This window comes from Lysobacter niastensis (genome assembly GCF_015453285.1).
Classification (GTDB): domain Bacteria; phylum Pseudomonadota; class Gammaproteobacteria; order Xanthomonadales; family Xanthomonadaceae; genus Lysobacter_J; species Lysobacter_J niastensis.
On sequence record NZ_JADLZT010000007.1, the window covers coordinates 110,724 to 220,617 of the forward strand.

The window sequence follows — 109,894 nt, forward strand, 5'->3', positions numbered from 1 at the left end:
CACGAACAGCAGGACCATGGCCCCGATCAGGGCTGCGATGAACGTGCCGAGTTCGCCACCCAAGCGAACTCCAATCCGCGGCAACAGCCAGCCACCGACGAACGCACCGATCACACCGACGATGATGTTGCCGATGACGCCGAAACCGCGTCCCTTCATAAGCACTCCGGCCAGCCAGCCGGCCATCGCGCCAATCAGAAGAAGAATCAGCCAGGACATTCGAATCACTCCATTGAGCCAGGAAGGCCTGAACATGCTGGCACGCAGGACGAACCGCGAAATCGATGTCACGTTTCAAAAACGCGAACACCTTGTTCGTGATATCGAAGGCCCGCCGCTCAGCCGCCTATCCACAATCTCCGCCAAGCGCTGGCCCAGGAACTTGTCCGGCCAGCTCGGGACACGGATGCCCTTCCGGCCCATAAGCGCCGGGGCGAGTCCGGCATAGAGGCCGGGCGACCCAATGGTCGAACGCGCCGGATGCGCGCTCGCCCACCGCCTTCCTTCACGCGGCGCCCGTTCGCCGCAGGGCCTTCCCACCGTGCCGAACTTGCATCCGAGAATCGAAGAACTGCAGCGCCGCATCGCCGCCCAACTGGAACGCCATGGCGACGAGGACGAAGTCATCCACCTGTGGTGCGGCTATCTCGCCGCGCTGCTGGAATGGGGCCTGATCGGCGACGACGCCTACAACGCCGCCTCCGCCCTGCTCCCTCGCGTGGGCGGCACCGTCCTGATCGACATGTTCTCCCACGCCAGGCCCGCCACCGAGCGCGGAGCCGCGCGCCCGCGTGTGCTGAGAATCGTCGGCTGAGGTGATTTCGGCGCGGCGATCTTCATGCGACCCCCACCGTCCGGGCATATGCTGGAGGCGGGGCACCTCGGGGAGCCGATCATGCCGGGCCAAGCCAAGCGCGTCCTGATCCTGGGACATGGCGCCATGGGACATGCGTTCGAGTCCCTGCTGCGCGCGAATCACGAGGTCGCGGTCTGGGACCGTGACCTCGTTACGTGGCAGGAAACGCAACCGCTGGAGGAAGCGGCGCACGATCGCGACATCGTGATCTTCGCCCTTCCCACGAATCCGCACGACGAACTGGCGGGGCGACTTGCGGCCTGCCTGCCTGCCGGGCGTTCCCTGTACCTGTCCATCGCCAAGGGACTGGATGCCCAGGGCCGCACGCCCGCGCAGATCTTCGAACACCACTTCGGTCTCCGCATCGGCTGGGCGCTGCTTTATGGGCCGATGCTGGCCCGCGAGCTGCAGGCCGGCTTGCCAGGGTTTGCGATGGTGGCCTCCGCGGATCGAGCGGTCGCTGCGGAATGCGTGGCGCTGTTCCAGGGCACCCACTTGCTTCTGGAACCTCTGGACGACCCACACGGCGCCGCCTGGGCCGCGATCATGAAGAATGTGTACGTGCCGCTGATCGGCGCCGCCGACGCGCTTGCGCTCGGCGACAACCTGCGCGGCTGCCTGATCACCGAAATGCTGCGCGAGATGTCGGCCATCCTCGAACGCATGGGTGGCCACGCCAGTACCGCCTATACCCTGGCCGGACTGGGCGACCTGGTGACGTCGTCCACCGGCGCTTCCTCGCATCATCGCCGAGTCGGCGCGGATCTCGCCGAAGGCCGCACCGGACATCTGTCCGCCTCGGGAGCCAACATACGCACCGAAGGGGTGCACACGCTGGAAATGGTCCGAGCCCATCGGCCGTTCGATCCGGAACAGTTCGCACTGTTCGATCTGATCTGTCACTTCATCGACGAGCCGGCCAGCCTGAACCAACGCTTGGCGGACTATCTCGATCACCGCTTCCGTCGCGAACCGTCGTCGAGCTGATACACGGCCGCACATCGCCGGCCCGACTGCACGCGTTCATCCTGGGCGCAGCCGAACACACTAAGCGTCGTGGATGAGGCATCGCACCTCGCCATACATCGCGAAAAGTGTCGCTCATTCGAAACAGGCGGGCATGATGAACCCTGCACCGACGTTGGGTTCACGCCGCTCTACAGTGACGCCCGCACAATCCGGCCTTTCGTCGTTCGCCATTCCATCGCGCCCGCTTATCTGCGCCATGGCGTGCTGGGCGAGCATGTCCACAGGAGCCAGCATGGCGGTGAAGCGCCTTTCCGACGCACAGCTCGAGGCCTTCGACACTGAACATGTGTCGCCGGCACTCTGGGACATGCTCGTCAGGCGCATCGATGCGCAGTTCCCGCACGGGCGCCTGCGCTTCCTGGACGTCGGAGGTGGAAGCGGTCGCTTCGCCGACCGCCTGCTCGCACGCTACCCGCACGCCCACGGCGTCGTACTCGACAATTCCCGGCTGCTTCTTGCGCGGAACAAGCCGCATGCACGGAAGTTCCTGATCGAGGAATCGGCCGAGAACATCGGTCTCCTCGACGGCGGGTACGACCTCGTGTTCTTCAACTGGGTTCTGCACCATCTCGTCGGCTTCGACTACCGGGAGTCTGTCGAGAACGTCGTCCGGACGGTCCACGATGCCGCTTATCTGCTGTCGGATCGCGGCCACATCTCCATCTTCGAGAACGTCTACGACGGCCTGCTCGTAGCCAACGCGCCCAGCCACATCATCTTCCGCCTGACTTCGGCAAACGCGATAGCCCCGCTAATCCATCGCTTGGGCGCAAACACCGCCCGCATTGGTGTTTGCTTCCAATCGAAGCGCGCGTGGGAGCGGATCCTGCACGAAGCCGGCATGGCAACGGTCGGCTTCGATGAGGACGAGCACAAGCCGGTTCCATGGCCATGGAAGGCGTTCCTGCACGTCGGGAACCTGCGCTGCGGCCTGTTCTGGGGCACCAGCGTGCTCAACCAGTCGCTGCCCAAATACCGGCTCGCCACCACGCTGGACTCACTGGAACGGCATTGACCCCACTTATTTCGCCACGGCGTCATTCCTCTGGCGCCGGCTGCAGTGTGGGCATCAACTCTTCCAGATCCACGATCACCAGCTCCAGCGCATCGTAGAACTGCCCTTGCCGTGCCATCAGGTCTTCGATAGCGCCGGCCCGTTTGAGTTTCGCCAGTTCGCAATCGAACAGAAGCCATTGCGTGGTCAGCAACTCGACATTGTTCTTGGCGTAATGCCGCATCTCCTTCAGCTGCGTCAGCGTGTCGTGCACATGGTCGAATGGCGTTTTATGGATCGTCTCTGACATCGGACGCTCTCCGCAATCGTGGCGCGTACTCCGATGCTAACCAGCGCGGCTTGACGAGCGCGTACTTACTTGTTGGTGTCGGCAGATACGTTCATCGAAGCACGAGATAATTCGGCCTGTTCATGGTGAATGCGGGGACGATTCTTACGTCGCACATAACGCTTCGCTTGCGCGATGTGAACGATCCGATTACAAGCGCGGCGATTCATCATGAACCTCGCCCATCAGGCGCCGTTGCATGGACCGCTCTGCGACCCCTCTCACGGTTTGGATCGGCGGATCGGAGTTTCATCGCCCCTCCCCCACCGGAACCGAGCCTTTTGCAATGATCGCCTTGCTACCCAAGCCCGACACGTTGGAACGCATCGAACGCAGCATGCTGGGTGCTGCCCTGATTGCCGCCGTGATGTGGTCCGTTGTGCAGGTCTGATGCTGTCGGACCGCGATGCCAGGCACTTGGGCGATGCAATGCGCGGGTCGCCGGATAGACCGTCAGGTAACACCCGGGATATTGATGATCGTGGCTTGCATGACCGCGATGACCTCCCTGCCTGATCCTTGTTCGCCGACGACCTCGCCCTGGCAAACCGTCAGGGTCTTTCCTGCCTTGGTGACCCTGCCGATAGCCACGAACCGCTCCGCGACCGCAGGCCGGACGAAGTTGATCTTGAACTCGACGGTCAGCACATCAGCGCCAGCAGGCGCGACGGTCAAGGCAGCGTAGCCACACGCACTATCGAGCACGCTGGTGATGGCACCGGCATGAATGTATCCGTGTTGCTGGGAAAGCTCCGGGCGTGGCATGAGTGCGATCTGCACTTCGCCCGCGGCGACATGTATGAGCTCGGCGCCCAACGTGGCCATCAGCCCTTGGGCAGAGAAACTGGCAAGGATGCGCTCATGCAGTTCAGACATCGCATTTTCTCCAGTAAAGCCTGACGTTCGAACCAGGCCGACGGTTCCCTATGCCGCCGGCGCCGCCGAGTCGCCATTCTCCGCCCCATCCCGCAACGCCAGCCACGCCATCGCCCCGGCGCCGAGATCGATCAGGGCGTGTAGCGCGATCGCTGGCCAGAGAGAGTCGAAGATCGCCACGGTCAGCGTGAAGAACGCGCCCACGATTCCCGTGCGGAAGACGCCATTCCATCCCTGGTAAATATGCGCAAGCGCGAAGAACGGAAGGGACAGCGCCGCTGCGCCCCACCATCCGAGCCACGGCGCGAACACCCAAATGAAGTAGCCGCGAAACAGAAACTCCTCGCAGAAGCCCGCGGTCAGCGACACCCCACCGAACCAGTACAGCTCGGCTCGCGTGTGCGGCACGACGGAAGTGACTGGCCCGCCCTGGCGCCGCACGCTCGCCCTGGCGTCAGCACTACGGACGAGGGTCGCAAGTGCGAAGACATGGTAGGCAGCGAGCGCGAGGAACAATGCGATCGCAGTCCACAACCGCCAACCTTCCGGGACGGTAAACCCGAACGACGTCCATGTCCGGCCGCTAGCCATCCAGATCGCGGCCCCGAAGGCGACCAGCACCCACAGATTGCCGATGGCCGATGCCCAGAGCCACCTCCGCGCCCAGGCCGGATCGGCCCGTGACAGACGGCGATAAGCCGGCCAGAAGACGGTGTAGTCGATGATCGGGCCGACGACGGCGATCAACACTACAAACAGCAGGTCAGGGAGCGTCGTCATGGGTCGTCCACTGGCATACCAACCTTAAGGTCCAGTACCGCAGAGCGACGGCCACGCGACCAGATGCTCGGATCAAGCCGAGCCACGAAGCGTCCTATTGACCTTCCGGTGGCTGCCAGAGCTCGACCTTGTTGCCCTCGGGGTCGATCACCCAGCCGAACTTGCCCTGTTCGGAAGTTTCGGTCTTGTCGATGACATTGCAGCCTTCGCTGCGCAGGGCGGCAAGCAGGCCATCCAGGTCTGCGACGCGAAAATTGATCATGAAAGAAGCGGAGCTTGGCGCCATGTAGCTGGTGTCCTGCGCGAAAGGGCTCCAAATGGTCATGCCCGCCGGACCGTCAGCCCCGCCCCATTGAAAGACCGCACCGCCCCACTCGCTCACTTCAAGGCCCAGGTGATCGCGATACCACGCGCCCAACGCCTTCGGATCCCTGGACTTGAAGAAGATTCCTCCAATTCCGGTTACACGCTTCATGGCAATCTCCGAGACGGGTCATTGCAGGTATGCGGTGGACGTCGGGGCAGGGCCTGACGCCAGGTCAAACCGTGTCGCCTAGCGGCTTCGGCCTGAATGAAATGCCTGGTCTCACCTCATGACGCCCGAGGACCAGCACTGCAGCGGCAAATACAGCCTCGATGGTCGCGCCGACGAAGGCGCTCACTGCCGGCAGCGCACGTGCGCTGCCGAGAAGGTAACCCGCGACCGCAAGGGCAAGTCCCAGAACCCAATAGATCCGCATGCCAAACAGCGGACCGAACGTCAGATATCGGCCGCCGATGACAAGCAGCATGGCGGGGAAAAACCACTCAATCCGAAGGATCGCTGCCCCATAGGCAAGGGGCAGGCTGAATATCAGCCAGAACGTGGTGGCAATCGCCAAGGTCGCCAGCGGATTGCCGGGTTCGTGCTTCCCGGGGCGACCGAGCACCTTCGCAAGCAGGACGCTGACCGGATGAATCAGGACGCCGCCGGCAAAGAGCACCCATACCGCCTGCTTGGGAGAGCCTTGCAAGGCAACAACGGCTGCCGCCAACCATGCCGCTGAGGATGCAAAGATGCCGGGCGCGCCACTGTAGTAACCAAAGCGCATGTCGGCTTGAGCTGCGTCTAGATCGGTACCCATGCAATTTCCCCGAAGCTGGTGTGGAGTCTGACGCCTGAGTTGACCCGCGCCGCGAATCAACCTTGGCTCCGATGCGGCTTCCGCCTTGCATGGATGGTCAGGCATCGTCGTCGACCCAGGCAAGTGAGGATATCCGCCAGTCACCACCCACCTCCACGAGATGGAAGCACTTGGTGCCTGAGCCAGAGTAGTGTTCGCCGTTGAGCTTGCCGGCCTTGCGGTAGCGAGATGTCCGACTCGCGATACCATCAAAAATCGAAGTGCTTTCGCTGGTCTCAAACTCATGGAAATCAGCCAGTGCGCCGCGAGTAAGCAGCTCAATCCGCGGAAGCGCGAATTCCAATGGCGTATGGAAGGTCGCCTGCCCTGCTGAGCGGCAGACGATCACGGCCTTGTCCGTGAAGCAGTCGATGACCCGATGCAGCTCCGGCGCGGCACCTCGATTGTCGAAGGCCGAAAAGAAACCGCCGATAAGCGCATCAATCTTGTCTCGGTCGCGCTGATCTCTCATGCGATGCGTAACGCCTGGACTATAGGGAGCCGTCATGCGGCTTCGGCTTGAATGAATCGGCCTGCCTAGCCAGCACCGGGAAGCGTGAATTTCCGCGTGCTACGTAACGGCCATATCGCGGTGAATTTTGCGCCGCCAGTCAAGCGGAAGGCAGCGGAAACGCCGTTCACAACACCCAATCTTTCCAGGACATCCCGGGCTCGTCGAAACGAGTGGCGTGGATCGGACGTGAGCATGAACAGGTTGATCTCCTTGGGGCTCACATCATAGCCCTCGAGCTCGACCGTCTGGCCCAGCGCCCCCTTCAACTCACCCTCAATCGTCGCGAGGAACTCCTCGTTCTCCAGAGACTTCCGCCAGAACTTGATGACAAGTTGATATTCCATCGTGTGATTGTAGTCCTAGCGCTTGAACCGAGCCGAGGCACGAAGCCGGCTTTCGCTTGAATGAATTGAATGAACTGTCAGCCATCACCCGCGACAAACGCGAGCTCCATGCTCTGATGGAAAGGCACCTGACTCCATTGCTCCATCAGGCACAAGGCCCGGCTATACAAGGCCTCAGGGTCAAGGCCAACGAACTCAAAAACGGGTTTGTCGCGTGAGATGGTGGCTAGTTGAACCGCCTCGAGGAAGGATGCACGGTCAAAGGTGCCACCCCACAGTTGAGTTTGCAGCGCCTCCACGATGGCCTCAGCTTGGACAGCCTCCGTTTCCAGGGCCGGATTCGCGGGGTCATGGACGGCCTGCATGATGAAGCTCGCTTCGGAGCCGGCTGCCACGAGGCCAAGGAAGCCGTGCTTTAGTGGCAGCGCCGATTCGACGACGTAGTGAACGAGGTCATGTGGCAGGGTACCTTGGCGCGGCATAGGGCAGCGGGTTTCACTTCCATCCGCCCGGACAAACCGCAGGCGGTCAAGCTTGTCACTCTTTCCGAGCTTTTCTGCGATGAGCTTCATGAGGGTGAGCGTCTGAGTTAAGCCCGGCTTCTGGGCGCCGTCGGCTTGAATGGTCTGCCAGGCCTCACGTGAGGCTCGCAGTCTTCAAGGGGCCTGCAGCTTTGTACGTATTGAGGATTACGCCCGACGGCGTTGCGTGCGTGCTGATGAGCTCGAATGCGCACGCCGGGGTTCCCTCCGCGAAGAAGCGCTTCCCCGTGCCCAACAGGACTGGCGAGACGATCAGCACAACTTCATCCGCAAGGCCATGCTCGAGCAACATCGACGTCAGTGTGGAGCTGCCCGAGAGGATAAGGTTCCGGTCGCCCTGCGCCTTGATGCGGCGAACGCTCTCGACGATGTCCGGGCCGAGACCCTCGAACGGGCCCCATCCGAGACTTTCCGGACGGTGGGTAGCGACATACTTCGTCGCCGCATTGAGGCGGTCCGCCATCGGACTGCTCGGCGCCTTTGGCCAGAAGCCCGACCAGATATCGTAGGTGCGACGGCCAAGCAGCAGATCGAAACTCTCGCCGTGCGCGGCCATCACCGCGTCCCGCCCCGCGGGGGTCCGATAGGGCGCGGTCCAGTCGCTGTAGGGGAAATCGCCATCATCGGACGAGTGCTGGATCACACCGTCCAACGAGATGTGTTCGATGATCTTGAGCTTTCTCATGAGCAGGCTCGGCTTGAATCAATCGTCGGGCCTCGACCCTAGCTGCCGAAAGCCCGGATGAGTGTAGCCAGCAGCAACCCGCAAGTGGCGAGTGAGGTAACAAGCGCGACCCCGAAAGCGACAGAAATGGCGCGCCACCGAGGGGAGGCCACCAGAAACACGCCCACGCCGGCCAGCAGTCCAACACAGATCGCACCCAGGCCGATTGAAAGGTAGCCGCCGGGGTCGCCTTGCCGATGCGCCTGGGCGTAATGAAGCAACGTAGCAGCAACGACGAGAGCGCTCCCGAGCGCCGCAACTGGAACAACCAACCAGGAAAGTTGCTTCATGAGTTCTAACGCCTGCACTAAGCCGGGCCGTGTAGCGACTTCGGCTTGAAAGGAATTGTTAGCTGCCGCCAGCGCCGACTGTTACAACGATGCCTTTGGGGACGGACAACAGCTTCGGAGTTCCCTCGGCGATCTTGCACTTTATCGCAAGCTCCCGTGCGGACCGCCACACCAGTTTCACCTCCGGCTTGCAGTACCCGGCGAACACGAGGGTGGAGGTCGACCAATGTGGTCTCCGTCGGTGACGCAGGAAAACGCCCTGCCCATAGGGGGCTACGACATCTCCCTCGGAGAGCGCACGAACTTGAGCAATGTACGGTCCCGGAGAGGGTTGGATGCGATCACCGTCCTGTGGAGAGTGCTCCAGCTCCCACATCCACTCCCGTGCAATGCCCCAGGCCGGGATTGCGAGGCAGACGGCAGCTGGAAGGAGTATCAGTGTGATTGGAAGCTTCATAGGCAGCCAACGCCTGAATTCAGCCGAGCCGCGAAGCGGCTTCCCCTTGAGGAACTGTTACCCGTCATTCGCTACTAACAACGCTCGATTGGTTGGACTGCGGCCGCCGACTCGCGCTCTGGAACGTGCGCCGAAACAAGCGAGGCCTTCGCCCATGCTGCATCGCACTCAACGCCGACTACATACTCTTGAACCACAAACGATCCAGTTACCTTTACCAAGGTGATCTGCCGTTTCATCAGCTGGTCTGCCTTGCGCTTGCCCGCGGCCAACTCCAGTCCGGCAAGGCCATTCCTTAGCTCGATGAATTGAACCGCGTAACCTGAGAAATGGGGAAGTCGCCGAGCTGATGCCAAATCAGGTACGAGCGAATAGTCGGGCTCCTGGTAGTTCAGGTTGTCTTTGCCGCCAACCCACTCGGCTACGAGCGTTCCAGTGATTTGTACCTGGCCCTTGTACTCCGCAAACAGATCGTTCTTCCGCTCTATCTTGGCAAGCATGAGCGAAGTCGTCTTAGGCTGCACCAACGCAATCATGTGCTCAGCGGAGGCCGATCCAATGGCGAATGTGAGAATTGCAGTGGCAAGTGGAATTCTCATGACGGCTAACACCTGAATCAAGGGGAGCCGCGAAGAGACTTCGGCTTGAATGAAGTTGTTAAGCACCGCCCGCCGAAAGCTAGTCATACCAGAAGCCCTCTTTGCCGAGCCAAGTGCACAGCGCCTTGGTCGAGTCTCCCGCCTCAGTCGAGCTCGGCCCGAACTCCATGCGGTCAGAATGAGCTTGTTGGAGGAGCATATGACCTTGAATGATCCTTAGCTGGTTCAAGGCTCCGAAGTGGAACTCACCACTCAGCTCCCCTCTACCGATCATTCCTCTGAGCTTGTCCGCAGCGGAAGCCGCTTCTGCCCGATTGAGATCCGATTCGAGAATCTGCATGTCCGGCTCGATCTTGCTCTCGACGCCTGAGCATAGCTCCGGTTCCGTTGCGGCGCCGGCCACGAGTGCAAGTGCTAAAGCGATCTTTAGGCTCATCCACGTTCCTAACGCCTTAATCAAGGGGAGCCGCGATGAGGCCTCACCTTGAATGAATTGTTAGCGCCCACCTCGTTCTATGGTGATAGCGCCGCTGTCAAATACCGTGGCGTGGAAAGACTGGTCTTTGTAGGTGAAAGTGAACGAATGAGGTGAGGACCAACCCTTGAATGCAAAGCCAGATATCTCTCCCTTCAACTCAAAGTGCCTCGCGAAAGATGCTAGGTCTATGCGACCGGTCGAGACTAGTTTGATACAGCAGCCCTCCAGTCCTGTTGTTAGTGTTTCGACGACGAGGTCCTGATAGATCTCTGAGCGATAGACCACTACGCGCAGGATTCTCTCCTGCGGAGTGGCCGGAGACAGTCCCTCTGTGTCACCGCGCGAAGACAGAGAGTCGCTTGGACCCGCCGACATGAACTCGATTGTCCGGTAGTCACGCTTGGCGGTTGTGGGCTCGAGTGAGCCTTCATAGACCTCAGGTGCCGAAACTCCTGACAGCAGAAGCAACAGTGCAAGCGCGATCGTCTTCATGGGCGCTAACGCCTGAATTGAGGGGAGCCGCGAAGCGGCTTCGGATTGAATGAACTGTTAGGTGCTGACCAGCGACAACACCCGGCCGAACCCAACGATCCGGTTTGCCTCGCAGATGTGCCACGCGAAACCAGGAGCAAACAGATCCAGATCGCGCGGGGGCACAAGGAAGCGACCAATGGCATCACATGTGTCCCCAGGCCGCAGCCATTCACGGTCAGTGAAATCGAGTTGGCCAATGTATGTGTCGTGGCGCCCAGGTATCCAGTGATTCGGCCGCACTCCTGTCCTGAAGCCAGGACTATCGGCCATGGCCGAGGGATTAAGTGATATCTCGACCTTGGCGATGACGAGTAGAACGTCGTTCTCTTGGTCTGCCATGCGACCCCCATCACCACCTGACGCCTGACTAAGCCGAGCCGCCAAGCGGCTTCGGCTTGAATGAACTGTTAGGCCGTAACCCAGTTGCCGAAGACAAGTTGCTCATGCCCGGAGGAACAGCCGCCAGCGGCCGAATACTGCCACGAGCAAAAGATAGACCACGACCAGAGCCGCGAGAATATCCAAGCCGCCAAGTGGCACGCGGGACTCCTGAAAGTAGTACCCGTTGATTGATCTGGCTACCTGATAGTTGACATACATCAGGGCCAGTCCAGCCAGAGACGCAACCGCACTGCACCAGCGCCAGAGAGGACGAATCCGACGGGACCTTTCACCTGGTATGTGGCTCTCGGGTGCTGAGTACGGGTTATCCGACATGCGGTCTAACGCCTGAATTAAGGGGAGCCGGGAAGCGGCTTCGGCTTGTTAGAGGCTAGTCTTGAGAAGGCATGCCAGACAAGGCAAGTAGGGCAAGCGGTAGGGCTACGAGCACGACGTGGCCGAGCAGGGCCAGCACACTGAGGGTCCGCAGCACTGGACGGAACCTGCCAATGAGGCTCCACACTACGGACGTCACGGAAAGAGTCAGCCCTACCGCATAGAAGGCCGCTAGGAAGTGCCCACTTACCGAGTAGTTGGCGGGCGCCACGAAGAGAAAGGTCGCCGATGCCAGGCAGATGGCAGCAAGTCCGACCAAGAACGAAAACGTCAGGTCACGATCCACTGTCACTACCTCTAACGCCTGAACTAAGGGGAGCCGCGAAGCGGCTTCCCCTTGATGAATTGTTAGGCCGCGGCGGCCTGCCCCGAGGCAACAGACGGCCGCCTGACGGAGAGCGAGTAGAACGCGACAAGCAGGACGGCAATGAGACCGTGCGTGGCGAACGCCCAAGCCACACCGAGCCAAGAGTTGGTGATGCCATGCCACTCATCCATGCGGAGGTGGGCAAAGGTAGTGCCTGTCCAGAAGATGGACCACGCCACAACCGGGGCGAGCAGAAAGTCGCCACGCTTCCAGATGGAGAGCGCACCGATAACGCCGCAGCCGAGGCTGAAGAAAGCCAGCCACATCACAGCCGGATCACCTGGGGTGAACTGGACATGCGCCATAAGAGGCGCCCCTTTCACCAGAATGGCGAAGGCGCGAATGATCTGCGCGAAACCGCAATATCCAGCTAGCAGGTACACAAGGACCAGTTCCGCCGAGGCGGCCCTGGACCCGGTCGGACGCAGGCGGACATGTATTGCAGCGGCTATCAGACTAACGATGAGCTGTGCGAACCACATTGCGTCTCTCTCCATGAATGACGTTGATAGTGGGCTGCAGATTGCGAAAGTAATCTTCCGCGGCCTAACGCCTGAATTAAGCCGAGCCGCGAAGCGGCTTCGGCTTGAATGAATTGTTAGGGCGCATGCTAGCGCGCACTACCGCCGCGAGTAACGTTTCACGCTGCCGCGTAGCCTCATGCACGCTGCCGCCGAAAATGACCAACAGCACATCCGAGGGGCGGTCCAATCCCGTTGGCAGAAATGCCATGCGCTCACTCACCGAGTTGTCTCCGACACCATAGAACCAGGCCACGTGGCCGATTGGGGTTCTTGAAAAGCCGGCAAAGCGACTGTTGTCCGGTAACGACCAATGTCCACCAACGCGGATCTCGGCAGGAAGAAGTCCCTGCCGGAGTGGAGTCAGAGTGCAAATTGTGTAGTCGGGACCTATTCGTCCCTGCACCGAATAGCCGGAGTCGCTGGGAAGGTTCGGGCATCTAAAGCCATCAAAAGCTGGCAATAGAGGAGGCGGCGCATCTACTGGGCGGCTACAGGCACAGAGGGCAAGCAACAAGATGGCGAAGATGTCTCTCATGCGCCCTAACGCCTGAACTAAGCCGAGCCGCGAAGCGGCTTCGGCTTGAATGAATTGTTAGAGCGCATGCCGGTTGCGACCGGCGCCCCATGCTTGATATGCCCTGAGCATTAGATACTCGACGCTCAGTACGGCAGCAACACCGATCAGAACTGCCGGAAGCCAGACCACCACAAATATCACGAGCTCAAACCCCCACGTATGAGCGTACAGGTCTGCATGGGGCGGCGGAGGAATCGCAAGCCAAGCCTGGGTCCTGACGAGGAACCAGCCAGCAGCGCAAGCAAGTGCGATGAGAGCTTGGGCGAGAGCAAGCGTTTTGAACTTTGGCCTCTCCATGCCGCCTCCAATGCGCTCTAACGCCTGAATTAAGCCGAGCCGCGAAGCGGCTTCGGCTTGAATGAATTGTTAGGCCCCATTGAGAGCCGCCGAAACTGCCTGCCTGAGGAGCTGCTCATCGTCTATCAGATCCCGGAAGGCGGCATATGACAACTGGCCGTCGTTGACCTGGCGCTCAATGAACAGTGCCAAGCGCCACTCATCCGGGTCCGGCTTATCAAAGTCAAAGTCGATGCCGCTTTAGATCTCCGTAGAAAAGATAGGCATCAATGAGGGTAATGGTCGCGCCCGTCAGACCTATCAGAGCGCCTACAAGTGCGCCCTTTGATCTTAGTATGCAACCACCAACAAGACCCGGGAGAAGCATGTAGAGGACATCCAAGGTTCTGTCCGCAACCATGGGGACTTCCGGTGTGCCCACAGGGAGGATCATGTACAGCAGCTCGAAGGCTCTGTCCGCGACTTTGGGGAACCCCGGTATGTAGGTAGGACCCAATGCCACTGCGTTAATGACCAGGAGGACAAGCGAACCTATGAGGAAGGCAACGCCGAGACGAATCATCAGTGCCCTCTAACGCCTGAATTAAGCCGAGCCGCGAAGCGGCTTCGGCTTGAATGAATTGTTAGGCCCATTAGCCCTCATGCGGAGCGATAACAAGCCCGCCGTTGACGCAGCGAAGTACGTACTTGTGCCCCGCCTCAAAGTTGTACTGGATTGACGGGGCCCAGTCCGAAGCTGAAAGAATGCCAGTAGGGAGGGATGGGCAACTATGCCGAATGAAGTTCTTTACCAGGCGCTAGACGTATCGCCTCGCGACCTAGGCCGATGCCATCAACATCCACGATCTCCCCCGCGAATGGCGCCACGATCTTGCCATTAGCCCCCTCCACATACAGGCGGGCTGATGTGGCCTCAAAGTCGATGTTGTGCCCGGCGGCGCTGGCGCAACCAGTGAGCAAAGCGACCAGCAAAGCACTCGCAAGCTTTCTCATGGGCCTAACGCCTGAGTTAAGCCGTGCCGCGAAGCGGCATCGGCTTGAACGAATTGTTAGGCGGCAGCGTCAAGGCTGGCACGCCACGTTAACCGATGCGACTCGCTTGCCCTTGGCCGAAATCTGAAGCCAGCAAGTAGCGTCGCCACCATAGTACTCATAGAAGCGTCCCGACTCCCGATCCGCGACAAGCGGCGACCCGTACAAGGAGCGCATCTTGTCCAAGGAGTCTCCCGGGCAAAGATGTGTTGGCGTGCATCCCTTTGGATTGTCTGAGTAGAGCCCAGCCACGACTCCATCACTGAACGAGACACGCACGTGCGGGTATTCATAGTGAAGGTTGAGGAAATCTGACGATTCCACTTTGCGGCGTGGCTGGCCGAGATGCGCAATGACTGCGCTGGGTGAGTCCCCAATCTCCACGCCACCCAGCGAAATTTCTTTCTCAGGGACAGCACCTTCTCGCGCGAGCGCCAGAGACGGAACCAAGAGAAGTAGGATGCCGAGTCGTTTCATGCCGCCTAACGCCTGAATTAAGCCGAGCCGCGAAGCGGCTTCGGCTTGAATGAATTGTTAGGCCCCATTGAGAGCCGCCGAAACTGCCTGCCTGAGGAGCTGCTCATCGTCTATCAGATCCCGGAAGGCGGCATATGACAACTGGCCGTCGTTGACCTGGCGCTCAATGAACAGTGCCAAGCGCCACTCATCCGGGTCCGGCTTATCGAAGTCAAAGTCGATGCCGCCGACGTCGGGCGACTTGAATATGTCTACGCCAACTCCGTGTGGCCGAACAAACCAGCAGGTGCTCGGAATGGCCTGAAAGTGGCGGCGCTCGCCGCTAAGGATGTCTTGGGGTTCCGCCAGGCCGAACGCGCGAACGAGAAGCTCGTTGGCCCAGGCCACATTGGCGTACCAGAGTGGGATGGCTTGTCTGATGAGCTCGATGTGCGAATCGGTCATGGTGCCTAACGCCTGAATTAAGGGGAGCCGCGAAGCGGCTTCCCCTTGAATGAATTGTTAGGCGCTGACCGACTCATGCCGCGCCTGCCAGAACGAAATCTCGTAGTCGAGAATCTCACCACCAGCCTCTGGCTCGTAGAGCTCAACGATGCAAGGGGAGTTCGGGAATTGCCAGGCAAGCTTAGCTTGGTAGATCTCCTTAAGAGCTCGCCCGAGCACCACTACCTTGTCCTCTGTGAGTGCATCACGGTCTCCGCAATGGATGTCGACGATGTGGAGGTGGTTCATGACCCACTCCACGGATTTGCGGGTCGCGCCGCTCTGGCTTTCGAAGCCACGGAGGGATTGCTCAGAGAAGCCTTTGCGGAGGATATAGCCGTTGTGCTCCACAAACTCCGGCCAGAACACTGTCAGATAGCCCACGGCAAGCGGGTAGCTGCCCATACAGCTTGTCCAGCCCTCCAAATCGATGCCTCTGCCGTTGTTCCAACGGCCAAGCTCTTCTTTCATGCTCTCGGGAATATTCACTGGCAGTGCCTAACGCCTGAATTAAGGGGAGCCGCGAAGCGGCTTCCCCTTGAATGAATTGTTAGATGGCAACTGGCTCACCGTCGGCTGCTCCATGGCCAATGCAGCAATGATCGTGCGCTCTCGCCCCACACAAAGAATGTGTCAAGCCAACGGCTCTTAGCAAAGAGCATGGCGAAGCCAAGTCCGCCGAAGATTGCGCCGAAAGACGCAAAAGACCTCTTGCAGCCTGGAGAAGTGGTTGTAACACCGTTGCAGCTAATGGTCGCCGCTGGGTCTAGTAAGAGAAATATCCCTGACACGAATAGGAGTGTGCCAACTAGAGCGAACATGAAGCCCATGAATCGCATCATGTGCCTCTGACGCCGACGCTTTCGGATGAGGGACTGCTGCATTGCCATCTAACGCCTGAGTTAAGCGGAGCCGCGAAGCGGCTTCCGCTTGAACGAATTGTTAGGCGCGAGGGTAACCCAGGAAGATCGGCGCCGGCACACCTCCCGAACCGACGAAGACCGGACGGCCGGGCGCGCCCGACGAACGCTCAACGGCCAAGCCCACCGAAGCCCGCGCTCTTCCAGACCTGTCCGAAGACAGTGCCGGCGCGCACCGTCCGAAGCCGCGTACCGACCGAAGTGACACACGCAACGTTGGGATGCGTGAGCGCGCGCCGCACACCAACCGAAGCCAATGAAACGGCGACCGCTTTACCGAAGAGCAGCGACCACCGAAGCCGAGGCACCTGCCGATTGCGGGAGCCCACTACAGCCAGCTTTTACAGCGCCTAACGCCTGAATTAAGGGGAGCCGCGAAGCGGCTTCCCCTTGAATGAATTGTTAGCGCTGATGGCCGACAGCACATCCGGCCAGGATCTGCGTAGCTTGAGTGGAACGATTACCGATGCAGCCGCCCCAACAACTAAGCAGGCCACCGGAACACCGTGCTCCGATGCGAAGGCGATGGTGGATGCAGCGGTCTCATGTCCGGCGACATGAAGTTCCGGCGCGATCCAGAATGCTGCCATTTCGAGAGGGAGCAAGAGGCCGCCTGTGAGTGTGAGAAGGCCAAAAGAAAGCAGCAGGCAAACGAGCATAAAAGAGCGGCGTGTATGGGCAGGCAAATGGGATCCCCAAGCGACCAGCCAGGCAATCCAAGCCGGAAGCGCGGCGATTGCCAAAACAGCAATGCTTCCAAGAACCACGAGAGCCAGAGATGCTGCGTCCATAGCGCTAACGCCTGAATTAAGGGGAGCCGCGAAGCGGCTTCCCCTTGAATGAATTGTTAGGCGGCACCCGCGAGCGACGCTTAGCTGCCACCACTGGACTCCCTAGCCACACTAGCGAGGGTCTTGCCCGCTGTCAGCTTGACGCCACCGAGTACGAGCAACAAGTAACCCGTTTGAAAGACTAAAGATGGCAGCGCCGACACGAAGGCGGACTCGGCCCTTAGCCACTTCGCCACGAACGTGATTAGAACTATGAGCGGGATTGCCCTGGCGAGAGCAAAGCAGATCGCGAGATTGCTTACTCGCTCACTAACCGCTGAAGGTTCATTCGCCATTGCCGCCTAACGCCTGAATTAAGCCGAGCCGCGAAGCGGCTTCGGCTTGAATGAATTGTTAGGGCGCACCGAAGATGGCCCCGGCCAAGACTAAGGTAAAGAGAACCAGGCCGATAGGCAGCAAGATGCGTATGCGCTTGGCGTAAGACGCAGCCATTGGCGCTCGCAGCTCACGTACCCGAGGACCAAACGCAATGCGAAGGATCTCGACCTGCACATTCGGGTCGCCGGCACGCGACAGACCGTCGTAAAAGAAGCTGAGGGAGCCGCGCACTTGCACCCATTCTGGCTTCTCGGCCTTGACGATTCCGTAGAGGCGAAAGAACGCATGCAAATAGACGGGAACTGTGCAGGCGAACAAAAGGAAGGCTAGTCCGAGAGCTAGTGACATTGCTTGTGCGCCCTAACGCCTGAGTTAAGCGGAGCCGCGAAGCGGATTCCGCTTGAACGAATTGTTAGGCGCGAGGGTAACCCAGGAAAGATCGGCGCCGGAACGCCCTACCCCGCAGCCGAAGACCAGACGGCCGGGCGCGCCCGACGAACGTTCCGTAGCCAACCCGCCGAAGCCCGCGCTTTTCCGACCTGTCCGAAGACAGTGCCGGCGCGCACCGTCCGAAGCCGCGTACTCACCGAGGTGACGAACCCAACGTGGGTTGCCTGAGCGCGCGCCACACACTAACCGAAGCCAATGAAATGGCGACCGACTTACCGAAAGAAGCGACGACCGAAGCCGAGGCGTCTGCCGATTGCGGGAACCAACTACAGCCAGCTTCTATAGCGCCTAACGCCTGAATTAAGGGGAGCCGCGAAGCGGCTTCCCCTTGAATGAATTGTTAGGGCGCACCGACGATGGCCCCGACTAAGACTAAGGCAAAGAGCGCGAGTCCGGTGGGCAGCAAGATCCGTATGCGCTTGACGTAAGACGCAGCCATTGGCGCTTGAAGCTCACGTGCCCGAGGACCAAACGCAATGCGAAGGATCTCGACTTGAACATTCGGGTCGCCGGCACGCGACAATCCGTCGTAAAAGAAGCTGAGAGAGCCGCGCACTTTCACCCATTCCGGCTTTTCGGCCTTGATGATTCCGTAGAGCCGAAAGAACGCATGCAAATAGACGGGGACTGTGCAGGCGAACACAAGGAAAACTAGTCCGAGAGCTTGTGACATCGCTTGTGCGCCCTAACGCCTGAATTAAGGGGAGCCGCGAAGCGGCTTCCCCTTGAATGAATTGTTAGGCCGCGGCGCCGAGTGCCCAGCCGGCCTAGAGATTACCCCACCCTATTTTCGCCGCTTCTCTTGCCGGTAGCCCAACACAAAAAGCCAGGACATGAAGGCGACGAAGTAGATCAATGAGAAGGCGCCATCCACTGCGGTGCCTTCCGAGATGTTCCACCGCACCAGTATGGCAGGGCCGAGCGCCGCCATAGGAAAGAGTAGATACGTCGCAAGCATGGCGCCGGGAGTGAGAGTTCGTTTTGACAGCTTGGCGAAAATCCAAAAGCCGACCAAGAGGCCAACGATATAGAGCGAAGTTGCTATATGCATCTGTGCCTGTGGAACCACTTACGCGGCCTAACGCCTGAATTAAGGGGAGCCGCGAAGCGGCTTCCCCTTGAATGAATTGTTAGGCGGCATCTAGCCACCACCAGAAGCAAAGACGCAACTTGCCCCGCACGCTGCTGCCGATTGCATAGTCGCCTTCACCGCGGGGAATGCCCTCCAAGCCGTGGATCAGCGCCGGCAGATACGACGTCCCAACCGTGAACTGCGCCGGCTCAAGTCCCTCGGGGAAATCCCAGGCCAGGGCGTCTGGTGACACCTGCAACTGTAGCTTGGAGGGCGCTACCCACTTGGCACGCCCCTGCTGGAAGTTAGGCACTTGCAGTAGGCGTGTGGACGGCTGGGTGATAGTGATTGTGCGATGAGACCCCGGGGCGGACTGGAGAACTCTCAATAGCTCCAGCAACGACTCAATGCCAGCGTCGTTGGCCGATAGATGCCAGCCACCGAAGGCTTTGGGGTTCTCGGTATACCGCCACAGCGATATGACGCCTTTTTGCTTCCACGAGTGCAGCTCACTTTCCATGCCGCCTAACGCCTGAATTAAGCCGACCCGCGAAGCGGGTTCGGCTTGAATGAATTGTTAGAGCCCGCCCAGCGGAACTCAAGCAACCCGCCCGGAATGACTTGGCAGGCGGGAGCCTCCGCCGGAGCAATGCATTCGGCTTCTTGGCCAGATTTGAAGTTGGCCAATACCCGAGCAACTGGCTCTCCAGCCACAAACCCGCTGGCGCAGGTGTATGTAGATGAGAACTGGAGAAAAGCGGATTTCGCTATCCGCTCCATGACACTGCCGAAGGTCTCTTTGCTAGAGATGGGGAGCGTTAGTTCAAGTGGCATGGTTTGATCATCTGCGGCGCAGACTGATTCGCGTGTGACCCTGATCTCATCCACTGCACGCTCCATAGATATTGCCGAGGGCTCTAACGCCTGAATTAAGCCGACCCGCGAAGCGGGTTCGGCTTGAATGAATTGTTAGACCGGTAGCCCATTGACGGAGGGCTCCAGTCTGTCAGCTTGTACGAGTGAACTCGGACCAAGGCCAGCCCCCAACGCCGCCCGCGAAGTAGAGGTAACAACCCTCACGAACCTCCGCAACGGGCAGTTCCTCACCTGGCCTTATACCGAAGCGCTCGATGTCTTGGTATAGCCCGCGAGTCCTCTCGGATGGCGTGAAGCGAACTCGGTCCCCGACCTTGAATGGACAAGTGCTTTCAGCCTTGCTCATGAGGTCTCCAACCGGTCTAACGCCTGAATTAAGCCGAGCCGCGAAGCGGCTTCGGCTTGAATGAATTGTTAGACCACAAGCCGACTTGCGCCCAACCCGAGCATTTGTCCGCGGGATTGATCACTTCACCCCGCCAAGCGCCCCACCATGGGTCCCAGGTCCGCAGTCCACTCAGAATGCTGCCGTCTATCAGGGAGAAGGTCACCGACAAATACTCATCTTGCCCGCCGGCTGGATTGGACTTGCCGGTGTAGAAGGTAAGGGTCACGTAAGGCGGCATGCGGCTTAGGTCGTGATACCAGGAACCACTGGCCTTGACCTCAGTAATTCCAGTGAGCCTATCCACGATGCATGGATTGAGCTTTACACGGAATCGCGGCGAGGATAGCTCGACACTCGTGACCGTGCTTGGGTTATCCGGATAGCGACCTACATGGACTTTTGCTGGGCCGTACTTAGCAGGAAGCACGTCGAGCGTTCCATCCGCCCTTATTGGAAGCATGCGATCTCGATGGGCTAGCGCTGGCCAGGACAGCGTACATAGCATTAAGAATGCAATGACCTTAACCATGTGGCCTAACGCCTGAATTAAGGGGAGCCGCGAAGCGGCTTCCCCTTGAATGAATTGTTAGGCGACACCCTGAGTTTAGCCCCAGAAGTACGCCATGACTTTGAGCAGAGCGTAAACAACCACATAAGACACCATGCAGCACACGAAGCTTAGGCCAAGCATGCGCAAGCTTGACTGGAGCACGTAATTGTCGGAAGCAGTGATTTGTCTGCGGGTCAATTGATACTTCGCTGTCACTAGAAATCCGACCACAAAGCACGTGAGGTATACAAGCAGCTCAGGAGCACGAAGTGATCGGTTCAGCAGCGCGAGCAACAAGACTAGGGCAGCACTTAGCAGCAGCAACCTTCTACTCAACCGCTCGCGACCCAGTGCTGAGAAGTTCTCGCTTAGGAAGTACACCAAGCCAACAGGCCCACCGAGAACGGCCCCGAACGCCACCTGGATCGGAGAGTACAGCCTGACCTTGCCCGGCCCAGAGCTTGGTGCAGCGTATGGATTCTCAGGCACGACTCCCCCAACCGTGTTGCATAACGCCTGAATTAAGGGGAGCCGCGAAGCGGCTTCCCCTTGAATGAATTGTTAGGCCGCGCGCCGATGAGCAAGAGCGGTACAGCCCACGTATGACCAGGAAAATACAACAAACCCGAGCCAAACGAGCGCCACCCGAACGCACTGACTGGAGAATGTCAGGAACGGGAATGAGTTCAGAGGGCGTCCTCCCCGCAACAGCGGCCATCCTTCGACCTGCCAGAACGAAAGATACGCATCTACACCAAGAAGTAGCGGGGCGATCCAGCCGGCCGATAGCAACGCAACAATGACGGCCAAGACTCTGTGTCGTGTCATAGCGGCCTAACGCCTGAATTAAGGGGAGCCGCGAAGCGGCTTCCCCTTGAATGAATTGTTAGGCCCCATTTGCGACCTTGGGCAAGTAAAAGTGCGCCAACAGCAGTGCGCCGGTGAAGAACATGGACAGAAACAGATTGAGGGCTGCAATAACCGCGGCTGAGAAGAGCCGCGTCTCGAGCGGGCGACGCGAACGCAACAGGTAGATGCCCGCTGCGACCGAAGCCGTTGCACTGAGCCAAAGCACAGTCGGGGCGCCGGGCAGCAAGGCCGACCAGGTTCGCGCCACACCCGGCACGACCGGCCCATATGCCTCGACTTGGCTTGGCGGGAAGGCGGAAAGAACTTGGGAGAGCAAGCCGCCAGTGACCGCGGCTCCGATGAGACCGCAAAGATAGATCCAAACGCTGACGATGATCTTTGGCATGGGGCCTAACGCCTGAATTAAGCCGAGCCGCGAAGCGGCTTCGGCTTGAATGAATTGTTAGCCATCTCGGCCAGACCACACGCGGGATTCCCTACCGACGATCAGCCTGGATAGCGCGCCCTGCGTTCCGCGCCTGCGGAATCCCCCGATACCGGAGTGACTGCCATAAAACTCAAGGCGATCCGCAAACACGTCCGCAAGGCAAGACACCGTGTCCGCTGCGATCAAATCCGCTTTCTGAGCCTCTGTTAGTTCGTTGTCATAGCAACAGAAGTGGCTATGAGTGAATCGACCAAAGTTGACAGTAAGTTCACCGTCTTGCTCCGTTACGTCTATGTCGCCGAAATCCTCGGAGATAGCTGGGAAGACAACCGTAGGTGCCGCGTCAGAAGCCAGGCTCCAGACGACACCCGGAAGTTGTTCCCTTAGCTTTTCCATGAATGCTTCAAGGATCATCTGATGGCTAACGCCTGAATTAAGGGGAGCCGCGAAGCGGCTTCCCCTTGAATAAATTGTTAGATGGCAACTGGCTCACCGTCGGCTGCTCCATGGCCAATGCAGCAATGATCGTGCGCTCTCGCCCCACACAAAGAATGTGTCAAGCCAACGGCTCTTAGCAAAGAGCATGGCGAAGCCAAGTCCGCCGAAGATTGCGCCGAAAGACGCAAAAGACCTCTTGCAGCCTGGAGAAGTGGTTGTAACACCGTTGCAGCTAATGGTCGCCGCTGGGTCTAGTAAGAGAAATATCCCTGACACGAATAGGAGTGTGCCAACTAGAGCGAACATGAAGCCCATGAATCGCATCATGTGCCTCTGACGCCGACGCTTTCGGATGAGGGACTGCTGCATTGCCATCTAACGCCTGAATTAAGGGGAGCCGCGAAGCGGCTTCCCCTTGAATGAATTGTTATGCCCCTACTGATCCGCTAACCACTGCAGATAGGAGGCGGCACCGTCAGGAGACAACTCTAGCGCCGCCTCAGCCACTGTGGGATCTCCTTTGGCCGCTGCGATGGCCGCCAGAACACAGGCAACCATACCTCCGTCCCAAGGGCGAGTTGCGGCCGCCGCTGCCAATGCGGGCAGTTGGCTCAGAGCTGCGAAGTAAGGCTGCTCTAGATCTGCCGGCACGGACATGCCTAGGCGATGCCGACAGATCTCGACCCAGGCAGGGAATTGGAAGTACGTGGAGCCGGCACTTTCCGGCCGAGAGGCAAGGGCATTCACAACGTGCGGAACGGCCGCAAATGAAGCGGAATACACGTCTCCTTGGTGCGCTAAGGAACTCCACAGAGTGAACCAAGGCTCCGACTCCCCAACAGCGTCCGGCAGAGATTGAAGCTGGCGTAGCAGACGAGGAGTGTCCGAAGCGGAGCCATAAGCATGCTGAAGCTCACCCCATCGCGAACTATCAAGACTCAGCATGCGAGAAACTTCCTTAGGGGCATAACGCCTGAATTAAGGGGAGCCGCGAAGCGGCTTCCCCTTGAATGAATTGTTAGGTTGCGGCCCGAGAACCCATGGGGGCGATGCAACTGGACAGATCTTAGTCATGCCGGCTATCGGAGCGGGAGGGTGATCGGCTGAGGTACAGCAAAAGTAGCCCAAGAACAAAGCAAGGAAGGCCCAGAATAACCAGAGCTGCAGCAGCCCGCACACGATCCCATACGGATCCCGTTCGGGCGACAGGAACAGGAGACTCATCGGATACGCACACAGACAAGCGAGACACACGCCAATCGCGGTGAACGCCTGTCCGAGCGCACGTTTCTGATTCCGAGCCATCAAGCTGCCCCCGCAACCTAACGCCTGAATTAAGGGGAGCCGCGAAGCGGCTTCCCCTTGAATGAATTGTTAGGCGCGAGGGTAACCCAGGAAAGATCGGCGCCGGTACACCCTGCCGACGGAGCCGGAATGGTCGGGCGCGCCCGACGTACGCCCAGCGGGTAAGTCACCGAAGCCCGCGCTTCTACAGACCTGTCCGAAGACAGTGCCGGCGCGCACCGTCCGAAGCTGCTAACTGACCGAAGTGACACAGGCAACGTTGGGATGTTTGTGCGCGCAACATGCGTCCGCCAAAGCCAATGGAACGGTGATCGACTTGCCGAAGAGCGGTGGCAACCGAAGCCGAGGCGCTTGCCGATTGTGACGACCCACTACAGCCAGCTTCTACAGCGCCTAACGCCTGAATTAAGGGGAGCCGCGAAGCGGCTTCCCCTTGAATGAATTGTTAGCGCTGATGGCCGACAGCACATCCGGCCAGGATCTGCGTAGCTTGAGTGGAACGATTACCGATGCAGCCGCCCCAACAACTAAGCAGGCCACCGGAACACCGTGCTCCGATGCGAAGGCGATGGTGGATGCAGCGGTCTCATGTCCGGCGACATGAAGTTCCGGCGCGATCCAGAATGCTGCCATTTCGAGAGGGAGCAAGAGGCCGCCTGTGAGTGTGAGAAGGCCAAAAGAAAGCAGCAGGCAAACGAGCATAAAAGAGCGGCGTGTATGGGCAGGCAAATGGGATCCCCAAGCGACCAGCCAGGCAATCCAAGCCGGAAGCGCGGCGATTGCCAAAACAGCAATGCTTCCAAGAACCACGAGAGCCAGAGATGCTGCGTCCATAGCGCTAACGCCTGAATTAAGGGGAGCCGCGAAGCGGCTTCCCCTTGAATGAATTGTTAGCGCTCAAGCCGACGCCCCTCCGCGCTGAAAGTTGCGAACCGCAGAATTGAAGAAGAGGTATCCGCAGTTTGCCAGAAGGGCGACCGTGAGCAGTGCAAGCAGTCCGGCACCTGCCGGGGCGATCCTAGCAGCACCGAAGGCGCCAGCGGCAGCAACCAATGCCCCGAGCAGGTTGCAGATTAGCCAGATGCCAGCAGCGACCGAACTGCCTCGCAGAAGAAAGACAATAAGAATGCTAGCTAGGCAAAATCGGACGGCAAGGGGCATGCTAGGTGCCGTGACGAGCCGCCAGAGTTCAAAGGCGAGATACCCAAGCGACGTCAGGGCTAGTGGCAGTGGCGGCTTTCTATCCATGAGCGCTAACTACTAGTAGACCCCAACCTGGGGTGATGGACGGAGTTTGTCGATTGGGTTGGGGGCCGTCAAACGGGGTAATCCTAACGAAGACGCGGGTTTGGCTTACGGCATGGGTGTGCCTTGGTGGGGATAGTCGTCGCGATTGAAGGCGGCGAGACCCCGATATGGCATATGACGGCGGAGAGACCCCGATAACTGTGCAGGGTGCGGGCGGTTCGCCCCCGCGGCTTTTCGACGAAGTTCGCGCGCGGATCCGGCTCAAGCACTACAGCTTGCGGACCGAGAAGGTCTACCTGTATTGGATTCGCCGGTTTATCCACGACAACGGCCGGAAGCACCCTCGCACACTTGACGGGGCGGCGGTCGAGGCATTCCTGACCCGCCTGGCAACTCGGGACCATGTTGCGCCGAGCACGCAGAACCAGGCGCTGTCGGCCCTGCTGTTCCTGTATCGCGAAGTGCTGCACATCAAGCTTCCGTGGATGGAGAACGTGATCCGCGCCAAGCGCGCGCGGCGCCTGCCCGTGGTGCTGGCCCGCGGGGAAGCCACGCTCGTGCTGCGCCGCCTGGCCGGGCGCGAATGGCTGATGGCGAGCCTGCTGTACGGAAGCGGGTTGCGGCTGATGGAGTGTCTCCGGCTGCGCATCAAGGATGTGGACCTGGCGCGCAACGAGATCACCGTTCGCGAGGGGAAGGGCGCCAAGGACCGCAAGACCGTGCTGCCCGCGAGTCTTCGTGATGCGTTGCTTCGGCAGATGGACAACGTGAGGGTGCTGCACGAGGCCGACCTCGCTGCCGGTTTCGGTGCGGTATCGCTCCCGTCGGCGTTGGCGCGGAAGTACCCGAACGCACCCTCGCTGCTGGGCTGGCAGTACCTGTTTCCGGCGGCGCGGCGCAGCATCGATCCTCGCGACGGCACCGAGCGCCGCCATCATATCGATGAGAAAGTGCTGCAACGGGCGGTATCCGCGGCAGCGCGCGCGGCCGGTATCGCGAAACCCGTCACGCCGCACACCCTGCGCCACAGCTTCGCCACCCATCTGCTCGAAGCCGGTGCCGACATCCGCACGATCCAGGAGCTGCTCGGTCACAAGGACCTGACGACCACGCAGATCTATACCCATGTGTTGAATCGCGGGCCCGGTGGTGTCGTGAGTCCGCTCGATCGCTGAGCACAAGGGAAGGCCCGCGTCGCCGCAGGCCTTCCAACTGCCAGAGCCGTTCCAGCACTACATGTCAGGCCGCGCGTTTCGCCGCATCGGACAGCGCGCGCACGTAGCCATCGACCGAAGTCGATCCACTGAACAGCAACTGGCCATCGACGATGTAGCTCGGCACGCTGTTCAATCCCGTTGCGCGGACGCTGTCTTCGAACCGCAGGACGTCGCTCCGATGCTCCAGCGCCCGGGACACCGCGCCGGGCCGCATGCCGGCCTCCACGGCGATGCGCTCGAGCACGGCATGGTCGCCGATGTCCGCACCGTCGGTGAAATAGGCGACGAACAAGGCATCGACCACACCGTCCTGGAGGACGGCGCCGCCTTCGACACGCGCCAGCCGCACCAGGCTGTGCGCCGCGACGGTGTTCGGCGTGCGTGACTGGCGGTCGTACCGGAACTCGGCGCCGACCTTGCTTCCTGCCTCCACGGCGCGCGCGTCCATCGCCAATGAGTTCTCCCAGCCGAAGCGCTGGGTGCGGAATGCCTTCCTTTCCATGCCCTGCTCCGGCAGGGTGGGGTTGAGCTGGTACGGCAGCCATTCGACATCGACTTCGATACCCTGCCCCGCCAGGACGTCCAATGCCTGGTCGAGGCTGCGCTTGCCGACGAAGCACCAGGGACAGATGACGTCGGCGACTACCTGCAGGTGCAGGGCACGGCTGTGTTGCGTGTTCACGGGTTGGATCCTCTTGCTTGTCGGATGAGGGGCCGGGCAGCGCGCCCGACCCCGCGTTGCGATGGAGCGCTTACTTGGAGGACGTGCTCTCGCCCAGCTTTCCGGTGTAGTCGGCCAGATGCTTCTCGGCCTCCGGGTTGGTCTGCAGGCCAAGCTCCATCAGCTGCTTGATGCGCTGCTGCGCCGCAGGGCGCTTCACCGAGCCGATGAAGCCCTCCCACTCCGCGCCGATCTCCTGGTTCGACGGCAGGCTGTTGGCGTCGACCAGTCGCTTGATGTCGGCGATCGACTGCTTGTCGAACTTCGCGATCCGGCGCGCCATCGCATCGACGAACGCATCAAGCTCGGCATCGGGCAGCGCGCGGTTGACGTAGCCGTAGCGCTCGGCCAGTTCGCCGTTGATGTCGTTGCCGGTCAGCAGCACCTCCAGCGCGCGGCCGCGGCCCATCAGGCGCGGCAACCGGGCCATCGGGCCACCGCCAGGCACGAGCGCTGCGCCGATCTCCCACTGCGACAACACGGCCTTCTCGCGGCTGGCAAACCGCATGTCGCTGGCCAGGGCGAGTTCGCTGCCGACGCCGGTGGCGCGGCCGCGGATCGATGCGATTGATACGACTGGCGCCCTGCTCAACCGCACCAGCATGTCCGGCAGCGGCGGAAGACCGGTCGGGCCGTTCGGCAGGCTCGTCGTATCGGTCAGTGGCGGGACGAAGTCGTAGTGCGTCAGGAAGAAGTCCGGCACGTCGCTGTCGAACACGACCACTTTCACGTTCGGATCGTTCTCGATGGCGACGACGACCTTGTTCAACTGCGGCATCGTGTTCGGGCCGTAGATGTTGTACGGCGGGTTGTGGAACGTGACGCGCCAGTACTCGGGGGTGACGCGCGTCAGCCTGACCTGGTCCTTGGCGGATGTAGCGGACTGGGGCTTGCTGGCGCTCGGCGCCGACGTGGCGTGCTGGGCGTACGCGGGAGCAGTGAAGGCGATACCGGCGGCGACGAGGGCCGTGGCGAGCAGATGCGGTTTCATGGGGGAAGGTCCAACGGGAAGGTGGACAAATCGTGCGCGCCGCCCGGAGCGAACTGAATAGCCGTTGTCCGGCAGCCACTCTTCCCCGTTCTGCAATAAACACAGCCCTCGCCAGGCCGCGGTCCTCCGGCCGTTGCGGTTTGTATCGCCATGTATCCGGCAGTGCCCGCCGTGCGGTTCGCTGACAAAAACGCATTGCGCCGGACACGTTGCCGACACCTGCCAGGCTTGGAATGCACGCTCCAAAACAAGGCACCCATTGCCTAGGAGCGTTTCCGTGAAAGCCGAACTCAACCAACCGCTGATGTCACGCGTAGATGTCGTGGGCCAGTGGATTGCGCCTCTGGCATTGCGTGCATTGCTGGCCTGGGAGTTCTTCGAAGCCGGACGCGAAAAGCTCCACGGCGAGAACTGGTTCGCCGACCTCGACGGCCGCTTTCCGTTGCCGTTCTCGCTGCTCGGCGCGAACGTGAACTGGACGCTTGCGACGTGGTTCGAACTGGCAGGCGGCATTGCATTGCTGCTGGGTCTCGGCACGCGCTACGCGGCGTTCTCGCTGTGGGTGCTGACCATCGTCGCCATCTACGCCGTGCACTGGCCGTCCGAGTGGTCCAGCGTGGCCGAACTGTGGCAGGGCTATGCCATCACCAATGACGGCTTCGGCAACTACAAGCTTCCGTTGATCTATCTGGTGATGCTGCTTCCGCTGATCCTCGGCGGTGGCGGGCGCTTCAGCCTCGATCACCTGGTCCGCACATTCGCTTCGCCGGAGGTGGTCACGCCCGGCCGTACCGGTCCGATGACCTGGGGCCTGGTGCTTGCCGCCCTCGCACTGCCGCTGACGGTGTTGCTGCCCTGGGTGGGTGGCGCGCTGACGGTGCTGGGCGTGGCGCTGGTCGCAAACGGCATGCGTCGCACAGCGCCCCGAGTCTTTGCCCGCCCCGCGACCGCACTGCGCTGAAACAGCGCACTGAACCCCTTTCTTTCTACAACCGGGCCGCATCCGCGGCACGACCTTCGCGCAATCCTGCGCCCCCCACTGGAGCAAGACCCATGTCCCGTAACAACCCCCAGAACAAGTCCACCTTCGGCCTGATCGGCGTCGCCCTCGCCGGGCTGGTGCTCAGCGGTTCGGCCTTCGCAATGCAGCCGCTTTCGCAGGGCTACATGCTCGGCGCCAGCCACGCCGCCGGCGAAGGCAAGTGCGGTGAAGGCAAGTGCGGTGCCGCCGAAGGCACGGCCACGAAGTCCGCCGCGAAGTCCGCAGAGGGCAAGTGTGGTGAAGGCAAGTGTGGCGCCGCCGAAGGCACGACGGCCGCGAAGAAGACCGCCGAAGGCAAGTGCGGCGAAGGTCAGTGTGGCGATGCCCGCTTCAACAAGACCGACACGAACGATGACGGCCGCGTGTCGAAGGCCGAGTACCTCAACGTGGTTCCGAGCGGCGATGGCTGGACCGCCAAGGACGCCGACCGCGACGGCTACATCTCCGAGCGCGAGGCCTACGAGTACACGAAGGGGCGCTTCGAGGCCAACGGCAAGAAGATTCCGATCGGCCGTTTCGCCGCCTTCCCGGAATGATCCTCCCATGCGCCCCTCGGCCCGGCCGGGGGGCGCGCACCGAGATTCAGTCATGCGCAAGATAGGTTCCACTGTCACAACTGCCGGCCTCGGCCTGCGACGCGGCATGCTCTCCTCGCTGCTGGCGATGGACGACATGGCGGTCGATTTCCTCGAGCTCGCGCCCGACAACTGGATCGGCGTCGGCGGCCGCCTCGGCGAAAACCTGGCGACGCTGTCCTCGCGGTTCCCGATCAGCGCCCACGGTCTCTCGTTGTCGCTGGGTGGGCCCGAACCGCTCGACATGCAACTTCTGGCCGGCACGCGCGAACTGCTCGACCGGCACGGCATCGAGTTGTACAGCGAGCACCTGAGCTACGCCTCGGACGACGGGCAACTGTACGACCTGATGCCGATTCCATTCACCGACGAAGCCATCCGGCACGTCGCAGGCCGGATCCGGCAGGTGCAGGACGTGCTCGGACGCAGGATTGCCGTGGAGAACGTCTCCTACTACGCCGCGCCCTATCAGGCACTGAGCGAGATCGATTTCGTCACTGCCGTGCTGGACGAGGCCGATTGCGACCTGCTGCTGGACGTCAACAACCTGTACGTCAATGCGATCAATCACCGCTACGACGCGCAGCAATTCCTTTCGCGGCTGCCCGGCAACCGCATCGCCTCGTACCACATCGCCGGACACTTCGATGAGGCGGAGGATCTGAAGGTCGACACCCATGGCGCGCCGGTCAAGGACGACGTGTGGGCGCTTCTCGACAGCGCCTACCAGCGCTTCGGCGTCCGCCCGACGCTGCTAGAGCGCGACTTCAACCTGCCGCCGATCCATGAACTGCTGCTGGAGACGAACCGCATCCGCGACATGCAGCTCGTTGCGGCTTCGCATCCGGCAAAGGCGCTGGAGAAGGCGCATGGCTGACACGCTGCGCGAACAGCAGTACGTGCTGGCCCGCCACCTGCGCGACCCCGGCCGCCACCCGCCACCGCCGGGCATCGACGAGCGACGCCTGAAGATCTACCGCGAGCTGTTCTTCCACTCCCTCGAAAGCCTGCTGTCGGGCACGTTCCCGGTCATCCGCCAGACGCTCCCCAAGGCGCAATGGCTGGCCCTGGTGCGTTCGTTCTACGCCGACTACCGCAGCCAGACGCCGCTGTTCACGCGGATCGCCGAGGAGTTCGTCGGCTTCCTGCAGCAGCACGCCGGCGACGACACGCCGCCGTGGGTGCCGGAACTGGCGCATTACGAGTGGGTGGAACTGCACCTCGACCTGATGGATGCGCATGACCCCGCGCACGACGCCGATGGCGACCTGCTCGACGGCATCCCGGTGCTGTCGTCACTCGCGCTTCCACTGGGATACCGCTGGCAGGTCACCACCATCGGTCCCGGCACGATCCCGGCGGTGATGTCGGAGCAGCCCACGCTGCTGCTGGTGCATCGGGACGCCGAGGCTCGCGTTCGGTTCTCGCAGATCACGCCCCTCGCCTACCGGTTGCTGGAGTCGATCTCATCGGAGCCGCGCACTGGCCGGGAGCACCTGGCCGCGCTGGCGCAGGAAGCCGGCGGTGACGCCGACACCATCCACGCCCACGGCTTGGCGCTGCTGGAAGAACTACGCACACAGCGCGTCGTGCTCGGCACGTTGAACGAGACCGCTGCCGGCACTTTGTAACGGTTTGTATCCGCACGGTCGGCAACGACACAACGTTGCACAACGGCGATTCCGGGACATATCCGCCGCACATCACCTTGAAAGACTGCGCGGCGTCGGATGTTCCCCCACCCGATGGCCCTGGCCTCCAGGCCGAGAGCCTCCTCCCCCAAGCATCGAAGGTAACCACCATGATCAACCAGATCGAACAGGTCATTTACACCGGCAAGACCCACACCACCGGCGGCCGCGAAGGCCAGTCGCGCAGCTCGGACGCGCAGCTGGATATCAAGCTGTCGACGCCCGGCACCTCACGCCCCGGTACCAACCCGGAGCAGCTGTTCGCGGCGGGCTGGTCGGCCTGCTTCATCGGCGCACTGGGCTTCGGCGCGCAGAGCCTGAAGGTCAAGCTCCCGGCCGACACCGCCGTCGATGCCGAGGTGGATCTGGGCCAGGGTGAAGGCGGCTACTTCCTCGGCGCGCGCCTCAACGTCAGCCTGCCCGGCATCGACCGCGACACCGCCCGGCAGCTGGTCGACTTCGCGCATGCGAACTGCCCGTACTCCAAGGCCACGCGCGGCAACATCGACGTCGAGATCAACCTGGTCTGACGCACCCACGGATCGGCCTGCCCGGCCCCTTGGGCAGGCCATCCGGTTCCGCATCCGTGACCGGAGCTGACCGATGATCGAATATTCCCTCGCCGCCGCGGCCGGCATCGCGACCGTCGCCTCGCCGTGCATCCTGCCGGTGCTGCCGATCGTGCTGGCGACTACCGCCGGACGCAGCAAGGTCGAACCGCTGCTGATCATCGCCGGATTCGTCGCCACGTTCGCCGCCAGCGGCATCCTGATCGGTGCGTTGTCTGCATCGTCAGGCGAGCTACAGCAGATCATCCGCAACGGTTCGATCCTGCTGCTACTCATGGCCGGACTCGCCTGCCTGTGGCCGGCGCCGTTCGAATGGCTGGTTGCGCGCGTTCGCGGCTGGCGCGCGGCGCGCGGCGGCAACACGGTTGCGTCACCGCCAGTCGGCGGCAGGGCGGGAGCATTGCTGGTCGGCGCCTCGCTCGGCCTGGCATGGACGCCGTGCGCGGGGCCGGTATTGGCCTCGATGCTGGCACTGGCTGCCAGCGCGCAGGCACCGGGCAAGGCCAGCGCACTGTTCGGCATCTACGCATTGGGCGCAGGACTGCCAATGCTCGCGATCGCCTACGGCGGCAACTGGATGTCGTCTCGCCTGGCGCTGCTGAACCGACACACCGAGCTCTTCCGCAAGATCTTCGGCGCCATCGCCATCGCATTCGCCGCCCTGCAGTATTTCCACTACGACGTGCTCTTCACGGCCTGGGCGACGCAGTGGCTCCCTTCCTTCTCGACAGGACTCTGAAATGATCAAGCCCATCATCACCATGCTCGCCGCCTGCCTGTTCGCCGCCTCCTGCACGGCGGGTGCGTACGACGATCCGGTCCAGCCGACCAGCACCGCCCCGGCCCCCATGGCGCCGGAGTTCAGGGGCATCAACCACTGGATCAACAGCGCACCGCTGACCATGGCGCAGCTGCGCGGCAAGGTCGTGCTGGTCGAGTTCTGGACCTACGACTGCATCAACTGCATCCACGTGCTCCCGCATGTGAAGCAGTGGCACGAGCGCTACAAGGAGCAGGGCCTGGTCGTGGTCGGCGTGCACACGCCGGAATACGGCCACGAGAAGATCCTTGGCAACCTGCAGGGCGCCGTGAAGCGCTTCGGCATCGGCTATCCTGTGGCACAGGACAACGATTACAGGACCTGGGACGCCTTCGGCAACCGCTACTGGCCGGCGTTGTACCTGATCGACCAGGACGGCCGCATCGTGTACCAGCACTTCGGCGAAGGCGGTTACGACGACACCGAGGCGCGGATCCAGAGCCTGCTGCGCAAGCGCTGATACGTGGGCAGCCAGCATCGGCGGACCGACACGCCGGTGCGACCAGCAAGGGACATTTCCGCATGGAACACGTGGATCACATCCTGGTCGTCGATGACGATCGCGAGATCAGGCAGATGGTGGCCGACTACCTGCAGAAGAACGGTCTGCGGGTGACGGCGGCGGCCGACGGCCGCGAGATGCGCTCGATCCTCGACACCACGGCCATCGACCTGATCGTGCTCGACCTGATGCTGCCCGGCGAGGACGGCCTGGTGCTGAGCCGCAACCTGCGCGCCAGCAAGCATCGCGCGATTCCGATCGTGATGCTGACGGCGCGCGACGATGCCACCGATCGCATCATCGGCCTGGAGATGGGCGCGGACGACTACATCGTCAAACCGTTCTCGGCACGCGAACTGCTTGCGAGGATCAAGGCGGTGATCCGCCGCACGCGCATGCTGCCACCCAATCTTCAGGTCACCGAGATGAGCCGCATGCTCGCCTTCGGCAAGTGGCGCCTGGACACGACCGCGCGCCACCTGCTCGACGACCAGGATGTCGTGGTCGCGCTCAGCGGCGCCGAATACCGCCTGCTGCGGGTGTTCCTCGACCATCCACAGCGCGTGCTGAGCCGCGACCAGCTGATGAGCCTCACCCAGGGACGCGATGCCGAGCACTTCGACCGCTCGATCGACCTGCTGGTCAGCCGCCTTCGCCAGCGCCTGCTGGACGACGCGCGCGAACCCGCCTACATCAAGACCGTGCGCAACGAGGGCTACGTGTTCTCGCTGCCGGTGAGCTTCGTCGGCGAAGACGACGCATGAGCACCCTCGTGCCATCGCCCCTGTCGCGCCTGCTGCCCAGGACGATGGCCTCGCGCCTGTACCTGATCCTGTTCGCCGGCCTGCTGATCGCCCACGGACTGTCCTTCGCCCTGCTCTTCTATGAGCGATACACCAGCGCGACCTCGTTGATGCTCAGCAATGCCCAGCGCGACGTGGCGACCGCAGTGGCGGTGCTCGACCATGTCCCGGCAGCCGAGCGTGCCCGCTGGACGCCGCTGCTCGAACGAAAGGCCTTTCGCTACATCCTCGGACCCGGCACGACGGGCGGCCCGCTGGACAGCGATCGCGCACGCGAGATCACCCATCTGATGTCGGTGGCACTGGGCAGCAAGTATCCGTTGCGGGTCAACGCCGTCTCGAAATCGCCGGAACGCTTCCACATCCACCTGCGGTTGAGCGACGGCAGCCCGCTGACCATCGAAGTCACGCCCAGTCCGCTGCCGATCGCGCAATGGCTGCCGTTCGTATTCGTCGCCCAGCTGCTGCTCCTGCTGCTGTGCGCGTGGGTGGCAGTCCGGCTGGCGACGCGGCCATTGGCGCGCCTGGCAAGTGCCGCCGAGTCGGTCAGTCCCAGCGGCGACGGTCCGCGACTGCAAGCCGAGGGCCCGGTGGAGGTGGCCACGGCGGTTTCGGCCTTCAATGCGATGCAGGACCGCATCGCCCGTTATCTGCGCGAGCGCCTGCAGATCCTGGCGGCGATCTCGCATGACCTGCAGACGCCGATCACGCGGATGCGTTTGCGCACCGAAGCGATGGACGACTCGCCGGAGCGCGGCAAGCTGATCGGCGATCTCGCCGAGATGGAACACCTGGTGCGCGATGGCATCGCCTATGCGCGCAGCGCGCACGGCGCATCCGAAGCGCCAAGACGGCTGGACCTTGATGCCTTCATCGACAGCCTCGTACTCGACTACCAGGACGTCGGCAAGCCGGTGACGCTGTCGGGTCGCATCGGCGAGCCGGTGACGACACGACCGCTGGCGCTGCGGCGCGTGCTGGGCAACCTGGTCGACAACGCGATCAAGTACGCCGGTGGCGCTGAACTCCAGGTCGATCGCCACGGCGAAGCGGAAGTGACGATCTCCGTGCTCGATCGCGGCCCCGGCATTCCGGACGGCGAGCTCGAATCGGTGATGCAGCCGTTCTATCGTCTGGAAGCATCGCGCAACCGCGACACCGGCGGCGCGGGGCTAGGCCTGGCGATCGCACAGCAACTCGCCCTGTCGATCGGCGGATCGCTGACCTTGCGCAATCGCGACGGCGGCGGATTGCGGGCGACGCTGACGCTGGTGGATCTCGCTCAGGGCGCGAAGAACTAGCGCAGACACGAAGCAGGCTCGCCATGTTGGGCAAGCCCGTATCCGGTTACCTCACTTGCCGCCGGCTTGTCGTCGTCGGTGTTCGGTGACGGGTACGCCACCGACACCCCAGTTCTCGAGCGGGACTTCCTCGATCACGACGAACGTCGAATCGAGAGGCTTGTTCAACACGTCCAACAGCAACTCGCTGACGCCTTTGATCAGCGCGGCTTTCTCGTCGGCGGTGACTGCGCTGCGCTCGGGCGCGGAGCCTTCGCGGGTCACCTGGATGGTTACCATGGGCATGGTCGTTTCTCCTGTGGGTTGAAAGAGGGGCGGACATGGCCCGCCCCTCGTTGCGTCAGTGACCGGCGCTCTGGCCGCCGTCGACGTGGAGGATCTCGCCGGTGACGAAACCGGCGGACTCGAGGTACAGCACCGCCTGGACGACTTCGGAGATCTCGCCCATGCGGCCGGCCGGATGCAGCGCCGCCAGCCAGTCGTGCGTCTCCGGTGCGTGCATCGGCGTCTTGATGACGCCCGGCGATACCGAGTTCACGCGTACGCCACGCTTGGCGTACTCGATGGCCAGCGACTTGGTTGCGGCATTGATGCCGCCCTTGGTCAGCGAGGCCAGCACCGACGGCACGCCGTCGATGGCGTGGTCGACCAGGCTGGTGGTGATGCTCACGACGTGGCCACTGCCCTGCTTCTCCATCTCCGCCACGGCGGCCTGGGTGATGTGGAAGAAGCCGTTGAGGTTGACCGACAGCACGTTGGCGTAGTCCTCGCCGGTGTACGCGGTGAACGGCTTGGCGACGAAGACGCCGGCGTTGTTGACCAGCGTGTCGATGCGGCCGAACTTCGCCAGGCCTTCCTGGACGATGCGCTGGGCGACGGCCTTGTCGGCGATGTCGCCGGCGACCGTCAGGATGTCCGGATCATTGGAGGGCTTGATCGAACGCGAGTTGGCGATCACGCGGTAGCCGCGGTCGCGGAAACCCTGCACGATGCCGGCGCCGATGCCCTGCGACGCGCCGGTGACGATGGCGACTTTGCTCTGGTTGCTCATGGTGTTGGTTCCTGAATCTTGGGGGGAGGAGCCGGTGTGGCACCGATCTGACGATCGGCGATTCCGACGGGCCCAATCTAGGAGCGCAACGAGGCTTTGCGAATCCACGGCGTCCGGCAGACATTCTTCCGCCTGGCGGCACAGTGGGGCTGGTCAGTCGGAGCCGTCCCCGGCCACGCTGCGCGCGAAGATCGCGCGCAGCCGGGGAGCGGCGAAGTCGACGAAGGCACGCACCTTGGGCACCGCGAGCCGTCCGTACGGTGAAACGATGTTCACCGGCGTCGGCACCGGCTCGGCGTCGGCCAGCACGATGCGCAGGTCGCCGCGCTCGATCTCGCTGGCGACGTGGTAGGAGAACAGGCGCGTGACGCCATGGCCTTCGACGGCGGAAGCAATTGCCGCGCGCACGCTGTTGACCACCAGCCGCGGATTGAAGGAGACGGAGCGCGGAATGGTCGATCCTTCCAGCGGCGGAAAGCTCCATGAGTCCTGGCCCATGTGCGCCATCGTGATGATCTGGTGCTTGGCGAGGTCGGAAGGTTCGTCGATGCGTGGATGCGCCGACAGGTAGCGCGGCGACGCCACGACCACCCGCCGCACTTCTCCGATGCGATGCGCCACCAGCGTCGAATCGGCCAGGTGGGTGATGCGCAGCGCCAGGTCCATGCCTTCGTCGATCAGGTTCACCGGCCGTTCCAGCATGTGCATCCGCACGGTGACCGTCGGGTACTCGTCCATGAAGGCATCGACGATCGGTCGCAGCAGCTCCACGCCCGCGAATACGGTGGAGGTGATCGTCAGCGTGCCGCGCGGCACCGACTTCTCGCCCGCGGCCTGCCTGTCGGCTTCCTCCAGGTCGGCCAGCACTTTCCGGCAGGCCGCGGCATAACGTTCGCCCGCCTCGCTGAGCTTGATCGAGCGCGTCGTCCGGTGCAGCAGCGGAACGCCGACGTGGGCTTCGAGGTAAGCGACGGCACGGCTTACCGCCGCGGCCGAACGTCCTGTCCTGCGGCTGGCGCCGGCGAGGCTTCCCTCGTCGAGCGCCGCGATGAACACCTTCATGGCTTCGATGCGGTCCACGTGCGCCACCATGGTCCAGGCAGGCCGGACCGGCCCGTTGCGATTTCACCACCACGAAGCCCGCCGCGTCGATAACCCGCATCGGCGCGGCCGTTGCCACCGGAGAACGCAGTCACGCAGTCGGAGGCTCGTGGAGGTCCAGCTCCCTGATGTTGGCCTTCTCGTGTTCGTGGACGATGACGGCGACGACCTTGCGGTCGGCACCGAGCGTCCGATGGGTCGCCTCGACCAGGTCGTCGACGAGCTTGCGCTTCTTCTCCGGCGACAGGCCTTTGGCAATGTGGCATTGGATGAGTGGCATGTCCGCTGCTCCGGTTATCGGGATGCATGATCGACGTATTCGGGCAGGTGCTGCCCGAACTCGATGAAGTTGATGCCGCGGTTCTCGTTGATGATGAGGAACACCTGCTCACGCGGTTCGCCGGTGGCCTCGCTGACCGCATCGAGGATCGCGGCCGCGAACTCCCGTTTCTGGTCGTCGGTCCGGCCATGGCGCATGTCCACGGTGAGTATCGCCATTAGCGTTTCTCCTGCTGGTTGAGGCGGGCGCGTGCTTCGTGCAGTTCGGCGAGGAGTGCCTCCATCAGGGCCTGCGTGGACATCGAACGCGCCAGCGGCGCACCCTGGCCCGCCCAATGGGCGCCGTAGCCCGATTGCCCCGCGGCCTTGGCGACGGCATTGAGAGCCTTGCCGGCGTCGTAGGCGATTGGATAGGCAGGAACCGCATCGTCCGGGACGGCGGCACCCCAGCCAGTGAACTCATTGGCGAGGCTGCGCGCGGGACGGCCCGAGATCACGCGCGTCATCACCGTTTCGTGCGCAGCGCTGGCGAACAGCCGCTCGCGGTATCCGGCGTCGGCCAGCGATTCGTCCGTCGCGATGAACGCGGTGCCCAGCTGCGCGGCGCTTGCGCCGAGTGCCAATGCGGCGGCGATGCCTGCACCGTCCATGATGCCGCCGGAGGCGATGATGGGCACCTTTCCAGACTGCACGAGCAGGCGCGTCAGCGCCATCGCGCCGAGCCGGCTGTCTTCCGCATCGGGATCGAAGACACCTCGATGCCCGCCGGCCTCGTATCCCTGCGCCACGATGGCATCGATGCCGGCGGTTTCGATGGCCTGCGCTTCCTGCACGCTGGTGGCCGATGCCAGTAGCACGATGCCTGCGGCATGGAGGCGGTCGATCTGATCGCGGCGTGGCAGGCCGAAATGAAAGCTGACGACCTTCGGCTGTTCCGCGACGAGCATGTCGAGCATGTCGTCGTTGGCGAGGAACGACGTGTAGATCTCGTTCAGCGCCGCGGGAGCTTGCGCGCCCCATCGAGCGAACTCGGGGGCCAGGCGTTTCAGCCACGCCGCCTGCTTCCGATCATCCGGCATTGCCGGCCGATGAACGAACAGGTTGACGTTGAGCGGACCGCTGCTGATCCGCCTGAACTCGCCGATGGCCAGCTGCGCCTGCCTGACGGACATGGCGCCGACACCGAGCGATCCGAGGCCTCCCGCATTGGCCACCGCGGCCGCCATCGCCGGCGACGACACGCCGGCCATCGGCGCCTGGATGATCGGAGCGCGAATGCCAAGCAGCTCGAGCAACGGCATGTTGGGTTGAGTCGGCATCTCCGTTCTCGCGGGTCAGACCGGAGCGACTTTACCCGCGAGCCAGTACGCAGCGAATCCACACGTCCCGGCAGTGAGTCTTCCGCTGTGCGGAACAGTGGAGCGCTTCGCCCCCTCTCGATTCTTGAGCGCTTACCTCAATACGGCCAGCAAGGCCTTGGCCGTGGCTTCCGAGGAAGCGGGGTTCTGCCCCGTGATCAGCTTCCCGTCGGTCACGGTGAAGCTCTGCCAGTCGTCCGCCTTCTCGTAGAGACCGCCGAGCCGCTTCAACTCGTCCTCGACCAGGAACGGCACGACCTTCGTCAGCTGCACCGCTTCCTCCTCCGAATTGGTGAAGCCGGAGACCCGCTTTCCCTTGACGATGGGTTCACCGTTGATCTTCACATGGCGCAGCACCGCGGGCGCATGGCATACGGCGGCGACGGGCTTGCCGCTGCTGTAGAAGTCCTCTATCAACTTGATCGAGACCGGATCGTCCGCGAGGTCCCACAGCGGACCGTGTCCGCCCGGGTAGAACACGGCATCGAAGCCGGCCGCGGACATCGTGTCGAGCCGATACGTGTGGGCCAGTACGTCCTGCGCCTTCTTGTCGGCCTTGAACCGGTCCTGCGATGCCGTCTGGTTGTTCGGGTCATCGCTTTTCGGATCGATCGGCGGCTGCCCACCCTTGGGCGACGCCACGGTCACGTCGACCCCTGCGTCGGTGAATGCGTAGTAGGGAGCGGCAAACTCTTCCAGCCAGAAGCCGGTCTTGTGGCCGGTGTTGCCGAGCGTGTCGTGGGAGGTCAGGACCATGAGGATCTTCACGGAGATTCTCCTTTTGGCGGTGTGCGAGGCCGGCCGGTTCGGAATGCGTGCACGGCTCGATCACGGCGTGCATAAAGCCTGCCAAGTGCGATCGACTCGGCACTGGTACCGGCGTTTCGTTCTTTTCTAACCCCGGCCCCGTTATGCATGCGAGAAAGCCATCGAGCACGATGGCTCGGCCCGATTGACGACCGGCTGGCGAGTAGTACGATCCGAAGCGCCAACCACCGCGGAGGCGTGCCATGACTGCCTGGGAGCTCAAAGGGCGCGAACTGGTCAACTGCAGCTGCGAGTACGGCTGCAACTGCCAGTTCAATGCACTGCCCGACAAGGGACATTGCCATGCCGTCGCCGGCATCCAGATCGACGAGGGCTTCCACGGCGACACGCGACTGGACGGATTGCGGCTCGCCGCGATCTTCAAATGGCCCGGCCCGATCCATGAAGGCAATGGCGAGGCCATCGCCTTCGTCGATACACGCGCCAACGCGCAGCAGCGCGATGCATTGCTGAAGATCATGACCGGGCAGGACACCGATCCGTTCGCGACGATGTTCGCAGTCTATGCGTCGACCGTCACCAGGATGCACGACCCGGTCTTCACCGACATCGAGCTCGAACTGGACATCGACGGACGCAAGGGCCGCATCATCGTCAAGGACTACATCGACACGGTAGGCACGCCGATCCTCAACAAAGCCACTGGCGCCGAATCGCGCGCGCAGATCGTGCTGCCCGACGGATTCGAATACGCGGTCGCTGAAGTCGGCAGCGCGACGACCCGGACACAGGGGCCGCTTGAAGTATCGCTGACCGACACTTACGGTCAGTTCGCGCGGCTGCACCTCAACAACCACGGTGTCGTCCGCGCTTAGCCTTCGATGCCTGCAGGGACCGCACTCGAACGATTGCTCAGGCACGACGGCGCGATCACCGCCGTGGGCCTGTCGGTGCTCTGCGCGCTGACCTGGGCGTACATCGTCACCGGCGCGGGCCTCGGCATGAGCGCGTGGGACATGACCACGATGGCGTTTTTGCCGCAGCAGCACGGCACCGGCGAATCCGCGCAGATGGGCGCCATGACGCCGGATCACTGGGGGGCCAGGGTCTGGATCCTGATGGTCGGCATGTGGTGGACGATGATGATCGCCATGATGACGCCTAGCGCGGCGCCCACGATCCTGCTGTACGCACGCGTACATCGCCATGCGCTGGCGCAGGATGATCACGGCACGGCGCCGGCCTCCCTGTTCGCCACCGGCTACTTCCTGGTCTGGCTGGCGTTCTCGATCGCGGCCGCCGCATTGCAGCTGGTGTTGCAGCGCGCAGGCATCGTTTCGGCCGCGACGATGGGCTCGCAGATCCACTGGATATCCGGAGTGGCGCTGATCGTCACCGGCCTGTACCAGCTGTCGCCTCTGAAGAATGCATGCCTGAGCCATTGCCGGTCGCCGGCAGCCTTCCTGTCACGCCACTGGCGGCCGGGCGCCAGCGGAGCGTTGCGGCTGGGGGCGCTTCACGGTGCGTATTGCGTGGGCTGCTGCTGGATGATGATGGTGTTGCTGTTCGTCGGCGGCGTGATGAACCTGGTCTGGATCGCAGCGCTGTCGCTGCTGGTTCTGGCCGAAAAAGTGCTGTCCACGGGCCGGTGGGTGGGACGCGTTGCCGGTGCGGTGATGATCGGCTGGGGCGTCTGGATCCTGTTGGCCTGAGGCCCTGCGCGATCAGGCCGCGGCCGTGCGCGCGTTGCGTCGCATGACCTGCGGCGGCTGGCCGAACGCACGCAGGAACGCACGGCGCATCCGCTCCGGATCGGCGAAGCCGGTTTCGGCGGCCACCTCGTCGATCGTGTGCCGTGTCTGCTCCACCATCACGCGTGCCGCCTCGATGCGCAGGTGTTCGACGGCCTTCGCCGGCGATTGCCCGGTCTCGGCGCGAAACGCGCGACTGAACTGGCGCGGGCTCAGGTGCGCGGCCTCGGCCAGTTCCTCAACGGTCAACGGCGCGCGCAGGTTGCGCCTGGCGTACTCGAGCGCGCTCTGGATTCGATCGGACTTGGCGTCCATTTCCAGCAGGGCCGAATGCTGCGACTGGCCACCGGCGCGGCGGTGGTAAACCACCAGCTTCTGCGCCACCACGCGCGCCAGGTCGGCGCCGAAGTCCTTCTCGATCATGCCGAGCGCCAGGTCGATGCCGGCGCTCATCCCGGCCGACGTCCACACCGGTCCATCGATGATGAAGATCCGGTCCTCCTCGACATGCGCTTTCGGAAACTGTTTCTGCAGATTGCGCGCATGGAACCAGTGAGTGGTCACGCGGCGGCCGTCCAGCAGCCCGGCGTCGCCGAGCAGGAACGCGCCAGTGCAGACCGATGCGATGCGTCGCGTGGAGTCGGACGCCTTGCGCAGCTGCCTGATCAGGCCCGGGCTCGCCGGCTCCGGATGCAAAAGGCCGGCGACGATCAGTGTGTCGGGCTTGTGCCTGGACAGAACACGCGTGTCGATCGACATCCCGAACGAGTTGGGAATCGGGCCGCCGTGCTCGGACAGCAACCGGACGTCGTAGAGCGATTCCTTCGCGCTGACGTTGGCCAGTTCGAAGGCGGAAGCCGCCGCCAGACCCATGATCTGGAAGCCCGGCGGCAGGGCGAAGCCGATGGTAAGCATTGCCGGATCCTGCAGGCTCGAAACGAGCGCGTCTCAAAACGAGGTATATACGACGTTTAAGTCATCGTCAACGAGGCCTACATTTCGCTCCGCACCCGGCGTCCGCCGGAATACACGGAGCCTTCCCATGACCACCCCCATTCATAAGGGCACCGCGCTGATCACCGGCGCCTCCTCGGGCATCGGCGCCGTCTATGCCGATCGCCTCGCCCGCTCCGGCCACGACCTGATCCTGGTCGCCCGCCGCGCCGACAAGCTGCGCGCGCTCGCGCAGGAACTCACCACCCGCACTGGCCGTTCGGTCGAAACGATCGCCGCTGACCTGACCCGACCGGAAGACCTGGCCAAGGTCGAAGCCGTATTGAAGAGCGACGCCAGCATCACGTTGCTGGTCAATAACGCCGGCGTCGGTGCGACTGCACCGCTGCTGCAGTCCGATGCCGTCGAGATGGAGCGCATGATCACGCTCAACGTCAGCGTGCTCACGCGCCTCGCCTACGCCGCCGCTCCGGCGTTTGTCGCCCGCGGCAACGGCACCATCATCAACATCGCATCGGTCGTCGCGCTCGCGCCGGAACTGCTCAATGGCGTGTACGGCGGCAGCAAGGCATTCGTGCTGGCGTTCTCGCAGTCGCTCCAGCACGAACTGGCGGACAAGGGCGTGCGCGTGCAGGCCGTCCTGCCGGGTGCCACCGCCACCGACTTCTGGGATGCCGCCGGCATGCCAGTACAGCACCTGCCGCAGGAGATCGTGATGCCGGTACAGGACATGGTCGACGCCGCGCTCGCCGGCCTCGCCCAGGGCGAAGCCGTCACCATCCCGGCCCTGCCCGATATCGCCGACTGGCAGTCGTACGAGAACGCGCGCAAGGCGCTCGGCCCAAGCCTTTCCCGCTCGGTACCGGCAAAGCGTTACGCCGTCGCTTCAGCCAAGTCGCATTAACCGGAAAAGCCCGCGCGGGCACGTCGCCGCGCGGGCAAGTGAGTCATTCGAGGCCGCCCACATGAGCAACCTGTCCGCCGTCGGAACCGTCACCCCGGATACGGAGGCCGTGCAAGCGCCACGCTGGAACAGGCGCCGGCTGGCGTGGGCAACGCTGGCCGCCGTCGCATTGCTGGCCGGCGGTGCCTATGCCGTGCATTGGTGGAACGTGGACCGCTACATCGAAGACACCGACGACGCCTACGTCGGCGGCGACGTCACCGTGATCGCGCCGCGGGTGTCGGGCTACATCACCCGAATGGCCGTCCACGACAACCAGCGTGTCCGAGCCGGCGACCTGCTGTTCCGGATCGACGATCGCGACTTCCGCGCCGCACTGGCCAAGGCCGAAGGTGCGGTGGCCGCGCAAGAGGCTTTGCTGGGCAACCTGGAGGCGACGGCCCACCTGCAGGACGCGGTCGTGCAGCAGGCACAAGCCAGCGTCGGCGCCGCCGATGCGGAGGCGGTGCGCTCACGCGACGACCAGGCGCGTTACAGCGTGCTGGCCAGGCAGCTGGCGGTGTCGCTGGAAAGCGCGCAGCGCGCCGATGCCACCTATCGCACGGCGATCGCCAACACGCAGCACGCACAGGCAGGCCTGGTGGCGGCGCGGCGCCAGATCGAGGTGATCGCGTCGCAGAAGCGCCAGGCCGAAGCGGCGCTGCTGCAAGCCAAGGCCGAGCGTGATGCCGCGCGCCTGCTTCTCGGCTATACCGAAGTGCGGGCGCCGGTCGACGGCGTCGTTGGCAATCGCCGCGCACGCCTCGGTGCCTATGCCGCGGCGGGAACGCAGTCGCTGGCGATCGTGCCGTCACGCGGGCTGTGGGTCGACGCCAACTTCAAGGAAGACCAGCTGGCGCACATGCGCGAAGGCGCCCGGGTCGAGATCCGCGCCGACGTGTTGCCCGGCAGGATCTTCCATGGCCGCCTGTCGAGCCTGGCACCGGCGACCGGAGCGCAGTTCAGCGTGCTGCCGCCCGAGAACGCGACCGGCAACTTCACCAAGATCGTGCAACGCGTGCCGGTGCGGATCGTGCTGGACGCCAGGGACGGCACGCTGGGCCTGCTGCGCCCGGGACTCTCGGTCGTGGCCGAAGTCGACACGCGCGGCGGACAGGGCGCGGGCATGCCATGAACGCGCGCGCGATGGCATTGCCGCGTCCGGCCGATCCGACCGCGCTCGGCACGGCGCAGAAGATTTTCGCCTTCGCCAGCATGTGCGTGGGCATGTTCATCGCGCTGATCGACATCCAGATCGTCTCGGCGTCGCTGCGCGACATCGGCGGCGGCCTGTCCGCCGGTGTCGACGAAACCGCGTGGGTCCAGACCAGTTACCTGATCGCCGAGATCGTGGTCATCCCGTTGTCGGGCTGGCTCTCGCGCGTGTTCTCCACGCGCTGGCTGTTCGCCGCGTCGGCCATCGGCTTCACCATTGCCAGTGTGCTGTGCGGGTTCGCCTGGGACATCGAAAGCATGATCGTGTTCCGCGCCCTGCAGGGATTCCTGGGCGGATCGATGATCCCGCTGGTGTTCACCACGGCCTTCATCTTCTTCGACGGCAAGCAGCGTGTGATCGCGGCAGCGACCATCGGCGCGCTTGCCTCGCTGGCGCCGACCATGGGCCCCACGGTCGGCGGCTGGATCACCGAGCACGCGTCGTGGCACTGGCTGTTGTTCATCAACGTCGTACCGGGCTTGTTTGTCGCGATCGTCGTGCCGATCCTGGTGAACATCGACAAGCCGGACCTGTCGCTGCTGCGGGGCGCGGATTACTTCGGCATGGTGCTGCTGGCACTGTTCCTCGGCTGCCTGGAGTACACGCTGGAGGAAGGCCCGCGCTACGGCTGGTTCGACGACGACACCATCGTGACCACGGCGTGGATCGCAGCCGTCACCGGCGTCGGCTTCGTCGCCAGGACGCTGACGTATGCGCATCCACTGATGGATCTGCGCGCGTTGAAGGACCGCAACTTCGCCCTCGGCAGTTTCTTTTCCTTCGTCACCGGCATCGGCCTGTTCGCCACGATCTACCTGACGCCGCTGTTCCTGGGCCGCGTCCGCGGCTACAGCGCATTGCAGATCGGCGAAACCGTCTTCACCACGGGCGTGTTCCAGTTGCTGACCATTCCGCTGTACGTGTGGCTGACCAGGCGGGTCGACCTGCGCTGGATCATGATGACCGGGCTGGCGCTGTTCGGAATTTCGATGTGGGAGTTCGCACCGATCACCCACGACTGGGGCGCCCGCGAACTGCTGCTTCCGCAGGCGCTGCGCGGCATGGCCCAGCAACTGGCCGTGGCGCCGACGGTCGTGCTGACATTGGGCAGCCTTCCTCCTGCGCGGCTGAAGCTGGCTTCCGGCCTGTTCAACACCATGCGCAACCTCGGCGGCGCCCTCGGCATCGCCGCCTGCGCGACGCTGCTCAACGACCGAACGAACCTGCACTTCCTTCGCCTGGCCGAGCGCGCATCCACCGGCAACGATGCAGTGAACGCATGGATGTCGAACGTGTCGGCCCAGACAGGCACACCCTCGACGGAATCGACGCTACGCCTGCTGTGGCACGTCACCTACCGCGAAGCGCAGACGCTGGCGTACTCGGATGCGTTCCTGGTGATCATGGTCTGCTTCGTCGTTGCCACGGCGATGGTCCCGCTGATGCGCAAGGTAGCCCCGCCGGCGGCCCCGACTGCCGACCACTGAGCCGGCCGGGCGGGTCCGGCGCCGGCCTGTCCGTCCGCGGGATCGAACCGCGTTGCTCTCCCCTGATGGCCACCGCCCTGGGGAGGGCACCCTGCCATGGTCTTCAATTCGTTGACCTTCGTCGTGTTCTTCGCCTGCGTGCTGGTCCTGCACAACCTGCCGCTGGGCTGGACGACGAAGAAGATCAACCTGCTCGTCGCCAGCTATCTCTTCTACGCCGCGTGGAATCCGCCCTTCGTGGTGCTGCTGTGGATCTCCACGGTGGTCGACTGGTGGGCGGCGAAGAAGCTGGTGAACGCGGAGAGCCCGCATTCCCGCCGCGCCTGGATGCTGCTGTCGGTGGTGGTGAACCTGGGCATGCTGGGCTACTTCAAGTACGGCGGGTTCCTGATGGAGAACTTCGCCGCACTGATGCAGTCGCTGGGCGTGGCCTATCAACCACCGAAGCTGGACATCGTGCTGCCGGTGGGCATCTCGTTCTACACCTTCGCCACGCTGTCCTACACGCTCGACGTGTACCTGCGCCGGTCGAAGCCGGCCAGTCATTTCCTCGACTACGCGCTGTTCGTGACCTTCTTCCCGCACCTGGTGGCCGGACCGATCATGCGTCCGACCGAACTGGTGCCGCAGTTCGAGCATCCGCATCGTGCCAGCGCCAACCAGCTACGCTTCGGTCTGGCGCTGATGACGCTGGGCCTGTTCCAGAAGATCGTGCTGGCAGACGGCTTTCTCGCGCCGGCGGCGGAAGCTGTATACGACGCACCGGGCGCCGCGCCGGGCGCGCTCGATGCCTGGCTTGGCACGCTGGCCTTCAGCGGGCAGATCTTCTGCGACTTCGCCGGTTACTCGACCACCGCGATCGGGGCCGCGATGTGCCTCGGCTTCGCGATGCCGGACAACTTCCGCTTCCCGTATGCCGCCGTCGGCTTCTCGGATTTCTGGCGGCGTTGGCACATCACGCTGTCGGCGTGGCTGCGCGATTACCTGTACATCCCGCTTGGCGGAAACCGCCACGGTGCTGCCCGGACCTACTTCGCGCTGATGGCGACGATGCTGCTCGGCGGCCTGTGGCACGGCGCCAGCTGGACGTTCGTTGTCTGGGGCGGACTGCATGGGCTGTACCTGGCGGCCGAGCGCGCCCTGCGTTCGCGCTTCGCCGGATACACGCCCGGGCCTGTCGCGCTGCTCGGGTTGGGGCTGCTGACGTATGCGCTGGTGAACATCACCTGGGTGTTCTTCCGTGCCGACGGGTTCGGCAAGGCATGGTCGGTCCTGCGCGGCATGTTCGGCGGCAATGCGGGAGCCGAGCCGATCCTCGGTACTGCCGACCTGACGATGGTCGCGGTGATCGTCATCGGCATCGTGATCGCGCACTGGCTGATGCGCCGCCGCACGCTGGAGGCGATGCTCGCGCGCCGGCACCCCGTTCCGCTGGCGGCGGGGCTGGGACTGATGGCGTTCTCGATCGCGGCAGCGCAGGGGGCGGGCAATGCCTTCATCTACTTCCAGTTCTGAAGCAACCAGCTTTGAAGCAGCCAGTTCCGAGGCCGCCATGTCCGCATCCGCCGATGGCATTGCGTCTGCCGAGCGCTTCGAGCGTCCCGGTTTCGTGCGCCTGACCGCATCCGACCGGCCGGGCGTCGCACAGCCGGTGCCGGAGCGCGACATCCCGCCGCAGCCATGGGGCAGGATCCTGCTCGGTGCGCTGGTCCTGTTCCTGCTGTTGATGGGAGCGTGGGAATGGAAGTGGCGCGCATTCGGTGCAACGCCCGGCTATCGCAACAGCGATGGCGCCTGGGCCGAGCAGCGCCGCCGCATCGACAGTGGCGAAGGCGGCGGCACAGTGCTGATCGGCGACTCGCGCATGCTCTTCGACGTGCAGCTCGCGCAATGGGAAGCGGCGACTGGAGACCGCCCGATCCAGTTGGCGCTCGAAGGCACCTCGGCCGTACCGGTGCTGGAAGACCTGGCGCAGGATCCTGCGTTCACCGGACGCCTGCTGGTCGGCGTGGCGCCCGACCTGTTCTTCAGCGGCTTCGCCTACCGCGGTAGCGCGATCGGACACTTCCACAAGCAGGGACCGTCGCAGCGCAGCGGCCATTGGCTGTCCAAGCGGCTGCTCGAACCGTACTTCGCTTTCTACGATCCGGACTTCGCGCTTCCGGTGGTCGTGCGACGCCAGCCATGGCCGCTGCGCCCGGGCATGCAGCCGCACACACGCGTGCGCAAGCTGATGGAACAGGAGTCCGACCGCAACACGCGGATCTGGAGCAAGGTCGAGAACGATCCTGAGTACCGCGCACTGGCGCGAAGCATCTGGGCCCAGAACTTCACCGGCCCACCGCCTCCGCCGATGGCCACGCCGGAACGGGCGCGCCAGACCGTGCAGGCTCAGATCGATCGCGCTGCGAAGGCGGTCGCGTCGCTGCGCGCACGTGGCGTGAGGATCGTGTTCGTGCGGCCGCCAAGCAACGGCCCGTATTACGCATTCGAGCAGAAGGCCATGCCACGCAAGGACACGTGGGACGTGCTGCTGCAACGCACCGGACTGCCCGGCATCCACTTCGACGACTACCCGCAGATGCGGGGCTACACATTGCCGGAGTGGTCGCACCTGTCCGCAGCCGATGCCCAGCGCTACACGCTGGTGCTGGCACCCATGGTCGAGAGAGAGTTCCAGCGCCAGGAACGGGAACTCGCCTCGGCAGATGCGGCCATGCGGCGTTGAAGACCTACGGCTTGGCGGGGCACGCCATCTCGTGATTGGTTTCGTCGGTGTATGCCTTGGCGAGTGCATCCGCCACGGCTGCTTCGGCCGGAGACAGCGGCCGATAACCTCGGCCGTACGGCCAGCCATAACCCCAGCGGAACCAGCTCGGGAGATGTGGCGTGCCGCCCATGCGGACGCCTGAGTACATCAGGCCAGCCAGGCCGGAACCGGCGGCAGCCTTGTGGACGCATACATAGAGCTCGTCGTCGGCCTTGCGCCGCTGCTCGGCGGTGCCGCCTTTCCAATATGCCAGGTCGTGAAGCAGACAGCAGCGGCACCAGTCCTTTTCCCCACAGCGATCTGGAAACAGGCTGCAACCGTCGGTTGAGAACGGCTTCAGTTCCTGCGTGGTCGCGCATGCGCAGAGCAGGAGCGACAACACGGCCGGCCATGCGTTGCGATGAACGGAGCGCGGGTTACGTGCTTTCCTTGCCATGGAACTCCGGTCCCCTCCAGTTCGAGCGCCGCGTCTCGCTGCGCCACTGCCGGTCAAACGAGCTTTGCTGCGGGCCGAGGCCGACGGCCACCCTCGCGCCCTTCAGGAAGCGAAGCTCCGCTCGTGAGCCGAGGCAAACGCAAGGATCTGCTGCAGCACCGCTTCGGGTATTTCCCGGTGCGGCACGTGGCCGCAGTTTTCGAGGATCGCAAGTTGCGATGGGCCGCCTACGAGCCCGGCGATGCGTTCCGGGAAGGCAATCGAACCGTATTCGTCACGATCGCCGTGGATGGCCAGCACCGGGCAACGCACCCGCGGCAGCCACGGGTCGAGACTCCATCCGGCGAAGGCGGGATCCAGCCAGACGCTGGTCCACGCCTGCAGCACCCAGCGTGCCCGCTCGCCGTGCCAGCGCGTCAGCCGCGCGAACTGCACGTCATCCTCGAATTGCGCCTGGGCACTGCGGATGCCGTCGAGCGTTCGCGGCTCGACGAACGCCTGCGCCGATTCCGTGATGAGAAAGCAGCAGTTCGCGTCCTGGGTGGCGGCGATGACGACCGCCATCGCCCCGCCTACGCTGTGGCCGAACAGACCGAAGGCATCGATTCCGAGCGCCCGGCGCAGCTCCGGAAAATGCACCTGCGCCTCTTCGGCAATGAAGTCGAGCGACGCAGGGGCCGTGCGCGTGGACGAGCGCCCGAAGCCGGGTCGGTCATAGGCGATCACCGGGCGACGCAGGCGCTCGGCCAGAAGCGCGGGAAACTCCCGCCACTGTTCAACGCTGCCGAGCGAGTCATGCAGCAACACGAGCGGCGTCCGGCTGGCACTCGCGTCCGGTGTCCATCGGCGTACGAACGTCCGGCCTTCGCCGACGGCGACGAAGACCTCATCGATGTTCATGCTGGGCATGTCGCATCGTAGCCCGTGCAGGCCTGCGATCGTTTGCTGATCGGGCGACTTCGGCGATCCTGGGCGCACACCTCACGCCGACGCGCGCGCCTGCATCATCAGACGCGATGGCGGCGGGGTGTCGTGTCCTGGGCGCCACTGCATGCGTCCCGACGATCCCAATGGAGCCTCCCGATGCGCACGCGTCTCGCCCTGCTGCTTCTGGTCGGCCTGCTCGCGGCCGGATGCCGGACCACCGAAACAGCACCGGCAGAAGCCGCGCCGGTACCCACAACTCCGGCCGCGCAGCCGCCAGGCGTCACGCGCGGGGAGTTCATGATCGAAGCCGAGAAGCTGGACACCTGGAACGCGGTGGGCCAGATCGCCGTGCGTACCCCGGGCGTCGAGTACCAGGGACGCGCGCAGATGCTTGACCTGTACTCGCTCCGCTATCGCGGCGTGGAGTTCCTGGTATTCACCAAGGCGGTACCGGCGTCGGAGACCATCACACGCCTCACGACCCGGGTGACCGCCACTACACTCGCTGGAAAGCCGATCGACCACGACGCCACGGCAGATCTGCTCGGTCTGCTGCGCCGCGAACTCCCGGCCGAGATCGAGAGCGTCCGCGCGCGCCAGGCCGCCGAGAAGAAGTCAAAGGCGAAGAAAGGCAAACGCTAGGCCGCTCGTCCGGCCATGCGGCGGTCACTGCAACGGCGGGCCCGGCTCCGGCAACTGGCAGGAGTCCGCGGCGTAGTCGCTCAGCCTCGCACCGTCGACTTCGACGAGCTGGTCGAGGCGCAACGTCTCGCCGGTGCTCATCAGCAGGTACTCCGCGCCGTCTTTGGCGAACACGTCCCTGATCGCCGCACTGCGCGTCTGCACTGCATCGTTCTCGTCGCGGAAACTGATCTGCGCTTGTTTGCGGAGGGTCGCAAGATCCTCCAGCAGGTCATGGAACTCGCAGCTGATCGGGTGATAGGTCGATGCAGGGTTGATCATGGCGTCATCTCTCGCGCTCGGCGGGCAGAGGATTGCGCCGCCCGCATTAAGTGGATGTCTAATCGTGGAACGTGGTGAGCCGGATGGCCGGCTCGCCATGAACAGGCGAGCCGGCCGTCCGCTACCTGTCGTCAGGTGACAACGTTCACAGCGACTTCGATGTTGCCGCGCGTGGCCTTCGAGTACGGGCAGATCTCATGCGCGATATGGGCGATCTTCTCGGCCACGTCCTGCGCCACGCCCGGCATGCGGACCTCGAAGCGGGCCTGCAGGAACCACGCATTGCCGTCCTGGAGCAGATCGACATCGATGTCGACCGACAGGTCGGCCGGAAGTGCGACCTTCTTCTGCGCGGCGACCAGGCCGAGCGCCGTGATGTAGCAGGCCGACCAGGCACCGGCGAACAGCTGCTCGGCGGTCGGGTGCGGCGCGACGGCGGCGAAGACGTGCTCCAAGCCAGGATTGCCGGGCGACGACAGGTTCAGGTCGACGTTGCCGTGGTCGTTGGGGGTGCCGTTACCATGGCTGACAATGGTGTGGGTCTTGCCGGTGAAGAGGACCTTGCTCATGTTCTTTCTCGTATCTCGATGGTGGAGTTGTGCATCGCATTCGATTAGATCGTATGCGATTGATATAAGTTAGAAGCGGGGGACTTGGGTGTCAATCCGGTTTCCCGTCTCCGTTCCGTTTCCGTTCATCGTATGCGATTAGATCGCATACGATGCATATATGCTGCGCCAGGGCCCTACCCAAGTCAAGGGCGACCTTCACTCTTCCCCCGGAGCCCCCCCGCCTCGGATTCCGGCCGCTGCCCAGGCGCCGGCCTTGCACGGGCGCCCGCGTACGCTCCAACTCCGGGCCCGTTCCACCCGTGGAACTGTCTAGCGGTACCGATCACATCGCATGCGATGTATAGTGTATCCAGCCGCCCTGCCCCACGAGATGAACATGAGAACGAAGCCGACTGAACGCGCCGCTGACCCGAAGCTGGGCGATTTCCTGTGCTTCGCGGTCTATTCGGCCAACCTGGCCTTCGGCAAGGTGTATAGGCCCATCCTGGATGAACTGGGCCTCACCTATACCCAGTACGTCACGGTCGTGGCGCTGTGCGAAGAGGACGACCAGACCGTCAGCGGCCTTGGCGAGAAGCTGTTCCTCGAATCCAACACGCTCACGCCGATCCTCAAGAAGCTGGAGGCGATGGGCTACGTCGAACGTGCGCGCGACCCCGAGGACGAAAGACAGGTGCGTGTCCGCTTGACCAGAAGCGGCCGGCGCCTGCGCGAGAAGGCGAATGTCGATCTCGGCGACGTCTGCGGTCTCACGCCGAAGGAGTTCGCGCGTCTTCAGAAAGAGATCGTCGCCCTGCGCGACCATCTACTGAAGTCGGCGCGAGGCGAGGACTGACCTTCGTCGCGCCCGGGGCATTTTCCATGCCAACGACCTCGGTGCTGTAGCCGCGCGGCCGCTGGAACCCGAACGGCAGGCGGCGCATGATCGATGCCAATTCGTGCGCATCGGCATCCATGTCGGACACGGGCACCCATCGCACCGCATTTGTCCTGGCCGGCGGCGGCAGCCTCGGCGCGGTCGAAGTCGGGATGCTGCAAGCGCTGCTGAAGGCCGGCGAACAGCCGTCGTTCCTGGTCGGAACGTCGGCGGGCGCGATCAACGCCGCCTACTTTGCCGATCGCCCCACCGGAGAAGGCGCCGACGGTCTGGAGCAGGTCTGGTGTGCGCTCCGGCGCAGCGACGTGATGCCGATCAGCCTGCGCAGCATCGTCGTCGGCATGTTCGGCCGCAGGGATCACCTCGTCGATTCGCACGGCCTGCGCCGGCTGCTGGAGCGCCACATTTCGTACCAGCAGCTGGAGAATGCGTCACTGCCGATCCACATCGTGGCGTCGGAACTGGCCACCGGCCAGGAGGTGCTGTTGTCATCCGGGCCTGCGGTCGACGCCGTGCTGGCCAGCTCCGCCATTCCCGGCGTGTTTCCGCCCGTGCATATCGGCACGCATGTGCTGGTCGACGGGGCGATTGCCAACAACGCGCCGATTTCCGTGGCGGTGGCGCTGGGGGCCACCCGCGTCATCGTCCTGCCTGCGGGCTACTCGTGCGCCCTGCATGAGGTCCCCTCGGGAGCCATACCGCGTGCCATGCACGCCATCAGCCTGCTGATCGCCCGGCAACTCGTCGCCGATGCGCAGCGCTGGCTCGACAGCGAGATCGAGCTGAGGATCGTGCCCAGCCTGTGCCCGGTGACGACCTCGTCCTACGACTACTCGATGGCCAAAGAACTGATCAGCCGTGCGCGCGAGTCAACGGAGTACTGGATCGAAGCAGGCGGGCTGCAGACGCCGCGCATCCCGTCGCAGTTGGTCGAGCATCGTCACTAGCCCAGCGCCAGCACTTGTGCCCCATCCAACGGCGCAAGAATGTCTCGGCGCCACCAAAACAAAGGGCAGGTCCGTTTCCCCATGGGAGAAACGAACCCACCCTCGTTCTTGCTACGAGCGGCCCTTAGCGGCCGTCTTCGACGCGCAGCGTCTTGTCGTCGCTGATGACTTCCGGCTTGAGCAGCCGCTTCTTGGCGGTGCCTTCCTTGTTCTCTTCGCTCCAGGCGATCGTCTTCGGGCTGTTCACGGTCAGGTCCGTGCCTTTGTCCCAGCCCTTGAACTCGTCGCCTTCCAGCTGGCTGCCGCGCACCGGTTCCAGACCCCAGATGCCCTGGATGATGTGGGCATAGAAGTAGTACGTCTTGCCGGCTTCCACGTTCGCCTTGTAGAAGCGCACGCCCGCGTCGCCACCGAACACCGTGGTCATGAAGACGTGCTCGCCGGCGGGCACGGAATACGCCACCTTGCTGCCCGACTCCAGGATGCCGACGAAGCTGGGCTCCTGGCCCGTAACGTCAAAGAGCGGAACTGCGACCGCGGCACCCACGAACTTTCCGGGGCGCATGAAAACGATGGTGGCCTTGTCCGGCGCAGCGACGAGCGGCTCCTTGGACTTGGTCATCTTGCCCGCGTGGGCCGACGTGAACGCGACAAGCATCAAAGCAGTAGCCATAACTGCGCGAAGCAACTTCATTTTGATCCCCTCTTGGTTGTCATTCACATATTCAACACATGCAAAACAAAGGGGCACCCCCGCCCCCACTGACACACCCCCCATCACACCGCTGACAGGCGTGTGATCTGGACGTGCATCGATTTCCCCGTGCCACGCCCCATAGCTTATGGGGTCCTGTGCAACATCGCACGCGCGCCAAGAGGGCTTGGCAGGTTCGAGGATTCTTCCACCCATCCCAGCCTGGCTCTTTGGTTGTTATCTGCCTCCCGGATTTCACGCCCGGCGAACATCGACGGTGAAGAATCCCAGAACCGTTCATTGCTGTCGGTCGAGCGGGTTCCCCACATCGGAGATCGTCATGGCATCGAAGAAGAAGCCCAAGGCCAAGGCTGAGCGCGGCGCGCCAGAACCCGGATCCTCCAGCAAGCCCAACATCCTCGTCATCTTCGGTGACGACATAGGAATCCCGCAGATCAGCGCCTACACGCGCGGTCTCATGGGTTACCAGACTCCGAACATCGACCGCATCGCCAACGAAGGCGCGCTGTTCACCGACTCCTACGGCCAGCAGAGCTGCACGGCCGGACGCGCGTCGTTCATCCTCGGCCAGGAGCCGTTCCGCACCGGCCTCCTGACCATCGGCATGCCGGGCGATCCGCACGGCATCACCGACTGGATGCCGACGATCGCCGACGCGATGAAGTCGCAGGGTTACGCGACTGGCCAGTTCGGCAAGAACCACCTGGGAGACCAGGACCAGCACCTGCCGACCAACCACGGCTTCGACGAGTTCTTCGGCAACCTCTACCACCTCAACGCGGAAGAGGAGCCAGAGGGCTATTTCTATCCGAAGGATCCGGCGTTCAAGAAGAAGTACGGACCACGCGGCGTGATCCACTCCTACGCCGGAGGCAAGATCGAAGACACCGGTCCGCTCAACATCAAGCGCATGCCGACGGTCGACGAGGAGTTCCTCGACGCCGCGCAGAAGTTCATCAAGAAGAGTGTCAAGAACGAAACCCCGTTCTTCGTGTGGTTCAACACCACGCGTATGCACGTGTTCACCCATCTCAAGAAGGAATCGCTGGGCAAGACCGGCAAGGGCCTGCATGCCGACGGCATGGTCGAGCACGACGGTCACGTCGGCGAACTGCTGGACCTGCTCGACGAGCTTGGGATCGACGACAACACGATCGTCGTCTACACCACCGACAACGGCGCGGAGATCGCGCTGTGGCCGGACGGTGCGATGACGATGTTCCGCGGCGAGAAGGGCTCCACGTGGGAGGGCGGTTTCCGCATCCCCATGGCGATCCGCTGGCCGGGCGTGATCCAGCCGGGCACCGTCTACAACGACCCGATCTCGCTGCTCGACATGTTTCCCACCTTGTGTGCCGCCGCCGGCGTTCCCGACATCAAGGAGAAGCTCGCCAAGGGCACGACGCTGGGCAAGAAGAAGTTCAAGGTCAAGCTGGACGGCTTCAACTTCATGCCGTACTTCCAGGGCAAGGAGAAGAAAGGTCCGCGCGACGCCATCTTCTACTTCGACCAGGGCGGAAACCTCAACGCGCTGCGCTTCCAGGACTGGAAGCTGAGCTTCGCCGTGCAGGCGCACGGCAACATCGCCACCGGCTCGCGGACCGTGACCAACTGGGCAGCGATATGCAACCTGCGCATGGACCCCTACGAGCGCGGGCTGGAGGACGGCGGTGGCGCGATCGACTTCCTGGCCCGGCAGATGTGGCTGATCGTACCCGTGATGGGCGCGATCAAGGCTTTCTTCTCCGACTTCATGGACTATCCGTACCAGGCGGGCAGCTCGCTCAACGCGGGCAGCATCAACTACGGGTTGTTGAAGCAGGCTGATGCGATGAAACGGCTGAAGCAACTGGAATCGCTGCATCCCAACAGCTGACGGATGAAACAGGGGTCAGAGAGGCCGATTCCCGGAAGCTTATTCCCGGAAAGCCGCTCTGACCCCGGTTACTGCGGTTGTTCAGCCATGGCAACGCGTTAAGGAACCGTGGCCCTTTCTTCGCCCGGCGTTCTCGGCGGTTTTGGCAGCATGTGGGTCCGCCAACCGACCGAGGTGATGAGCCATGCACGAACGATCCGCATTGAGCCGCTTGAGCACCCTGCGTGACCTGGCGCTGGCCTTCGCGGCCGGTGCGCTGGTGATGTATCTGCTGGACCCCAACACGGGCCGGCGGCGACGCGCGTTGATCCGCGATCGTGGCGTATCCATGGGACACGGCGCGGAACGCTATGTGCGCGGCAAGACCCGGCGCGCCGCCGATCGCGTGAAGGGCGTCGCGGCGCGCACGCGCGCGACCTTCTCCGGAGGCGCCGTCGACGACGACGTATTGCACGATCGCATCCGCTCTCGCCTGGGACATCTGGTGAGCCATTCGCACGGTGTCGAGGTGCACGTCCACGAAGGCCGCGTGCAGTTGAAGGGCACCGTGGCGGAGGAGGAGTTCGCCGATCTGCTTCGCGCGGTGTTGTCGGTGCGCGGCGTGCAGAACGTGGAAAGCCTGCTGCGCACCACTCCGTCGCAAGTGGGCTCGCCGCATCTGGGCCGGCATTGACGGCTTTTCTCCCAGCGCGGCCCGAAACGTCGTGATGTCCGCTGCCGGACATCCGTGGTCATTCGACTATGGCAAGTTTGACCAATACGGACTCGGGCCGCCCGGGCGTCATGTCACTCAGACAGTGACCTTGACGTCCACGTCGATGTTTCCGTGGGTAGCCTTCGAGTAGGGACAGATTTCGTGCGCCCGGTGCACGAGCGCTTCGGCCTCGTCACGATCCATGCCCGGCGCGATGACATTGAATCTGGACTGGATGAAGTAATCGTTGCCGGTCTGGCCCACGTCCACCTCGACCTCCACCGCCACATCGGGCGGGAGCTTCACTTTCATTTCCTGAGCAGCAACCGCAATTGCACTGCTATAGCAGGCCGACCATGCGCCTGCGAACAACTGCTCAGCAGTGGGATGCGGCAGGGCGGCTGAGAACACCTGCTCCTGGCTCGTGCCCGAGCCGGATGCTGACGTCTTGATCTCGAGCCGGCCATGGGAGGCACGCGAAGCGGCGTCGCGAGGACTGGCGGAGGTGTGGGTCTTGCCGGTGAAAAGGACCTTCTCGATCTTGGACATGAGGGACTCCTTCTTAGGTTGGCGCACGCATGAATCCGAAGATTCGCGGCACCTCCTAAAGCTAGCCCTGATGAGGCCTTCCAAGGTTCATTCCTCGTGAAAGCGAGCAACGAACCAGCCGAGGCGCGAAGCCTCGCCGCGTTGGCCCGTGCGTGCGTCGCTAATCGACTTTTTTCCCGCTCACGACTTCCCCGTTGTCGAGGAAGTCGAGCCTGACGACCTTCGATCCCTCCTTCACGAACGTCAGCGTCCACGGCCGGATCTTCAGGAAGAGCTGCGTCGGCGTTTCGGCGAACACTTCGGAGCGGTCGCCTTCGGGCACGTCGATGTACAGGCGGCCGCGCTCCTCGGTGACGGTGACCACGCGGTGGGGCAGCTGGTAGCGCCCCGCGTATGTCGCGGCCAGCTTCGGGTCCAGCGGGACGGCTTTGCGCGCCTTCGCGTGGCGGCTGGCGATCCATTTTTCCAGCGCGGTGCGCGAGCTGCGCTCGCAGTCCCTGGCCGGACCGCTCGTCGGGATGTCGGCCGCCGCATCCGTGTCGCTGGCCACTTCGGGCACGAACACATTGACGAAGCTGCAGGCGAAGACGTCGTTGGTGATGTCCTCGCCGACCTGGTAGTGGTGGTCGGCGAGCGCTTCGCTGTTGGTGAGCAGGACGAGCGTAAGCCGCTGCGCCGGGATCTTCAGGTACATCGCGGAGAAGCCGGTGCCCCAGTGGCCGTAGTGCCAGACGAGCCGCGTGCCGCGGTAGTCGGTGACGTACCAGCCGAGCCCTTGGGGCAGCGGCTGACTGGTGTTCGAGAGGAATGGCGTCCACGCGCGCGCCAGCGTCTGCGCCTTCAACAGCTCATGGCGGTCGACAGCCTGGTCGTACTTCGCCATGTCGCGCACGGTGGACAGCAGTCCGGCCGAGGCCCAGAAATCGCGGGGCGGATATCCCGAGTACAGGATTTCGCCATCGCCCCAGTACGTGTAGGGCTTGGCGAACTTCTCCAGGTCCTTCCGGTAGCGCGCGAGGTTGGCTTCACCCAGCACTGCCCACGTCGTGTCGTTGTCGGCGACGTCGGGACCCGGCACGCTGTCGCGCATCGCCAGCGGATCGAGGAACGTCTCGACGAACTGCTGGCGCAACGGCTTGCCGGCTTTCTTCTCGAGAATCGCCTTCAGGTACTCGAAGCGTTCTGGGTTGTAGTTGAACTTCTCGCCGGGCGTGCCTTCCGACGTGTGGCTGAGCAGGTGCTTGATCTTGACCGAGTCGTCCTTGAAGTCTGCCGAGTAATGCGAGACCGGTTCATCGAGGTCGAGCTTGCCCTGCTCCGCCAGTTGCAGGATGAGAATCGCGGTGAACGTCTTGGTCACCGAGGCGAGGTGGTACAGCGTGTCGGGCGTGGCGGGAATCCGGCGCTCGACATCCGCATAGCCGAACCCCTGGGTCCAGAGCACCTCGCCATCCTCGAGGATCACGGCGGAGAGGCCGGGGATCTTCAACCGCTCGCGATAGGTGTCGAGCTGTTCGCGGAAGCGATCGACGCGGGGATCAGCCGATCCTGCGGGCGCCGGTTCGACTGCCTGCGCGTGAACGATCCCGGCGCCGATCAGCATGAAGCCGGAGAACAGCGTCGCGGCAATCGCCCGGGATACATGAGACAGCATGGCATCCTCTCCTTCGGTGACGGCTTGGAATGGCACGCGTCATGCCCGTGCCAGGGCAGGTAGCGAACCCGTCCCGTTTGGGATGCCCATCTAGACCGAATGGTTTAATTACCAGGCCTAATGGTGGGAAGCGCAGCAGATCGCGGGAGCCTAGCTCCACAGCCGCACGGGCATCAGACCCCACCAGGCCAGCACGAGGGTCCACTGCAGGACGGCCGCCATCGCAACGACGTCGACGCGGGACGCGGCGGACCACGGTCTGCGCCGCAGGCTGAGCACCAGGCCCGACACCATCGTCAACGGCAACAGCAGGGTGACGACCGCCAGCATGCCGCTGGCCAGCGTCAGGTCGCCCATCGCCAGGAACGACTGCCGCAGGAACAACGGCACCGGAAGCATCAGCGACACGATGCCGAGGAAGGGCAGCGCTGCCGGACGCTTCCACCACGTCCTCCTGCTCAGGGCGATGCGCACGACACCCATGATCAGGAGCCAGCCCAGGCCCAGCACGCCCGCGACCAGGCTGATCCAAAGGGCCGCAAGCGCGATCAGCGGAACTCGCTGGTAAGTCTGCAGGCCGGTGGTGATCGCGCGGCTCCCGTCCGTCGTGATCAGTGCCGCATGCGAGGCGCTCGTGCGATCGCTTGCGCGGAACAGCGCACCGCCCATCGACACGAGTTCCACCGCCGGCGACTGGAACGGACTGAAGCGAAGGGACGCGCCGCTGCTCGTGACCCGCACGAAGTTCAGCGTCGTGTCGATCCATTCCAGGCGGGCGTAGCGGTTCGGCGCGGGTATGTAATAACCCTCCCACGGCGTCGCATCCGCCGAAGCAGTGGTGCGTTGCGCGGATGGAGGCTTGGGCAGATCGAGCGCTTCGATCAACAACCGGTCGAACTGGCCGTAATCCGCTCCGTCGTGGTCGGTGTTGATGGCGATGAAGAACGCGCGCCTGTTGTCGGGGAACAGGCAGAGCATCGCCCGATAACCCACGGTGCTGCCACCGTGGCATTTGCCTACCGCACCATGTCGGTCGCGCGTCGCCAGGCCGAGCCCATAGCCGACGCGCAGCCCCGCCAGCGCTGCTTCGCTGGCTGCAGGGCGGCCCATGGCCTTTAGCAGCGTCGCATCGACGAAGGGCCTGCCTTCGATGCGTCCGTCACTCATCAGGAAGCGGGCGAAGCGGCCCATGTCCGACGCCGTGGTGGTGAATTGTCCCGCAGGCCGCAGATACATCGGTACGGCCGCCTGCGTGACACCTGCTTCGAAGTGCCCCATCGCCAGACGTCTGTCGGCATGCGCACCCTCCTGCGTCGTGAAGGCGAACGTGCTGTTGCGCATGCCCAGCGGCCGCAACAGGTGGGCATCCAGATACGCCTCGTAGCGCGCACCGGTGACGGCTTCGATCACCATGCCCATCAGCGTGTAGCCGGTGTTCGAGTACGAGTGCCGGCTGCCCGGGCGGCTCCGGACGTGCAACGTTCGCCCTTCAAGCGCCGCCACCAACGGCGCGTCGGCGCGCGCCTGCAGGCTGAACAACCGCGACATGGGCGCGTCCTCCAGACCGGCCGTGTGATCCAGCAAGTGCCGGATGCGCACGGGGTGGTCCGACTCCCACGGATTGTCGAACGTTACGCTGGGCAGCAGCGCCGATACCGGCGTGTCCAATGTGAGGCGTCCTTCGGTGACGAGCCGCAGCACACCCGTTGCCAGCAGCGTCTTGGCCACCGAACCGACATGGACGCGGTCATCAGCACGCAGTGCCGCGTTGGTCCTGGCGTCCCGCACGCCTGCGGCATCGGCCGCGATCGTCCCGTTGTCCGCCACGGTGGCCCAGGCCGCGCCCTGCATTCCCTGCGTCTTGAGCAGTTCCGCTACAGCCGAGTGCAGCGTTCCGTCCACCGCGCGCTCATTGCCCCATGCGAGCAGCGGCAGAAGCGAAAGCACCATCGCGCATGCGACACGGTGAAACCACCGGCGTGCGTTCCAAGCGATGCGGGCGCGAAGCACCATGACGTCCCCTGTCAGCGTGTGGCGGCCAGTATCGGGCGTCCGCCCGACTGCGTCGTGTGTCGTTGGTCCCGGAGCTGGTACCGGAGTCTGCACCGGTCGACGATACGAAAAGGCTACTCGACTGCCTCGGAGGTAACGCGACGCCGGCCTTCCGCCTGGGTGAACTCGAAGCGGTAGGCGAGCTTGATCGCCAGCGGCGTCAGCCTTGCCCCTGTCTCCTCGCACTCATCCTCACTGACTTCAAAGTCGCACAACGCTGCGCCGAAGAAGGTCCAGGAGTCCACTGCGTTTCGAACTTCGGGGAGGAAGATTCCACTGGAGTCGCTGCCAACCGGCTCGCATCCTGGCGCGGCGTCGATCTGCTTCACGGAGCTTGTCTCACCTGCTTCCGAGACGACGAACTCCACACATACCGTCGTCTCTGCCTGCGGCGCTGGAACGGAAGGGAAGCCGGGCATCCGCTCCTCGACGGGCGCCGCCATCAGGAACTTCTGCTTTGTCTTGATCGCGGTCTGCTGTGCGCCATCAGGAAGGATCATCCCCGACTCGACCGCGCGACTTGCTTGACGCGTTGCGCAGCCCATAAGCGCAGCCGAGAACACAACCATCATCAGTGCCGTCAGCCTGCGCATCCATTTCCCCTTGTCCGCCGACTCACACCGGACGGCCGAGCTTCTCCAAAGCGAACCTACCGCGCTCCGCCACGCAGGGAGAAGAATCAGAAGCAAGCGTATTGGCGAGGCGAATTGCATCCGTACCCATCGAATCCAATTGCTTGATCAGAAGTTCGCCAGCGACCCTGCGAACCACGGATGAGCGGTCCTCCAATGCGTCCTTCAGGACATCGATGAAAGGGGCGTCCACGGATATGGAACGCTCCTCCAGCACCGGCTCGAACCTGCCCTTGCACCACTGCAGCTCTGTCCAAATCCACGTTCTGCCGACCACCCATGCCACTCGCCTCTCGAGTAGACACCGATAGGCTCTGGCACGCACGGTTGGTTGGACCGCATCCCTTGCGAACACCTCCAGCCAGCGATCAAGGGCCGATGAGCGCCCCGCCTGCGCAAGTATCAAGGAGGCGGGCCCCGCCGTCGCTTTCAGTATTCGTGCCTTGAGGGCGTTCGACACCGGTTCGACTGCGATCAGATCCTCAACGAGCTTTCGATCTTCCGACCCCATCCTGCCCCAGGAGGTGACGTGCGGAAGAAGGCTCCACAGCCCGTCAACCACGTCTTCAGGCTCGGAGCATTGCGCGATCAACGGGAGACGTTCGCGGGCCGCTTGACGAACCTGCGGCACCCAGTCATTGAGACGACGCATTGCCAACGCGCAGAAGAATCCATTCGGCGCGCCCGCGGACAAGCTGCGCAACACTCGCTCCCGCCTGAACCCATCACTGCTGCACAGATCGAGCCAGGACAGGTGGCGCCCTGGCTTGGCCCGGAACGTCCAACGGGATTGCCGAGCCCTCGCTTCGTCCGTCCACAATTCCCTCCGGATCATCATTTCCCAGGCGGCCAGCTGGGTGAGCGGCAGCCCTGATGTCTCGCGAACCATGGCAGCCATGGATTCCGCCAAGCCTCGCCCAGAATGCAAAGCAACCAGAAATGCACGCACCGCATCCAGAACGCTGTCGTTGCATTGCAGTGCGTCAGACATCCATCGCTCTCCAGCTCACTCCTGCGGATTGCGCGGCGCGTCGGGGCGTAACCGTGGTCGGTCTTGATCGAGTGCGAGCGGCGCCATCTGGGCCGATCCGCCAAGCCATGTCCACATCCTTCGCCCCCATTGCTCCGGCCTTGTCGACCGAACTTGACCGCTCTTCCCATCATCACCCAACAGGGGGCCGTCGGAAACCGGCCTCCATGCAGTGTTCCGGTCGTTCGCTGGATTGCCCCGCCGCGCTTTTCTTTCAAACGAACCCCGGAGCCCCTGCCCAGGAGAAGCACCATGTTTACGATGAGCTCTGTCCGCACCGCCCGACGCGTTTCCGACTGGCTGCGAGCCACGATACTCACGGCTGCCGCGGCGACATTGGTGCTCGCTGTTCTGGCGATACCCGCGGGTGCGCGGGGGAACATGCAGATATCCGGAATCGGCGTGTTCAACGACGCCTGTGTCCCGCCGGCCGGGAGTCCACCCGCCGATCTCGGGGATTACCCTCCGATCGATCTCTCCAACGGGAGTCTGGACGGGTGCTGGTACACCTACGTGAGCGCATCCAAGCTCAACCCGAGTGGCACGTACATAGAGCAGGGAACCGAGGTCTTCGTCGGCTGCTTGAACGGAACGAAGTGCGGAACATTCGAGACGACCTACACCTTCACGGCGAAGTTCGTGGACGAAACCTTCGCGGAGGAGATCCACGGTCGCTGCCATCACCCGATCGTGGGCGGCACAGGGGACTTCGCTGGCGCGAAAGGCGTGCTCCAGTTCAAGGACGACGTCGTCAACCTCAAGTACGACTGGCGGGGGCACATCAGCCTCGAGTGACCCGCTGGCCAGCAGTGGGCCCGCAATGACCGAGCCGAGCGGGCCTGACGCCCGAACTGAGCCGAGCCGCGAAGCGGCTTCGGCTTGAATGGATCTACCGTGCACGGGGCAATCTGCTTCAACCGCGGTGCTTTTCTCATCACCGATGAGGCTCACGAGCCCCGTGCGCGGAGCTTTGTGCTCCGACAATGTGATTTTCTGCTCCGACGTTGAAGCTCCACCACTCCGCAGTTGTGACTATTTTTGTCGCGCGTGATGCTTTTTTCATCACCGCTGGAGCTCGGGAGCTCCACGCGTGGGGCTTTTTGCTTCGGCGATGGAGCTTTCCATCTGCAACGGTGAGGCTTCCTGCTTCAACCGCCCACGACCCGGTCCATGCGACCAGGCAGCATCGATGCGGGTCCTCGATGGCCGTCGCAACTCTTTCGGTCGAAGCGCTCACCTGTCTGGGTGAGGTGAACAGCATGGCGAACAGGTAAGTGCAGCTGGCCGCTGGCACTAACGACCATCGTTGTTCGACGGGCGACGGAACGAAAGCGACGTCGGTGTGGGCTCACCGATCGACGCTGAAATGCATCAGGGATTCCGATTGATATCCACGCTTGGGAGAACACCATGACGTTGCGCGGACTGCTCGCACTTGCATTGCTGTCGTTGAGTCTTGGAACGCTTGCACCCGCCTGGGGGATGACCAACGGCACCGCAGCGGATGGCAACGGCCATCCCGCCACGGTGGCAGTGCTGAGGTCGGACGGTTACTGGGCGCGGCCGTTCTGCTCGGGGATCCTGCTGTCCGGCAAAGTGGTGCTGACCGCCAGCCATTGCCTGGCCAGCGCCTTGGTGATCCAGCAGGCGGGGGGGCAGATCCTCGTAACCAACGACTCCACGCTCCAGCAGGACAGTGCCGGATGGCTGCCTATCGCGACGCTGACCACGGTCCAGCCCGCGGCCAGCATCGTCTTGAATCCGCTTTACAAGAACGGGTATGACCACGACGTGTCGGCAATCGTGCTCGCTGCGCCCATCGACGTCGACCCGGCAGCGCTGCCCACGTTGCCGCCAACGAACATCCTGGACGAGCTCAAGGCCAGCAAGTTCCTGCGCGATGCCACGTTCACCGTTCTTGGATACGGCATCGCCGAAAAGCCGAAAGGAAAGTGGATCACCCAGTACAGCGGCGAACGTCGCGTTGGGTACCTGGGGTACTCCGCGCTCGACAATCGCTTCATCCATCAGAGTCAGCGCATCAACCAGGGCGAAGACGGAGCCTGCAACGGCGATTCCGGCGGCCCCAGCCTGCTTCAGATAGGTGGAGTCGACTATGTGGTGGGCGTTACCAGCAGCGGCGACATCCCGTGTTACTCGACCAATACCGCCACCCGGACGGACACCGATGAGGCGCTGACCTTCCTGACGCGCGTGCTCGCCGAGAACCCCTGATCTGAAGACACCCCGGCGCGTGTCTCGCGGCGGGGTCTTCGTCAGGTTCGCTCGCCAAACGCCCTGCGGGGTTTTGGCCTATTCGCCGTATGGAGGTGCCACATGAACCGGTTAGTTCCAGGCCTCGCTCTTTCCGTGCTGCTCGTACCTGCTTGGGCTCAACCGCCAGCGTCTGGAAAAGGCACTTGCATACTGATGTCGCAGATGAGCCCCTGGACCCAGGTCGACGACCAGACAGCGTTGGTCAACGCTGGCAGGAAGAGTTACCTCGTGACCGTCCCGGACTGCAGTTCGTTCTTTGCAGGAAGAAACTCTGAGGTCGTCGGCTCAAACGGGTCGCGGATCTGCAAAGGAGACGAAATCAGGTATTACGACGAAACCTTCCATTACGTCGAATCCTGCTTCATACAAGACATCGTGCGTTATCAGATCAACCCCAGCACGAACGCGGTCGAAATCAACGAGTTCGATGACTAGGATCGCTGTGCGTCGATTCGCGGAAGTGGCACCGGCGATGGCTGACCAAGCCTCGCGCCGTCGTTGGTGTTGCCGCTCAATGCTCTGTCGACAAGTTCAACTACCGGGGGCACATCACCCTCGAGTGACCTGCAGCCAATAGCGGGCTCGCAACGATCTGCCCGAATCTGCCCCTTTCCCCCAGCTTCAATCCCATTCCGGCGCCTTGACCCTGGGCGAAAGCGCGCGCTCCTCCACACGGATGAGGCGGCAGCCCAATGACCGGACGGCCGCGATGGCCTCCTCTTTCCAGAACCGCCCTTCCATGTCGATGGTGCCGGTAGCGGCATCCGATCGGATGCGTGCGCCCAGGTCCACCCGCAGCAGGGCACGGGTCAGCGCCTCGGCTGGCCCCCGGAAGTTGTCGAACTCCAGCCTCAGATGGCAGTCGGGTCTGTCCACGCAGCCTCTTGTCTAACGGTGTTAGGTTGGGCGCGCATGGTAGACTAACGGTGTTAGATTGCAAAGGGGCACCACCCATGGCCGTTCAGCGAGACCAGGTCGTCGCGGCAGGACTGCAGCTGCTCGACAAGGAAGGCGTCGAAGGCCTGACCTTGCGCAAGTTGGCGCAGGAGCTCGACATCAAGGCCCCTTCGCTCTACTGGCACTTCGCCAACAAGCAGGCGTTGATCGAAGCCGTCGCGGATGCCTTGCTGAAAGATGTCGCGCGCGAGGTGCCGCCGGACCAGGACTGGCGAGCCACCCTCGAGCAGATCGCGGCCGAGATCAGGCACGCGTTGAAAGCCCGGCGCGACGGTGCGCGCTTGTTCGCTGGCATCTTTGTCATCGCCGACAACGTTCTCCGAACCGGTGAAACGATGATCTCGGCCCTGGTGGATGCGGGCGCGGATATCGAGCTGGCGACCACGAGCGTTTTCAGCATCCTCTATTACGTGCTCGGCCTGGTGACCGAAGAGCAGACGTACGCACACGACGAGTCGCGTCGCGCCTATTTCGAGGAACAAGCCTACGAGAGGTTCCCCCGCGTGTATGAGGCGCGCGACGTGTTGTTGGCCCACAACTTCGATGCACGCTTCAGCAGCGGGCTGGCGCTGTTGCTCGATGGTGTGTCCGCACGATTGCGCGCTGCGACTTCATCGTCCTGAGCGTCGGACCAGGGGCACAGGTTCATTTCTTCAACTGGGAAAAATGAACCTGACCCCTTCTTCTCATCTAGGTGTTACTTCGTCGCGGGCTTGGAGTCGCCGCTCTCGATAACCTTGATGAAATAGCCAAGCACTTCTTCCCACAGCTCGATCTGGCTGCGGATATACGCCGCATGGTCGGTATTGACGACCTCAAAGTCGTATTCGATGAACGGATCCATCGCGGCGTCGAGATAGGCGCTGCCGTAGCGGTATTCCGAGTTGAACTTGTTGATGACCTGGTATGTCGACCCTTTTTCCAGGTCGATGCCCGTGGTGAGCTGGAGCGATCCGCAGCGATCGGCCTCGCAATCGTAGAAGTCCATGACGACGTCGACGCCGCCCATGTTCGAGTCGATGCGCGGCGTGCCGTCGCCGGCCTTGCCGATCTTCGCCGAGTAGCTGGCGTCCTGGAGGATCTTGGCTACTTCCGCCGCGGTGACGCCGCGCGCTGGTTCTGCGGCGAATGCCAGCACATCATGACGAGCGCACCGAAGGCGATGGTCCTGAGCGACCCTTTCATGGCAATTCCTGCACGGCTGGCTGGCGGCGACTGTATGAAAGGGGGGCCGTCAAGGCTGTGTGAGCGGCAGGTACCGGTTCGTCCAGGCGACCAGCAGGGCGGGCTCAGGCGATGAGACATTCGACACTAACCGTCGTTTTGCTTCGCTTACACCCCACCGCTCACCCACGAGTCCGGTCCGATCCTCGTGCGCGCACGCCGCCTGCTCCGCCCTTGCTTGCCACGCTGCTCTCGTCGCTCTTGCTCCCGACGCGCTCAAGCCGAGGGCTTCCCGCTATCAGTCCGCTTCCCGCTCCAGCGCGGCGCGTTGCTCGCGGCTGATCACATCCGGCTCGCGCAGCGGACGACCGCTGCCGTCGAAGAACGGCGAGGTACGTTCACGACGCAGACGCGCGCCGATGAGACCGGCAACGATGCGCACGCCGCCCGTGACGAAGGCGAGCGGCGTGCCTCGAACCGGCGCGGTCGCTGATCCAGCGTATAGAACGACGCGACCGCGAGTCCCAAACTCCGCGTCCACCGCCTGCGGCGCGGCATCGACGCAGGCCGTCACCATGCCCACATAGAGCATCTTCGGATCGCGTGCCGTGTTGGCCAGCGGCGTGCCACAGCAGGACGCATACCAGCGAAGCAGCCCCTTGGGACTGAGCGACATGCAGGCAATATGCTCGGAGCCGGCGGTAAACCGCACCGCAGCCGGTGCCATCGCGACGATATCGGTGCCGCCGCTGGCATCCAACACGCCCGGCTGCCCGAGGAAACGCGCAAAGGCACGGCAGTCCTTGCAGTAGCAGGTCGCCCGCACATAGGCGCGGCCGGCCTCCATCTCGCCCGCCACCGCTCCACAGCGACATCGCAGTTGTATCGTCATGTCAGTGGTCCTCCGACGCTAACAGACTTCGCAGGCGTTCTTGCTCCGCGCGCACCATCGGTGCATCCGTAGCAAGTGGGGGGGGAATGAACCTGACCCCTTTTCCATTCCCACCCCTTTCTTGACTATTTCTGGAGCCGGCGCATGAGCTCCGCTAACTCCCTGGGCACCAAGCGCACTCTTCTGAGACTTCTGAGGAGATTCGGGGGAGAGACGCGTGAAGCGCCACCAAATACAGCTTGGTATGCAGGAAGCAAGTCATGGCCGCGACGATCCAACATCCATGCTGGATAGCTACAACTGAGTCCGCTAGTGAACACAACTTGACGCCTATTCAGATCACTCTCAGCAAGGCAATCGAGTGATCCTTGAACCTTGTCCGCTATCGTGTCAACGATTGCCTGCAAGTTCTTAGCATCTAGCGCGCGAATCAAATGCTCGTCGCCAAGAGACAATGCGACTCCTGGAACGTGAGGCGCACAATCGAGGGCGCTTAGCAAGCCATAGACTGCGAAGGGGTCTAAGAGATAGTTCTCAATGCTGTATCGGCCAATTACCTCTATTCGTTCCGATGGCGCGTTCGAAACGTCTCGATCGATTACTCCGCGAAATATCTCCTTGAGCACATCTCCATCTAGCTTCGACACCCATTGTTTAACGACCGTGCATCCACCGCCCACGCGCGCAGCGCCCTGACCTCTGGATGCAGGCAAGAACACAAGGGTTGGATCGAGATCTATTGCTTCAGGATCCCTGCTTGGACCGTAATCCGTCAGTATGTCTCGAACGGCTTCATAGAAGTCCGCATCGAGCTGGTCTTCCACCAATACATACTTTGACCCTTCAGAGACAGTTACGAGTCCAGCTGTGAGTAGTCCAATTGCTGACTGCTTCGATGCAGATCGTTGAATCTTCGGCGTGCCGCGCACCATCTCAAAAATGCTCTCAGGGGGAGCTAGCGCAACAGTTGACGGCGAGTGCGTGGTCAAGATGATCCGAACACCGTATCTCTCGACAAGTACGTCCTTTAGCACCGCCAAGAACTGCCGTGTCATGGATGGATGCAGGTGCGCATCAGGCTCGTCCAAGAGGAACAGGCGTGGAAACCTGTTGTGATGGGTTGAGTTGTACAGCCAGAGAGCTATGCCCAAGAGCATTTTTTCGCCCGAGGAAAGATCAGCGGGCCTAATGGACTTCCCGTCTTGCGCCGATAGCTGAAGCTGATACACGTCGGTCCATTTTGTGGTCATCGGGGACACGACTTGATATGGAAACTCCGCTACTCGCAAGATTTCGTTGACCAAGTCCCAAGGGGCCGGCCCGAGCACTTGCCTAATCGAATCGCGATTCGCTCCTTCCTTCTCCAAAGCCTCAGCAAAACGCATGCGATATGCGAGAAATACGTGGCCCAGCCCCGATGTCACATCGGCCGAGTCGAGCATGAACGCAAAGTCATCCGGCAAGCGCGTTGCAAATTCCTCTGGACTTATTTGCGAGATGTGCGATAGGCCGAGAAGCCTCAACAATTCGGCCCGCTTCACATTCATTTGGATGTTATGGGCATCATTCTGCTGCAGCTGTTGATATAGCTGTCGCTTTGCGTCTTGCATTTGCGCAAGACCTATGTGAATTGCCCCAGTGAACTCCCAGCGACTTGGGACGTATGCGACCTCGTCCTGCTTGAGTTGTATCCCGGTGATCTCGACACGTGTCTGATTGATATCAGGAGCATCATAATGCCGCGTGCCCGAAAGCTTGTAAGCGAGCAACTCAAGCAACTGAGTCTTGCCTGAGCCATTGGGCCCGGTGAGGACAGCAAATGGCGGAATATCTTCCCAGCTCAAGCTCGAAATCGACTTAAACGGCTTGGAGCTCTCTCCCCCGATCGTAAGACTTACGCGCGCCAGCACTGGCTCCGTACCCGCCTCTTCCTGCTCTGATCCTTCAATGTCTGCATTCATATGATCCATCTCCCTGAACCTGTCCGGCGAGCATAAAAAAGGGCCAGGTTCATTTCTGACCTGGCCCTCTTGTTTGCTGCGAAGAATCAACTCACCCGCACTTGCTATACCCGCAATTCAAGCAAGTCGCGCAGCCATCCATGATCACGACGGCCTTCGTCGAGCACTTGTGGCACATCGTCGCCGACGGCGGGAAGGCGGCGCCTTCGCCGGTGACTTCGATGTCCTCGCTGCGTGGGGTGTCGGTGACGCGCGGGTCCGGGAACAGGTCGCCGGCCTGGGCGGTTACGTCAGAGTTTTTTTTTGACAGCTGCGCGTAGGCGGCGCGCTTCTCGGCAATGAGGGCGCGCTGGGCGTCGCTCATGCCGGGGTCGACGATCAGGCCGATCGACTTGAGGTGGTCCTCGACGATGCTGCCCAGTTCGGCGACCAGCGACGGCATGTACACGCCGCCCGGCTTCCAGTAGCCGCCCTTCGGGTCGAACACGGCCTTCATTTCGTCGACCAGGAAGGTGACGTCGCCGCCCTTGCGGAACACGGCGGACATGATGCGGGTGAGCGCGACGATCCACTGGAAGTGGTCCATGTTCTTCGAGTTGATGAAGATCTCGAAGGGACGGCGCAGCTCATGCTCGGTGCCGGCGTTGAGTACGATGTCGTTGATGGTGACGTACAGCGCGTGCTCGAACAGCGGCGACTTGATCTTGTAGGTGGAGCCCACCAGGATTTCCGGGCGCTCGATGCGCTCGTGCATCTGGATGACGTCGGCCGTGGGCAGTTCGGCGACCACGGACATGGGCGCCGCGGCCTTGCTGGCTGCCGATGCCTTGTCTTCCGGGGTGACGACGCTGTAGCCCTTGATTTTCTTTTCGATCTTGACGGCCATGGGACCAGGCTCCTGATAAAGCAAACCGCTGGTGCGGTTTTCTAGTGTGGTTCTTGGAATTGATGCAGAGGGTGTTGCTTTTAAGCGGTCGCCGCGCCGCTGGGACGCGGCGACCAATCGGGGCTTGCGTTACTTCCTGGCAGCTTTCTTCGCGACCTTCTTGGCGGGACGCTTGGCTGCCTTGGTTACCGCCTTCTTGGCTGCGGTCTTCCTGGCCGGGGCCTTCTTGACTGCTTTCTTGGCGGCGGTTTTCTTTACGACCTTCTTGGCGGCGGCCTTCTTGGCCACTGCCTTCTTCACGGCCTTCTTGACGGCGCGCTTCACGGCGACCTTCCTGATGGCCTTCTTGACCTTGGCGCGACGGACGGCCTTCTTCACTGCCTTCTTGACGGCCCTCTTGGTGGCGGCCTTCTTCCTCGCGGTCTTCTTCGCGGCGCGCCTGCCGGTGGCCTTCTCCTTCAGCGAGGCGGCCTCCTTCTTCGCGGCGGCGCTGGCCTTCGCAAGCTTCTTCTTGGCCGTGCCGACGGCCTTCTTCGCGGCCTTGCGCGCCTTGGTGGCGGTGGTCTTCACCGTCGCCACGGCTTCCTCTGCACGATGCATCACCGCGCTGCTGAAGCTGCTAGCGGTTTCCCTCACGTTCTCGGCGGCCTGCGACAAGGTCGCCGTCACTCCGTTGCCATTGCTCATGTGCCCTCCTGACGGGCGTCTGATCGGTGGTTCTGATCGGGTGCGTTCAATGAGTAATCGGGGTGTTCAATCTGGGAGTTGCAAGGGCGATGCTATACCTGCAGCGCGCGCGTGGCGCAAATCGATGCGCCCGCGCGGGGCCAAGAACATGAACGCGGCCGGCCCGTTGCCGCGTCCGTAATCCAATCCGGCCCCGCTTGAGCAGCGGGGCACGGACTCAGAACTTGCCGTAATAGCCTTCCTTCAGGGCGTCGAACAGGTTGGCGGCGGTGTGCATCTCGCCGTCGTATTCGATCTGCTCGTTGCCCTTGACCTCCAGCACCGTGCCGTCTTCCAGCTCGAAGCGGTAGGTCGTGTTCTCCAGGTCCGCTTCCTTGACCAGCACGCCCTGGAAGGCAGCCGGGTTGAAGCGGAACGTGGTGCAGCCCTTCAGGCCCTGCTGGTGGGCGTAGCGGTAGATGTCCTTGAACTCCTCGTACGGGTAGTCCGTCGGGACGTTCGCGGTCTTGGAGATCGAGCTGTCCACCCACTTCTGCGCGGCGGCCTGCACGTCGACGTGTTCCTTCGGCGTGATGTCGTCGGCGGAGATGAAGTAGTCGGGCAGCTTGCCGACTTCGTCCTCGGCGAACGGCATCGCCTTCGGGTTGATCAGCTCGCGGTAGGCGAGCAGCTCGTACGAGTAGACGTCGACCTTTTCCTTGGACTTCTTGCCTTCGCGGATCACGTTGCGGCTGTAGTGGTGCGCGAACGACGGCTCGATGCCGTTGGAGGCGTTGTTGGCCAGCGACAGCGAGATCGTGCCGGTCGGGGCGATCGAGCTGTGGTGGGTGAAGCGCGAACCGATCTCGGCCAGCTCGTCCACCAGCTCAGGCGCGACCGTGGCGATGCGCTGCATGTAGCGGCTGTAGCGGGCGTGCAGGACCTTGCCTTCGATTTCCTGGCCGATCTTCCAGCCGTCCTTCACCATTTCCGGACGCTTGCGCAGCATCTCGGCGGTGACTTCGAAGCGCTCTTCCATGATCGGCGCGGCGCCCTTTTCCTTCGCCAGCGCCAGGCCCATCTCCCAGCCGGCCACGGCCATCTCGCGGGCGATGCGGTCGGTGAACTCGCACGACTCCTTCGAGCCGTACTTCATCTTCAACATGGTCACGGTGCTGCCCAGGCCGAGGAAGCCCATGCCGTGGCGGCGCTTGCGCAGGATCTCGTTGCGCTGCTGCTCCAGCGGCAGGCCGTTCACTTCGACGACGTTGTCGAGCATGCGGGTGAACACGCGCACGACTTCCTTGTATTCCTCCCAGTCGAAGGAGGCCTTGTCGGTGAACGGGTCGCGCACGAACTTGGTCAGGTTGACCGAGCCGAGCAGGCAGGCGCCGTACGGCGGCAGCGGCTGCTCACCGCAGGGATTGGTCGCGCGAATGGTTTCGCACCACCAGTTGTTGTTCATCTCGTTGACGCGGTCGATCAGGATGAAGCCCGGCTCGGCATAGTCGTACGTCGAGACCATGATCATGTCCCACAGATGACGGGCACGGATGTGGCCGTAGATCTTGCAGGCGACCAGGCCGTCGTCACGGACGATGTAGTTGCGGTGCGTCGGCCACTCGCGCCAGACGACCTGGTTGGGGTCGTCGAGGTTGATGTCGCCCTGCTCCTTCATGTTGACCGGGAACACCAGCGGCCAGTCGGCGTCGCTGTTGACCGCATCCATGAAGCCGTCGGTGATCAGCAGCGACAGGTTGAACTGGCGCAGGCGGCCGTCTTCGCGCTTGGCGCGGATGAAATCCTTCACGTCCGGGTGCGAGACATCGAACGTGCCCATCTGCGCGCCGCGGCGGCCACCGGCCGAGGATACGGTGAAGCACATCTTGTCGTAGATATCCATGAAGGACATCGGGCCCGACGTGTAGGCGCCGGCGCCGGCGACGAACGCGCCGCGCGGACGCAGCGTCGAGAACTCGTAGCCGATGCCGCAACCGGCCTTCAGGGTCAGGCCGGCCTCGTGGACCTTCTCGAGGATGCCGTCCATCGAGTCTTCGATGGTGCCCGAGACGGTGCAGTTGATCGTCGAGGTGGCGGGCTTGTGCTCGAGCGCACCGGCGTTGGACGTGATGCGGCCGGCGGGGATCGCACCGCGGCGCAGCGCCCAGACGAAGCGCTCGTTCCAGTACAGCTGCTTGTCGGCGGTCGGCTCGGCCTCGGCCAGCGCCTTGGCGACGCGCTGGTAGGTCGCGTCGATGTCGGCATCGACGGCCTGGCCGGTCTTGGTCTTCAGCCGGTACTTCTTATCCCAGATGTCCTGGGACGCGGGCTGCATCGGAATTTCCCGTTCCGCCGCGGCTGTCTTGACCGCCTCGAGGCGCACTGTGCTCATGCCTGTCCTGTCTCCTCGTTACTGGCAACGGGCGAACCCGTGCCTGTGGATTCTTATGGTGTGTACCGCTCCGTCACCGACCCGCCCAAAGGCCGCCGACGGCTACGCCCGCGATCGCGTTTTGCGCGCCGCGTGGGCTAGGGTTTTTTCTACCGATCTGGGCCATCTTGCTCCCGTCCCGCGCCGTCCCCCGATAGCGCTTGTCGTGGTGCAACTCAAGCCGGGAAAACCCCTACTTTTGGGCTCCCGTCGCCACATGACCACTAGATGTAGTGGCTACCGGCGAGCACTCAAGCTACCCCCGACCCCAAAAAGTGTCAACGCTTTTTTGATGGCAGTCACGTACTGTGATGGGGGGCATGGAGATGTTGCGCGCGGTGTCCTTGATCGTCCCGGAATTGCGTTTGAGCGCGCCGGAGACCCCCGATCCCATCCCGGATTCGCGACGTCGCCCGGCCTTCCGGCACACGCCGCGAGCGACGCCCGCACGGGACACTTCATCGCCTATTTAATGGTCGTCTCCGACACTGCCGGCATGGGTGCGCCGCACTGGAAGTCCTACCGGACGCCCCCACCTGAATGCGGCGACGATCCGACCCCCTATTCATTTTTCCTGAAGACGCGATGCGCCCTCTGCCGACCCTGCTGACCCTGTCCCTGGCCGCCGCGTTCGGCGGTTTTGCCGCCACCGCGATCCGCGACGGGCTGGAAGCACCGGCCCAGGCCGCGCCCGGCTCAGGCGCGATGGCCGCGCTGCCGGCCGCTTCGCTGCCTGCCGCCGTCGGCACCACGCCGCTGCCATCGCTGGCGCCGATGCTGGCGCGGGTGACGCCCGCCGTGGTCAGCGTGCATACCAAGCAGCGCGTCAGCGTCAGCCCGTTCGGCAACGACCCGATGTTCCGCCGCATGTTCCCGGAACTGACCCAGGAGCGGATCAACGAGTCGCTCGGCTCGGGCGTGATCATCGACGCGCAGCACGGCTACGTGATCACCAACCACCACGTGATCGAAGGCGCCGACGCGGTGTCGATCACGCTCGCCGACGGCCGCACGCTGCAGGCCGAGTTCCTCGGTTCCGATGCCGACACCGACATCGCGCTGATGAAGATCCCGGCGCAGAACCTCAGCGCGCTGCCGCTGGGCGATTCCGACGCACTGCGGGTCGGCGACTTCGTGGTCGCGGTCGGCAATCCGTTCGGCATCGGCCAGACGGTGACGTCGGGCATTGTCTCGGCTGTCGGCCGCACCGGCCTGCGCGGGCTGGGTTTCCAGAACTTCATCCAGACCGACGCGTCGATCAATCCGGGCAATTCCGGTGGCGCGCTGGTCAACCTCAATGGCGAGCTGGTCGGCATCAACACCGCCAGCTTCAATCCGCGCGGCAGCATGGCCGGCAACATCGGCCTGGGCTTCGCGATCCCGACCCGCCTGGCCCGCAACATCGTCAACCAGCTGGTCGCCAACAACGGCGTGGTGATCCGCGGCACGCTCGGCCTGGAATCGCAGGATGTCACCGCACAACTGGCGCCGGCGCTCAAGCTCGACGAGCCGCGTGGCGCGCTGGTGACGCAGGTGTTCGCCGGCAGCGCCGCGGCAGGCGCAGGTCTGCGCGTGGGCGACGTGGTCGTCTCCGCCAATGGCGAGCGCATCGACGGCCGCGACGCGCTGCGCAACTTCGAGGGCCTGCAGCCGGTCGGCAGCCGCATCTCACTGGACGTCCGCCGCGACGGCAAGCCGCTGCAGCTGGCCACGACGCTGCGCGAGCAGCCACGCTCGTTTGCAGGCGCGCAGATCGACGCGCGCCTGGACGGTGCGGTGTTCGCGGAACTGCCCGAGCGGCTGCGCCAATCGGGCTATTCGGGTGTGCTGGTCGAGTCGGTGGCCCGCGGCAGCCGCGCGGCACGTAATGGTCTGCAGAAGGACGATGTCGTCGTCGCGGCCAGTTCCGGCAATTTCGAGGATCTGCCGGGCTTCCGCGCGAGCTTCACGCAGGCTCCGGCACAGTTGGTCCTGCGCGTGATGCGCGGCGCCAACCGGCAGGGCGACCTGATGATGCAGTGATGGTCCCCTTGCCGCCGCAACGACACCACCGGGAGAAATGATGATGACCCCTACACCGAGCGACGGCATGAAGACCCACCTCAGCGACGCGGGCGGCCACCTCAAGCAGGCAGCCAGCGACGCGGGCGATGCCTTGCGTGGCGCGGCCGCCGCGGCCGGCGAAGAACTGAAGATCGGCAAGGCCAACATCAAGGCCGACCTGGCCGACGGCGCACTGTCCGGCATCTCCGCGGCGGAATCCGCCGGCGGCGTGGCACGCGAGCAGGTCGATGCGCTGATGGACAAGGGCCGCGACCTGGTCGAAAGCGCGGCCGACCTGATCCGCGAGCGTCCGCTGGCGTCGTTCGGCGTCGCCTTCGCGGCGGGCTGGATCATCGCCAAGCTCACCCGCCGCAGCAGCGAGTAAGCGCCATGGCCCCGGCAGAAGGCGGACACGACGAGGCCGATGGCGAACGTCGCCGTCCCGTGCCCGACCTGACCGGCTCGATACACGAGCTCGGCGAGAGTGGCCGCGCCAGCGTGGCCGCCGCGACCGATGCGGCCAAGGCGCTGCGCAGCCTGCTCGCCGCCGACATGTCGCTGGCACGCAGCGCGATGGGTCGCACCGCGACCTTCGCCGGCATCGCCGTCGCGTTCGGCGCATCGGCGTGGCTGCTGCTGGTCGCGACGCTGGTGGTCGGACTCACATCGCTCGGCCTGTCGATGCTGCTGGCCCTGCTGGTCGGCGCGGCGATCAGCCTGGCGGTCACCGCCTACGCCGGCTGGCGCGCGGTGCACTACTTCGACTACACCCGCCTCAAGGCGACGCGGCGGCAACTGGCGCGGCTCGGCATCGGCGAGCTGGCGGACTTCATGCCGACGCCGGACTCGCCCGCGTCGGCGCGCGATGCTGCGCACGAGGAGCGCGAACGGAGCAACAATGAGGGACCGCCAAAGGATCCGCGCGGCGTGGACATCACGCCGCCCTGATCCGGCCCAGCCCGGTCCGTCTGCCCCATGCGCTTCGAGCAGCTCATCGAAAAGGTGAAACAGGCCGAGAACGTGCTGGAGGCGCGCGAGCGCAGCGTCTCCACCCATCTGCGCCAGCTGAAACAGTCGTGGCTCGACGCCTGGACGCCCGGCCGCATCGTCGTCGCGGGGCTGGTCAGCGGTTTCCTGGTCGGTACGGCAGAGCCGATGCGCGCATTCGGCAAGAGCGGCGGACTGATGCAACTGGCGACGATGCTGTCCGGTCTGTTTGCCGGTGGCAGCGCCCAGGCCGCGGCCAGCGAGGCCGCACACGCGGCCGGCAGCGCGCAGCAGGCTGCCGCGGCAGCCGATCCGGAAGCAGAAGCGCTGGCGCGCGCGGAAGCGGCGATGCAAGCTGCACGCGCCGCCGCCAGTGAACCGATCGACCCTTGATCGCCCGCCTTTGATTGTCGACCCAGCTCCCGAAGACATCCCGACCAGCGATGAGCCGGTACCGGCGCCTGTGCCGCGTCCCCGCGCCAGCACGGCGGTGGTCGTGCTTGCCACGCTCGCCATCGGCTACACGCTGTGGGCCGCGCAGACGCTGATCCTGCCGATCCTGTTGTCGATGTTCTTCGCCCTGGTCGGCAATCCGATCCTGCGCGGGTTGCAGCGGTTGTGGGTGCCGCGCTACCTCGGCGCAGTGGTGTTGCTGATCGGCGGCCTCGCCGGCGCGGCGGCGCTGGGGAGCCAGCTGGTCGAGCCGGCCGGCGAGTGGATCCGGCAGGTGCCGCGCGAGCTGAAGCAGGTCGCGCCGAAGCTGCGCGAGATGACCAAGCCGATGCAGGACGCCAACCGCGCCGCGCAGAACATCGCCCGCGCCGCCGGCGGCGAAACCAGCAGCAAGCCGGTGCAGGTGGTGCGCACCGAGGTCAACGAACCGTACAAGGCACTGGCCGCGACGCCGCGCCGCCTCGCCTCGGTGCTGGCGGTGGTGCTGCTGACGTTCTTCTTCATGGTTTACGGCGAGTCGTTGCAGCGGAATGCGATAGCGCTGCTGCCGACGCGCCAGCAGAAGAAGCTCACCGTCGACATCCTGCATTCGATCGAGCGCGAGATCTCGCGCTACGTGCTGACCATCACCATCATCAACCTGCTGGTGGGCCTGGCGCTGGCCGGCGCCCTGTACGGAATCGGCGTGCCGCTGCCGGAGGCGCTGCTGTGGGGCACGATGGCGGCAATCCTGAACTTCGCGCCGTATGTCGGCCCGCTGATCGGCATGCTGATCATGCTGCTGATGGGCTTCGTCACCTTCGACGACCTGTGGCCGTCGCTGCTGCCTGCGGGCCTCTACCTGTTGCTTCACACGATCGAGGGCCAGCTGGTCACGCCGATCGTGCTCGGCCGCCGCATGCGCCTGTCGCCGCTGGTGCTGATCCTGGCACTGATGCTGTTCGGCTGGCTGTGGGGAATCATCGGCCTGCTGCTGGCGGTCCCGCTGCTGGTGTGCGTGAAGCTGGTGCTGGCCCGGATCGAGGGCATGGAGGGGTGGGCGCGGCTGCTGGAATGACCCGCTGGCACGCGCGGACAAATCCGGAACAGGCCATACCACTGCGCACGGCCGGGCGACCGCGGGAAACGGGATAAAATGCGGCCCATGCATTTCCAAGTCCGCGCGATCACCCTCGACCTCGACGACACCCTTTGGCCGTTCGCGCCGATTGGAGCCCGGGTCGAGCGGGTCCTCCACGACTGGCTGCTGCAGCACTGCCCGCGCACCGCGGAGCAGTTCCCGATCGAGGCGATGCGCGCACTGCGCGAGGCCGTCTACGTCGAGCGGCCGGACCTGTCCCACGACTTCAGCCAGCTGCGCATGCTCAGCCTGATCCGGGCGATGGAGCTCAGCGGCGACGACCCGGCCCACGCCGACGCGGCGTTCGAGACGTTCTACGCCGAGCGCAACCGCGTCGAGTTCTACCCGGACTCGCTGGCGGCGCTGGAACGCCTGGCTGCGCGCGTGCCGCTGGCGGCGATCAGCAACGGCAATGCCGATCTGGCGCGCATCGGCGTGCACCACCACTTCGCCTTCCAGCTCGGCGCGCGCGAACACGGCACGCCCAAGCCGGCGGCCAGCATCTTCCATGCGGCCTGCACGCAGCTCGCGATCGCGCCGGGTGAAGTCCTGCACGTCGGTGACGATATCGAGATGGATGTCGTCGGCGCGCATCGCGCCGGACTGCGCAGCTGCTGGATCAACCGCGAGGGTCATACCTGGCCGCACGAGCTGATCCGTCCCGACCTCGAGTTCACCACCCTTGCCGCGCTGGCCGACTGGCTCGACGCGGCGCATCAACCGGATACCGCCGCCGCATGAACACGCCGCCCGCCATCCTGCCCGTTGGCCTGACCACCAGCGCCACCAGCGTCCTGCCGCTGCACGTGGTCACCCGCGCCACGATCGCGGACTGGCGCGCGACACAGGACGCGACGGTGCAGGCGTGGATCGATGCGCACGGCTTCGACGGCTCGCCGGCAACCGCGCTGATGCTGCCCGGTGGCAGCGGCGCAGGCGGTGCCGTGATCGGCGTGGCCGATCCGCTCGATCCGTTCTCCTACGCACACGCGCCGTTCGCCCTGCCGGCCTCCGCGTGGACGCCGGCCGACAAGCTGACCGCCGAGGCGCTGCTCGCGCTGCAGCTCGGCTGGGGCCTGGGCAGCTACCGCTTCAACCGCTACCGCCAGCCGCTGCGTGCGCCGGCTCAGCTGCAATTGCCGCAGTTCGACGACGACACGATGGCGCAGCTGTCTGCCTGCGTGCGCGTGCGCGACCTGGTCAACACGCCGACCGAGGACATGGGCCCGGACCAGCTCGAGCAGGTGATCTGCGAGATCGCAGAACGCTTCGGCGCGAAGATCGAAGTGGTCAGCGGCGACGACCTGCTGACCCGCAACTTTCCCGCGATCCACGCGGTCGGCCGCGCCAGCCACCGCGCGCCGCGACTGATCTCACTGCAGTGGGGCGACGCTTCCCACCCGCACGTCGCTATCGTCGGCAAGGGCGTGTGCTTCGACACCGGCGGCCTGGACATCAAGCCGGCTGACGGCATGCGCAACATGAAGAAGGACATGGGCGGCGCCGCGCACGCGATCGCGCTGGCCGAGCTGGTGATGACGCGCGGCCTGCCGCTGCACATCACGCTGCTGGTGCCGGCGGTCGAGAACGCGATCGGCCCGAACGCCTTCCGTCCGGGCGAAGTGGTCGCCACGCGCCTGGGCACATCGGTGGAGATCGACAACACCGATGCCGAAGGCCGCGTGATCCTGTGCGACGCGTTGACCTACGCCTCCGAGCAGAGGCCGGTGCTGCTGCTCGACTTCGCCACGCTGACCGGCGCGGCACGCATCGCGCTCGGCCCGGACCTGCCGGCGCTGTACGCCAACGACGAAACCGTCGCCACGCGCTGGCTCGAAGCCGGTATGCGGCAGTGGGACCCGCTGTGGCGCATGCCGCTGTGGCGTCCGTACCTGCGCTACCTCGCCAGCACCGTCGCCGACATCGCCAACGGCGGGCCGTCGAGGATGGCCGGCAGCATCACCGCGGCGGTCTATCTGGAGCGCTTCGTCCCGCCGACCCAGACCTGGGCGCACCTGGACGTCTACGCCTGGAACGACAACGATCGCCCGGGCCGTCCCGCCGGTGGCGAAGCGCAGGGCCTGCGCTCGGCGTATTCGCTGCTGAAGGCGCAGGCGGGGGTTTGATAGCGGTGCTGGTCGTTACCTTGCCAAGGTAGCGACCCGGCGTCCGCCCGCCTCGTGCGGATCGTGGGTCCGTTGCCGAGCCCGCTTCAGGTGGCTCCGGGGCGCGTGGCTTTGGGCCTCAAGGCTTTCCGAGCTCCGTCGTTGGCCGATGGAGCCCGGAACGCGGAGCAGATAGTCACACTTACGGAGCTATGGAGCCCCGACGTTGGAGCAAAAAGCTCCGGCGCCGGAGCAAATAGCGTCACCGTCGGAGTGCTTGAACTCCGCCACTGGACAAAAAAGCACCACGCGCCGGGCAGATTGCTCCACGCGTGGAGCTCAGTCGCCCCGGCGTCGGAGCTCGGACAGCCGCGACTGGAGCGCAGAGCCGCATCGCGAGCGGAGCCGGCGGTTGCGTGACGCTTGCCGGCCACTCGTGCGCTCGCGCGCAGCGCGACTACAGCCAGCCCTTCTGCCGCGCCAGCCGATACGCCTCGATGCGGTTGCCGACGCCGAGCTTGCCGATCGATTCGGACAGGTAGTTGCGCACCGTCCCTTGCGAGAGATTCAGCTGCGCTGCGATCTCGCCGGCAGTCATGCCTTCGCCGGCCAGTCGCAATACCTGCCGCTCGCGGTCGTTGAGCGGATCGGCCTCGCCCCAGGCATCGAGCGCGAGTTGCGGATCGATCGCGCGGCCGCCGCGATGCACCTGGCGGATCGCCTCGGCCAACTGCTCCGCCGGCGCGTCTTTGAGCAGGTAGCCGCAGGCGCCCGCGTCGAGTGCGCGGCGCAGGAAGCCGGCGCGCGCGAACGTGGTGACGATGATGACCCGCGTCTTCAAGCCCTGACGCTGGATGCGCTGGGCCAGCTCCAGGCCGCTCAGGCCGGGCATCTCGATGTCGGTGACCAGCACGTCGGGCGCGCGGCCCTCGTTGGCGAGGCGCTGCAGTTCGCGCCATGCGATCTCGCCGTCGGCGGCCGCGCCGAGCACCTCGATGTCGGACTCGAGCTTGAGCAGCGCCGACAGCGCGCCCAGCACCATCGCCTGGTCTTCAGCCAGCAACACCCCGATCATCGCGCCCGCATCCCGTCCCATGTCGTGCGCACGTTATCACCGCCGGCCGCACTTCCCTCGGCCGCGGAGGATCAGGCGGCCGCTGGAGGCAAGGTCATGCGCGGCGTCGCCTCGTCCTGATCGCCCGGCTGCGACTGGTTGCGCAGCGGCAGGTGGGCGTGGATGCAGGTGCCGCGGCCCGGCGTGGAGTCGACGCGCAGGCGGCCGCCGAGCGCCTCGATGCGTTCGCGCATGCCGCAAAGGCCGTTGCCGGGCGAGATCGCACCGCCGCGTCCGTCGTCCTCCACGCGCAGCACGACTTCGTCGACGTCGCTGAGCAGTTGCGCCTGCGCGTGTCTTGCGCGGGCATGGCGCTCGATGTTGGTCACCGCCTCGCGCAGCGTCATCGCCAGCACCGTTTCCACCTCTGGCGGCAGCACGACCGGCGCCAGCTCGTAGCGGAAGTCGACGCCGCCGGTTTCCAGCAGCAGGCGCGCGGAGGCGAGCTCGGCGGCCAGTCCGGCGGCGCGGATGCCGGTGACGGCGCTGCGAACCTGGGTCAGCGCGTCTCGCGCGACGCGGGTCACTTCGTTCAGCTCGCGCCGCGCCGCCTGCGGGTCGCGGTCGATCAGCTTGCCGGCCAGCTCCGACTTCAACGCCACCAGCGACAGCGTGTGGCCGAGCAGGTCGTGCAGGTCGCGGCCGATGCGCTCGCGCTCGGCCAGCGCGGCCAGGCGCCGGATCTCATCGTGCGAGAGCTGCAGCTCGGCGCGCTTGCGTCGGTTCTCGATGAAGTGGTGGTTGCCGAAGAACACGGCCACCGCGACGATCGTGGTCACCAGGAACACGAACAACGGGTAGCGCAGCAGCACGATCTCGAGCAGCAGCCCGGCGAGGATCGCCGACAGCCACCCGATCCGCTTCCACAGCGCCCCTCCGCACGTCGCCGCGAATCCAGCGGCGTAGATCAGGTAGGTGTTGGCGAAGACGTTCGACGGCAGCATCGCGTAGCCGATCGCGGCGATCGCGAGCATGCAGGCGATTGCCTTGATGCCGTTGTAGCGGTAACCGGCGAAGTAGATCGGCAGGAACACCGCGATCGAGATCAGCGTCGGCCACAGCGGCGCCATCGGAATGCCGCTTCGATTCGTCTCGCCGAACCAGGCGAGCACGGCCGGCAGGAACAGGAACACCAGGTAGCCCAGCAGGAAGATCGGCGTCCAGCCGAGGCCGCGCGATTCGGGAATCAGGCGTCCCCGCCAACGCAGCAGCGTTGGCATGATCGTCGTTCTGATCGATCGCAGCATGGCGCTGCCTCCGTGTGTATCGCGCGTCGTCATGACTCTAGCTCCCCAGTTCTCGGTGGGAAAGTTCTCGGTGGGAAAGTTCTCGGCGGGAAAGGTCTCAGCGCGAAAGGCGGCGGCGCGCCAGCAGGAAGAACACGACCGTGATGCCCGCCAGCACCGCCAGGTGCATCACGACGGGCCTGCCGGCGTCGTGCCCGACCACCTTCAGCGCAAGCTGGCCCAGGTGCCAGGCCGGCCACACCACCGCTATCTTGGCGAACACCGGCGGCAGCATCTTCAGCGGCATCCACAGCCCCGACAGGAACGTCATCGGCAGGTACACGATGTTGACCACCGCGGGCGCGCCGTTGCCGCCGACCAGGCTGCCGATGTACAGACCCATCGCGCAGAACGGCAGCGCGCCGGCCACGTCGACCACGAGCAGCGTCGCCCACTGCCACGGCTGCAGCTCCACGCCGGCCAGCGTGAAGGCCAGCACCGCCAGCAACGTGGAGATGATCGCCGAGAACAGCATCGCCATCGCCATCTTCGCCAGCAGGTACGCGCCGGGCGGCATCGGCAGCACGCGCTTGAGCACGAGGTATCCGTTCTGGCGCTCGATCGCGACAGTGACGCCGAAGCCGAACAGCGCCGCGCCCATCACGCCGAACACGCCATAGGTGGCGAGCAGGTACTGCGCCGCGGCGACACCGCCGCGCGAGCCGGCCATCAGCACGCCGAACAGCACGTAGAACAGCGTCGGGAACAGCAGCGTCGGCACCGAGAACATCGGCGTGCGCAGCAGGCGCAGGAACTCGTACTTCGCCTCCAGCCAGTAGCTGCGCAGCGGGGTGCGCGATGCGGGCAGGGTCATGTCGATGGTGTTCATCACGCGGCCTCCTTGATGTCGTCGTGCTTGATTGAGTCGCGGGTCAGTTCCAGGAATGCTTCGGCCAGGCCGGCACGCTGCACTTCCAGTTCGGCCAGCTCGGCGTCCTCGGCCAGCAAACGGCGCACCACCGGCTCGGCCGCGTCCGCGATCACTTCCAGGCGCTCGCCATCGCGACGGGCGTCGAGCACGTGCGGCCAGGCGGATACCCATTCCGCCGGCAATGCGCTGGTGCAGCGGATGCGGCGCTGTCCGACGTGCGCGCGGATCTCGTGGACGCTGCCTTCGGCGACGATGCGGCCGCGGTTGAGCACGGCGACGCGATCGGCCAGCGCTTCGGCCTCTTCCAGGTAGTGCGTGGTCAGCAGCACGCCGCAACCTTCGGCGACGAGTTCGCGGATCGCGCGCCACAACGTCTGGCGCGCCTCGATGTCCATGCCGGTCGTGGGCTCGTCGAGGAACAGCAGCTGCGGGCGTCCGCACAGCGCCAGCGCGAACTGCACGCGACGCTGCTGGCCGCCGGACAGCTTCGTGTAACGCCGCGGCAACAGTCCGTCGAGCCCGGCCAATGCCACGCAATCGGCAACACTGCGCGGGTTGGGGTAGTAGCTGCGGGTCAGGTCGAGCAGCTCGGACACCTTCAGCGTGTCCGGTATGCCCGCGCTCTGCAGCATCACGCCGACCCGGCGCCGCGCCTGCAGCTCGTGCGGCGGCTCGCCGAACAGGGACGCCGCACCCGCGTCTGGCGACTCCAGACCGAGCAGCAGGCCAATCGCCGTGCTTTTGCCCGCGCCATTGGGGCCAAGCAGGGCCAGCATCTCGCCGCCGCGCACCTTGAGGTCGACACCGGCCAGCGCCTCGACCGCGCCGTAGTGCTTGCGCACCCGGTCCAGCCGCGCCAGTACTGCATGTTCACTGCCCATCGCATCGCTCCATACCGGGGATGCGGCCATCTTCGGCAAGTGCGTTGGCCGGATGCAGTAGCAGGCATCAGGCGCTTCACATGACAGGCATCAGGTGACCGGGCGCAGCGGGATGACATACGCTTCGCACTGGCCGCCCGACCGGGCCGGACATTACGAAGTGACTTCCGGCCCCTATCGCCGTGCTTCGCGGCGTGGTCACACTTTCCCCCCTGCCACCGACTGATCGTTGATGAACAACTCTGCCGACCTGCTCAAGGAACTTCGCATCGATCGCAAGGCACCGCCGGAACCGCCCTCGCGGCGCGGGCTGTGGATCGGGCTCGGCGTCGCCGGCGCCGTGCTGCTGCTGGGCGTGGCCGGCTGGGCGCTGTTCGGCCGCAACAGCGCGCCGGAAGTGCGCACCGCCACCGCGACGGCGATCGGCAACACCGGTTCCAGCGCGTCCGTGCTGGATGCGACCGGCTATGTGGTGGCGCGGCGCATGGCGACGGTGTCGGCCAAGATCACCGGCAAGGTGCGCGAGGTGATGATCGAGGAAGGCCAGAAGGTCGAGGCCGGCCAGGTCATGGCGACGCTGGACCCCATCGACGCCGATGCCGAGCGCAATCTCGCCACCTCGCAGGCCGGCGCGGCACGCAGCCAGGTCGAAAGCGTGCGCGCGCAGCTGGCCGAGGCAGAGGCCAACACCCGCCGCCTGTCCACGCTCGTGAACCAGCAGCTGGTGTCGAAGGCGCAGTACGACGAAGCCATCGCCGCACGCGACTCGTTGCGTGCCGAACTGATCACCGCGCAGCGCAATGCGGGCGTCGCCGGCGACCGTCTGCGCATTGCCGACCTCGGCGTCGACAACACGATCGTGCGCGCGCCGTTTGCCGGCGTGGTCACCGCCAAGGCCGCGCAGCCGGGCGAAATCGTTTCTCCGCTGGCGACCGGCGGCTTCACCCGCACCGGCATCGGCACCATCGTCGACATGGACTCGCTGGAGATCGAAGTCGAGGTCGGCGAGGCCTTCATCGGCCGCGTGCAGCCGAAGATGCCGGTCGAAGCGACGCTCAACGCGTACCAGGACTGGAAGATCCCGGCCGAAGTGATCGCGATCATCCCGGCCGCCGACCGCGGCAAGGCCACGGTCAAGGTGCGCATCGCGCTGAAGGTGAAGGATCCGCGCATCGTGCCCGATATGGGCGTGCGCGTGAGCTTCCTGGAAGCCGCGCGCGCCGAAGCACCGAAGCAGCAGCCGGGCGTGCTGGTGCCGGCCGCGGCGATCGCATCGCGCGGCAACGACCAGGTCGCCTTCGTCGTCAGCGACGAGAAGGTGCAGCAGCGCAAGGTCAGCGTTGGCCGCAGCCTCGGCGAGGACCGCGAGGTCACGCAGGGTCTCTCGGCCGGTGACACGGTGGTGCTGGACGCTCCCGACAAGCTCGCCGACGGCGACCGCGTGCGCGTGGCGGCGGAAGGCGAAGGCGCTTCCGGCACCGACAACGAGTAAGGCGTCGGCCGCCCGACGAAATGAATTAGCAAGCAGCAGTCTCCCCCTCTACCCTTTCGAGGAAGTGCAGATGTCTACGCTGGTTTCGATCCGCAATCTCAGGAAGACCTACCAACGCGGCCCGGAGAAGGTGGAGGTGCTGCACAGCATCGACCTGGACATCCCGAAGGGCGATTTCGTGGCATTGATGGGCCCGTCCGGCTCCGGCAAGACCACGCTGCTCAACCTGATCGGCGGCCTCGACACGCCCACCGGCGGCGAGATCGAGATCGACGGCCAGCGCATCGACACGATGCGCCCCGGCCAGCTGTCGCAGTGGCGCAGCCACAACGTCGGCTTCGTGTTCCAGTTCTACAACCTGATGCCGACGCTCAACGCACAGAAGAACGTCGAGCTTCCGCTGCTGCTGACAAAGTTGTCGGCGGCGCAGCGCAAGCGCAATGCCGAGATCGCGCTGCAGCTGGTCGGCCTGGCCGATCGCGGCAAGCACCGCCCGAACGAGCTCTCCGGCGGCCAGCAGCAGCGCGTGGCGATCGCCCGCGCGATCGTCTCCGATCCGACGCTGCTGATCTGCGACGAGCCCACCGGCGACCTCGACCGCCAGTCCGCCGAGGAGATCCTGGCGCTGCTGCAGTCGCTCAACCGCGAGCACGGCAAGACGATCCTGATGGTCACCCACGACCCGAAGGCCGCCGACCACGCGCAGCGCACGATCCATCTCGACAAGGGCACGCTGGTCGAGCGCGAGCTGGCCGTCCAGCACTGAGATCTGTCCCCTCCCCCGCGTGCGGGGGAGGGTCAGGGTGGGGGCGACGAGCCATGCTGTCGGAGCCTGCCCTCATCCGCCCTTCGGGCACCTTCTCCCGCCAGCGGGAGAAGGGACAAACATTCGAGGAAGCAGATATATGAAATACCTGCACCTGATCTGGGCCGCGCTGTTCCGCAGCAAGACCCGCACGTTCCTGACGCTGCTGTCGGTCGTCACCGCGTTCCTGCTGTTCGGCATGCTCGACTCGGTGCGCGTGGCGTTCAACTCCAGCGCCAACGTGTCCGGCTACAACCGCCTGATCGTCACGTCGAAACTGTCGATCACGTCGTCCCTGCCCTACCGGCTCAACTCGCAGATCGAGAGCGTGCCGGGCGTGAAGAAAGCCTCGTACGCCACCTGGTTCGGCGGCATCTACCAGGATCCGAAGAACTTCTTCCCCAACTTCGCGGTCGGCCCGGGCTACATCGAGCTGTATCCGGAGTACGTGATCTCGCCCGAGCAGCTCAAGGCGTTCTACGCGACGCAGGACGGCGCCATCGTCGGCGAGGCGCTGGCCAAGCAGCACGGCTGGAAGCTCGGCGACACGATCCCGCTGCAGGCGACGATCTTCCCGACCAAGGGCAGCAACAACTGGAACTTCAAGCTGGTCGGCATCTTCCACATGAACGACAACAAGCGGAAGGGCGAAGAAAAGCAGCTGATGTTCAACTGGAAGTACTTCGACGAGGCCAACGACTACATCAAGGGCCAGGTGCACTGGTACGTGGTCGACGTGGCCAACGCCAGCCAGTCGAACCAGGTGGCGCAGGCCATCGACAAGCTGTCCGACAACTCCGACCACGAGACCAAGACGCAGACCGAGCAGGCCTTCAACCAGGCCTTCTTCAAGCAGATCGGCGACATCGGCCTGATCGTCACCTCGATCATGGCGGCAGTGTTCTTCACGCTGCTGCTGCTGACCGGCAACACGATGGCGCAGGCAGTGCGCGAGCGCATCCCGGAACTGGCGGTGCTCAAGACGATCGGCTTCTCCAACCGCAGCGTGCTGTGGCTGGTGCTGGTCGAGGCGATCGCGCTGGTCGCGCTGGGTGGCCTGATCGGGCTGGCGATCGCGGCGGCGATGATGCCGGCGATCAGCAGCGCCAGCCGCGGCCTGATCCAGCTGCCGCACATGCCGGCCGCGACCTGGGGCCTGGGTATCGGCCTGATGATCCTGTTCGGCGTCGTCGTCGGGCTGCTGCCCGCGTTGCGCGCCATGCGCCTGAACATCGTCGACGCCCTGGCCGGGCGCTGAGGAGAGAACCATGAAATTCCTGACCAATGCAGGGATCGTGTTGTTGCTGGCGCTGGGCCTGGTCGCCTGGATCATGGCGCCGTGGCCGGTCGTGCTGGGCCTGGCGGTGGCGCTGGTGCTGTGGCTGCTGCTGACCCGCTCCGGCCGGCTGGCGCTGGAGGCGGCGAAGATCGGCATCGCCAGCCTGCCGCAGCGCTGGGGTGCGTCGAGCGTGATCGTGGTCGGCATCGCCGGCGTGGTCGGCGTGCTGGTGGCGATGCTGGCGATGGGCGCGGGCTTCGAAGCCACGCTCAAGCAGACCGGCAACGACAGCACCGCGATCATCCTGCGCGGCGGTTCGCAGGCCGAGACCAACTCGGTGATCCTGCGCGACCAGGTGCCGTTGATCAGCAGTCTGGCCGGCATCGCCCGCAGCGCCGACGGCCGTGCCGCGGTGTCGCCGGAGTTGTCGCAGGTGGTGAACATGGTGACCCGCGCCGACCACACCGACGCCAACGCGCAGTTGCGCGGCGTCGGCGATGCGGCGTGGGCACTGCGCCCGCAGGTGAAGATCGTCGAAGGCCGCAAGTTCAATCCCGGCATGCGCGAGCTGATCATCGGCCAGGGCGCGAAGCGGCAGTATGTGGATCAGCAGTTCCACGACCTCAAGCCCGGCACGCAGCTCGAGCTGGCCAACCAGATCTGGACGGTGGTCGGCATCTTCGCCTCGGGCGACTCGCACGATTCGGAACTGTGGGCCGACGCCGAAACGCTGGCCTCCACCTATCGCCGCCAGTCCTACCAGTCGGTGACGGTGAAGCTGGACGGCAAGGACGGCTTCCAGAAACTGAAGGCCTCGATGGCCGCCGATCCGCGCCTGAAGCTCGACGTCGACACCACGCAGCACTACTACGCCAAACAATCGGAAGGCCTGAGCAAGTTCCTGAAGATCCTGGGCACGGTGATCGGCGGGATCATGGCGGTGGGCGCGGTGTTCGGCGCGCTCAACACGATGTACGCCGCCGTCGCCGGCCGCGCGCGCGAGATCGCGACGATGCGTGCGATCGGCTTCCGTGGCCTGCCGGTCGTGATGGCGGTGATGCTGGAGACGATGCTGCTGGCATTGCTGGGCGGCCTGCTCGGCGGCCTGGTCGCATGGCTGGTGTTCAACAACTACAGCGTGTCGACGCTGGGCAACAACTTCAGCCAGGTGATGTTCCAGTTCAAGGTCTCGCCAGACCTGCTGTGGACCGGTCTGAAGTGGGCGCTCGGCATTGGCCTGATCGGTGGACTGTTCCCGGCCCTGCGCGCGGCGCGATTGCCGGTCACCGACGCGTTGCGCGCCGCCTGAGGCACGCCCTGCGCCAGCACGCAGCAACGGCAGCGCCAGCCTTCGGGCTGGCGCTGTTGCTTTCAGGGTTGGCGCGCTAATCCGCCGTCACTGCATCCAGCCAGCCGGCCGCCACCGCACCGGCTTCATCGCGTGCGGTGTCGATATCGAGTTGCAACTCCGGTGCATCGAGGCACCACAACTGCTCCGCGGGCAGCTGCGCCAGCCAGGAGCCGAAGCCGCGGTCGCCCTGCAGTTCCTGCGCACGCCGCAGCATCGTCGCTGAAATCACCGCCGGTACTCCGCGATGACCGTCGTGGCGGGTAGCCGCGCATCCCGACGTGCTTGCGGCCGCGCCTCGCAGCAGCGAGCGAAGGTGATCGATGGTCAGCGCAGGCTGATCGCAGGCAAGCACCAGCACCGGGCCGAGATGATTCGCCAACGCATTGGCGGCGAGGCGAAGACTGGAGGCGAGTCCATCGCGCCAGCGATCGTTGAAGACCTCCTGCATCGGCAGGCCCTGGCACGCCCCGACGACGCCGTCGCGATTCGCACCCGACACCAGCAGCAGTTGCCGGGGATGCGTTTCATGGGCCAGCCGCAGTGCGCGGTGCACCAGCGTTTCACCGTCGCGCGTCAACAACTGCTTGGGACGGCCGAGGCGCGTGCTGCCTCCGGCTGCCAGCACTACCGTCGCGTGCGCATTCGCGGGCTGCGTCATCGCTTGTTCCGATGGCTGTGCAGTTGCGCGACGATGCTCAAGGCGATGGCCTCCGCGCCCTGCCCGCCCAGATCGAGACCGACCGGCGAGCGCAGCCGTGATTGCAGCGATGCTTGCTCGGCATCGCTGAGCACGCGGAACAGGTCCTCGCGCCGCCGCGCCGGTCCGAGCAGGCCGATGTACTCGATGGCGGTGCTCGCCAGCGCCGACAACGCTTCGCGGTCTAGCTCGAAATTGTGGTGCATCACCAGCGCCGCGTCGAAACGCGCCGTTGCGGGGATCGCAGCCTGCGGCGCGAGCTCGACGACGGTGTCTGCACAGGCGGCCGCCTCGCGCCAGCGCTCGCGACGCTCCACCAGCGTGGTGATCCAGCCGAGACGCCGCAGCCACGGCACCAGCACCGGTGTTTCGGGACCAGCCCCGAACACCAGCACCGACGGCGGCGACGGCCACGTCACTCGCCACTGCGCTTGCGCATCCGCGTGTTCTTGCGGCGCGGCCGGCAGCGTCCATCGCCATGTGGCGTCGTCGACACGACACGACACGCTGCCATCGCTGGCGATGTGCAGGTCCAGACCGTGCGCGGACATTCGCCAGGCCGCGATGGGTTCGTGCCAGCCCGGCAACTCCGACAGCGACAGCAGCGCGAGGCGCAGACGCCCGCGGCAGCCCACCGCCGAACCGGAGAACAGGTCCTCGTCGTCGCGCGTGTCGATATCGAGCCATTCGATCCGGCGCTGAGCAGCGGCGAGCATGGCGCGCCGTGCGATCTCCGGCTCCAGGCAGCCGCCGCTGAGCCAGCCGACCTGGCCGCCATCGGTGAACAGGGCAACGCCGCCGGGACGCACATAGGTCGAGCCCTCGGTGTCGACGACCACCACGAGCACCGCACTGGCATCGTGGCGAGACGCGGCCGACGCCTCGAGGACGCCGCGCAGCCCGCCGGCCGGCGCCAGCGCGGTGTGCGAAACGGCAGGCAAGGAGTCCATGCGATCCCTTAGGCAGCCCGGACACCCTGAGTCTAAGCCCGGGCCGTCGCCGCGGCCTACACACCCCGGCCTACACACAGCATGGGTAGGCAGGGGAGTAGGCTTTTTTCATTCCGGGTCTGGAGGAGGTGCGGCCGTGAAACTGCACGTCAATGGCACCGAGCACGAGGTCGCGGCCACACCCGACATGCCGCTGCTCTGGGCCCTGCGCGACCTGATGGGACTCACCGGCACCAAGTTCGGCTGCGGCATCGCCCAATGCGGCGCCTGCACGGTGCATGTCGATGGCTCGCCACGGCGCGCCTGCGTCACGCCGGTGGAGGCCGTCGCGGGCAAGAAGATCACCACCATCGAGGGCCTGTCCAAGGACGGCAGCCATCCGGTGCAGCGCGCGTGGGCCGAGCTCGACGTGGTCCAGTGCGGCTACTGCCAGTCCGGACAGATCATGTCGGCCGCGGCGCTGCTGGCGAAGGTGCCTGCGCCCAGCGACACCGACATCGACCAGGCGCTGTCCGGCAACATCTGCCGCTGCGGCACCTATCCGCGCATCCGCGCCGCCGTGCATCGCGCGGCTGAGCTGACAAAGACCTGATCCAACGTCCTGATTCAATCCCGCCGCGCGAATGCGCGGCACGTCGTGCAACGGAGGTGTCCGTGAACGCCGTGATGCAACCTTCCCGACGCCGTTTCCTCCAGGTGTCCGCGCTCGCGGGCGGCGGCCTGGTGCTCGGCTTCATGATCCCGGGCGCAAGCCGCTTCGCGCTCGCCGATCCAACCGCCGCGGCCACGACGGGGTTCGTGCCCAATGCCTTCCTGCGCGTCGGCAACGACGACAGCGTGACCGTGCTGATCAGCCATTCCGAGATGGGCCAGGGCGTGTGGACCGCGTTGTCGATGCTGATCGCGGAGGAACTCGACGCCGACTGGTCGAAGATCCGCGTCGAGCACGCACCGGCCGCACAGGCGTATGCGCACACCGTGTTCGGCATGCAGATGACCGGTGGCTCGACCTCGACGTGGTCGGAGTTCGACCGTTATCGCCGTGCCGGTGCCGCCGCGCGCTCGATGCTGATGCAGGCCGCCGCGCAGCGTTTCAACGTGCCGCTGGAACAGGTGCGCACCGAGAACGGCGAAGTGATCGCCGGCGACCAGCGCGTGCGCTTTGGCGCGCTCGCCGACGACGCCGGCAAGCTGAAGGCACCCGATCCTGCTTCGCTTGCGCTGAAGGACCCGAAGGACTGGAAGTTCATCGGCAAGCCGACGCGTCGGCTCGACACACCGGAGAAGATCAGCGGCCAAGCCAAGTTCGGCATGGACGTGCAGTTCCCCGGCCTGATGACCGCGGTGGTCGCGCGCGCACCCGTGTTCGGCGGCAAGGTGAAATCGTTCGACGCGGCCGCGGCGAAGGCCGTGCCCGGCGTGCGCAATGTCGTGCAGGTGCCGACAGGCGTGGCGGTGATCGCGGATCACTACTGGGCTGCCAAGCTCGGGCGCGACGCGCTGAAGGTCGATTGGGACCCCGGCGATTTCGCCAGTACCGGCAGCGAACAACTTCGCACGCAACTCGCGCAGCTGGCGACGACGCCCGGTGCCAAGGTCGTCGAGGCGGGCGATGCGGCCGGCGCGCTCGCCAAGGCAGCCAAGCCGTTCGACGCGGTGTATGCGGTGCCTTACCTCGCGCATGCGCCGATGGAACCGCTCAACTGCACGGTCAAGATCGGACCGGACAGTTGCGAGATCTGGACCGGCACGCAGTTCCAGACCGTCGACCAGGGCGTCGCGGCGAAGATCACCGGGCTCAAGCCCGAGCAGGTGCAGATCCACACGATGTTCCTCGGCGGTGGTTTCGGCCGACGCGCGACGCCGACGTCCGACTTCGTCAGCGAAGCGGTGCAGGTCGCCAAGGCGGCGGGGGTACCGGTGAAAACGGTGTGGTCGCGCGAGGACGACGTGCGCGGCGGCTACTACCGTCCGGCTTACGTGCACGACGTCCGCATCGGCACCGATTCACAGGGCATGCCAGTGGCATGGCAACACGGCATCGCCGGGCAATCCATCCTCGCCGGCACGCCGTTCGAGGCTGCATTGGTGAAAGGTGGCATCGACGCGACCTCGGTCGAGGGCGTGTCGGATTCGCCGTATCTCAAGGAGATCGCCAACCATCGCGTCGGCCTGCATTCGCCGAAGACGCCGATCCCGGTGCTGTGGTGGCGCTCGGTCGGCCACAGCCACACCGCGTTCGTGATGGAAAGCATCATCGACGAGCTGGCCCACGCCGCAGGCAAGGACCCGGTCGAGTACCGACGCGCGTTGCTGAAGAACCACCCGCGCCATCTCGGCGTGCTCAACCTCGCTGTCGACAAGGCCGGTTGGTCTACGCCGCTGGCACAAGGCCGCGGGCGCGGCGTGGCCGTGCACGAATCGTTCGGCAGCTGGGTAGCCCAGGTGGCGGAAGTATCGGTCGACGACACTCCCACCGGACCGGCCGTGCGTGTGCATCGCGTGGTGTGCGCGGTCGACTGCGGCATCGCGATCAATCCGGAGACGATCCGCGCGCAGATCGAGTCGGCGGTCGCGTTCGGCCTCGGCGCAGTGCTGCACAGCCGCCTCAGTTTCAAGGACGGCCAGGTGGAGCAGTCGAACTACCACGACTACCAGGTGCTGCGGCTCCACGAGATGCCGAAGGTCGAGGTGCATATCCTGCCGAGCACGGAGAAGCCCGGCGGCATCGGCGAGACTGGCGTACCGCCGGTCGCACCCGCGGTGGCGAACGCGGTGTTCGCGCTGACGGGCCAACGACTGCGCGAACTGCCGTTGCACCTGGCGCCGCAATCCGCTCCCGCACAGGCCTGAGGAGACCATCATGTCCCGCATCGCCGAAGCGATCGTCTCTGCGCCCGGTCTGCGCATGTGCGTGGGCACGGCTTTCGTGTTCGTGCTTGCGGCATGCGGCCAGCGCGCGAGCCCGGAGCAGGAGAAGGCCGCCATCGCCGCGTTCGCGACGGTGGAGAAGGTGTTCCAGCATCCGCGCTGCAGCAATTGCCACATCCCCGGCGACCAGCCGCTGCAGTTCGACCATCAGAGCCCGCACGCGATGGGCGTGGTGCGCGGCCCCGACGGACACGGTGCACCCGGCCTGCCCTGCTCGGCCTGCCATGGCGAGAAGAACCTGCCGGCGAGCTACGGGCCGAACGCGCCTCCGGGCGCGCCGCACTGGGGGCTGCCGCCGCCGGACCACAGGATGGCGTGGATTGGACTGCCCGCCGCGCAGCTGTGCGGGATGATCAAGGACAAGAAGCGCAATGGAAACCGCGACTTCGCCGCACTGGTCAAGCACGTCTCCGAAGACAAACTGGTGTTGTGGGGCTGGGATCCGGGCGGAACGCGCGCGCCGGTGCCGGTGCCGCACGATCAGTTCGTCGCCGCGTTCAAGACCTGGGCGGACGCCGGGGGTCCTTGCCCTGGGTGAGCACGTAACCAAGCCGCCCTCACCCCAACCCCTCTCCCGCTTGCGGGAGAGGGGCTCAGCAACTTCAACGCGCGCGAGTCGCCTCGATCTTGCCGAGCAGCCATTGCAGGCCGGCCAGGTGCTGCTGGTCATGGCTGCACAGGTAATGCGCGAGGCTGCGCAGCGTGACCGTGCCGTAGCCTTCGAACTCCGCCGTGCGCAGCAGCTCATCGGGTGTCAACGCAGTCAGCATCACGATCGTGCGTGCGCGGGCGTCGCGGAAGGCCATCATCACTTCCGCGGCATCGGCATGCGTGTAGTCGCGCTCGACCGCCAGCGCGCCGCTGTCGATGGACAGCAGCAGCGGATGCTCCTCGTGCAGCGTGCGGCGGATGCGCGACTGGTAGCCCTCGGTCTCGAGGTCGCGCACGTGGCAGAGCTGCTCGATCGCAGTGAACGGCTCGCTCGGCACGCCATGCCAGCTCGGCGGCGCCCAGCGCCTGAAGTCCGCCGGGATGGCAGCGAAGTGCGCCTCCAGCTGCAGCGGAAACAGGGCCAGCGCGTTGAGGGTGGTCTGGTTCATCGCGACCTTACTGACGGTGGGGGAACCCGTGCCGGTGCGCTCAGGTCGTCGCCAGTGCGGCCTGACGTCGTGAACGCCACAGGCCATCGCTGGCGAAGATCGCCAACGCGACCCAGATGAAACCAAAGCCTACCGCACGATCGTGGTCGAACGCTTCGTTGAAGAAGAGTACGCCGAGCAGGAACTGCAGTGTGGGGGCGATGTACTGCATCAACCCCACCACCGACAGGGGCACCCGTCGGACCGCGAAGGCGAAGCCGATCAGCGGCAGGGCCGTCAGCGCGCCGGCGATCACCAGCAGGACATCGATGCCCACGCCCCAGCCGCCCGACAGGAAGCCACCGCTGCCGTGGGTCTCGCCCCACAGCAGCACCGCCAGCGCGGGCAGGAACAGATACACGCTCTCCACGCCCAGGCCGCTGACCGCATCGATCGCGACCAGTTTGCGGATCAGTCCATAAAGGCCGAACGACAGCGCCAGGCCGATCGCGATCCACGGCGGCTGGCCGAGCTGCCAGGTCAGCCAGGCCACGCCCAGCGTTGCCAGCGCCACCGACAGCCATTGCACGCGGTTGAGCCGCTCGTGCAGGAACGCCACGCCCAGCACGACGCTGATCAGCGGGTTGATGAAATACCCCAGGCTGCTCTCGACCACGTGGCCGGCGTTCACCGCCCATATGTAGAGACCCCAGTTGAACGCGATCAGCAGCCCGGAGAGTGCCAGCATCCACGCCGCGCGCGGCCGCGCCAGCGCCGCCTGCAACCAGCCGCGACCCTGCTTCCACAGCAGCCACGCCGACACGAGCAGTGCGCTCCAGACGATGCGGTGCACGACGATCTGCAGCGACGGCACCACCTTGAGCAGGTGCCAGTAGAGCGGCATCAGGCCCCACAGCACGAACGAGGCGATCGCGACCCACAGGCCCGTGCGGGCCTCCGTTGCATTGCTCACGCCGCCGGCTCGCTCGAAGCGGCCGGCACCGCGGGCTTGCTGCCGGCGCGCGCCTTCGCCAGCGTGATGATGACCACGCCGAGCAGGATCACCGCCATCGCGCCGAGGTCGTGCGCGGTGAAGCGCTCATTGGCAAGCAGCGCGCCGAACAGCACCGCGATCGGCGGGTTCACGTACGCATAGCTGGTCGCCAGCGCGGGACGCACGTGGTGCAGCAGCCAGATGTAGGCGGTGAAGCCGAAGATCGAACCGGCGACGACCAGGTACAGCATCGCCGTGGTCGCGCCCATCGTCGGCATCGTGGTGATGCGTTCGCCGTGCAGTCCGGCCGCCAGCAGCATCCACACGCTGCCGGTCAGCATCTGCCCGGCCGCCGACATGAAGGGCTGCGGCAGATCCTGGTCGCGGCTCCAGATCGAGCCCCAGGCCCAGGCCAGCGGCGCGATCACCAGGCACACCAGGCCCAGCAGCGACGACGACAGCTCGCCGCCGGCGTTGAGCCAGAGCACGCCGAGGAATCCGATCACCAGGCCGACCCATTCGATCTTCGAAGGATGACGGCCGCGAAGCATCGCGAACACGCCGGCGAACAGCGGCATCGATGCCACGGCGATCGCCGCCAGGCCGGAACCGACCTGGGTCTCGGCCAGGTTCACCAGTCCGTTGGACAGCAGCACCATCCAGATCGACAGCACCCACAGCGTGCGCCATTGCTTGCCGGTCGGCGCCGTGACCCCGCGCCAGCGCAGCACCGCGTACATCAGCGCGCCGGCCAGGAACATGCGGATCGCACCGAGCAGGAACGGCGGATAGCTTTCCAGCGCGAAGCGGATCGCCAGGTAGGTCGAGCCCCAGAGGATGTAGACCGAGGCCAGGGCAAAGGCGACGGCGAGTCCGCCGGGAACGGCCCGTGCGGCGGTGGGAACGGCAGTACTCATGCGGCTTCCAGTGGGGGGTGGATTCGCGGCTGCTGGGCTCCGGTCGGAGGCACGCGGCTGCGGTGCCTGCAGCATCCGGATCCCGTACAGCGTAGCCGCAGGACCCGACACGGGGTTGATAAATCGTGCGCGTTAACGCAAGAATTTTGCATGGCCACGCCCGTTTCACTCGATGAATTCGACCACCGCCTGCTCGATCTCCTGCAGCGCGATGCGGATGCCACGCTGACCGCGCTCGGCGAAGCGGTCGGCCTGTCGGCCAGCGCGGTGCAACGCCGCATCACGCGTTACCGCAAGAGCGGACTGCTGCGGCAGGTCGCGGTGCTCGATCCGGCCGTGCTCGGCGGCATTACGCTGGCCACCGTGCTGGTGGCGATGGAGCGCGAGTCGGCCAAGCACCACGCGGCCTTCCACGCGCGCATGCGCGCCGCACCGGAAGTGCAGCAGTGCTACACGCTCGCCGGGGAATGGGACTACCTCGTCATCCTGGTGACCACCGGCGTGGCGCATGTCCGCGAAGTCGCCGACCGCCTGTTCGGCAGCGACGACAACCTCAAGCGTTACGAGACGCGCGTCGTATTCGAGCCGATCAAGCTCGGCCTGACGCTGCCGACGCGGCCGCCGGTGCGGCGCAAGCGGTAGCCCTTCACTCGCGGCGAGGCTCGCACCCGCGCCGCTCGCTCTTTCGAGCCCCTCTCCCGTTTGCGGGAGAGGGGTTGGGGTGAGGGCACGTAGCGCGACAAAGCAAAAGCACCCTCATCCGCCCTTCGGGCACCTTCTCCCGCAAGCGGGAGAAGGGAAGCGCTTGAGTCGCTTGCTCTTCACGCGATCACCGCAGTCACCGCAGTCAACGCAGTCACCGCAGTCACCGCAGTCAGAACCTACGCCGCCTGCTCGCGCTCCAGCACGCGCTGCTTCATCGGCAGGCCCCAGCGGTAACCGCCGAGCGAACCGTCGCTGCGCACCACGCGATGACACGGCACGACGATCGCGACGCGGTTGTGCGCGCAGGCGCTGGCCACCGCGCGCGCGCCCTGCGGTGCGCCGAGTTCGGCGGCGAGCTGCGAATAGCTGCGGGTTTCGCCGCGCGGGATTTTCATCAGCGCATCCCAGACGCGCTTCTGGAACGCGGTACCGATCAGGTCGACTGGCACGCTGACCTGCTTGCCGCCCAACGCTTCGGCAACCGCGCGCAGGCGCGGCGCGAGGAAATCGTCACGCCCGGCGTCCACGCGATCGAGCGAGGCCTTCGGGAACTCCTCACGCAGTTTCGCTTCCAGCACTTCGGCGTCGTCGCCCAGTTCGATCATGCACACGCCACGCTCCGTCGCTGCCACCAGCGCCTGGCCCAGCGCGGTCGTGGCGATGCTCCAGCGGATCTGTTCGCCCTCGCCGCCGGCGCGGTAGCGCGCGGGCGTCATGCCGAGCCTGGCCGCGCCGCCTTCATAGACGCGCGACGGCGAACCGTAGCCGGCTTCGTACAGCGCTGCACTGACGTCGTTGCCTTCGCGCAGCGCCGAGCGCAGCGTGCCGAGCTTGCGCTGGGCGAGGTACTGCGCCGGGCTCAGGCCGAAGCGGGCGGTGAACCGGCGCTGCAGGTGCGAGGCGCTCAGGCCGGTCGATGCGGCCAGTTCGGGCAGGGTCGGCTCGCCGGCATCGAGCAGCTGGCGTGCGTGGTCGAGCTTGTCGCGGATGGCACGGGCAGTGTTCATGGCCCCAAGCGTAGCGGGCGCCCGAAGGCGCCCGCTATCCGATCCTTGTTGTCGTTTCCCAGGCCGCGCCTGGGAAATCCCAACCTCAGTCGGCCCAATGGCCCGGTTGGACGGCCGTCGGCAGCACCTGCGCCGACAGCTGGCGGTCGCTGTCGAGCAGTCGCACCGCGTCGGCCAGGATCGACGCCGACTCGCGCAGCAGCGGGTCGGGACGGTTCTCAGCCAGCTTCTCGCGGGCGGCGTCCTTGGCGATGTCGCGCTCGTTGGCGGCCAGGCCGTCGTCGATGTCGTCATCGGCCAGCGGATCCAGCTCCAGTCCCAGCGCCTTGCGATCGGCCTGGCGCTGCTTGCGCTTGGCGTCCTCGGTGTCGCGCTCGACGCGGCGCTCGTTCTCGTTGAGCGAGATCGACTTCTTGGCTCGTTCGGCACGGAACTGGGCGACGTCGTCAGACCACCACTGGAATTCCTTGTCATTGGCGACGCGCGCCGAGTGCAGCGTTTCCAGCTTCGGCAGCAGCGGCGCGAAGTTGCCATAGCTCGTGTGCGGCACGGCCGCGATGCGGGTCCACGGCAGCGCGTTGTCGTAGGTGCTCTCGCCGAACTCGCTGGCGTCGACCGACGCCGGGAACGAGAGGTCCGGCACCACGCCCTTGTTCTGCGTGGAGCCGCCGCTGACGCGGAAGAACTGCGCGATGGTCAGCTTGACCTGGCCGAAGCGCGGCTCTTCGTTGGCGGGCCAGCGGTCGAGGTCGACCAGGTTCTGCACGGTGCCCTTGCCGAAGCTGGTCTCGCCGATGACGAGGCCGCGGCCGTAGTCCTGGATCGCGCCAGCGAAGATTTCCGAGGCCGATGCCGAACCGCGGTTGATCAGCACCGCGAGCGGGCCTTCCCACGCGATGCCGCTGTCGGTGTCACCTTCCACGGCGACGCGGCCACCGGACTCGCGCACCTGCACGACCGGGCCACGGTCGATGAACAGACCGGTGAGTTCGATCGCCTCGTTCAACGAACCGCCGCCGTTGTTGCGCAGGTCGAGCACGACGCCGTCGACCTTCTGCGCGCTGAGCTGCGTCAGCAGCCGGGCGACGTCACGCGTGGCCGAGGCATAGTCGTCGGCGTTCTTCCGGCGGCCTTCGAAGTCCTGGTAGAAGCCCGGCAGCTCGATCACGCCGATGCGCTTGGCCGGCGCGCCGTTACCGGCCGGAATCGCCAGCACCTTCGACTTGGCGGCCTGCTCTTCGAGCTTGATCTTGTCGCGGGTCAGCACGATGCGGTTGGGCTTGCTGTCGATGCCGGCTTCGACCGGGATCACGTCGAGCCGCACCTTCGTGCCCTTGGTGCCGCGGATCTTGGCGACAACGTCGTCGATGCGCCAGCCGATCACGTCTTCCATCGCGCCGCTTTCGCCCTGGCCGACGCCGACGATGCGGTCGCCCGGCTTGAGCTTGTTGCTGCGCGAAGCCGGGCCACCCGGGATGATCTCGCGGATCGCAACGACGTCGTCCTGCTTCTGCAGCTGCGCGCCGATGCCTTCCAGCGACAGCGACATCGACTGGTTGAAGTTCTCCGCCGCGCGCGGCGTGAAGTAGTCGGTGTGCGGATCGATCGCGTTGGCGTACGCGTTGACGAACGCCTGGAACACGTCCTCGCCCTTCAGTTCGGCGAAGCCCTTGCCCATGTTGTTGTAGCGCTTGTCGAGCGTCTTGCGGATCTCGTCGGGCTTCTTGCCGGCGAGCTTCAGGCGCAGCCAGTCGTTACGGACCGACTGCTTCCACAGCGTGTCGAGCGCGGCGTTGTCGGCCGCCCACGGCGCGTCCTCGCGGTCGTACTCGTAACGGTCGGTGCCGTTGAAATCGAAGATGTCCTGGTTGAGCAGCGCGCGCGCGAACTTCACGCGCTCGTTGGCGCGCTGCTGGAACGTCGCGAAGACCGCATAGGCCGGATCGAGCTTGCCGCTCTTGATCGCGTCGTCCAGCTTGTCCTTGTAGGGATCGAAGCGGGCGATGTCCTGCGCGGTGAAGAACTGCTTCGCGGGATCGAGCGATTCCAGGTAGCGCTTGTACATGTCCTGCGAGAGGGCATCGTCGAGCGCACGCGGACGGTAGGCGTAACGGCTGTCGGACAGCAGGCCGTATACCAGCTTCGCGGCGGTGGCCTGGTCGGCCGTCGGCGCGTTCGGAATCGCGATGCTGCCGCCGTCAGCCCGGGCCAGCAGGGCCAGGGGCGCGGTGAGCAACAGGGCAAGCAGGGGAGTCTTGGCGTTCATCGCGTAGGCATCCGGCCGGTGACGGCCTGTTCTTCGTTCGTGGGATCGGGGACCAGCATGTGCCAAGCCTTCGACAGCCCCACAGTGCCGAAAGTTGCGGTCGCTGTCACCCGTTGCCGGCGGGAAATTGCGTGCCATTGGCCGCAGCCCGGCCGATTCAGCGCGCGCCGGGCGGCCAACGTTCAGTTTCGACGCGCAGAGCGTTAGTGCCGCGTTATTAGTGACGGCAAGCCGTGCATGGTCCGGCCGTGACCGCGTGTTGCGTCACGCGAGTTCGACGACGCCAGCTTCTATCGCCGAGCGGTCGGCGTGGTACGACGAGCGGACCAGCGGACCGGACGCGACGTGGGTGAATCCCAGCGACATGCCGTATTCCTCCAGCGCCTTGAACTCATCGGGCGTCCAGTAGCGCAGCACCGGATGATGGTGGGGCGACGGCTGCAGGTACTGGCCGATCGTGATCATGTCGACATCGTGCGCGCGCAGGTCGCGAAGCGTCGCCTGCACCTGCTCCATCGTCTCGCCGAGGCCGAGCATGATGCCGGACTTGGTGGCGACCGACGGATGCTGCGCCTTGAAGCGCTGCAGCAGCGTCAGCGACCACTGGTAGTCCGCACCCGGACGCACGTTGCGATACAGGTCCGGCACGGTCTCGACGTTGTGGTTGAACACGTCCGGCGGATTGGTCGCGAGGATTTCCAGCGCGCGGTCCATGCGGCCCTTGCCGCGGAAGTCCGGGGTCAGGACCTCGATGCGCGTGCGCGGGCTGTGCTCGCGGATCGCGGCGATGCAGTCGACGAAGTGCTGGGCACCGCCGTCGCGCAGGTCGTCGCGGTCGACGCTGGTCACCACGACGTACTTCAGGCCCATGTCGGCGACGGTGGTCGCCAGGTGGATCGGCTCGGACGGATCCGGCGGCTTCGGACGGCCGTGGGCGACGTCGCAGAAGCTGCAACGGCGCGTGCAGACCTCGCCGAGGATCATGAAGGTCGCGGTGCCGTGGCTGAAGCACTCGTGGATGTTCGGGCAGCTCGCCTCCTCGCACACGGTGACGAGGCGGTTCTCGCGCAGCTTGGCCTTGAGCTGCTGCACCGAGTTGCCCGACGGGATGCGCACGCGGATCCACGACGGTTTGCGCAGCACCGGCGCGTCGGCGAACTGCACCGGCGAACGGTTGATCTTGTCGCCCGCCAGCTGCTTCACACCGGGCTGCAGCGGAGCAGGCGCGGCGTCGCCGCTCACCACCGCGAGCGGAATGGTCTTGGGGGCGGACTCGGTCATGGTGTGTGGATCGCGGGCGTTACGTATTCAGGCGGCGGGGATCGGCGGCGCCGGAGCCTGCTCCACCGCCATCCCGAACAGGCGGGCGATATGCGAGACCAGGACCGGCTTGACCGCGTCCAGGCCGGACGGGCCGCCCAAGTCTAGCATCGAGGTCACCTGCAGCCCCTGATAGCCGCACGGGTTGATGCGCTGGAATGGCTCCAGGTCCATCGCGATGTTGAATGCCAGGCCGTGGAACGTGCAGCCATGGCGTACGCGGATGCCCAGCGCGCCGATCTTGGCCCCGTTCACGTAGACGCCGGGGGCGCCTTCGCGTCGCTCGGCGTGGATGTTCCACTCCGCCAGCGTGTCGATCATCGCCTGCTCGATGCGGCAGACGTATTCCTTCACGCCGATCTTCAACCGGCGCAGATCCAGCAGCGGGTACAGCACGATCTGGCCCGGGCCGTGGTAAGTCACCTGGCCGCCGCGGTCGACGTGCAGCACGGGTATCTCACCCGGGAACAGCACGTGCTCGTCCTTGCCGGCCTGGCCCAGCGTGAACACGGGGTCGTGCTCGACCAGCCACAGCTCGTCCGGCGTGGCGTCGCCGCGGCTGTCGGTGAAGGCCTGCATCGCGCGCCACACGGGCTCGTACGGGCGGCGGCCAAGGTCGCGGACCTGCGCCACCGGCACCGCCGGTACCGGCTCTGGCACCACGGAGGCCGGGCAGGCGGTTACAGCGTCCACTTCACTTCCGGATGGTCGCGCAGCACCTGGTGCGCCAGCTCCCACTGCTCGCGGCTGTCGGCGCGGAAGCTGATCCGCACCGACACGTACTTGCCGTTGGAGGAATGCTTCCACTGCACGGTCTCGGACTCGACCTCGATGCCGGCATCGATCAGCCGCTGCGGCAGTTCGCGCTCGAGGCCGGCATCGGCCGTGCCCATTGCGCTCAGTTCGAAGGTGCCCGGGAACTGGAAGCCGTGGTCGGGATTGTCGGATTTGATTTCCATGGGGGCGATTATGGGTACGGGGGTGGCGGAACCCAAGGAGGCGTAGGATGCGCCCGAATCCGTGACGGAGCGATCGACCGATGGACAAGGCACCACTGCTGTGGGGGGTGTTGTTCAGTTCGATCGGCCTGGGCTATTTCATCTACGGCAAGCGCCAGGGTGCGCCGGTGCCGCTGGTGTGCGGAATCGGGCTGATGATCTTCCCCTACTTCGTGCCGAACTCCTGGGCGATGGTGCTGGTCGGCGCGGCGCTGATGGCGGTGCCGTATTTCGTGCGGCTGTAGCCTTCGTAATAGGATCGCCGCTCACACCATCGCCAGGGACGTCCGATGAGCGAGCAATGGGATTTCTTCTTCTGCCACGTGGATGACAAGCCGGCCTCGATCTTCGTGGATCTTGGCCTGCACGATCAGGCCCCCATCGCGACATTGCCTCATCGCGCCTACCTCAGCGTGGCGTTGCACCACCCTCGCGACGATGGCCTGTCGAGCCAAGAGGAGTTCGAAGCGCTCAAGGGGCTCGAGGATGCGATCCACCAGCGTCTGGTTTCTCCGACGGTCATGTACGTAGGCCGTAACACCAGCGACGGACGGCGCGACTTCTGGTTCTACCTGCCGGATGGGGGGGCATGGGAGAAGCTGACCGAGGACTTCATGGCCCGCTTCCCGGACTACCGCTTCGAGGCGGACGCGGGCCCCGATCCGGAATGGGAGGCCTACCTCGACTTCCTCTACCCGAACGACGAAGGTTGGGACTTCATCACCAACCGCCAAGTCTGCGACCGGCTGGAGGAAGGCGGCGACCCGCTCACTGAAGCACGCGACATCGACCATTGGGCGTACTTCCCGGACCCGGCATCGCGCGACGCCTTCATCGCGCGCGTGCGCGAACTGGGCTTCGACATCCGCGAGCTTCTGCAGCCCGACGAGGAGCGCGCTGAATATGGTGTGCAGCTATGGCGGTGCGATGTGCCCAGCCACCGCGCCATCCACGACATCACCATTCCGCTGCTTCGTGCCGCTCGCGAAGCCGGTGGAGATTACGAGGGCTGGGAAACGCAACGGCTGGCCGAGACGCCCGCAGGGTGATTCGCAGCGAATGCCGGGCCGTACTCCGCTCCAGCACGCAAACAAAAGGCCGGCTTGCGCCGGCCTTTTTGCTTGATCCGTTGCGATCAGGCGAAGCGGATGATCACTCCGACTCCCACCACATCCAGAACTCGTCCCACAGACGCTTGAAGAAACCGCCCTGCTCGACCGCGTTGATCGCCACCAGCGGACGCTGCGCGACGACCTTGCCGTCCAGCATGACCTTCACGGTGCCGATCTTCTGGCCCTTCGCGATCGGCGCGACCAGCTGCTTCGGCACGTCCATCATCGGCTTGAGCTGGTTGTACTTGCCGCGCGGCACGGTCACCAGCATCGGCTCGGCGACGCCGAGCTGGACCTGGTCGGAGGCGCCCTTCCAGACCTTCTGCTGGGCGATCTGCTTGCCCACGTCGTAGAGCTTGTGCGTCTCGAAGAAGCGGAAGCCCCAGTTGAGCAGCGCCTGGCTGTCGTCGGCGCGCTGCTTCTCGGAGGTCGAACCCATCACCACCGAGATCAGGCGCTGGTCGCCGCGCTTGGCCGAGGCCATCAGGCAGTAGCCGGCGCCGGAGTGGTGGCCGGTCTTGATGCCATCGACCGACGGATCGCGCCACAGCAGCAGGTTGCGGTTCGGCTGCGTGATCGGGCCGACCGTGAATTCCTTGATCTTGTTGTACGAGTACGCCACCGGGAAGTCGCGGGACAGCGCGCGGCCGAGCAGCGCCAGGTCGTGCGCGGTCGAGTAGTGCCCTTCCGCCGACAGGCCGTGCGGATTGACGAAGTGCGAGTTCTTCATGCCGATGCGCGCGGCGTACTGGTTCATCAACGACGCGAACGCATCGGTGCTGCCGGCGACGTGCTCGGCCAGGGCGATCGCGGCGTCGTTGCCGGACTGCACCACCATGCCCTTTTCCATCTCCAGCAGCGGCGCGGTCTTGTTGACCTCGAAGCCGGAGTAGCTGCCGTCGGTACCGGCGCCGCCGGCACGCCAGGCGTTCTCGGTCATCATTACCTGGTCGTCGCCCTTGACCTTGCCGCCGGCCATTTCGGCGGCGATCACGTAGCTGGTCATGACCTTGGTGATGCTGGCCGGTTCCAGGCGCTGGTCGTAGTTCTCACCGGCCAGGATGTTGCCGCTGGCGGCATCCATCAGCACCCACGCGGTGCCGGTGATCGCCGGCGGCGGCGGCACGGGCAGTGAGTCGCTGGCCGGCGGCTGCGTGGCTGCAGGCTGCGACGCCGGCGTCTGGGCGACGGCGAATCCGACCGCGAAGGTGGTCAGCGCGGCGAAGGCCATGGCCTTGCGGGTGAAACTGGTCATCGTTCAACTGCTCCGGTTGCCGGTGTCGTTCCGGCCAATATCAAAAGTGGAAAGAATCTAGTCGCGTACGCGCTGCGGCTGGCCGAAACCGAGGCCGGCAATGCGCTCGGCCAGCGCCGGTGCCGCCTCGGCCTGCAAGGGCCCGACGCGCAGGCGCCACACCTTCTGGCCATTGGCGCTGCCATCGAGCAGCATCGCCTCGCCGATCCCCGCGCCGCGCAGGATCGATAACGCGCGATCGGCGTTGTCGCGCGTGGCGAAGCTGGCGATCTGCAGGGTGACACCCTCGTTGTTCGCGGTCGTCGTGGCCGGCGCCGTCTGCTGCGCCTGCACGGGTGCGGGCTTGCCGGTGGCGACGGTGATGCGGCGCGCCTTCATCCAGGCATCGAACTCGGCGGCGGTCATCGGCTGGCCGTCCTGGCCCATGTCGAAGCGCTTTTCAGTGACCCGGGCGCCCTGCGGAAGTTCACCGGCGTTGGCGCTGGCGATCGGCATCGCCGCCACCAGCGTGTCGATCGCGCTGGGCTTGGCCGGCTTGGGTGCCGGTTCCGCAGCGGCAGTGGAACGGCCATCGTCGTCCGCCGTCAGCGCGCGCACCTCGACGCGGCCGGTGCCGCGCTGGGTGATGCCGAGCTTGACCGCGGCGGCGTAGCTGAGATCGATCACGCGGCCTTCGTGGAACGGGCCGCGGTCGTTGACGCGCACCACCACTGACTTGCCGTTGTCGAGGTTGGTGACGCGGGCGAAGCTCGGCAGCGGCAGCGTCTTGTGCGCGGCGGTGAAGGCGTACATGTCGTACACCTCCAGGTTGGAGGTCTTGCGGCCATGGAACTTCTGGCCGTAGTACGACGCCGTGCCCTTCTCGACATAGCCCTTGGGGTTGTCGAGCACTTTGTACTTCTTGCCGAGCACCGCGTAGACCGGGCGGTTGCCGACCTTGGAGCGCGGCTCGCTGGTGACCTCGGGCTCGGGGATTTCATCGACATCGGGCACGTGGTCCGGCGTGGTGTCCTTCTCGCCCGGACGGAACAGGCCGCCGGCCACGTAGTCGCCGCGCTTGCTGGGGTCTTCCTTCGCGGCCGCGTAAGGCGACTTCTTCTTGCCGTGCGGCAGCGGCGCACCATGCACGCCGCCGTTGTCCGGCACCGGCATCGATTCGGACGCCGATTTCTTCGGCGCGCTGACGCAGGCGGCGAGGGCCAGTGGCAGCAGCGCGGCGGTCAGCCGCAGCAGCGCCTTGGCGGTCGTCGAGCGGGTCATGCCGGGGGTTGCTCCGCGGCGGCCGCGGCTACCGGCGCGGCGGTTTCCGGCGGCGCGCGCCCGGCGATCGCCTCGCCCAGCTGGTACACCGCCATCGCGTAGTGCTTGGAGATGTTGTAGCGGGTGATCGCATAGAAGTTCTGGAAGCCGAGCCAGTATTCCGGCCCGTTGACGCCGTCGAGGTTGATCAGCGTCGCGTGCTGCGTCGGCGCGACCTCGGCGAGCGGACGGTAGCCGCGCGTCGCCAGGTCGCCCAGCGTGTACAGCGGCTCGAGCTCCTCGGTCGCGAACTCCTGCGCGTTGTCGGCGCGGGTGGCGCGCACCGTCACCGGACCGCCACGCTGCCAGCCGCCCTTCTTCACGAAGTAGTTGGCGATCGAGGCGAACACGTCGTCGGTGCTGTTGAACAGGTCGCGACGGCCATCGCCATTGCCGTCGACTGCGAACTCACGGTAGCTCGATGGCATGAATTGGCCCCAGCCCATCGCGCCGGCGTAGCTGCCGGTGAGCGTGGTGATGTCCAGCCCGGTTTCCTTGCCCAGCGCGAACAGCTGCGCCAGTTCGCCGCGGAAGAACGCCTCGCGACGGTTCTCGCGATCGGCCTTGGCCGGATCACCGCTGCGCGGATAGGCGAAGGCCAGCGTGTAGAGCGCATCCACCACCGGGTACTTGCCGGTGTTGGTGCCGTAGCTGGTTTCCACGCCGATGATCGAAACGATGATCTCGGCCGGCACGCCGTACTGGCCCTGCACGCGCGCCAGCGCATCGCGGTTCTGCGCCAGGAAGGCCTGGCCGCCGTCGATGCGCGACTGGGTGATGAAGATCGGCCGGTAATCGCGCCACGGCTTGGCTTCGGCCGGTCGCGACATCGCCGCGACGATCGCGTCGCGGATCTGCGCCTTGGCCAGCACGGATTCGATGTATGCCGGATCGACGCCGTATTTCGCCGCGGTGTCGCGCACGAACTCGGCGCGGGCCTGCTCCAGCGGCATCGCCGTGACCGGTTCGGGCAACGCCTGCGTGCCCGGGACAGCGGTCCTGGGCTTGGCAGTGTGCTTGGAAGCGGGCGCGGCGTGGCTGGCGGTCGGCGGCGTCTGGGTGGCGCAGGCCGCCAGGGCGAGCGTCAGGGAGAGCATCGTGGCGCGGGTCAGCGCGCGCTGGGCATAGGGGCGACGGGTCATCGCGGGCAGGGTAGCACGCGTGCCTGAACGCAAAAAACCGTGGATTTTCGCCTTCATGAACGGCCTTTCAGCTTGCCGGCCGGAACCGCGGGGTCATCGCGAGTGCACCGGCCGGTGTGCCCGCACCGCCATCACCACGCCCAGGCCGGCCAGCAGCGATACCGCCGAGGTGCCGCCGTAGCTCAGCAGCGGCATCGGCACGCCGACCACGGGCAGCATGCCGGCGATCATGCCGCCGTTGACGATGACGTAGACGCAGAACGCCAGGCCCAGCGCGCCGGCGATCAGACGCGAGTAGCCGTCGCGGGCCTCGCTGGCGATCCACAGGCAGCGGCCGATCACGAACAGGTACAGCGCCAGCACGGTAGCCACGCCTATCCAGCCGAACTCCTCGCTGAGTACCGCGAAGATGAAGTCGGTGGTGTGCTCGGGCAGGTAGTTCAGATGGGACTGCGAGCCCTGGCCCCAGCCCTTGCCGGTCAGGCCGCCGGCGCCGATCGCGATCTTGGACTGGATGATGTTCCAGCCGGTGCCGAGTGGATCGGACTCCGGATTCAGGAAGGTGAGGATGCGGTCCTTCTGATAGGGCCGCAGCAGCCAGAACCACGCCACCGGCGCGATCGCAGCGACGGCGCCGAACGCCATGCCGAACCACCACCACGGCAGGCCGGCCAGGTACAGGGCGAACGCGCCGCTGGTGGCGACCAGCATCGCGGTGCCGAAGTCCGGCTGCAGCAGGATCAGGCCGGTCGGGACCGCGATCAGCAGGCCGGCGACGATCACCGTGCGCAGCCGCGGCGGCAGCGGCCGCCGGTCGAGGTACCAGGCCACCATCATCGGCAGGCTCAGCTTGAGCAGTTCAGCCGGCTGCACATAGACCACGCCGAGGTTGATCCAGTGACGGCCGTGTTTACCGGTGCCGATCACCAGCACCAGCAGCAGCGGCAGCAGCGATGCGCCGAACACCAGCGGCGACCAGTTACGCAGCTGGTTCGGCGGCACCCGCGACAGCGCCCACATCACGCCCAGGCCGGCCAGGAAGAACGCGCCCTGCCGCACCACCAGACCCATCGCATGGTCGGCGGCGCTGTACAGGACGGCCAGGCCGATCACCATCAGCGCCAGCAGCGCGCCGAGCAGCGGCAGGTCCAGCGTGCGCATGAAGCGCAGCAGCAGGTCGAACAGCCAGCGCAGGATCACTCTCATCGGGTGGGCTCCGGCTTGGGCTGCGGGCGCGTGGCCTGCGCGCCGGTATTCACGGAGGCCGGTGCCGCGGGCTTGGGCGCCGCAGTGGCGGCAGCCGCAGTCGTCGTCGCGGCAGTTGCGGGAGCGGCCACTACGGCATTGCCGTCGTCGTCGACTGGCGCCGCGGTCGGCAACGGCGGGCGCACGTGCTTGGGATCGGTCGGCACTGGCTCGGGCATCTTGCCCAGCAGGTAAGCGTCGAAGATCTTGCGCGCGATCGGCGCAGCGGTGCTGCCGCCGAAGCCACCGTGCTCGACCGAGATCGCCACCGCGATGGTGGGATTGTCGGCAGGCGCGTAGCCGACGAACAGCGCCTGGTGTCGCAGGTGGTACGGCAGGTTGTGCG

The 109,894-nt window shown here is 64.7% G+C and carries 120 protein-coding genes and 1 pseudogene (2 of these 121 only partly in view); 47 read left to right on the forward strand and 74 right to left on the reverse strand.

The features are described 5' to 3' along the window. Positions 1–219, reverse strand: the 5' portion of a protein-coding gene (locus IU514_RS13435) for a GlsB/YeaQ/YmgE family stress response membrane protein (RefSeq protein WP_194931642.1). Its footprint begins 24 nt before the window's first position; 219 of the gene's 243 nt are visible here — the first part of the coding sequence; its start codon is at positions 217–219; the stop codon falls past the left edge of the window. Positions 220–550: 331 nt separating this feature from the next. Between IU514_RS13435 and IU514_RS13440 the strand changes: the two genes are divergently transcribed. The 3 genes from IU514_RS13440 (at position 551) to IU514_RS13450 (ending at position 2,900) form a co-directional block, all read left to right on the forward strand. Next, the gene (locus tag IU514_RS13440) at positions 551–814 is read left to right on the forward strand and encodes a hypothetical protein (protein WP_194931643.1); all 264 of its coding nucleotides are present in this window, start codon (positions 551–553) and stop codon (positions 812–814) included. Between the two features lie 81 nt (positions 815–895). Next, entirely contained in the window at positions 896–1,843 is a 948-nt protein-coding gene (locus tag IU514_RS13445) for a hypothetical protein (protein ID WP_194931644.1), read from the forward strand. A gap of 136 nt (positions 1,844–1,979) precedes the next feature. Next, a complete protein-coding gene (locus IU514_RS13450) occupies positions 1,980–2,900 on the forward strand; it encodes a class I SAM-dependent methyltransferase (RefSeq protein WP_194931645.1) in 921 nt (306 codons plus the stop codon). A 22-nt stretch (positions 2,901–2,922) separates the two neighbouring features. On the opposite strand, the gene IU514_RS13455 is transcribed toward IU514_RS13450, so the two are convergent. Beyond that, on the reverse strand, positions 2,923–3,189 hold the full coding sequence (locus IU514_RS13455) for a hypothetical protein (protein WP_194931646.1): 267 nt from the start codon (positions 3,187–3,189) through the stop codon (positions 2,923–2,925). A gap of 238 nt (positions 3,190–3,427) precedes the next feature. Here IU514_RS13455 and IU514_RS13460 point away from each other — a divergent pair, with 238 nt between their 5' ends. Then, a complete protein-coding gene (locus IU514_RS13460; protein WP_194931647.1) occupies positions 3,428–3,619 on the forward strand; it encodes a hypothetical protein in 192 nt (63 codons plus the stop codon). A 62-nt stretch (positions 3,620–3,681) separates the two neighbouring features. Here IU514_RS13460 and IU514_RS13465 read toward each other — a convergent pair whose 3' ends face one another. The 26 genes and pseudogenes from IU514_RS13465 to IU514_RS13590 all read right to left on the reverse strand — a co-directional run bounded on the left by IU514_RS13465 (position 3,682) and on the right by IU514_RS13590 (position 24,362). Further along, on the reverse strand, positions 3,682–4,104 hold the full coding sequence (locus IU514_RS13465) for a PaaI family thioesterase (RefSeq protein WP_194931648.1): 423 nt from the start codon (positions 4,102–4,104) through the stop codon (positions 3,682–3,684). Positions 4,105–4,152: 48 nt separating this feature from the next. Further along, a complete protein-coding gene (locus IU514_RS13470; protein WP_194931649.1) occupies positions 4,153–4,884 on the reverse strand; it encodes a CPBP family intramembrane glutamic endopeptidase in 732 nt (243 codons plus the stop codon). 94 nt (positions 4,885–4,978) lie between these two features. Continuing rightward, the gene (locus IU514_RS13475; RefSeq protein WP_194931650.1) at positions 4,979–5,359 is read right to left on the reverse strand and encodes a VOC family protein; all 381 of its coding nucleotides are present in this window, start codon (positions 5,357–5,359) and stop codon (positions 4,979–4,981) included. A gap of 64 nt (positions 5,360–5,423) precedes the next feature. Beyond that, entirely contained in the window at positions 5,424–6,008 is a 585-nt protein-coding gene (locus IU514_RS13480) for a DUF7010 family protein (protein ID WP_194931651.1), read from the reverse strand. A gap of 97 nt (positions 6,009–6,105) precedes the next feature. Further along, a complete protein-coding gene (locus IU514_RS13485; protein ID WP_194931652.1) occupies positions 6,106–6,519 on the reverse strand; it encodes a DUF4440 domain-containing protein in 414 nt (137 codons plus the stop codon). Between the two features lie 65 nt (positions 6,520–6,584). Continuing rightward, entirely contained in the window at positions 6,585–6,905 is a 321-nt protein-coding gene (locus tag IU514_RS13490) for a hypothetical protein (RefSeq protein ID WP_194931653.1), read from the reverse strand. 275 nt (positions 6,906–7,180) lie between these two features. Continuing rightward, positions 7,181–7,477: pseudogene (locus tag IU514_RS19015) on the reverse strand (hypothetical protein); the annotation flags it as partial. Between the two features lie 64 nt (positions 7,478–7,541). Next, the gene (locus IU514_RS13500; RefSeq protein ID WP_194931655.1) at positions 7,542–8,132 is read right to left on the reverse strand and encodes a dihydrofolate reductase family protein; all 591 of its coding nucleotides are present in this window, start codon (positions 8,130–8,132) and stop codon (positions 7,542–7,544) included. 38 nt (positions 8,133–8,170) lie between these two features. After that, positions 8,171–8,461, reverse strand: coding sequence for a hypothetical protein (locus IU514_RS13505; RefSeq protein WP_194931656.1), 291 nt, complete (start codon positions 8,459–8,461; stop codon positions 8,171–8,173). 531 nt (positions 8,462–8,992) lie between these two features. Next, positions 8,993–9,517 carry a hypothetical protein gene (locus IU514_RS13510; protein WP_194931657.1) on the reverse strand — a complete coding sequence of 175 codons (525 nt, stop codon included), beginning with the start codon at positions 9,515–9,517 and terminating at the stop codon, positions 8,993–8,995. Between the two features lie 79 nt (positions 9,518–9,596). Continuing rightward, a complete protein-coding gene (locus IU514_RS13515; protein ID WP_194931658.1) occupies positions 9,597–9,953 on the reverse strand; it encodes a hypothetical protein in 357 nt (118 codons plus the stop codon). Positions 9,954–10,013: 60 nt separating this feature from the next. Continuing rightward, the gene (locus IU514_RS13520) at positions 10,014–10,487 is read right to left on the reverse strand and encodes a hypothetical protein (RefSeq protein WP_194931659.1); all 474 of its coding nucleotides are present in this window, start codon (positions 10,485–10,487) and stop codon (positions 10,014–10,016) included. Positions 10,488–10,970: 483 nt separating this feature from the next. Continuing rightward, positions 10,971–11,129, reverse strand: coding sequence for a hypothetical protein (locus IU514_RS13525; RefSeq protein WP_194931660.1), 159 nt, complete (start codon positions 11,127–11,129; stop codon positions 10,971–10,973). A 525-nt stretch (positions 11,130–11,654) separates the two neighbouring features. Next, positions 11,655–12,155: a DUF6790 family protein gene (locus IU514_RS13530; RefSeq protein ID WP_194931661.1), complete on the reverse strand. Its 501-nt coding sequence runs from the start codon at positions 12,153–12,155 to the stop codon at positions 11,655–11,657. Positions 12,156–13,294: 1,139 nt separating this feature from the next. Continuing rightward, the gene (locus IU514_RS13535; protein ID WP_194931662.1) at positions 13,295–13,633 is read right to left on the reverse strand and encodes a hypothetical protein; all 339 of its coding nucleotides are present in this window, start codon (positions 13,631–13,633) and stop codon (positions 13,295–13,297) included. Positions 13,634–13,839: 206 nt separating this feature from the next. Beyond that, a complete protein-coding gene (locus IU514_RS13540; protein ID WP_194931663.1) occupies positions 13,840–14,064 on the reverse strand; it encodes a hypothetical protein in 225 nt (74 codons plus the stop codon). Positions 14,065–14,637: 573 nt separating this feature from the next. After that, positions 14,638–15,024, reverse strand: a complete 387-nt coding sequence (locus IU514_RS13545; RefSeq protein WP_194931664.1) for a DUF6896 domain-containing protein — start codon at positions 15,022–15,024, stop codon at positions 14,638–14,640. Positions 15,025–15,081: 57 nt separating this feature from the next. Continuing rightward, a complete protein-coding gene (locus IU514_RS13550; RefSeq protein ID WP_194931665.1) occupies positions 15,082–15,552 on the reverse strand; it encodes a hypothetical protein in 471 nt (156 codons plus the stop codon). Between the two features lie 793 nt (positions 15,553–16,345). Then, positions 16,346–16,774: a hypothetical protein gene (locus IU514_RS13555; protein WP_194931666.1), complete on the reverse strand. Its 429-nt coding sequence runs from the start codon at positions 16,772–16,774 to the stop codon at positions 16,346–16,348. A gap of 393 nt (positions 16,775–17,167) precedes the next feature. Continuing rightward, positions 17,168–17,500, reverse strand: a complete 333-nt coding sequence (locus IU514_RS13560) for a hypothetical protein (RefSeq protein ID WP_194931667.1) — start codon at positions 17,498–17,500, stop codon at positions 17,168–17,170. Between the two features lie 442 nt (positions 17,501–17,942). Further along, positions 17,943–18,275 carry a hypothetical protein gene (locus IU514_RS13565; RefSeq protein WP_194931668.1) on the reverse strand — a complete coding sequence of 111 codons (333 nt, stop codon included), beginning with the start codon at positions 18,273–18,275 and terminating at the stop codon, positions 17,943–17,945. Between the two features lie 111 nt (positions 18,276–18,386). After that, positions 18,387–18,653, reverse strand: coding sequence for a hypothetical protein (locus IU514_RS13570; protein ID WP_194931669.1), 267 nt, complete (start codon positions 18,651–18,653; stop codon positions 18,387–18,389). A 79-nt stretch (positions 18,654–18,732) separates the two neighbouring features. Then, positions 18,733–19,194 carry a hypothetical protein gene (locus IU514_RS13575; RefSeq protein WP_228760725.1) on the reverse strand — a complete coding sequence of 154 codons (462 nt, stop codon included), beginning with the start codon at positions 19,192–19,194 and terminating at the stop codon, positions 18,733–18,735. A gap of 17 nt (positions 19,195–19,211) precedes the next feature. Next, positions 19,212–19,562: a hypothetical protein gene (locus IU514_RS13580; protein ID WP_194931670.1), complete on the reverse strand. Its 351-nt coding sequence runs from the start codon at positions 19,560–19,562 to the stop codon at positions 19,212–19,214. Positions 19,563–21,374: 1,812 nt separating this feature from the next. Next, positions 21,375–21,743 (reverse strand): hypothetical protein, encoded by a 369-nt coding sequence (locus IU514_RS13585; RefSeq protein ID WP_194931671.1) that lies wholly within the window; start codon positions 21,741–21,743, stop codon positions 21,375–21,377. Positions 21,744–23,933: 2,190 nt separating this feature from the next. Next, positions 23,934–24,362 (reverse strand): hypothetical protein, encoded by a 429-nt coding sequence (locus tag IU514_RS13590; protein ID WP_194931666.1) that lies wholly within the window; start codon positions 24,360–24,362, stop codon positions 23,934–23,936. 581 nt (positions 24,363–24,943) lie between these two features. Here IU514_RS13590 and IU514_RS13595 point away from each other — a divergent pair. Then, positions 24,944–25,951 (forward strand): integron integrase, encoded by a 1,008-nt coding sequence (locus tag IU514_RS13595; RefSeq protein WP_194931672.1) that lies wholly within the window; start codon positions 24,944–24,946, stop codon positions 25,949–25,951. 64 nt (positions 25,952–26,015) lie between these two features. On the opposite strand, the gene IU514_RS13600 is transcribed toward IU514_RS13595, so the two are convergent. Then, positions 26,016–26,675 (reverse strand): DsbA family oxidoreductase, encoded by a 660-nt coding sequence (locus IU514_RS13600; RefSeq protein WP_194931673.1) that lies wholly within the window; start codon positions 26,673–26,675, stop codon positions 26,016–26,018. Positions 26,676–26,745: 70 nt separating this feature from the next. Next, positions 26,746–27,705 carry an enoyl-CoA hydratase/isomerase family protein gene (locus IU514_RS13605; RefSeq protein ID WP_194931674.1) on the reverse strand — a complete coding sequence of 320 codons (960 nt, stop codon included), beginning with the start codon at positions 27,703–27,705 and terminating at the stop codon, positions 26,746–26,748. Positions 27,706–27,982: 277 nt separating this feature from the next. Here IU514_RS13605 and IU514_RS13610 point away from each other — a divergent pair, with 277 nt between their 5' ends. From IU514_RS13610 to IU514_RS13650, 9 genes are all read left to right on the forward strand, one after another. Next, the gene (locus tag IU514_RS13610) at positions 27,983–28,666 is read left to right on the forward strand and encodes an HvfX family Cu-binding RiPP maturation protein (protein ID WP_324187842.1); all 684 of its coding nucleotides are present in this window, start codon (positions 27,983–27,985) and stop codon (positions 28,664–28,666) included. Between the two features lie 92 nt (positions 28,667–28,758). Continuing rightward, complete coding sequence (locus tag IU514_RS13615; protein WP_194931675.1) at positions 28,759–29,283, forward strand: HvfA family oxazolone/thioamide-modified RiPP metallophore; 525 nt, start codon at positions 28,759–28,761, stop codon at positions 29,281–29,283. A 52-nt stretch (positions 29,284–29,335) separates the two neighbouring features. Next, the gene (locus IU514_RS13620) at positions 29,336–30,199 is read left to right on the forward strand and encodes an HvfB family MNIO-type RiPP peptide maturase (RefSeq protein WP_194931676.1); all 864 of its coding nucleotides are present in this window, start codon (positions 29,336–29,338) and stop codon (positions 30,197–30,199) included. Then, positions 30,192–30,953, forward strand: a complete 762-nt coding sequence (locus IU514_RS13625; protein ID WP_194931677.1) for an HvfC family RiPP maturation protein — start codon at positions 30,192–30,194, stop codon at positions 30,951–30,953. The genes IU514_RS13620 and IU514_RS13625 overlap by 8 nt, the downstream gene beginning before the upstream one ends. Before the next feature lie 170 nt (positions 30,954–31,123). Continuing rightward, the gene (locus IU514_RS13630; RefSeq protein ID WP_194931678.1) at positions 31,124–31,543 is read left to right on the forward strand and encodes an organic hydroperoxide resistance protein; all 420 of its coding nucleotides are present in this window, start codon (positions 31,124–31,126) and stop codon (positions 31,541–31,543) included. 73 nt (positions 31,544–31,616) lie between these two features. After that, entirely contained in the window at positions 31,617–32,321 is a 705-nt protein-coding gene (locus IU514_RS13635) for a cytochrome c biogenesis CcdA family protein (RefSeq protein WP_194931679.1), read from the forward strand. Between the two features lies 1 nt (position 32,322). Then, positions 32,323–32,862, forward strand: coding sequence for a thioredoxin family protein (locus IU514_RS13640; protein WP_194931680.1), 540 nt, complete (start codon positions 32,323–32,325; stop codon positions 32,860–32,862). Between the two features lie 62 nt (positions 32,863–32,924). Continuing rightward, positions 32,925–33,668 (forward strand): response regulator, encoded by a 744-nt coding sequence (locus tag IU514_RS13645; RefSeq protein WP_194931681.1) that lies wholly within the window; start codon positions 32,925–32,927, stop codon positions 33,666–33,668. Next, positions 33,665–35,008, forward strand: coding sequence for an ATP-binding protein (locus IU514_RS13650; RefSeq protein WP_194931682.1), 1,344 nt, complete (start codon positions 33,665–33,667; stop codon positions 35,006–35,008). Before IU514_RS13645 ends, IU514_RS13650 begins: the two co-directional genes overlap by 4 nt. A gap of 51 nt (positions 35,009–35,059) precedes the next feature. On the opposite strand, the gene IU514_RS13655 is transcribed toward IU514_RS13650, so the two are convergent. From IU514_RS13655 to IU514_RS13685, 7 genes are all read right to left on the reverse strand, one after another. Continuing rightward, a complete protein-coding gene (locus IU514_RS13655) occupies positions 35,060–35,293 on the reverse strand; it encodes a tautomerase family protein (protein ID WP_194931683.1) in 234 nt (77 codons plus the stop codon). A 55-nt stretch (positions 35,294–35,348) separates the two neighbouring features. After that, positions 35,349–36,059, reverse strand: coding sequence for an SDR family NAD(P)-dependent oxidoreductase (locus tag IU514_RS13660; RefSeq protein ID WP_194931684.1), 711 nt, complete (start codon positions 36,057–36,059; stop codon positions 35,349–35,351). A gap of 153 nt (positions 36,060–36,212) precedes the next feature. Next, positions 36,213–37,139: a LysR substrate-binding domain-containing protein gene (locus IU514_RS13665; protein ID WP_194931685.1), complete on the reverse strand. Its 927-nt coding sequence runs from the start codon at positions 37,137–37,139 to the stop codon at positions 36,213–36,215. 112 nt (positions 37,140–37,251) lie between these two features. Beyond that, positions 37,252–37,440 (reverse strand): tautomerase family protein, encoded by a 189-nt coding sequence (locus IU514_RS13670; protein WP_194931686.1) that lies wholly within the window; start codon positions 37,438–37,440, stop codon positions 37,252–37,254. Between the two features lie 14 nt (positions 37,441–37,454). Continuing rightward, positions 37,455–37,658 (reverse strand): tautomerase family protein, encoded by a 204-nt coding sequence (locus IU514_RS13675; protein WP_194931687.1) that lies wholly within the window; start codon positions 37,656–37,658, stop codon positions 37,455–37,457. After that, positions 37,658–38,758, reverse strand: coding sequence for an NAD(P)H-dependent flavin oxidoreductase (locus IU514_RS13680; protein WP_228760727.1), 1,101 nt, complete (start codon positions 38,756–38,758; stop codon positions 37,658–37,660). Before IU514_RS13680 ends, IU514_RS13675 begins: the two co-directional genes overlap by 1 nt. A 132-nt stretch (positions 38,759–38,890) precedes the next feature. Continuing rightward, positions 38,891–39,565, reverse strand: a complete 675-nt coding sequence (locus IU514_RS13685; protein ID WP_194931688.1) for a type 1 glutamine amidotransferase domain-containing protein — start codon at positions 39,563–39,565, stop codon at positions 38,891–38,893. A 242-nt stretch (positions 39,566–39,807) separates the two neighbouring features. Between IU514_RS13685 and IU514_RS13690 the strand changes: the two genes are divergently transcribed. Then, a complete protein-coding gene (locus tag IU514_RS13690; protein ID WP_194931689.1) occupies positions 39,808–40,440 on the forward strand; it encodes a DUF1326 domain-containing protein in 633 nt (210 codons plus the stop codon). Positions 40,441–40,446: 6 nt separating this feature from the next. Beyond that, a complete protein-coding gene (locus IU514_RS13695) occupies positions 40,447–41,277 on the forward strand; it encodes a DUF2182 domain-containing protein (RefSeq protein ID WP_194931690.1) in 831 nt (276 codons plus the stop codon). Between the two features lie 12 nt (positions 41,278–41,289). On the opposite strand, the gene IU514_RS13700 is transcribed toward IU514_RS13695, so the two are convergent. After that, positions 41,290–42,231, reverse strand: a complete 942-nt coding sequence (locus IU514_RS13700; RefSeq protein ID WP_194931691.1) for a GlxA family transcriptional regulator — start codon at positions 42,229–42,231, stop codon at positions 41,290–41,292. Between the two features lie 127 nt (positions 42,232–42,358). Here IU514_RS13700 and IU514_RS13705 point away from each other — a divergent pair, with 127 nt between their 5' ends. The 5 genes from IU514_RS13705 (at position 42,359) to IU514_RS13725 (ending at position 48,644) form a co-directional block, all read left to right on the forward strand. Beyond that, the gene (locus IU514_RS13705) at positions 42,359–43,174 is read left to right on the forward strand and encodes an SDR family NAD(P)-dependent oxidoreductase (RefSeq protein WP_194931692.1); all 816 of its coding nucleotides are present in this window, start codon (positions 42,359–42,361) and stop codon (positions 43,172–43,174) included. Between the two features lie 61 nt (positions 43,175–43,235). Then, the gene (locus tag IU514_RS13710) at positions 43,236–44,348 is read left to right on the forward strand and encodes an HlyD family secretion protein (RefSeq protein ID WP_194931693.1); all 1,113 of its coding nucleotides are present in this window, start codon (positions 43,236–43,238) and stop codon (positions 44,346–44,348) included. Further along, positions 44,345–45,916, forward strand: coding sequence for a DHA2 family efflux MFS transporter permease subunit (locus IU514_RS13715; RefSeq protein ID WP_194931694.1), 1,572 nt, complete (start codon positions 44,345–44,347; stop codon positions 45,914–45,916). The genes IU514_RS13710 and IU514_RS13715 overlap by 4 nt, the downstream gene beginning before the upstream one ends. Positions 45,917–46,012: 96 nt before the next feature. Continuing rightward, positions 46,013–47,431, forward strand: a complete 1,419-nt coding sequence (locus tag IU514_RS13720; protein ID WP_194931695.1) for an MBOAT family O-acyltransferase — start codon at positions 46,013–46,015, stop codon at positions 47,429–47,431. 37 nt (positions 47,432–47,468) lie between these two features. Next, positions 47,469–48,644 (forward strand): hypothetical protein, encoded by a 1,176-nt coding sequence (locus IU514_RS13725; RefSeq protein ID WP_194931696.1) that lies wholly within the window; start codon positions 47,469–47,471, stop codon positions 48,642–48,644. 4 nt (positions 48,645–48,648) lie between these two features. On the opposite strand, the gene IU514_RS13730 is transcribed toward IU514_RS13725, so the two are convergent. Together IU514_RS13730 and IU514_RS13735 are read right to left on the reverse strand one after the other, a co-directional pair. Next, positions 48,649–49,068: an FAD-binding oxidoreductase gene (locus IU514_RS13730; protein ID WP_194931697.1), complete on the reverse strand. Its 420-nt coding sequence runs from the start codon at positions 49,066–49,068 to the stop codon at positions 48,649–48,651. Between the two features lie 156 nt (positions 49,069–49,224). After that, the gene (locus IU514_RS13735; protein ID WP_194931698.1) at positions 49,225–50,031 is read right to left on the reverse strand and encodes an alpha/beta fold hydrolase; all 807 of its coding nucleotides are present in this window, start codon (positions 50,029–50,031) and stop codon (positions 49,225–49,227) included. A 174-nt stretch (positions 50,032–50,205) separates the two neighbouring features. Between IU514_RS13735 and IU514_RS13740 the strand changes: the two genes are divergently transcribed. Next, positions 50,206–50,691 (forward strand): hypothetical protein, encoded by a 486-nt coding sequence (locus tag IU514_RS13740; protein WP_194931699.1) that lies wholly within the window; start codon positions 50,206–50,208, stop codon positions 50,689–50,691. A 24-nt stretch (positions 50,692–50,715) separates the two neighbouring features. On the opposite strand, the gene IU514_RS13745 is transcribed toward IU514_RS13740, so the two are convergent. Both IU514_RS13745 and IU514_RS13750 read right to left on the reverse strand, forming a co-directional pair. Then, positions 50,716–51,012 (reverse strand): hypothetical protein, encoded by a 297-nt coding sequence (locus IU514_RS13745; RefSeq protein WP_194931700.1) that lies wholly within the window; start codon positions 51,010–51,012, stop codon positions 50,716–50,718. A gap of 131 nt (positions 51,013–51,143) precedes the next feature. Then, positions 51,144–51,581 carry an Ohr family peroxiredoxin gene (locus tag IU514_RS13750; protein WP_194931701.1) on the reverse strand — a complete coding sequence of 146 codons (438 nt, stop codon included), beginning with the start codon at positions 51,579–51,581 and terminating at the stop codon, positions 51,144–51,146. 379 nt (positions 51,582–51,960) lie between these two features. Between IU514_RS13750 and IU514_RS13755 the strand changes: the two genes are divergently transcribed. After that, positions 51,961–52,419: a MarR family winged helix-turn-helix transcriptional regulator gene (locus IU514_RS13755; RefSeq protein WP_194931702.1), complete on the forward strand. Its 459-nt coding sequence runs from the start codon at positions 51,961–51,963 to the stop codon at positions 52,417–52,419. 86 nt (positions 52,420–52,505) lie between these two features. After that, complete coding sequence (locus tag IU514_RS13760) at positions 52,506–53,408, forward strand: patatin-like phospholipase family protein (RefSeq protein ID WP_228760728.1); 903 nt, start codon at positions 52,506–52,508, stop codon at positions 53,406–53,408. Between the two features lie 124 nt (positions 53,409–53,532). Here IU514_RS13760 and IU514_RS13765 read toward each other — a convergent pair whose 3' ends face one another. After that, complete coding sequence (locus IU514_RS13765) at positions 53,533–54,030, reverse strand: hypothetical protein (protein ID WP_194931703.1); 498 nt, start codon at positions 54,028–54,030, stop codon at positions 53,533–53,535. A gap of 412 nt (positions 54,031–54,442) precedes the next feature. Between IU514_RS13765 and IU514_RS13770 the strand changes: the two genes are divergently transcribed. After that, complete coding sequence (locus IU514_RS13770; RefSeq protein ID WP_194931704.1) at positions 54,443–55,999, forward strand: arylsulfatase; 1,557 nt, start codon at positions 54,443–54,445, stop codon at positions 55,997–55,999. A gap of 184 nt (positions 56,000–56,183) precedes the next feature. Further along, positions 56,184–56,672: a BON domain-containing protein gene (locus IU514_RS13775; protein ID WP_194931705.1), complete on the forward strand. Its 489-nt coding sequence runs from the start codon at positions 56,184–56,186 to the stop codon at positions 56,670–56,672. A gap of 117 nt (positions 56,673–56,789) precedes the next feature. Here IU514_RS13775 and IU514_RS13780 read toward each other — a convergent pair whose 3' ends face one another. From IU514_RS13780 to IU514_RS13800, 5 genes are all read right to left on the reverse strand, one after another. Further along, positions 56,790–57,242, reverse strand: a complete 453-nt coding sequence (locus tag IU514_RS13780) for an Ohr family peroxiredoxin (protein ID WP_194931706.1) — start codon at positions 57,240–57,242, stop codon at positions 56,790–56,792. Between the two features lie 160 nt (positions 57,243–57,402). Further along, entirely contained in the window at positions 57,403–58,896 is a 1,494-nt protein-coding gene (locus IU514_RS13785; RefSeq protein ID WP_194931707.1) for a serine hydrolase, read from the reverse strand. A 150-nt stretch (positions 58,897–59,046) separates the two neighbouring features. Further along, the gene (locus IU514_RS13790) at positions 59,047–60,846 is read right to left on the reverse strand and encodes a serine hydrolase domain-containing protein (RefSeq protein WP_194931708.1); all 1,800 of its coding nucleotides are present in this window, start codon (positions 60,844–60,846) and stop codon (positions 59,047–59,049) included. A 176-nt stretch (positions 60,847–61,022) separates the two neighbouring features. Then, positions 61,023–61,541 carry a hypothetical protein gene (locus IU514_RS13795; RefSeq protein WP_194931709.1) on the reverse strand — a complete coding sequence of 173 codons (519 nt, stop codon included), beginning with the start codon at positions 61,539–61,541 and terminating at the stop codon, positions 61,023–61,025. Positions 61,542–61,563: 22 nt separating this feature from the next. Then, entirely contained in the window at positions 61,564–62,571 is a 1,008-nt protein-coding gene (locus IU514_RS13800; RefSeq protein WP_194931710.1) for a hypothetical protein, read from the reverse strand. 291 nt (positions 62,572–62,862) lie between these two features. Here IU514_RS13800 and IU514_RS13805 point away from each other — a divergent pair, with 291 nt between their 5' ends. The 3 genes from IU514_RS13805 (at position 62,863) to IU514_RS13815 (ending at position 65,322) form a co-directional block, all read left to right on the forward strand. Further along, positions 62,863–63,405, forward strand: coding sequence for a hypothetical protein (locus tag IU514_RS13805; protein ID WP_194931711.1), 543 nt, complete (start codon positions 62,863–62,865; stop codon positions 63,403–63,405). 615 nt (positions 63,406–64,020) lie between these two features. Beyond that, positions 64,021–64,845 carry a S1 family peptidase gene (locus tag IU514_RS13810; protein WP_194931712.1) on the forward strand — a complete coding sequence of 275 codons (825 nt, stop codon included), beginning with the start codon at positions 64,021–64,023 and terminating at the stop codon, positions 64,843–64,845. A 204-nt stretch (positions 64,846–65,049) separates the two neighbouring features. Next, entirely contained in the window at positions 65,050–65,322 is a 273-nt protein-coding gene (locus IU514_RS13815; RefSeq protein WP_194931713.1) for a hypothetical protein, read from the forward strand. A gap of 186 nt (positions 65,323–65,508) precedes the next feature. Here the strand turns inward: IU514_RS13815 and IU514_RS13820 are convergent, their stop codons facing one another. Next, the gene (locus IU514_RS13820; RefSeq protein WP_194931714.1) at positions 65,509–65,763 is read right to left on the reverse strand and encodes a hypothetical protein; all 255 of its coding nucleotides are present in this window, start codon (positions 65,761–65,763) and stop codon (positions 65,509–65,511) included. 77 nt (positions 65,764–65,840) lie between these two features. Here IU514_RS13820 and IU514_RS13825 point away from each other — a divergent pair, with 77 nt between their 5' ends. Further along, positions 65,841–66,467, forward strand: coding sequence for a TetR/AcrR family transcriptional regulator C-terminal domain-containing protein (locus IU514_RS13825; RefSeq protein ID WP_194931715.1), 627 nt, complete (start codon positions 65,841–65,843; stop codon positions 66,465–66,467). 74 nt (positions 66,468–66,541) lie between these two features. On the opposite strand, the gene IU514_RS13830 is transcribed toward IU514_RS13825, so the two are convergent. The 6 genes from IU514_RS13830 to IU514_RS13855 all read right to left on the reverse strand — a co-directional run bounded on the left by IU514_RS13830 (position 66,542) and on the right by IU514_RS13855 (position 73,805). Continuing rightward, on the reverse strand, positions 66,542–66,982 hold the full coding sequence (locus IU514_RS13830) for a YbjN domain-containing protein (RefSeq protein WP_194931716.1): 441 nt from the start codon (positions 66,980–66,982) through the stop codon (positions 66,542–66,544). Between the two features lie 324 nt (positions 66,983–67,306). After that, complete coding sequence (locus IU514_RS13835; protein ID WP_228760729.1) at positions 67,307–67,900, reverse strand: DUF6151 family protein; 594 nt, start codon at positions 67,898–67,900, stop codon at positions 67,307–67,309. Positions 67,901–68,025: 125 nt separating this feature from the next. Next, the gene (locus IU514_RS13840; RefSeq protein ID WP_194931717.1) at positions 68,026–69,861 is read right to left on the reverse strand and encodes an AAA family ATPase; all 1,836 of its coding nucleotides are present in this window, start codon (positions 69,859–69,861) and stop codon (positions 68,026–68,028) included. A gap of 91 nt (positions 69,862–69,952) precedes the next feature. Then, a complete protein-coding gene (locus IU514_RS13845) occupies positions 69,953–70,747 on the reverse strand; it encodes a TSCPD domain-containing protein (RefSeq protein ID WP_194931718.1) in 795 nt (264 codons plus the stop codon). A 129-nt stretch (positions 70,748–70,876) separates the two neighbouring features. Then, the gene (locus tag IU514_RS13850) at positions 70,877–71,434 is read right to left on the reverse strand and encodes a hypothetical protein (protein WP_194931719.1); all 558 of its coding nucleotides are present in this window, start codon (positions 71,432–71,434) and stop codon (positions 70,877–70,879) included. Positions 71,435–71,651: 217 nt separating this feature from the next. After that, complete coding sequence (locus tag IU514_RS13855; protein ID WP_194931720.1) at positions 71,652–73,805, reverse strand: adenosylcobalamin-dependent ribonucleoside-diphosphate reductase; 2,154 nt, start codon at positions 73,803–73,805, stop codon at positions 71,652–71,654. A 624-nt stretch (positions 73,806–74,429) separates the two neighbouring features. Between IU514_RS13855 and IU514_RS13860 the strand changes: the two genes are divergently transcribed. The 7 genes from IU514_RS13860 (at position 74,430) to IU514_RS13890 (ending at position 80,573) form a co-directional block, all read left to right on the forward strand. Beyond that, a complete protein-coding gene (locus tag IU514_RS13860; RefSeq protein WP_194931721.1) occupies positions 74,430–75,866 on the forward strand; it encodes a trypsin-like peptidase domain-containing protein in 1,437 nt (478 codons plus the stop codon). 43 nt (positions 75,867–75,909) lie between these two features. Further along, positions 75,910–76,272 (forward strand): hypothetical protein, encoded by a 363-nt coding sequence (locus tag IU514_RS13865; RefSeq protein WP_194931722.1) that lies wholly within the window; start codon positions 75,910–75,912, stop codon positions 76,270–76,272. Between the two features lie 5 nt (positions 76,273–76,277). Further along, positions 76,278–76,835 carry a phage holin family protein gene (locus IU514_RS13870; RefSeq protein WP_194931723.1) on the forward strand — a complete coding sequence of 186 codons (558 nt, stop codon included), beginning with the start codon at positions 76,278–76,280 and terminating at the stop codon, positions 76,833–76,835. Between the two features lie 27 nt (positions 76,836–76,862). Next, entirely contained in the window at positions 76,863–77,267 is a 405-nt protein-coding gene (locus IU514_RS13875; RefSeq protein WP_194931724.1) for a hypothetical protein, read from the forward strand. 10 nt (positions 77,268–77,277) lie between these two features. Next, positions 77,278–78,384 (forward strand): AI-2E family transporter, encoded by a 1,107-nt coding sequence (locus tag IU514_RS13880; protein ID WP_194931725.1) that lies wholly within the window; start codon positions 77,278–77,280, stop codon positions 78,382–78,384. 87 nt (positions 78,385–78,471) lie between these two features. Beyond that, complete coding sequence (locus tag IU514_RS13885) at positions 78,472–79,188, forward strand: HAD family hydrolase (RefSeq protein WP_194931726.1); 717 nt, start codon at positions 78,472–78,474, stop codon at positions 79,186–79,188. Next, a complete protein-coding gene (locus tag IU514_RS13890) occupies positions 79,185–80,573 on the forward strand; it encodes a leucyl aminopeptidase family protein (RefSeq protein ID WP_194931727.1) in 1,389 nt (462 codons plus the stop codon). The genes IU514_RS13885 and IU514_RS13890 overlap by 4 nt, the downstream gene beginning before the upstream one ends. A gap of 436 nt (positions 80,574–81,009) precedes the next feature. Here the strand turns inward: IU514_RS13890 and IU514_RS13895 are convergent, their stop codons facing one another. The 4 genes from IU514_RS13895 to IU514_RS13910 form a co-directional block, all read right to left on the reverse strand. Beyond that, entirely contained in the window at positions 81,010–81,627 is a 618-nt protein-coding gene (locus IU514_RS13895; protein ID WP_194931728.1) for a response regulator transcription factor, read from the reverse strand. 71 nt (positions 81,628–81,698) lie between these two features. Beyond that, on the reverse strand, positions 81,699–82,913 hold the full coding sequence (locus IU514_RS13900; protein ID WP_194931729.1) for a sensor histidine kinase: 1,215 nt from the start codon (positions 82,911–82,913) through the stop codon (positions 81,699–81,701). Positions 82,914–83,010: 97 nt separating this feature from the next. Beyond that, complete coding sequence (locus IU514_RS13905) at positions 83,011–83,781, reverse strand: ABC transporter permease (RefSeq protein ID WP_194931730.1); 771 nt, start codon at positions 83,779–83,781, stop codon at positions 83,011–83,013. Further along, positions 83,781–84,704: an ABC transporter ATP-binding protein gene (locus tag IU514_RS13910; protein WP_194931731.1), complete on the reverse strand. Its 924-nt coding sequence runs from the start codon at positions 84,702–84,704 to the stop codon at positions 83,781–83,783. Before IU514_RS13910 ends, IU514_RS13905 begins: the two co-directional genes overlap by 1 nt. 232 nt (positions 84,705–84,936) lie before the next feature. Here IU514_RS13910 and IU514_RS13915 point away from each other — a divergent pair, with 232 nt between their 5' ends. From IU514_RS13915 to IU514_RS13930, 4 genes are all read left to right on the forward strand, one after another. Further along, a complete protein-coding gene (locus IU514_RS13915) occupies positions 84,937–86,196 on the forward strand; it encodes an efflux RND transporter periplasmic adaptor subunit (protein ID WP_194931732.1) in 1,260 nt (419 codons plus the stop codon). Between the two features lie 70 nt (positions 86,197–86,266). Further along, a complete protein-coding gene (locus tag IU514_RS13920) occupies positions 86,267–86,962 on the forward strand; it encodes an ABC transporter ATP-binding protein (RefSeq protein WP_194931733.1) in 696 nt (231 codons plus the stop codon). A 139-nt stretch (positions 86,963–87,101) separates the two neighbouring features. Then, positions 87,102–88,259, forward strand: coding sequence for an ABC transporter permease (locus IU514_RS13925; protein ID WP_194931734.1), 1,158 nt, complete (start codon positions 87,102–87,104; stop codon positions 88,257–88,259). 10 nt (positions 88,260–88,269) lie between these two features. Beyond that, a complete protein-coding gene (locus IU514_RS13930; protein ID WP_194931735.1) occupies positions 88,270–89,589 on the forward strand; it encodes an ABC transporter permease in 1,320 nt (439 codons plus the stop codon). Positions 89,590–89,665: 76 nt separating this feature from the next. Here IU514_RS13930 and IU514_RS13935 read toward each other — a convergent pair whose 3' ends face one another. Further along, positions 89,666–90,289, reverse strand: a complete 624-nt coding sequence (locus tag IU514_RS13935; protein ID WP_194931736.1) for a nucleotidyltransferase family protein — start codon at positions 90,287–90,289, stop codon at positions 89,666–89,668. Continuing rightward, complete coding sequence (locus IU514_RS13940; protein ID WP_194931737.1) at positions 90,286–91,278, reverse strand: XdhC family protein; 993 nt, start codon at positions 91,276–91,278, stop codon at positions 90,286–90,288. Before IU514_RS13940 ends, IU514_RS13935 begins: the two co-directional genes overlap by 4 nt. A 136-nt stretch (positions 91,279–91,414) precedes the next feature. On the opposite strand from IU514_RS13940, the gene IU514_RS13945 reads away from it, so the two are divergent. From IU514_RS13945 to IU514_RS13955, 3 genes are all read left to right on the forward strand, one after another. After that, complete coding sequence (locus IU514_RS13945) at positions 91,415–91,870, forward strand: (2Fe-2S)-binding protein (RefSeq protein WP_324187843.1); 456 nt, start codon at positions 91,415–91,417, stop codon at positions 91,868–91,870. 62 nt (positions 91,871–91,932) lie between these two features. Continuing rightward, on the forward strand, positions 91,933–94,131 hold the full coding sequence (locus tag IU514_RS13950) for a xanthine dehydrogenase family protein molybdopterin-binding subunit (RefSeq protein WP_194931739.1): 2,199 nt from the start codon (positions 91,933–91,935) through the stop codon (positions 94,129–94,131). A gap of 10 nt (positions 94,132–94,141) precedes the next feature. Then, positions 94,142–94,747, forward strand: coding sequence for a hypothetical protein (locus IU514_RS13955; RefSeq protein ID WP_228760730.1), 606 nt, complete (start codon positions 94,142–94,144; stop codon positions 94,745–94,747). Between the two features lie 64 nt (positions 94,748–94,811). Here IU514_RS13955 and IU514_RS13960 read toward each other — a convergent pair whose 3' ends face one another. From IU514_RS13960 to yedA, 3 genes are read right to left on the reverse strand one after another with little or no spacing between them, the layout of a single operon-like run. Further along, entirely contained in the window at positions 94,812–95,309 is a 498-nt protein-coding gene (locus tag IU514_RS13960; protein ID WP_194931740.1) for a DinB family protein, read from the reverse strand. A 40-nt stretch (positions 95,310–95,349) separates the two neighbouring features. After that, positions 95,350–96,261 carry an EamA family transporter RarD gene (rarD, locus tag IU514_RS13965; RefSeq protein ID WP_324187844.1) on the reverse strand — a complete coding sequence of 304 codons (912 nt, stop codon included), beginning with the start codon at positions 96,259–96,261 and terminating at the stop codon, positions 95,350–95,352. Further along, the gene (gene yedA / locus IU514_RS13970) at positions 96,258–97,199 is read right to left on the reverse strand and encodes a drug/metabolite exporter YedA (protein WP_194931741.1); all 942 of its coding nucleotides are present in this window, start codon (positions 97,197–97,199) and stop codon (positions 96,258–96,260) included. The genes rarD and yedA overlap by 4 nt, the downstream gene beginning before the upstream one ends. 150 nt (positions 97,200–97,349) lie before the next feature. Between yedA and IU514_RS13975 the strand changes: the two genes are divergently transcribed. Further along, the gene (locus tag IU514_RS13975) at positions 97,350–97,841 is read left to right on the forward strand and encodes an Lrp/AsnC family transcriptional regulator (RefSeq protein WP_194931742.1); all 492 of its coding nucleotides are present in this window, start codon (positions 97,350–97,352) and stop codon (positions 97,839–97,841) included. Positions 97,842–98,080: 239 nt separating this feature from the next. Here the strand turns inward: IU514_RS13975 and IU514_RS13980 are convergent, their stop codons facing one another. The 5 genes from IU514_RS13980 to IU514_RS14000 form a co-directional block, all read right to left on the reverse strand. Then, positions 98,081–98,911, reverse strand: a complete 831-nt coding sequence (locus tag IU514_RS13980; protein ID WP_194931743.1) for a methylated-DNA--[protein]-cysteine S-methyltransferase — start codon at positions 98,909–98,911, stop codon at positions 98,081–98,083. An 85-nt stretch (positions 98,912–98,996) separates the two neighbouring features. Further along, positions 98,997–101,177 (reverse strand): carboxy terminal-processing peptidase, encoded by a 2,181-nt coding sequence (locus IU514_RS13985; protein ID WP_194931744.1) that lies wholly within the window; start codon positions 101,175–101,177, stop codon positions 98,997–98,999. 264 nt (positions 101,178–101,441) lie between these two features. Next, positions 101,442–102,458: a lipoyl synthase gene (gene lipA / locus IU514_RS13990; RefSeq protein ID WP_194931745.1), complete on the reverse strand. Its 1,017-nt coding sequence runs from the start codon at positions 102,456–102,458 to the stop codon at positions 101,442–101,444. Between the two features lie 27 nt (positions 102,459–102,485). Next, positions 102,486–103,190: a lipoyl(octanoyl) transferase LipB gene (gene lipB / locus IU514_RS13995; protein WP_194931746.1), complete on the reverse strand. Its 705-nt coding sequence runs from the start codon at positions 103,188–103,190 to the stop codon at positions 102,486–102,488. Beyond that, positions 103,178–103,456 (reverse strand): DUF493 family protein, encoded by a 279-nt coding sequence (locus IU514_RS14000; RefSeq protein WP_194931747.1) that lies wholly within the window; start codon positions 103,454–103,456, stop codon positions 103,178–103,180. Before IU514_RS14000 ends, lipB begins: the two co-directional genes overlap by 13 nt. An 80-nt stretch (positions 103,457–103,536) precedes the next feature. On the opposite strand from IU514_RS14000, the gene IU514_RS14005 reads away from it, so the two are divergent. Together IU514_RS14005 and IU514_RS14010 are read left to right on the forward strand one after the other, a co-directional pair. Continuing rightward, positions 103,537–103,740 (forward strand): hypothetical protein, encoded by a 204-nt coding sequence (locus IU514_RS14005; RefSeq protein WP_194931748.1) that lies wholly within the window; start codon positions 103,537–103,539, stop codon positions 103,738–103,740. A 45-nt stretch (positions 103,741–103,785) separates the two neighbouring features. Then, on the forward strand, positions 103,786–104,544 hold the full coding sequence (locus IU514_RS14010) for a DUF695 domain-containing protein (protein WP_194931749.1): 759 nt from the start codon (positions 103,786–103,788) through the stop codon (positions 104,542–104,544). 103 nt (positions 104,545–104,647) lie between these two features. Here IU514_RS14010 and IU514_RS14015 read toward each other — a convergent pair whose 3' ends face one another. The 5 genes from IU514_RS14015 to mrdA all read right to left on the reverse strand — a co-directional run. Beyond that, positions 104,648–105,862 (reverse strand): D-alanyl-D-alanine carboxypeptidase family protein, encoded by a 1,215-nt coding sequence (locus IU514_RS14015; protein ID WP_228760731.1) that lies wholly within the window; start codon positions 105,860–105,862, stop codon positions 104,648–104,650. Between the two features lie 57 nt (positions 105,863–105,919). Continuing rightward, entirely contained in the window at positions 105,920–107,122 is a 1,203-nt protein-coding gene (locus IU514_RS14020) for a septal ring lytic transglycosylase RlpA family protein (RefSeq protein WP_194931750.1), read from the reverse strand. Further along, on the reverse strand, positions 107,119–108,303 hold the full coding sequence (mltB, locus tag IU514_RS14025) for a lytic murein transglycosylase B (RefSeq protein ID WP_194931751.1): 1,185 nt from the start codon (positions 108,301–108,303) through the stop codon (positions 107,119–107,121). The genes IU514_RS14020 and mltB overlap by 4 nt, the downstream gene beginning before the upstream one ends. Before the next feature lie 93 nt (positions 108,304–108,396). Then, positions 108,397–109,509, reverse strand: coding sequence for a rod shape-determining protein RodA (gene rodA, locus IU514_RS14030; protein WP_194931752.1), 1,113 nt, complete (start codon positions 109,507–109,509; stop codon positions 108,397–108,399). Next, positions 109,506–109,894, reverse strand: partial view of a penicillin-binding protein 2 gene (gene mrdA / locus IU514_RS14035; RefSeq protein WP_194931753.1) — the 3' end only. Its footprint extends 1,666 nt past the window's final position; the window shows 389 of its 2,055 coding nt (coding positions 1,667–2,055); its start codon lies off the right edge, out of view — the gene reads right to left on this strand; the stop codon is at positions 109,506–109,508. The genes rodA and mrdA overlap by 4 nt, the downstream gene beginning before the upstream one ends.

What these genes read in the sequence shown, in the direction of transcription:
- IU514_RS13775 (WP_194931705.1), top strand. Translation starts at nt 56,184, where the DNA reads ATGCACGAACGATCCGCATTGAGCCGCTTGAGCACCCTGCGTGACCTG.
- IU514_RS13615 (WP_194931675.1), top strand. Translation starts at nt 28,759, where the DNA reads ATGTCCCGTAACAACCCCCAGAACAAGTCCACCTTCGGCCTGATCGGC.
- IU514_RS13540 (WP_194931663.1), bottom strand. Translation starts at nt 14,064, where the DNA reads ATGAGAAAGCTTGCGAGTGCTTTGCTGGTCGCTTTGCTCACTGGTTGC.
- IU514_RS13735 (WP_194931698.1), bottom strand. Translation starts at nt 50,031, where the DNA reads ATGCCCAGCATGAACATCGATGAGGTCTTCGTCGCCGTCGGCGAAGGC.
- IU514_RS13480 (WP_194931651.1), bottom strand. Translation starts at nt 6,008, where the DNA reads ATGGGTACCGATCTAGACGCAGCTCAAGCCGACATGCGCTTTGGTTAC.
- IU514_RS13810 (WP_194931712.1), top strand. Translation starts at nt 64,021, where the DNA reads ATGACGTTGCGCGGACTGCTCGCACTTGCATTGCTGTCGTTGAGTCTT.
- IU514_RS13865 (WP_194931722.1), top strand. Translation starts at nt 75,910, where the DNA reads ATGACCCCTACACCGAGCGACGGCATGAAGACCCACCTCAGCGACGCG.
- IU514_RS13575 (WP_228760725.1), bottom strand. Translation starts at nt 19,194, where the DNA reads ATGGAAAGTGAGCTGCACTCGTGGAAGCAAAAAGGCGTCATATCGCTG.
- IU514_RS13795 (WP_194931709.1), bottom strand. Translation starts at nt 61,541, where the DNA reads ATGCGCAGGCTGACGGCACTGATGATGGTTGTGTTCTCGGCTGCGCTT.
- IU514_RS13935 (WP_194931736.1), bottom strand. Translation starts at nt 90,289, where the DNA reads ATGACGCAGCCCGCGAATGCGCACGCGACGGTAGTGCTGGCAGCCGGA.
- IU514_RS13510 (WP_194931657.1), bottom strand. Translation starts at nt 9,517, where the DNA reads ATGAGAATTCCACTTGCCACTGCAATTCTCACATTCGCCATTGGATCG.
- IU514_RS13605 (WP_194931674.1), bottom strand. Translation starts at nt 27,705, where the DNA reads ATGAAACCGCATCTGCTCGCCACGGCCCTCGTCGCCGCCGGTATCGCC.
- IU514_RS13815 (WP_194931713.1), top strand. Translation starts at nt 65,050, where the DNA reads ATGAGCCCCTGGACCCAGGTCGACGACCAGACAGCGTTGGTCAACGCT.
- IU514_RS13860 (WP_194931721.1), top strand. Translation starts at nt 74,430, where the DNA reads ATGCGCCCTCTGCCGACCCTGCTGACCCTGTCCCTGGCCGCCGCGTTC.
- IU514_RS13505 (WP_194931656.1), bottom strand. Translation starts at nt 8,461, where the DNA reads ATGAAGCAACTTTCCTGGTTGGTTGTTCCAGTTGCGGCGCTCGGGAGC.
- IU514_RS13445 (WP_194931644.1), top strand. Translation starts at nt 896, where the DNA reads ATGCCGGGCCAAGCCAAGCGCGTCCTGATCCTGGGACATGGCGCCATG.
- IU514_RS13705 (WP_194931692.1), top strand. Translation starts at nt 42,359, where the DNA reads ATGACCACCCCCATTCATAAGGGCACCGCGCTGATCACCGGCGCCTCC.
- IU514_RS13465 (WP_194931648.1), bottom strand. Translation starts at nt 4,104, where the DNA reads ATGTCTGAACTGCATGAGCGCATCCTTGCCAGTTTCTCTGCCCAAGGG.
- IU514_RS13760 (WP_228760728.1), top strand. Translation starts at nt 52,506, where the DNA reads ATGATCGATGCCAATTCGTGCGCATCGGCATCCATGTCGGACACGGGC.
- IU514_RS13955 (WP_228760730.1), top strand. Translation starts at nt 94,142, where the DNA reads ATGTCCCGCATCGCCGAAGCGATCGTCTCTGCGCCCGGTCTGCGCATG.
- IU514_RS13560 (WP_194931667.1), bottom strand. Translation starts at nt 17,500, where the DNA reads ATGTCACTAGCTCTCGGACTAGCCTTCCTTTTGTTCGCCTGCACAGTT.
- lipA (WP_194931745.1), bottom strand. Translation starts at nt 102,458, where the DNA reads ATGACCGAGTCCGCCCCCAAGACCATTCCGCTCGCGGTGGTGAGCGGC.
- IU514_RS13475 (WP_194931650.1), bottom strand. Translation starts at nt 5,359, where the DNA reads ATGAAGCGTGTAACCGGAATTGGAGGAATCTTCTTCAAGTCCAGGGAT.
- IU514_RS13825 (WP_194931715.1), top strand. Translation starts at nt 65,841, where the DNA reads ATGGCCGTTCAGCGAGACCAGGTCGTCGCGGCAGGACTGCAGCTGCTC.
- IU514_RS13915 (WP_194931732.1), top strand. Translation starts at nt 84,937, where the DNA reads ATGAACAACTCTGCCGACCTGCTCAAGGAACTTCGCATCGATCGCAAG.
- IU514_RS13590 (WP_194931666.1), bottom strand. Translation starts at nt 24,362, where the DNA reads ATGGACGCAGCATCTCTGGCTCTCGTGGTTCTTGGAAGCATTGCTGTT.
- IU514_RS13535 (WP_194931662.1), bottom strand. Translation starts at nt 13,633, where the DNA reads ATGATTCGTCTCGGCGTTGCCTTCCTCATAGGTTCGCTTGTCCTCCTG.
- IU514_RS13570 (WP_194931669.1), bottom strand. Translation starts at nt 18,653, where the DNA reads ATGCATATAGCAACTTCGCTCTATATCGTTGGCCTCTTGGTCGGCTTT.
- yedA (WP_194931741.1), bottom strand. Translation starts at nt 97,199, where the DNA reads ATGAGTACTGCCGTTCCCACCGCCGCACGGGCCGTTCCCGGCGGACTC.
- IU514_RS13805 (WP_194931711.1), top strand. Translation starts at nt 62,863, where the DNA reads ATGTTTACGATGAGCTCTGTCCGCACCGCCCGACGCGTTTCCGACTGG.
- IU514_RS13925 (WP_194931734.1), top strand. Translation starts at nt 87,102, where the DNA reads ATGAAATACCTGCACCTGATCTGGGCCGCGCTGTTCCGCAGCAAGACC.
- IU514_RS13770 (WP_194931704.1), top strand. Translation starts at nt 54,443, where the DNA reads ATGGCATCGAAGAAGAAGCCCAAGGCCAAGGCTGAGCGCGGCGCGCCA.
- IU514_RS13875 (WP_194931724.1), top strand. Translation starts at nt 76,863, where the DNA reads ATGCGCTTCGAGCAGCTCATCGAAAAGGTGAAACAGGCCGAGAACGTG.
- IU514_RS13515 (WP_194931658.1), bottom strand. Translation starts at nt 9,953, where the DNA reads ATGAGCCTAAAGATCGCTTTAGCACTTGCACTCGTGGCCGGCGCCGCA.
- IU514_RS14000 (WP_194931747.1), bottom strand. Translation starts at nt 103,456, where the DNA reads ATGGAAATCAAATCCGACAATCCCGACCACGGCTTCCAGTTCCCGGGC.
- IU514_RS13930 (WP_194931735.1), top strand. Translation starts at nt 88,270, where the DNA reads ATGAAATTCCTGACCAATGCAGGGATCGTGTTGTTGCTGGCGCTGGGC.
- IU514_RS13780 (WP_194931706.1), bottom strand. Translation starts at nt 57,242, where the DNA reads ATGTCCAAGATCGAGAAGGTCCTTTTCACCGGCAAGACCCACACCTCC.
- IU514_RS13745 (WP_194931700.1), bottom strand. Translation starts at nt 51,012, where the DNA reads ATGATCAACCCTGCATCGACCTATCACCCGATCAGCTGCGAGTTCCAT.
- IU514_RS13985 (WP_194931744.1), bottom strand. Translation starts at nt 101,177, where the DNA reads ATGAACGCCAAGACTCCCCTGCTTGCCCTGTTGCTCACCGCGCCCCTG.
- IU514_RS13975 (WP_194931742.1), top strand. Translation starts at nt 97,350, where the DNA reads ATGGCCACGCCCGTTTCACTCGATGAATTCGACCACCGCCTGCTCGAT.
- IU514_RS13900 (WP_194931729.1), bottom strand. Translation starts at nt 82,913, where the DNA reads ATGCTGCGATCGATCAGAACGACGATCATGCCAACGCTGCTGCGTTGG.
- IU514_RS13940 (WP_194931737.1), bottom strand. Translation starts at nt 91,278, where the DNA reads ATGGACTCCTTGCCTGCCGTTTCGCACACCGCGCTGGCGCCGGCCGGC.
- IU514_RS14020 (WP_194931750.1), bottom strand. Translation starts at nt 107,122, where the DNA reads ATGACCCGCTCGACGACCGCCAAGGCGCTGCTGCGGCTGACCGCCGCG.
- IU514_RS13800 (WP_194931710.1), bottom strand. Translation starts at nt 62,571, where the DNA reads ATGTCTGACGCACTGCAATGCAACGACAGCGTTCTGGATGCGGTGCGT.
- IU514_RS14015 (WP_228760731.1), bottom strand. Translation starts at nt 105,862, where the DNA reads ATGACCAGTTTCACCCGCAAGGCCATGGCCTTCGCCGCGCTGACCACC.
- IU514_RS13845 (WP_194931718.1), bottom strand. Translation starts at nt 70,747, where the DNA reads ATGGCCGTCAAGATCGAAAAGAAAATCAAGGGCTACAGCGTCGTCACC.
- IU514_RS13840 (WP_194931717.1), bottom strand. Translation starts at nt 69,861, where the DNA reads ATGAATGCAGACATTGAAGGATCAGAGCAGGAAGAGGCGGGTACGGAG.
- IU514_RS13905 (WP_194931730.1), bottom strand. Translation starts at nt 83,781, where the DNA reads ATGAACACCATCGACATGACCCTGCCCGCATCGCGCACCCCGCTGCGC.
- IU514_RS13655 (WP_194931683.1), bottom strand. Translation starts at nt 35,293, where the DNA reads ATGCCCATGGTAACCATCCAGGTGACCCGCGAAGGCTCCGCGCCCGAG.
- IU514_RS13720 (WP_194931695.1), top strand. Translation starts at nt 46,013, where the DNA reads ATGGTCTTCAATTCGTTGACCTTCGTCGTGTTCTTCGCCTGCGTGCTG.
- IU514_RS13980 (WP_194931743.1), bottom strand. Translation starts at nt 98,911, where the DNA reads ATGAACACTGCCCGTGCCATCCGCGACAAGCTCGACCACGCACGCCAG.
- IU514_RS13640 (WP_194931680.1), top strand. Translation starts at nt 32,323, where the DNA reads ATGATCAAGCCCATCATCACCATGCTCGCCGCCTGCCTGTTCGCCGCC.
- IU514_RS13455 (WP_194931646.1), bottom strand. Translation starts at nt 3,189, where the DNA reads ATGTCAGAGACGATCCATAAAACGCCATTCGACCATGTGCACGACACG.
- IU514_RS13525 (WP_194931660.1), bottom strand. Translation starts at nt 11,129, where the DNA reads ATGTATGTCAACTATCAGGTAGCCAGATCAATCAACGGGTACTACTTT.
- IU514_RS13635 (WP_194931679.1), top strand. Translation starts at nt 31,617, where the DNA reads ATGATCGAATATTCCCTCGCCGCCGCGGCCGGCATCGCGACCGTCGCC.
- IU514_RS14005 (WP_194931748.1), top strand. Translation starts at nt 103,537, where the DNA reads ATGGACAAGGCACCACTGCTGTGGGGGGTGTTGTTCAGTTCGATCGGC.
- IU514_RS13710 (WP_194931693.1), top strand. Translation starts at nt 43,236, where the DNA reads ATGAGCAACCTGTCCGCCGTCGGAACCGTCACCCCGGATACGGAGGCC.
- IU514_RS13855 (WP_194931720.1), bottom strand. Translation starts at nt 73,805, where the DNA reads ATGAGCACAGTGCGCCTCGAGGCGGTCAAGACAGCCGCGGCGGAACGG.
- IU514_RS13585 (WP_194931671.1), bottom strand. Translation starts at nt 21,743, where the DNA reads ATGCCAAAGATCATCGTCAGCGTTTGGATCTATCTTTGCGGTCTCATC.
- IU514_RS13785 (WP_194931707.1), bottom strand. Translation starts at nt 58,896, where the DNA reads ATGCTGTCTCATGTATCCCGGGCGATTGCCGCGACGCTGTTCTCCGGC.
- IU514_RS13765 (WP_194931703.1), bottom strand. Translation starts at nt 54,030, where the DNA reads ATGACCAAGTCCAAGGAGCCGCTCGTCGCTGCGCCGGACAAGGCCACC.
- IU514_RS13625 (WP_194931677.1), top strand. Translation starts at nt 30,192, where the DNA reads ATGGCTGACACGCTGCGCGAACAGCAGTACGTGCTGGCCCGCCACCTG.
- IU514_RS13890 (WP_194931727.1), top strand. Translation starts at nt 79,185, where the DNA reads ATGAACACGCCGCCCGCCATCCTGCCCGTTGGCCTGACCACCAGCGCC.
- IU514_RS13750 (WP_194931701.1), bottom strand. Translation starts at nt 51,581, where the DNA reads ATGAGCAAGGTCCTCTTCACCGGCAAGACCCACACCATTGTCAGCCAT.
- IU514_RS13700 (WP_194931691.1), bottom strand. Translation starts at nt 42,231, where the DNA reads ATGCTTACCATCGGCTTCGCCCTGCCGCCGGGCTTCCAGATCATGGGT.
- IU514_RS13530 (WP_194931661.1), bottom strand. Translation starts at nt 12,155, where the DNA reads ATGTGGTTCGCACAGCTCATCGTTAGTCTGATAGCCGCTGCAATACAT.
- IU514_RS13470 (WP_194931649.1), bottom strand. Translation starts at nt 4,884, where the DNA reads ATGACGACGCTCCCTGACCTGCTGTTTGTAGTGTTGATCGCCGTCGTC.
- IU514_RS13485 (WP_194931652.1), bottom strand. Translation starts at nt 6,519, where the DNA reads ATGAGAGATCAGCGCGACCGAGACAAGATTGATGCGCTTATCGGCGGT.
- IU514_RS13660 (WP_194931684.1), bottom strand. Translation starts at nt 36,059, where the DNA reads ATGAGCAACCAGAGCAAAGTCGCCATCGTCACCGGCGCGTCGCAGGGC.
- IU514_RS13695 (WP_194931690.1), top strand. Translation starts at nt 40,447, where the DNA reads ATGCCTGCAGGGACCGCACTCGAACGATTGCTCAGGCACGACGGCGCG.
- IU514_RS13680 (WP_228760727.1), bottom strand. Translation starts at nt 38,758, where the DNA reads ATGCCGACTCAACCCAACATGCCGTTGCTCGAGCTGCTTGGCATTCGC.
- IU514_RS13650 (WP_194931682.1), top strand. Translation starts at nt 33,665, where the DNA reads ATGAGCACCCTCGTGCCATCGCCCCTGTCGCGCCTGCTGCCCAGGACG.
- IU514_RS13835 (WP_228760729.1), bottom strand. Translation starts at nt 67,900, where the DNA reads ATGACGATACAACTGCGATGTCGCTGTGGAGCGGTGGCGGGCGAGATG.
- IU514_RS13690 (WP_194931689.1), top strand. Translation starts at nt 39,808, where the DNA reads ATGACTGCCTGGGAGCTCAAAGGGCGCGAACTGGTCAACTGCAGCTGC.
- IU514_RS13895 (WP_194931728.1), bottom strand. Translation starts at nt 81,627, where the DNA reads ATGATCGGGGTGTTGCTGGCTGAAGACCAGGCGATGGTGCTGGGCGCG.
- IU514_RS13885 (WP_194931726.1), top strand. Translation starts at nt 78,472, where the DNA reads ATGCATTTCCAAGTCCGCGCGATCACCCTCGACCTCGACGACACCCTT.
- IU514_RS13725 (WP_194931696.1), top strand. Translation starts at nt 47,469, where the DNA reads ATGTCCGCATCCGCCGATGGCATTGCGTCTGCCGAGCGCTTCGAGCGT.
- IU514_RS13910 (WP_194931731.1), bottom strand. Translation starts at nt 84,704, where the DNA reads ATGGGCAGTGAACATGCAGTACTGGCGCGGCTGGACCGGGTGCGCAAG.
- mltB (WP_194931751.1), bottom strand. Translation starts at nt 108,303, where the DNA reads ATGACCCGTCGCCCCTATGCCCAGCGCGCGCTGACCCGCGCCACGATG.
- IU514_RS13595 (WP_194931672.1), top strand. Translation starts at nt 24,944, where the DNA reads ATGGCATATGACGGCGGAGAGACCCCGATAACTGTGCAGGGTGCGGGC.
- IU514_RS13500 (WP_194931655.1), bottom strand. Translation starts at nt 8,132, where the DNA reads ATGAGAAAGCTCAAGATCATCGAACACATCTCGTTGGACGGTGTGATC.
- IU514_RS13920 (WP_194931733.1), top strand. Translation starts at nt 86,267, where the DNA reads ATGTCTACGCTGGTTTCGATCCGCAATCTCAGGAAGACCTACCAACGC.
- IU514_RS13460 (WP_194931647.1), top strand. Translation starts at nt 3,428, where the DNA reads ATGGACCGCTCTGCGACCCCTCTCACGGTTTGGATCGGCGGATCGGAG.
- IU514_RS13670 (WP_194931686.1), bottom strand. Translation starts at nt 37,440, where the DNA reads ATGCCACTCATCCAATGCCACATTGCCAAAGGCCTGTCGCCGGAGAAG.
- IU514_RS13960 (WP_194931740.1), bottom strand. Translation starts at nt 95,309, where the DNA reads ATGAACCAGACCACCCTCAACGCGCTGGCCCTGTTTCCGCTGCAGCTG.
- IU514_RS13675 (WP_194931687.1), bottom strand. Translation starts at nt 37,658, where the DNA reads ATGGCGATACTCACCGTGGACATGCGCCATGGCCGGACCGACGACCAG.
- IU514_RS13565 (WP_194931668.1), bottom strand. Translation starts at nt 18,275, where the DNA reads ATGTCACAAGCTCTCGGACTAGTTTTCCTTGTGTTCGCCTGCACAGTC.
- IU514_RS13755 (WP_194931702.1), top strand. Translation starts at nt 51,961, where the DNA reads ATGAGAACGAAGCCGACTGAACGCGCCGCTGACCCGAAGCTGGGCGAT.
- IU514_RS13715 (WP_194931694.1), top strand. Translation starts at nt 44,345, where the DNA reads ATGAACGCGCGCGCGATGGCATTGCCGCGTCCGGCCGATCCGACCGCG.
- IU514_RS13630 (WP_194931678.1), top strand. Translation starts at nt 31,124, where the DNA reads ATGATCAACCAGATCGAACAGGTCATTTACACCGGCAAGACCCACACC.
- IU514_RS13645 (WP_194931681.1), top strand. Translation starts at nt 32,925, where the DNA reads ATGGAACACGTGGATCACATCCTGGTCGTCGATGACGATCGCGAGATC.
- IU514_RS13555 (WP_194931666.1), bottom strand. Translation starts at nt 16,774, where the DNA reads ATGGACGCAGCATCTCTGGCTCTCGTGGTTCTTGGAAGCATTGCTGTT.
- IU514_RS13620 (WP_194931676.1), top strand. Translation starts at nt 29,336, where the DNA reads ATGCGCAAGATAGGTTCCACTGTCACAACTGCCGGCCTCGGCCTGCGA.
- IU514_RS13870 (WP_194931723.1), top strand. Translation starts at nt 76,278, where the DNA reads ATGGCCCCGGCAGAAGGCGGACACGACGAGGCCGATGGCGAACGTCGC.
- IU514_RS13520 (WP_194931659.1), bottom strand. Translation starts at nt 10,487, where the DNA reads ATGAAGACGATCGCGCTTGCACTGTTGCTTCTGCTGTCAGGAGTTTCG.
- IU514_RS13450 (WP_194931645.1), top strand. Translation starts at nt 1,980, where the DNA reads ATGAACCCTGCACCGACGTTGGGTTCACGCCGCTCTACAGTGACGCCC.
- IU514_RS13490 (WP_194931653.1), bottom strand. Translation starts at nt 6,905, where the DNA reads ATGGAATATCAACTTGTCATCAAGTTCTGGCGGAAGTCTCTGGAGAAC.
- IU514_RS13790 (WP_194931708.1), bottom strand. Translation starts at nt 60,846, where the DNA reads ATGGTGCTTTCGCTTCTGCCGCTGCTCGCATGGGGCAATGAGCGCGCG.
- IU514_RS14010 (WP_194931749.1), top strand. Translation starts at nt 103,786, where the DNA reads ATGAGCGAGCAATGGGATTTCTTCTTCTGCCACGTGGATGACAAGCCG.
- rodA (WP_194931752.1), bottom strand. Translation starts at nt 109,509, where the DNA reads ATGAGAGTGATCCTGCGCTGGCTGTTCGACCTGCTGCTGCGCTTCATG.
- IU514_RS13545 (WP_194931664.1), bottom strand. Translation starts at nt 15,024, where the DNA reads ATGACCGATTCGCACATCGAGCTCATCAGACAAGCCATCCCACTCTGG.
- IU514_RS13850 (WP_194931719.1), bottom strand. Translation starts at nt 71,434, where the DNA reads ATGAGCAATGGCAACGGAGTGACGGCGACCTTGTCGCAGGCCGCCGAG.
- IU514_RS13740 (WP_194931699.1), top strand. Translation starts at nt 50,206, where the DNA reads ATGCGCACGCGTCTCGCCCTGCTGCTTCTGGTCGGCCTGCTCGCGGCC.